82 protein-coding genes, 8 tRNA genes, 1 other RNA gene, 4 pseudogenes and 1 riboswitch (1 of these 96 cut by a window edge) are annotated in these 92881 nt (G+C 40.4%); of the genes and pseudogenes, 47 read left to right on the forward strand and 48 right to left on the reverse strand.

The genetic code is table 11. From position 1 onward, the window contains the following. From E0H89_RS01195 to E0H89_RS01200, 3 genes and pseudogenes are all read left to right on the forward strand, one after another. Positions 1 to 166: the end of an MFS transporter gene (locus tag E0H89_RS01195; protein WP_131213850.1), read on the forward strand. Its footprint begins 1142 nt before the window's first position; only the last 166 of its 1308 coding nucleotides appear in the window; its start codon lies off the left edge, out of view; the stop codon is at positions 164 to 166. Positions 167 to 422: 256 nt separating this feature from the next. Then, positions 423 to 608 (forward strand): annotated as a pseudogene (locus tag E0H89_RS16945) (alpha-ketoglutarate permease); the annotation flags it as partial. Positions 609 to 1083: 475 nt separating this feature from the next. Continuing rightward, a complete protein-coding gene (locus E0H89_RS01200; RefSeq protein WP_131213852.1) occupies positions 1084 to 1512 on the forward strand; it encodes a hypothetical protein in 429 nt (142 codons plus the stop codon). Between the two features lie 34 nt (positions 1513 to 1546). On the opposite strand, the gene E0H89_RS01205 is transcribed toward E0H89_RS01200, so the two are convergent. After that, on the reverse strand, positions 1547 to 2215 hold the full coding sequence (locus tag E0H89_RS01205) for a class I SAM-dependent methyltransferase (RefSeq protein ID WP_131213854.1): 669 nt from the start codon (positions 2213 to 2215) through the stop codon (positions 1547 to 1549). A 251-nt stretch (positions 2216 to 2466) separates the two neighbouring features. Then, positions 2467 to 3315, reverse strand: coding sequence for a bifunctional methylenetetrahydrofolate dehydrogenase/methenyltetrahydrofolate cyclohydrolase FolD (gene folD, locus E0H89_RS01210; protein WP_131213856.1), 849 nt, complete (start codon positions 3313 to 3315; stop codon positions 2467 to 2469). A 152-nt stretch (positions 3316 to 3467) separates the two neighbouring features. Here folD and E0H89_RS01215 point away from each other — a divergent pair. Both E0H89_RS01215 and E0H89_RS01220 read left to right on the forward strand, forming a co-directional pair. Next, a tRNA-Cys gene (locus tag E0H89_RS01215) sits at positions 3468 to 3541 on the forward strand. Between the two features lie 13 nt (positions 3542 to 3554). Beyond that, positions 3555 to 3640: transfer RNA gene (locus tag E0H89_RS01220), tRNA-Leu, on the forward strand. 165 nt (positions 3641 to 3805) lie between these two features. Here the strand turns inward: E0H89_RS01220 and E0H89_RS01225 are convergent. The 8 genes from E0H89_RS01225 to cysD form a co-directional block, all read right to left on the reverse strand. Then, on the reverse strand, positions 3806 to 4711 hold the full coding sequence (locus E0H89_RS01225) for a helix-turn-helix transcriptional regulator (protein ID WP_131213858.1): 906 nt from the start codon (positions 4709 to 4711) through the stop codon (positions 3806 to 3808). A gap of 140 nt (positions 4712 to 4851) precedes the next feature. Beyond that, positions 4852 to 5049 (reverse strand): hypothetical protein, encoded by a 198-nt coding sequence (locus E0H89_RS01230; RefSeq protein ID WP_131213860.1) that lies wholly within the window; start codon positions 5047 to 5049, stop codon positions 4852 to 4854. Positions 5050 to 5288: 239 nt separating this feature from the next. Beyond that, the gene (locus E0H89_RS01235; RefSeq protein ID WP_131213862.1) at positions 5289 to 6281 is read right to left on the reverse strand and encodes an NAD(P)H-quinone oxidoreductase; all 993 of its coding nucleotides are present in this window, start codon (positions 6279 to 6281) and stop codon (positions 5289 to 5291) included. A 137-nt stretch (positions 6282 to 6418) separates the two neighbouring features. Then, positions 6419 to 6667 carry a DUF2798 domain-containing protein gene (locus E0H89_RS01240; protein ID WP_131213864.1) on the reverse strand — a complete coding sequence of 83 codons (249 nt, stop codon included), beginning with the start codon at positions 6665 to 6667 and terminating at the stop codon, positions 6419 to 6421. 72 nt (positions 6668 to 6739) lie between these two features. Next, a complete protein-coding gene (locus tag E0H89_RS01245) occupies positions 6740 to 7249 on the reverse strand; it encodes a PadR family transcriptional regulator (protein WP_131213866.1) in 510 nt (169 codons plus the stop codon). Between the two features lie 60 nt (positions 7250 to 7309). Then, entirely contained in the window at positions 7310 to 8806 is a 1497-nt protein-coding gene (locus E0H89_RS01250) for a hypothetical protein (protein ID WP_131213868.1), read from the reverse strand. A gap of 185 nt (positions 8807 to 8991) precedes the next feature. Further along, complete coding sequence (gene cysN, locus E0H89_RS01255) at positions 8992 to 10608, reverse strand: sulfate adenylyltransferase subunit CysN (protein ID WP_131213870.1); 1617 nt, start codon at positions 10606 to 10608, stop codon at positions 8992 to 8994. 160 nt (positions 10609 to 10768) lie between these two features. Beyond that, positions 10769 to 11677 carry a sulfate adenylyltransferase subunit CysD gene (cysD, locus tag E0H89_RS01260; protein ID WP_171459113.1) on the reverse strand — a complete coding sequence of 303 codons (909 nt, stop codon included), beginning with the start codon at positions 11675 to 11677 and terminating at the stop codon, positions 10769 to 10771. Positions 11678 to 12020: 343 nt separating this feature from the next. Here cysD and E0H89_RS01265 point away from each other — a divergent pair, with 343 nt between their 5' ends. From E0H89_RS01265 to pgaB (E0H89_RS01275), 3 genes are all read left to right on the forward strand, one after another. Then, complete coding sequence (locus E0H89_RS01265) at positions 12021 to 12563, forward strand: hypothetical protein (protein ID WP_131213874.1); 543 nt, start codon at positions 12021 to 12023, stop codon at positions 12561 to 12563. 1147 nt (positions 12564 to 13710) lie between these two features. After that, positions 13711 to 14058: a VOC family protein gene (locus tag E0H89_RS01270; protein WP_131213876.1), complete on the forward strand. Its 348-nt coding sequence runs from the start codon at positions 13711 to 13713 to the stop codon at positions 14056 to 14058. Positions 14059 to 14231: 173 nt separating this feature from the next. Then, positions 14232 to 15458 (forward strand): poly-beta-1,6-N-acetyl-D-glucosamine N-deacetylase PgaB, encoded by a 1227-nt coding sequence (gene pgaB, locus E0H89_RS01275; RefSeq protein WP_131213878.1) that lies wholly within the window; start codon positions 14232 to 14234, stop codon positions 15456 to 15458. Here pgaB (E0H89_RS01275) and pgaD read toward each other — a convergent pair. The 15 genes and pseudogenes from pgaD to sdhC all read right to left on the reverse strand — a co-directional run bounded on the left by pgaD (position 15424) and on the right by sdhC (position 34685). Continuing rightward, on the reverse strand, positions 15424 to 15930 hold the full coding sequence (pgaD, locus tag E0H89_RS01280) for a poly-beta-1,6-N-acetyl-D-glucosamine biosynthesis protein PgaD (RefSeq protein ID WP_131213880.1): 507 nt from the start codon (positions 15928 to 15930) through the stop codon (positions 15424 to 15426). The genes pgaB (E0H89_RS01275) and pgaD overlap by 35 nt on opposite strands. Then, positions 15923 to 17191, reverse strand: a complete 1269-nt coding sequence (gene pgaC, locus E0H89_RS01285; protein WP_131213882.1) for a poly-beta-1,6-N-acetyl-D-glucosamine synthase — start codon at positions 17189 to 17191, stop codon at positions 15923 to 15925. The genes pgaD and pgaC overlap by 8 nt, the downstream gene beginning before the upstream one ends. Then, positions 17191 to 19029: a poly-beta-1,6-N-acetyl-D-glucosamine N-deacetylase PgaB gene (gene pgaB / locus E0H89_RS01290; RefSeq protein ID WP_131213884.1), complete on the reverse strand. Its 1839-nt coding sequence runs from the start codon at positions 19027 to 19029 to the stop codon at positions 17191 to 17193. The genes pgaC and pgaB (E0H89_RS01290) overlap by 1 nt, the downstream gene beginning before the upstream one ends. Then, positions 19029 to 21530 (reverse strand): poly-beta-1,6 N-acetyl-D-glucosamine export porin PgaA, encoded by a 2502-nt coding sequence (gene pgaA / locus E0H89_RS01295; protein WP_250697806.1) that lies wholly within the window; start codon positions 21528 to 21530, stop codon positions 19029 to 19031. The genes pgaB (E0H89_RS01290) and pgaA overlap by 1 nt, the downstream gene beginning before the upstream one ends. Positions 21531 to 21716: 186 nt before the next feature. Next, a pseudogene (locus E0H89_RS16950) lies at positions 21717 to 21832 on the reverse strand (IS5/IS1182 family transposase); the annotation flags it as partial. A 12-nt stretch (positions 21833 to 21844) separates the two neighbouring features. Then, positions 21845 to 22171, reverse strand: a pseudogene (locus E0H89_RS16880) (transposase family protein); the annotation flags it as partial. Between the two features lie 489 nt (positions 22172 to 22660). Beyond that, positions 22661 to 23551 (reverse strand): succinate--CoA ligase subunit alpha, encoded by an 891-nt coding sequence (gene sucD / locus E0H89_RS01305; protein ID WP_131213886.1) that lies wholly within the window; start codon positions 23549 to 23551, stop codon positions 22661 to 22663. A 13-nt stretch (positions 23552 to 23564) separates the two neighbouring features. Further along, a complete protein-coding gene (sucC, locus tag E0H89_RS01310) occupies positions 23565 to 24731 on the reverse strand; it encodes an ADP-forming succinate--CoA ligase subunit beta (RefSeq protein WP_131213888.1) in 1167 nt (388 codons plus the stop codon). A 174-nt stretch (positions 24732 to 24905) separates the two neighbouring features. Then, the gene (gene lpdA, locus E0H89_RS01315) at positions 24906 to 26339 is read right to left on the reverse strand and encodes a dihydrolipoyl dehydrogenase (protein ID WP_131213890.1); all 1434 of its coding nucleotides are present in this window, start codon (positions 26337 to 26339) and stop codon (positions 24906 to 24908) included. Positions 26340 to 26399: 60 nt separating this feature from the next. Continuing rightward, complete coding sequence (odhB, locus tag E0H89_RS01320) at positions 26400 to 27617, reverse strand: 2-oxoglutarate dehydrogenase complex dihydrolipoyllysine-residue succinyltransferase (RefSeq protein WP_131213892.1); 1218 nt, start codon at positions 27615 to 27617, stop codon at positions 26400 to 26402. Then, complete coding sequence (locus tag E0H89_RS01325) at positions 27617 to 30457, reverse strand: 2-oxoglutarate dehydrogenase E1 component (RefSeq protein ID WP_131213894.1); 2841 nt, start codon at positions 30455 to 30457, stop codon at positions 27617 to 27619. Before E0H89_RS01325 ends, odhB begins: the two co-directional genes overlap by 1 nt. Positions 30458 to 31285: 828 nt before the next feature. Next, complete coding sequence (locus E0H89_RS01330; protein WP_131213895.1) at positions 31286 to 31996, reverse strand: succinate dehydrogenase iron-sulfur subunit; 711 nt, start codon at positions 31994 to 31996, stop codon at positions 31286 to 31288. Positions 31997 to 32010: 14 nt separating this feature from the next. Next, positions 32011 to 33909, reverse strand: a complete 1899-nt coding sequence (locus E0H89_RS01335; protein WP_131213897.1) for an FAD-binding protein — start codon at positions 33907 to 33909, stop codon at positions 32011 to 32013. 12 nt (positions 33910 to 33921) lie between these two features. Next, positions 33922 to 34287 carry a succinate dehydrogenase, hydrophobic membrane anchor protein gene (gene sdhD / locus E0H89_RS01340; protein WP_053579839.1) on the reverse strand — a complete coding sequence of 122 codons (366 nt, stop codon included), beginning with the start codon at positions 34285 to 34287 and terminating at the stop codon, positions 33922 to 33924. Next, the gene (sdhC, locus tag E0H89_RS01345; RefSeq protein WP_131213899.1) at positions 34287 to 34685 is read right to left on the reverse strand and encodes a succinate dehydrogenase, cytochrome b556 subunit; all 399 of its coding nucleotides are present in this window, start codon (positions 34683 to 34685) and stop codon (positions 34287 to 34289) included. The genes sdhD and sdhC overlap by 1 nt, the downstream gene beginning before the upstream one ends. 1020 nt (positions 34686 to 35705) lie before the next feature. Here sdhC and gltA point away from each other — a divergent pair. Then, positions 35706 to 36983 (forward strand): citrate synthase, encoded by a 1278-nt coding sequence (gene gltA, locus E0H89_RS01350; RefSeq protein WP_131213901.1) that lies wholly within the window; start codon positions 35706 to 35708, stop codon positions 36981 to 36983. 121 nt (positions 36984 to 37104) lie between these two features. Here the strand turns inward: gltA and E0H89_RS01355 are convergent, their stop codons facing one another. Further along, positions 37105 to 37590, reverse strand: coding sequence for a type IV secretion protein Rhs (locus E0H89_RS01355; RefSeq protein ID WP_131214029.1), 486 nt, complete (start codon positions 37588 to 37590; stop codon positions 37105 to 37107). A gap of 248 nt (positions 37591 to 37838) precedes the next feature. Here E0H89_RS01355 and E0H89_RS01360 point away from each other — a divergent pair, with 248 nt between their 5' ends. After that, positions 37839 to 39464: an NAD+ synthase gene (locus E0H89_RS01360; protein WP_131213903.1), complete on the forward strand. Its 1626-nt coding sequence runs from the start codon at positions 37839 to 37841 to the stop codon at positions 39462 to 39464. Further along, entirely contained in the window at positions 39457 to 40482 is a 1026-nt protein-coding gene (locus E0H89_RS01365) for a hypothetical protein (protein ID WP_250697807.1), read from the forward strand. Before E0H89_RS01360 ends, E0H89_RS01365 begins: the two co-directional genes overlap by 8 nt. A gap of 89 nt (positions 40483 to 40571) precedes the next feature. Here E0H89_RS01365 and E0H89_RS01370 read toward each other — a convergent pair. After that, positions 40572 to 40648, reverse strand: a tRNA-Met gene (locus E0H89_RS01370). A 168-nt stretch (positions 40649 to 40816) separates the two neighbouring features. Here E0H89_RS01370 and E0H89_RS01375 point away from each other — a divergent pair. Further along, positions 40817 to 41224 (forward strand): hypothetical protein, encoded by a 408-nt coding sequence (locus E0H89_RS01375; protein ID WP_165493994.1) that lies wholly within the window; start codon positions 40817 to 40819, stop codon positions 41222 to 41224. Positions 41225 to 41304: 80 nt separating this feature from the next. Here the strand turns inward: E0H89_RS01375 and E0H89_RS01380 are convergent. From E0H89_RS01380 to coaD, 4 genes are all read right to left on the reverse strand, one after another. After that, a tRNA-Met gene (locus E0H89_RS01380) sits at positions 41305 to 41381 on the reverse strand. Between the two features lie 72 nt (positions 41382 to 41453). Next, an RNA gene (gene rnpB / locus E0H89_RS01385) (RNase P RNA component class A) lies at positions 41454 to 41836 on the reverse strand. Positions 41837 to 41862: 26 nt separating this feature from the next. Continuing rightward, on the reverse strand, positions 41863 to 42126 hold the full coding sequence (locus E0H89_RS01390; protein WP_067863243.1) for a YfhL family 4Fe-4S dicluster ferredoxin: 264 nt from the start codon (positions 42124 to 42126) through the stop codon (positions 41863 to 41865). 1 nt (position 42127) lies between these two features. Continuing rightward, entirely contained in the window at positions 42128 to 42619 is a 492-nt protein-coding gene (coaD, locus tag E0H89_RS01395) for a pantetheine-phosphate adenylyltransferase (RefSeq protein WP_131213907.1), read from the reverse strand. 140 nt (positions 42620 to 42759) lie between these two features. Between coaD and smpB the strand changes: the two genes are divergently transcribed. Then, the gene (gene smpB, locus E0H89_RS01400) at positions 42760 to 43239 is read left to right on the forward strand and encodes an SsrA-binding protein SmpB (RefSeq protein ID WP_131213909.1); all 480 of its coding nucleotides are present in this window, start codon (positions 42760 to 42762) and stop codon (positions 43237 to 43239) included. Between the two features lie 65 nt (positions 43240 to 43304). On the opposite strand, the gene E0H89_RS01405 is transcribed toward smpB, so the two are convergent. The 3 genes from E0H89_RS01405 to rluD are packed head-to-tail and all read right to left on the reverse strand — an operon-like array spanning position 43305 to position 45728. Next, entirely contained in the window at positions 43305 to 43856 is a 552-nt protein-coding gene (locus E0H89_RS01405; protein ID WP_131213911.1) for a flavodoxin family protein, read from the reverse strand. 39 nt (positions 43857 to 43895) lie between these two features. Further along, positions 43896 to 44636 (reverse strand): peptidoglycan editing factor PgeF, encoded by a 741-nt coding sequence (gene pgeF / locus E0H89_RS01410; protein WP_131213913.1) that lies wholly within the window; start codon positions 44634 to 44636, stop codon positions 43896 to 43898. A 39-nt stretch (positions 44637 to 44675) separates the two neighbouring features. Beyond that, the gene (gene rluD / locus E0H89_RS01415; protein WP_131213915.1) at positions 44676 to 45728 is read right to left on the reverse strand and encodes a 23S rRNA pseudouridine(1911/1915/1917) synthase RluD; all 1053 of its coding nucleotides are present in this window, start codon (positions 45726 to 45728) and stop codon (positions 44676 to 44678) included. 71 nt (positions 45729 to 45799) lie between these two features. Here rluD and E0H89_RS01420 point away from each other — a divergent pair, with 71 nt between their 5' ends. Further along, a complete protein-coding gene (locus tag E0H89_RS01420; RefSeq protein ID WP_131213917.1) occupies positions 45800 to 46831 on the forward strand; it encodes an outer membrane protein assembly factor BamD in 1032 nt (343 codons plus the stop codon). 202 nt (positions 46832 to 47033) lie between these two features. Continuing rightward, a complete protein-coding gene (locus E0H89_RS01425; RefSeq protein WP_131213919.1) occupies positions 47034 to 48968 on the forward strand; it encodes a DNA primase in 1935 nt (644 codons plus the stop codon). A 19-nt stretch (positions 48969 to 48987) separates the two neighbouring features. Here E0H89_RS01425 and hemA read toward each other — a convergent pair whose 3' ends face one another. After that, the gene (gene hemA / locus E0H89_RS01430) at positions 48988 to 50277 is read right to left on the reverse strand and encodes a glutamyl-tRNA reductase (protein WP_131213921.1); all 1290 of its coding nucleotides are present in this window, start codon (positions 50275 to 50277) and stop codon (positions 48988 to 48990) included. A gap of 78 nt (positions 50278 to 50355) precedes the next feature. On the opposite strand from hemA, the gene E0H89_RS01435 reads away from it, so the two are divergent. The 12 genes from E0H89_RS01435 to ribB all read left to right on the forward strand — a co-directional run bounded on the left by E0H89_RS01435 (position 50356) and on the right by ribB (position 57549). After that, complete coding sequence (locus E0H89_RS01435) at positions 50356 to 52068, forward strand: tetratricopeptide repeat protein (protein WP_131213923.1); 1713 nt, start codon at positions 50356 to 50358, stop codon at positions 52066 to 52068. 8 nt (positions 52069 to 52076) lie between these two features. Continuing rightward, positions 52077 to 52655, forward strand: a complete 579-nt coding sequence (lolB, locus tag E0H89_RS01440; RefSeq protein ID WP_131213925.1) for a lipoprotein insertase outer membrane protein LolB — start codon at positions 52077 to 52079, stop codon at positions 52653 to 52655. Between the two features lie 22 nt (positions 52656 to 52677). Further along, positions 52678 to 53508 carry a 4-(cytidine 5'-diphospho)-2-C-methyl-D-erythritol kinase gene (gene ispE, locus E0H89_RS01445; protein ID WP_131213927.1) on the forward strand — a complete coding sequence of 277 codons (831 nt, stop codon included), beginning with the start codon at positions 52678 to 52680 and terminating at the stop codon, positions 53506 to 53508. A 1-nt stretch (position 53509) separates the two neighbouring features. After that, positions 53510 to 53584, forward strand: a tRNA-Gln gene (locus E0H89_RS01450). Between the two features lie 27 nt (positions 53585 to 53611). After that, positions 53612 to 53686 (forward strand) — tRNA-Gln (locus tag E0H89_RS01455). A 42-nt stretch (positions 53687 to 53728) separates the two neighbouring features. Then, a tRNA-Gln gene (locus E0H89_RS01460) sits at positions 53729 to 53803 on the forward strand. A 91-nt stretch (positions 53804 to 53894) separates the two neighbouring features. After that, positions 53895 to 53969, forward strand: a tRNA-Gln gene (locus E0H89_RS01465). A gap of 36 nt (positions 53970 to 54005) precedes the next feature. Next, entirely contained in the window at positions 54006 to 54959 is a 954-nt protein-coding gene (locus E0H89_RS01470) for a ribose-phosphate pyrophosphokinase (RefSeq protein ID WP_131213929.1), read from the forward strand. A gap of 100 nt (positions 54960 to 55059) precedes the next feature. Next, positions 55060 to 55356 (forward strand): 50S ribosomal protein L25, encoded by a 297-nt coding sequence (gene rplY, locus E0H89_RS01475; protein WP_067723999.1) that lies wholly within the window; start codon positions 55060 to 55062, stop codon positions 55354 to 55356. A gap of 18 nt (positions 55357 to 55374) precedes the next feature. Further along, positions 55375 to 55956: an aminoacyl-tRNA hydrolase gene (gene pth, locus E0H89_RS01480; protein ID WP_131213931.1), complete on the forward strand. Its 582-nt coding sequence runs from the start codon at positions 55375 to 55377 to the stop codon at positions 55954 to 55956. A 144-nt stretch (positions 55957 to 56100) separates the two neighbouring features. Continuing rightward, positions 56101 to 56481: an aspartate 1-decarboxylase gene (gene panD, locus E0H89_RS01485; protein ID WP_131213933.1), complete on the forward strand. Its 381-nt coding sequence runs from the start codon at positions 56101 to 56103 to the stop codon at positions 56479 to 56481. A gap of 148 nt (positions 56482 to 56629) precedes the next feature. Continuing rightward, positions 56630 to 56795, forward strand: a riboswitch (FMN riboswitch). A gap of 94 nt (positions 56796 to 56889) precedes the next feature. Further along, complete coding sequence (gene ribB / locus E0H89_RS01490; protein WP_131213935.1) at positions 56890 to 57549, forward strand: 3,4-dihydroxy-2-butanone-4-phosphate synthase; 660 nt, start codon at positions 56890 to 56892, stop codon at positions 57547 to 57549. A 326-nt stretch (positions 57550 to 57875) separates the two neighbouring features. On the opposite strand, the gene E0H89_RS01495 is transcribed toward ribB, so the two are convergent. Both E0H89_RS01495 and E0H89_RS01500 read right to left on the reverse strand, forming a co-directional pair. Continuing rightward, positions 57876 to 58502: a LysE family translocator gene (locus E0H89_RS01495; RefSeq protein WP_131213937.1), complete on the reverse strand. Its 627-nt coding sequence runs from the start codon at positions 58500 to 58502 to the stop codon at positions 57876 to 57878. Between the two features lie 47 nt (positions 58503 to 58549). Beyond that, entirely contained in the window at positions 58550 to 59035 is a 486-nt protein-coding gene (locus tag E0H89_RS01500) for a DUF1289 domain-containing protein (protein WP_165493995.1), read from the reverse strand. A 204-nt stretch (positions 59036 to 59239) separates the two neighbouring features. Here E0H89_RS01500 and trhO point away from each other — a divergent pair, with 204 nt between their 5' ends. The 4 genes from trhO to E0H89_RS01520 all read left to right on the forward strand — a co-directional run bounded on the left by trhO (position 59240) and on the right by E0H89_RS01520 (position 61819). After that, positions 59240 to 60172, forward strand: a complete 933-nt coding sequence (gene trhO, locus E0H89_RS01505) for an oxygen-dependent tRNA uridine(34) hydroxylase TrhO (protein WP_131213939.1) — start codon at positions 59240 to 59242, stop codon at positions 60170 to 60172. A gap of 218 nt (positions 60173 to 60390) precedes the next feature. Continuing rightward, entirely contained in the window at positions 60391 to 60675 is a 285-nt protein-coding gene (locus E0H89_RS01510; RefSeq protein ID WP_131213941.1) for an FUSC family protein, read from the forward strand. Between the two features lie 85 nt (positions 60676 to 60760). Beyond that, the gene (locus tag E0H89_RS01515; protein WP_131213944.1) at positions 60761 to 61369 is read left to right on the forward strand and encodes a DedA family protein; all 609 of its coding nucleotides are present in this window, start codon (positions 60761 to 60763) and stop codon (positions 61367 to 61369) included. A gap of 231 nt (positions 61370 to 61600) precedes the next feature. Beyond that, positions 61601 to 61819 (forward strand): ABZJ_00895 family protein, encoded by a 219-nt coding sequence (locus E0H89_RS01520; RefSeq protein WP_131213946.1) that lies wholly within the window; start codon positions 61601 to 61603, stop codon positions 61817 to 61819. Between the two features lie 256 nt (positions 61820 to 62075). Here E0H89_RS01520 and E0H89_RS01525 read toward each other — a convergent pair whose 3' ends face one another. Beyond that, positions 62076 to 62600, reverse strand: a complete 525-nt coding sequence (locus tag E0H89_RS01525; protein WP_131213948.1) for a YecA/YgfB family protein — start codon at positions 62598 to 62600, stop codon at positions 62076 to 62078. Between the two features lie 69 nt (positions 62601 to 62669). Continuing rightward, entirely contained in the window at positions 62670 to 62879 is a 210-nt protein-coding gene (locus tag E0H89_RS01530) for a PA3496 family putative envelope integrity protein (protein ID WP_067723989.1), read from the reverse strand. Between the two features lie 371 nt (positions 62880 to 63250). On the opposite strand from E0H89_RS01530, the gene rpoD reads away from it, so the two are divergent. From rpoD to E0H89_RS01560, 6 genes are all read left to right on the forward strand, one after another. Beyond that, positions 63251 to 65137 carry an RNA polymerase sigma factor RpoD gene (gene rpoD / locus E0H89_RS01535; protein WP_131213950.1) on the forward strand — a complete coding sequence of 629 codons (1887 nt, stop codon included), beginning with the start codon at positions 63251 to 63253 and terminating at the stop codon, positions 65135 to 65137. 118 nt (positions 65138 to 65255) lie between these two features. Further along, the gene (locus tag E0H89_RS01540) at positions 65256 to 65543 is read left to right on the forward strand and encodes a YbeD family protein (protein ID WP_165492585.1); all 288 of its coding nucleotides are present in this window, start codon (positions 65256 to 65258) and stop codon (positions 65541 to 65543) included. A gap of 164 nt (positions 65544 to 65707) precedes the next feature. Then, complete coding sequence (lipB, locus tag E0H89_RS01545; RefSeq protein WP_131213955.1) at positions 65708 to 66367, forward strand: lipoyl(octanoyl) transferase LipB; 660 nt, start codon at positions 65708 to 65710, stop codon at positions 66365 to 66367. Positions 66368 to 66444: 77 nt separating this feature from the next. Further along, entirely contained in the window at positions 66445 to 66978 is a 534-nt protein-coding gene (locus E0H89_RS01550) for a hypothetical protein (protein WP_131213957.1), read from the forward strand. Between the two features lies 1 nt (position 66979). Then, entirely contained in the window at positions 66980 to 68164 is a 1185-nt protein-coding gene (locus E0H89_RS01555) for an iron-containing alcohol dehydrogenase (RefSeq protein WP_131213959.1), read from the forward strand. 265 nt (positions 68165 to 68429) lie between these two features. Further along, entirely contained in the window at positions 68430 to 69827 is a 1398-nt protein-coding gene (locus tag E0H89_RS01560) for an APC family permease (protein WP_131213961.1), read from the forward strand. A gap of 635 nt (positions 69828 to 70462) precedes the next feature. On the opposite strand, the gene E0H89_RS01570 is transcribed toward E0H89_RS01560, so the two are convergent. From E0H89_RS01570 to rplU, 7 genes are all read right to left on the reverse strand, one after another. Further along, entirely contained in the window at positions 70463 to 70942 is a 480-nt protein-coding gene (locus E0H89_RS01570) for a tRNA (cytidine(34)-2'-O)-methyltransferase (RefSeq protein ID WP_131213963.1), read from the reverse strand. Positions 70943 to 70978: 36 nt separating this feature from the next. After that, complete coding sequence (gene cysG / locus E0H89_RS01575) at positions 70979 to 72355, reverse strand: siroheme synthase CysG (RefSeq protein WP_131213965.1); 1377 nt, start codon at positions 72353 to 72355, stop codon at positions 70979 to 70981. Between the two features lie 90 nt (positions 72356 to 72445). Then, entirely contained in the window at positions 72446 to 73717 is a 1272-nt protein-coding gene (gene serS, locus E0H89_RS01580; RefSeq protein WP_131213967.1) for a serine--tRNA ligase, read from the reverse strand. Between the two features lie 119 nt (positions 73718 to 73836). After that, positions 73837 to 74613 (reverse strand): DUF3298 domain-containing protein, encoded by a 777-nt coding sequence (locus tag E0H89_RS01585; RefSeq protein WP_502698399.1) that lies wholly within the window; start codon positions 74611 to 74613, stop codon positions 73837 to 73839. Between the two features lie 251 nt (positions 74614 to 74864). Continuing rightward, positions 74865 to 75563 (reverse strand): outer membrane lipoprotein periplasmic chaperone LolA, encoded by a 699-nt coding sequence (gene lolA, locus E0H89_RS01590; protein ID WP_131213971.1) that lies wholly within the window; start codon positions 75561 to 75563, stop codon positions 74865 to 74867. A 213-nt stretch (positions 75564 to 75776) separates the two neighbouring features. After that, on the reverse strand, positions 75777 to 76031 hold the full coding sequence (gene rpmA, locus E0H89_RS01595) for a 50S ribosomal protein L27 (RefSeq protein ID WP_067723977.1): 255 nt from the start codon (positions 76029 to 76031) through the stop codon (positions 75777 to 75779). A gap of 18 nt (positions 76032 to 76049) precedes the next feature. After that, a complete protein-coding gene (gene rplU / locus E0H89_RS01600; RefSeq protein ID WP_067723976.1) occupies positions 76050 to 76361 on the reverse strand; it encodes a 50S ribosomal protein L21 in 312 nt (103 codons plus the stop codon). Between the two features lie 430 nt (positions 76362 to 76791). Between rplU and sdsA the strand changes: the two genes are divergently transcribed. From sdsA to E0H89_RS01645, 8 genes are all read left to right on the forward strand, one after another. Beyond that, complete coding sequence (gene sdsA / locus E0H89_RS01610) at positions 76792 to 77769, forward strand: All-trans-nonaprenyl-diphosphate synthase (RefSeq protein WP_131213976.1); 978 nt, start codon at positions 76792 to 76794, stop codon at positions 77767 to 77769. Between the two features lie 34 nt (positions 77770 to 77803). Then, on the forward strand, positions 77804 to 79858 hold the full coding sequence (locus E0H89_RS01615; protein WP_131213978.1) for a site-specific recombinase: 2055 nt from the start codon (positions 77804 to 77806) through the stop codon (positions 79856 to 79858). A gap of 151 nt (positions 79859 to 80009) precedes the next feature. Beyond that, a complete protein-coding gene (locus E0H89_RS01620; protein ID WP_131213980.1) occupies positions 80010 to 80615 on the forward strand; it encodes a phosphatase PAP2 family protein in 606 nt (201 codons plus the stop codon). A gap of 32 nt (positions 80616 to 80647) precedes the next feature. Further along, the gene (locus E0H89_RS01625) at positions 80648 to 81913 is read left to right on the forward strand and encodes an efflux RND transporter periplasmic adaptor subunit (RefSeq protein ID WP_131213983.1); all 1266 of its coding nucleotides are present in this window, start codon (positions 80648 to 80650) and stop codon (positions 81911 to 81913) included. 12 nt (positions 81914 to 81925) lie between these two features. Next, entirely contained in the window at positions 81926 to 85108 is a 3183-nt protein-coding gene (locus tag E0H89_RS01630; protein WP_131213985.1) for an efflux RND transporter permease subunit, read from the forward strand. Then, positions 85108 to 86568, forward strand: a complete 1461-nt coding sequence (adeK, locus tag E0H89_RS01635) for a multidrug efflux RND transporter AdeIJK outer membrane channel subunit AdeK (protein ID WP_131214036.1) — start codon at positions 85108 to 85110, stop codon at positions 86566 to 86568. The genes E0H89_RS01630 and adeK overlap by 1 nt, the downstream gene beginning before the upstream one ends. A gap of 105 nt (positions 86569 to 86673) precedes the next feature. Continuing rightward, the gene (locus E0H89_RS01640; RefSeq protein ID WP_131213987.1) at positions 86674 to 87030 is read left to right on the forward strand and encodes a YbjQ family protein; all 357 of its coding nucleotides are present in this window, start codon (positions 86674 to 86676) and stop codon (positions 87028 to 87030) included. Positions 87031 to 87033: 3 nt separating this feature from the next. Then, positions 87034 to 87468 carry a YbjQ family protein gene (locus E0H89_RS01645; protein ID WP_131213989.1) on the forward strand — a complete coding sequence of 145 codons (435 nt, stop codon included), beginning with the start codon at positions 87034 to 87036 and terminating at the stop codon, positions 87466 to 87468. 405 nt (positions 87469 to 87873) lie between these two features. Here the strand turns inward: E0H89_RS01645 and E0H89_RS01650 are convergent, their stop codons facing one another. Together E0H89_RS01650 and E0H89_RS01655 are read right to left on the reverse strand one after the other, a co-directional pair. Further along, on the reverse strand, positions 87874 to 88680 hold the full coding sequence (locus E0H89_RS01650; protein WP_131213991.1) for an SDR family oxidoreductase: 807 nt from the start codon (positions 88678 to 88680) through the stop codon (positions 87874 to 87876). A gap of 46 nt (positions 88681 to 88726) precedes the next feature. After that, the gene (locus E0H89_RS01655; protein WP_131213993.1) at positions 88727 to 89407 is read right to left on the reverse strand and encodes a hypothetical protein; all 681 of its coding nucleotides are present in this window, start codon (positions 89405 to 89407) and stop codon (positions 88727 to 88729) included. 185 nt (positions 89408 to 89592) lie between these two features. Here E0H89_RS01655 and E0H89_RS01660 point away from each other — a divergent pair, with 185 nt between their 5' ends. Continuing rightward, complete coding sequence (locus E0H89_RS01660; protein ID WP_131213995.1) at positions 89593 to 92484, forward strand: valine--tRNA ligase; 2892 nt, start codon at positions 89593 to 89595, stop codon at positions 92482 to 92484. Between the two features lie 62 nt (positions 92485 to 92546). Then, positions 92547 to 92881 (forward strand): annotated as a pseudogene (locus E0H89_RS01665) (hypothetical protein); the annotation flags it as partial.

A 92881-nucleotide genomic window follows, 5' to 3' on the forward strand; every position in this document is an offset into this window, starting at 1 on the left:
CAATACTTTATTTGGCGGAACAGCAGAGTTTTTTGCACTGAGTTTCAAAGAAGCTGGACATGAATCATGGTACTTTATTTATGTCACTATCTTAATTTCTATCTCATTGATTGTTTATATCTTTATGAAAGATACCAAACACCATTCAGAAATTAAAGAACACTAATTCCCAGTTATTTTTTAAAGCCTTTTGACAGGAAAGGCTTTTCTTTTATCCTATTCAATTAAAACAATAAATTAAAATTACTAAATGTTCAAAACAAAACACCGACAAAATTAAAGTCGAATGATCAAGCCAAACTATAGGCGTATAACATATTTTTAAAAATTTATTTTTGTCTTCCCTTATAAAATGTATGGTTTCAAATTTTTCACCTCGAAAATTTAAGAATATGTATTACCCATAATTTTTGAAAATTATGATGGCAAATTCATCTTTTCAGGTTGCTACTTCATAACTTGACCGCAAAACTCGTTTCAAATCTATCTTTGGCGGCTCTGCAGGTAATTTATTTGAATGATATGATGGGTATGTACATACCGCACTTAGCTTGTACTTTGCTTTCCAATTTTTTCCTGAAGGCAATAACACTGTCAAACCGATTCAACCTACTGTTGACGTGATATCCGGTAAATTGGCCGTAAACTGGTTATGAGGGCCTTTGGCTTATTGGATGTATACTGCCATTAATAGGAATAGTTAAAGCGGAATTATTTCCTGTAAATATTCTTGCCTTGGATATTGCTTTACCTTATACCCTTGCCAACTCCTTGTTTGGTGGGACAGCAGAACTGCCTGGACTTAACTTTAAAAATACAACTTATAAAAACCTCCTTTTCTCCTATCTTCCGTTCAGGATGGCCTTGTCTTTAAGTACTGATATCTTGCTGAGTGACTCCAAGAAACAGAGCCTCATTATCGACCATCAAACCCAGTATATTTAGCTGAATAATCACCTAAAAAAGGCTTTTCACTTTGTCACAATTGGAAAGCTTTTTTATAGATAGATGCCTGGATTACATCGTTAAAAAAGCAGGCTTATGGCATACTCAATACAATAACAACGCTTGGAACTTTTAAAGATGAACAATACCTATAAATTGCTTGGCTTAGGTTTTATGGCGCTTGGACTTGCTGCGTGCCAAAGCACACCGCTTCAATATAATGGTAATGTCGGCTATCAGATCGAAAGCCAGTCACCTAACTCAGCAACCTTGGCTTATACTTTGGCAGGTCGCCAGAACCAACAAGTAGATGAGAGAAAATTACAACGTGCTTGTCAAAAAGTATTAGGCTTAAACAAACAATACAAAATTGATATTTTAAGTATAAGTGACATTGCCAATCCAGCAATACAGACTCCACAATATGGCCGTCAACTGGGGCACAGTCGTACCAGCGTAAGTCTCAGCAATACGCCAGATTTATATAATAGTGAAGACATGGCAACTCGCCAAGCTTTAGAGGCTCGTCCAAGTACATTAAGCGTGGTTCGTTATACCTGTTCTTAAAATTTTAAAATGTAGATAGAAAAAAAGACGCTGTTTACAGCGTCTTATAAAAACTCACATTTCGAAATTCTTTGGACTCATCCAGATCCGGCCAAGTCGTGGCACTGCGTTCGTCTAATTTTTGATAGTTTGGATGACTAAAGTTTTTCACACGGCTATCCGCCACCCAAACCTCGGGTGCAAATTTTAAAAATTCATCCATAAAAAAGCGGTTACATTGATCATAAAGCACATCCGCTGCTAACAGCACATCTACCTGTTCTGCCTTATACAGATCATCTAGATATTCAAGCTCTACGTTATTCAGTTCTGCATTGGCACGACAGGCATCTAAACTCACCCTATCAATGTCACAGCAAATAACGCGTTTTGCCCCTGCCATTTTCGCTGCAATCGCGACTACGCCAGATCCTGCACCGAAGTCTAAAACCACCTTATCTTTAACGTGCTCAGGCTCTGCCAGTAGCCACTGTGCCATCGCAAGCCCTGAAGCCCAACAGAAAATCCAGTACGGTGTATCGTTCCAGATACGACGAATCACGTCATCATCCAAACGATCGGTGGGAAACACTGGTGGAATCAGCCATAAAGAAATCGGGGTTTCAGGTAGCTGCTGCGCCATCAAGTCACAACCGGGGATCACCTCATGTAAGGCTTGGATAAGATGCTCTGGGGCTTTGGAGAATTCGAAAGTACAGCTCATAGATAAGCCTTAAAAACTTATTAGAATTTATAACTAAAATTTGATTAATGCCCGAGTCATTCGCAGCTGTCTGAAGCAGACTAAAATCAAATCTGTCCTGTTTCTGCGAACAATAAGAAAAAAGACGGATGATGCCGAGTTCTGCAAATGACAAATGGTTTTGGTTACTTTTCCCGAAAGAAAAGTAACCAATGAGCTTCTTACATCAATTTTCACAACGATAAGAATCCGTTGTGACATACATCTTCAAATTAACCTAAAGCTTTTTCAGCAGCTTCAACCGTTTGACGAATCAAAGTGGTAATAGTCATAGGACCTACACCACCTGGAACAGGTGTATAAGCAGAAGCAACATTTTCAATACCGACAAGCTGAATATCACCTACACCACCGCCATCACGTGGATGGAAGCCAGCATCTACAACGACTGCACCTGGTTTAATCCAGTCTTTTTGGATCAATTCGGCTTTACCCACTGCACCTACAATAATGTCAGCCTGTTTAACCAATTCTGGAAGATTTTTAGTACGCGAATGGCAGATGGTTACCGTTGCGTTGGCTTGAAGCAACATCATTGCCATGGGTTTACCCAAAATTGCAGAACGACCCACAACTACCGCATGTTGACCTACAATTTCAATGTTGTTCTCTTTCAGCATGGTCATAATGCCTGCGGGTGTTGCAGACCCATAAGCCGCCTCGCCCATTGCCATACGACCAAAGCCAAGACAGGTTACGCCATCTACATCCTTTGCCAAAGAAATTGCATCAAAACATGCACGTTCATCAATTTGAGCAGGTACCGGATGTTGAAGCAAAATACCGTGTACATCCGGATTGGCATTTAATTTTTCAATTTCAGCCAGTAATTGTTCAGTTGTGGTCTCTTTGCCCAATTCAACTTTTAGCGAATCCATACCGACACGGCGGCACGCATTGCCTTTCATACGTACATAGGTAGCAGATGCACCATCATCACCGACCAAAATAGTCGCAAGAATGGGGGTACGACCTGTTTTCGCTTTTAATGCTTCAACGCGAGTTAACAAGTCCGCTTCAATTTGTTTTGCCAATGCACGACCATCTAAAACTAATGCCACGGCACATCTCCAAAGTAGATATGAATCAATTTCGCAAATAATACATGATTATTTCGGCTATTTTATTCTATATGCTGATTTTATGTGCATATACACTATTTATAGTATTGTTTTTTTTTCAAAGATTGCTAATATGTGCATCACCAAGAGATGGCGGGGTGGCAGAGTGGTCATGCAGCGGACTGCAACTCCGTGTACGCCGGTTCGATTCCGACCTCCGCCTCCAATCTTGTTAAAATGCCCGAGTGGTGAAATCGGTAGACACAGGGGATTTAAAATCCCCCGCCCACAAAGCGTGCCAGTTCGAGTCTGGCCTCGGGCACCATTTTAAGACTACTTAAAATGGTGCAATAAAAAATCCAGCTTAATGCTGGTTTTTTTATGCCTGAAATTTCTTGCAGGCTAATCATAAAATTCAAGGGCATTGTGCTAAATACTTATCTATATCTACCCATCGCCCAGCTAAAACTTTAAAACCTTGCGTTTATTTTTACTGTGCATAGGTTAAATAGCCTTGCAGACTGGCATTAAGTTTTTGTTGGAAATGCTCAGGTTTGACGATTTTCACATAAGGTATCCAGTAACGCACCAACGGGTTCAATTCTTTCTGATGCCTAATCTGACAACCAATCAGCAACTCCCCGGTTTCCAATTCCTCTAAGATGACCTGTTCTGGAAAAATCCGGCGTTGCTTAAAATAAATTGCAGCCTCTGGATGTACAGATAAAATGACTTCCTGTTTTTCATGCTGAAACCAAATACCATCTTCATCTTTTAATTGCTGCAGCACATGCTGATCATGTTCAAATCGTAAGAGTTGATGGCTACAGATAATTTTCTCAATACGACCAAGACGGTAAACACGCAGTTCCTGCTTGCGTACAGCCGCCAAATACCAGTTACCCATGTGATGAATTAATCGATACGGTTTTACAACCCGCATTTGATTTCTGTAAAACAAAGCGATTTGCTGTCTTTTTTGAATATTACGGGTGAGTATTTTAAAATGTTCGGCATACTGCCTCGGATCTTCAAAGTTATACCCTTTGGCAGAAAAAACCAGATTGGCACGGTTATCGAATAACTCTCTTAAAAAAGAAATATCTAAAGAGGGATAAAGATCCTGAATGCCAGACAACTGGGCAAAATTTTGAATGTCTTGTAACTTAAAGCGCCCGAGATAGGAAGATTCCAGATAAAATTTTTTGGTTTTAGTGTCTTGAATGAGTGGAAGATAAGAATTTAAACGATCAAAATCACGCTCTATGGTTCGGCTACTCACCCGAAATTCAAGCGCTAATTGTTGTACGCTTAACTGATGCCCTACATTGAGCTTGGTTAATATACGGGCCAAACGTTCAGCAAGTCGTTCATGCGTTGAAGGATGATCCTTCATAAATCCCCTCTTCGTGCTTTACAGCACTGCATATAAAAATATGCAAAATTATTTAATTATCAAAAAAATTATACAGCCAAATAAAAAATAATTTTCAAATATTCCCTTCAACTTAAGGCTAATAAAAAGACTCTAAAAAGCTATTTAACCCGCTGTGTCACGCGGCTTTTTTTACCCTTACGATGAAGGCGTTCTACATAACGTTCTAAATGAAGCATTGCCTGGTAAAATTTATGCAGGTCTGAATTTGACACCTGATTATGAATAATCGCTTTATGCAGGCGTTTTAAAGCACGGAAACTATGCGCACGGGTATATGGTGTTGATATAATCTTCATTGTACATCCCCTTATTGCATGATATTTAACCCAATACCAAACAAATTGGTCAGGTTAAATTTTAAGGTTAATTTAAGCTACCTTTCTGACAGGTTGTGTCGAATAATCGATATTATTTTAATTTTTTATCACTTTTTAAAAAGTTATTTATTACTTTTCAATTAATTAATTTGAATTTTTATATTATTTTATGCAAAAAAAGCCAACACTTGTTGGCTTTCATTGTTTAAGTAGAAATATTAGATGATTTGCACTACCACTTTACCTACATGCTCACCCGTATCCATAATGGCGTGTGCATCTTGAATCTGATTAAACTTAAATGTTTTATAGATCATCGGTAAACATTCACCTTTTTCCCATAGCGGTGCAACCGTTTTTTGCAAACCTTGTGCAATTTCAGCTTTCTCTGCCGTGGTACGTGCACGCATAGTTGAACCAGTAATGGTCAAGCGTTTCATCATGATTTGACCCAGTTTAACGTCTTTGGCTTTTGCCCCACCCAAGAATGCAATATAGACCAAACGCCCATCACGGCGTAATAAATTCAAATTACGTTCTAAATATGGCGCACCAACCATATCTAAAATAACATCAACGCCACCATTATCGGTTTGTTCATTAATGACCTGTTCAAAGTCTTGAGTCTTGTAGTTAATCGCAGTCGTTAAATCTGAAATGGCCGCAACTTTTTCATCAGTACCCACAGTTGCAAATGTTTTGATTCCAAGCGATTTACACAGCATTAAAGCAGTCGTACCGATCCCGCTGGTTCCACCATGAACCAGTACAGTTTCCCCTGCTTTAGCTTTACCCATCTGGAACACGTTCGCCCAGACGGTAAAGAATGTTTCGGGAATGGCTGCCGCTTGAGTAAAGCTTACGCCTGTCGGAATAGTCAATGTTTGGCTTTCAGGTACAACGCAATATTCAGCATAACCGCCACCATTGGTCAGGCCGCAAACTTTGTCACCGACTTTAAATTTGGTCACATCACTGCCTACAGCTTCAACAATACCTGAAACTTCCAGACCCGGCACTGGTGTTACGCCTTTAGGCATTGGATACAAACCTTGACGTTGTAAGATATCAGGACGGTTAATTCCGAAGGCATGGACTTTTACCAAAACTTCATCTGCTTTAGCTTCAGGAACCACTACTGTTTCAAAGCTAAGTTTATCGACACCGCCTGGCTCTGTAATAATGACTTGCTGCATGTTGGTTTGTGACATGATTTCTTCCCTTTCAATTTATTAACTATTCATCTATCTACGGTTTATTTCAACATAGTTCATCTGTGCTTTAAAGCCAACTCCTGCTTATGTCTGAGAGCTTACCATCAGCTAGAGAAATACCTCTAGATGTCGGTTTAATTTGGTTTGGCCATAAATAGCATAAGGAAACGATGAACCAAAGGCAGCACCATGAGGATCAGTGGAAATGCCATCAGCCACGATAAACTCCATGCATGCAGCCACAAAGAAAAGAAGCCATCCCCAAAACCTTTATTAATAATCATGTTAAAACAAGAAATCGCGCCACTCATGATGCCAGATAAAAACAGAGGCATGAGCCACGCTAAATGCTTGGGATGAATTTTTGGAAGATGGTTATGCATAATTGACCTATATATACTTCATCTTGATGTTGGCTTTTTATAGACGCTTTGAGTCTTTTTAAATGTAGGTGCTTACATTCGAGCGATGTCTACAGCGGCCTGATCGATCTTTTCTGCAATCTCACGGACTTGTTCAGGCGTGAGCTCACAACGCTGTATTTTCAGGCGCAGCGATGTTTTTAGATTTTCCATGGCACGTTTGATATCAATAAACTGTTCGTTATTGTGGATTTGTTTACGTGTGCTAAAGCGGCACAGAATTTTCTCTACAGTAGCTCGTTCTATTTCTAAGTATTTTATGCCGGCAGATGTAATGCTGTATTGCTTGCGCTCATCTACATTCAATGCTGAGCGTATATAGTGTTGTTCTTCGAGATAATTTAGCGTTGGGTAGATGGTACCTGCGCTAGGTGTATAACCGCCGCCTACGACGCAGCCTACATCTTTGATAATGTCATAACTAAACTTGGGTGCTTGAGCAATAAGATGCAGTACCAACAGTTTCATATGCCCTGATTCAAACAGACGTTTACGGGGTTTGGTAATGCTTCCGATATCTACAACAAGCTCAGAATTTGGCATAACAAAGATACACCTTAAGATTAATTAAGATATATCTTACTTGTTTTTTTGTATTTGTCATTATTTTTCTTTTGTAAAAAATCTAATACTTGTTAAAACTAAAAAAGCCATTATCACCAAGATCAAACAAGTAACTAAAAAGAAATATAGATTTTCGTATGCATTAGCAGGATAGTAAAAATTAGTAGTTTTCCAAATAGGTGCTATAATGTCTTTTCCTACACTTGGTATTGCTAATAGCCCAAAAAGAATTGCAAAAGCTAAATTGACTACATTACCCTTTTTCTCATGTTTAAATTGTTTTTCATCATAACTTATTAAAATTGCTTCATTAATCTGCGCTTTTAAATCATTTATCCCAAATTTTTCCCAAGCATTTTTACTATATATACGCACTTCACCCGATGCAGCTATTTCTTGAGGACTTGCAAGTTCATTTGCTCGCCAACGAAGAGCTGAAACCTCATCAACAGAATGACTTTGTCTTATTTTTTGCAATAGCGCTCTATGAAGCATGTAAACATATTCTATATACGTAGCAATCGCCTCGTGTGATGAAATATAATTTTCTGGCACATCAATTTCTTTCGCTTTTTTAGATAAAACTTTTAGGCATGCTGATTTTTCAAAAAAGATCGAAGCATCGTCAAAAAAACGAATATCTTCAACCAACTCACGATCCTTTCTAAAATCTGATGTAAACCGTTCTATAATGCTTAAAAATTCATTTTTAAATTTTTTATTATTTTCACTTGCAGTTGAACACTCCCCCTTGAAATCCAATAAATATATATATGGCCTTCCTTCCCAATAAGTACCATTTTCTATAATTTTCCTCTGCCCAAATAACAAATATCTAATCCCTGAGTTTGGATTACTTAACAAGTAAGCAAATAGATTCAAAAGACTTTGAGTTAAAGTTGAAAGCGTATCTCTGGAAACTGTATCTCTTGTTAACTCAATTAAACCTAGTGACTCTGATTCGCTCCTAAAAACTTTAATATTTTTATCAACCACTTTGTAGTGCAACTTTTCATCTTTTAACAACTTCCATCGCTTATAAAATGGTGTTCGTAAAGTATGGTTATATGATGTAGCTAATAGCTTACAAAGGAACGGACTAACATAAGCTCTATCAATTGGGTGTAAACCAAGATTAATACACTGATCAATATACTCTTTTATATTTAGATCAGTATTGTCTAATTCATTTTTATATTTAATTACAACAACCCCATCTTCAAAAACAGTAACAATAGGAGTTAATTTGATTACTTCTTTTTCATATTCTAAATATATTTTTTCCAAATAAAATTTTACAGATTCCGTAGACAATATATTAAATATTCTAGCTTGATGAAAACTTTCATTCACAGCAATTAAACAATATTCTGGGATATTTTCACCAGTTTCTGTATTTTGGACAGGATAAAAATTTATAGCTGCCTCATTTTCATTTTGAAAGTAAGTTTCAAAACCTAATATTTTATATTCATCATTTAAATTATAGTGAATTCTATTATTTTTAATTGCACACGTTCCCAATCTTAATTTCAATATATTCTCGATGAGACTAGAAATATCAACTATCTGCACATCTAAATAGCTACTATATGTATAGTGAATCTCAGATCCGTAAACTTCAAATTGTTGATTTTCTATTTCTTTTATTCCTTTCTATTTTCTTCTTATTATATAAAAAACCCACCTTACGGTGGGTCTTCTTTCAAATCAACTCAGTCTTACAGACGAACCAATTCCACAATCTTCTCAGCCAATTCTTCAACCGACTCTTGCGCGAAGCTTACATCTGTACCTTCTGCAACAGTAGTAATTACTGCAATACCTGTTTCACGAAGCAATACAACTTGTGCAGTATCTAAGTCTGCTTTTGCAATCGCAACGATACCTTGTTGAAGCAACAAGTTCTCAAGTGCTTGGGCATTTTCCAATGCTTTTGCAGATGCAGTAATTGACGCTGGTTTTTGACCCAAACGTGCTGCACGGTCTTCCGCTGTTACTGGATTGGTATGAGCTGACCATTCAACCGACTCTTCCACCATACCCGCACCAATCGTGACGTTATTCAAACGATCAATGAAGATAAATGAACCGGTATAACGGCTGTCCTGATAACGGTCAAATACTACTGGTGCATCAAATTCAATAGTGACGTTGGCAATCGCATTCAGCTCAAGGTGATCCACTTGCATTTGCTCAAGTGTATTCACATTGGTACGGAAGTTAATACCAGTCACTTTGGCAGGAACGGTTTGTGTACCAATTTTGATGTTATACAACTTGCCCAGCACAAGCGGTTGATCTGCCATCCATACCACAGTTGCTTTAACCGAACGCGAAATGGCAGGAATACCCTGATCCGCACGGATCAACATATTACCGCGTGATACATCAATTTCATCGTTTAGCGTCAATGTCACCGCTTGACCTGCAAATGCATGTTCAAGGTTGCCATCGAAAGTTACGATTTCTTTAACCGTTGAAGACTTGCCCGATGGTAAAGCAACAATTTTATCACCTACGTTGATTTCACCAAGCGCAATCGTACCTGCGAAACCACGGAAGTCGAGGTTAGGACGGTTGACATACTGCACAGGGAAACGGAAATCACGTTTCGCGGTATCACGGTTAATTTCAACAGACTCAAGCGTACCCATTAAGGTTTCGCCAGTGTACCACGGCGTATTTTCAGACTTGTTCACCACGTTATCGCCATTCAATGCAGAAATAGGCGTAAAAATGATGTTGCTTGGCTTACGGTCGCCCAATTGGCTCACGAAGTTGGCATAGTCGGCTTGAATTTCATTGAAGCGCGCTTCAGAGAATTCAACCAAGTCCATTTTGTTAATCGCAACAATAATGTTCTTAATACCGAGCAAGCTTGCAATATAGGTATGACGACGAGTTTGAGTTTGCACACCATAACGCGCATCAATCAAAATGATCGCAAGGTCACAAGTAGATGCACCTGTCGCCATGTTACGTGTGTATTGCTCATGCCCTGGAGTATCAGCAATGATGAACTTGCGTTTTTCAGTAGAGAAATAACGATATGCCACATCAATGGTAATACCCTGTTCACGTTCAGCTTGTAAGCCATCTACAAGAAGCGCTAAGTCAGGCGCATCACCTGTGGTGCCGACTTTTTTAGAGTCGCGCGTTACCGCTTGCAACTGATCTTCATAGATCAATTTTGAATCATAAAGCAAACGACCGATTAAAGTCGATTTACCATCATCCACGTTACCGCAAGTCAAGAAACGCAATAAATCTTTATTTTCATGTTGTTTTAAATAGCCCAAGATATCCTGGCTAATGAGTTCTGATTGATGAGACATTGCTCAAACTCCACATATTCTTTAGAAATCGGTTGTTTTGAATCTCTTTGAATCCACCTAAATCCTCCACGGACCATGGAGGACTACCCTTTTTTATTTACCCTTCTTTTATAAAGAGGTAAGCAGCACTGCTGCACAAGAGAGATTTTTAAAGGGATTCTTAGAAATAACCTTCCTGCTTTTTCTTTTCCATCGAGCCTGCTTCATCATGGTCAATCATACGACCTTGACGTTCAGAACTTGTGGCCAAAAGCATTTCCTGGATAATTTCCGGCAAGGTGTTAGCAGTTGATTCAACCGCACCCGTCAATGGGTAACAACCTAATGTACGGAAACGTACCGATTTCATTTGCGGAACTTCACCTTCTTTTAAAGGCATGCGTTCATCATCAACCATAATCAGTGTGCCACTACGTTCAACTACAGGACGTTCTGCAGCTAAATAAAGTGGTACTAATGGAATACTTTCCAGATAGATGTATTGCCAGATATCAAGCTCAGTCCAGTTTGATAACGGGAACACACGAATACTTTCACCTTTGTTCACTTTACCATTGTAAAGGTTCCAAAGTTCGGGACGCTGGTTCTTAGGATCCCAACGGTGCTTCGTATCACGGAAAGAATAGACACGTTCTTTAGCACGTGATTTTTCTTCATCACGGCGCGCGCCACCAAAAGCAGCATCGAACTTGTATTTATCCAGAGCCTGTTTTAGGCCTTGGGTTTTCATGATGTCGGTATATTTAGAGCTACCATGATCAAACGGGTTGATCCCAGCGTCTTTCCCTTCTTTATTTTGATGTACGATCAGATCGAAACCATGGGTTTTCGCCATGTTGTCGCGGAATGTGATCATATCTTTGAACTTCCAACCTGTATCGACATGCAATAGCGGGAATGGGAGTTTTGCAGGATAGAATGCTTTTAAGGCAAGATGCAGCATCACGGCAGAATCTTTACCAATAGAATACAACATGACCGGATTTTCAAATTCGGCAGCCACTTCACGGATAATGTGAATACTCTCAGCTTCTAGCTGTTTAAGATGAGTAAGTCTTTCCTCATTTATGGACATTGACAACACCAACTCAGATCAACGTGTACTTATTACACTTTTAAAAATATATATATTCATTATAAAGATTTAGTTATCACAACTATTGCTTGTTTTATTATATTGATATGCAAAATTGTCATATAAAGCTTACCTAATAATAAGTATAAGTTTTTATTAATGATTCACTTAAATGCTGATCTATTATTTTATTCAGACAGTGCTATTACCACAAGCCAACATTAAAATTTACAAAATCTTATCTGATTGGTTATTCCTCTAAAACATCTATGTTATTCGTGCTGAAAATTACATAGATTAGCCAAATTCTCTCCCATCTCCTATTTTGTTTTGTATTATGCCTACGCTAGACTGTACTCTTAAATCCGTTAAATCCAGCCTAGAACAGGCACAGCTTGCTGTTCATATCTATCAACACAATGAGCATTTTCTGATCTTGCAAGAACCTTTGAATGATGATGGTTCAATCCTGAATGATTTTGTGCAACATGAACTCACTGCTGACCAGATTGGGCTGCAATTTGGACTAAGACTTTCGGATAATTATCTCGATTTTTTGATGGGTGTTACCCATAGCAACCAAGACCGTAGCTATGAAATTGGGGCGGGTAATCTTAAGGCCGATCAAAAAGCATTTAACTTGCTGTATGCTTTTTATAACTACCCCAAAGCATTCTATTTGGTCAGTCTTCCACTTGCAGCCAATAGTACGCAACTTGAAGAAGCAATTGAAAGCCAATTATTCAATCAACCTGAATTAAATTTCCTAAATACCGCGGTTAAAACTAATCCGATGGGACAACCAGTGCACTGGATGAAAAACTTTATTACGCAACAGGCTTTGGACATGAAAGTTCGTATTCAAACCTGTTTGAATTAAGCTTTATCTGAATTAGGCGCGGCTTAAATCAAGATCTGATTGTTTTGAGATGTCCTACATTTAGCCAATTTAATTAAAAGGTGGATAATCAGTATCTCCTAGACCTTTATCACATTTCTACTCTTTTACGAGAGGAGAAATTTAAATCATCTTCTACAAACCTTACTAAAAACACCTCTTCATAAAACAATAACTCTGCTCAACAACTGAACTTACATTTATACCAACATGAATTCATTTTTTAGACAAATTTATTTCTTCACCACTCTGTTTGATTTAGATTATTTTATATAAAAAACAATAATTTGAATAATTTAAGTGAACAAATGTATAGAGGTAAAAAAATAATGGGGGAACTTATTATTCATTCTTTTACGCTCATTTTCAGAGTTTATATTTGCCTGATGTTGCTATCAGGCAGTTAAGAGCTACTTTTGCTTTTACTGGGTGGTGGCTCTAAAGGATGGTTGGAGCAATTTTACTGAATAATTTAAGCACTGCATAACATGTTGAAATTGGCATCGATGCAGATCAGATTCCCCCTAAGTTTTAGACTGGTTATATTTAGGTATGTGCCACTTTTTGTCCCGCTAATTATTTTCTTAGCCCTTTATAGTTTAACCGGTTGTATTATCCAACCGTATGGTTAATGAAACGAATAACATCTTGTCTATCGAAAACAGGTAGAAATCTAGATTCGTTTAGCATTATTAAAATATTTACACCAGATTATCCGTAAAAAGCATTAAATAGATAGAAATATTGATAATGTTAAAATCAATTAAATCAACATTCTAGGCTAGAGGGTCGGAATCAATGCATCAAGCGAAGTCTATTCGGATCATGGGTAACGTCCCTATCTGAGTAAGTGGTGAACAGCGCTTTAGCTTTACGTTATCAAATTCAACCCCCCGATCATTGCTAGCCTGATGAATTAACGGGGGTATTCAAGCAGTTAATCCTAATAGTTTAACTCAAAGTCTAAAGTGGCTTCATCTAAATAAAAATTTAAAAAATGCAGCCAAATCAGCTACATTTTTTATTTTAAATTGAATAAATTTTATACAATTATTCTGCATAAACTTACTTGAGTTATAACTGTAGGACGTTACATTATCTGCTGACATTGCATATATAGAGCATAATAATGACTTCCTCTATTTACCCTGCCTTGCGGTTTAAAGAAAATGCAAAAGCTGCATTGGAATGGTATAGCTCTATTTTCCCAAATAGCCAAATTACTCAACAACTACTGGACACTGCGGTAAAAGCAAAATTTTCAGGTATCCCGTTTGTTGGTATTAACGGCGATAACTCTTTTATAACCCATTCTTCTATTTCTTTTATGGTGACTTGCGAAACTTGTTCTAAATTGACTCTTACTGGAATGGAATTACCTTACAGGGCACTGAAGACCGGTGCAGTTGGTGTAAAGACTAATCTGATATCAACTTGCAAGTTGTCCCGAAAATTTATGGGAGATTTTAAACAATAATCCTCCTAGCCTAGATACCATATTCAAAATAAAAAGAGTGCTTGATGATTTAATTCGAGCGCAATAAAAATTAAAAAATAAAATTTGCCCAGAATACAATCAAAAATAATTTATGATTTTTCAAAAAACAATGATTTATCTAGCAAAAACTAACTAAACGCGAGTATAAAAAAATGATTAATTTTAAAAAGATGTGTAAAAATCGTTTTACCCCTTGCCTGTATTTAAGTCTAGGCTGCCTGACTTCTACTGTAAACTCTGCAGATTTACCTCAAATTAAACATCACCCTATAAATGATATTGTTCAGCAGAATACTGTCAAAAAACTTATTTCTTCAGCAAAGAAAACCACTAAAATTGATCAGATGCGCATTATGCATATCGATATTGACTATATATATGACAAAGACAAAAAACAGCAACAGGAGAATATTCGGACTTTAATAGAACGGATTCAACAGATTCAACCTAATACCATTTTTTTACAAGCTTTTGCTGATCCAGATGCGAATGGTTCAACAGATCGGGTCTACTTTAAAAACCGTCATATTCCCTTAAGAGAAAATCTTTTTCCAGTTCTAGTAAAGCAAATTCGTAGCAAAACTCAGGTAAAACATATATATGCGTGGCTGCCTTTAATGGCTTGGGAATTTCCAAAAAGCTACCACATTCCCTATGTTTTACATAGTGAAGGCGGAAAGCAAGGTTATATTCGGGTTTCTCCATTTGATCAACAAAACCTGAAATATGTTTCTGAAATTTATTTAGATTTTATGAAGTCTAATTCAGTGGATGGAGTACTCTATCATGATGATATTACCCTGAATGATTATGAAGATATTTCTGCTCCTGCCCGAAAGATGTATCAATCGTGGGGGTTTAATTCAGAGCAGATATCAAAACTCCAAAATTTTCCAAAAAAAGCACCATTAGCTCAACACAAAACAGCATATCTTGATCAATTTGCTGAAGGTATTAGCAAGATACTTAAACAACAGCAACCAAATATCCTTACTGCACGAAATATGTATGCACCCGTGGTATTAAATCCAGTAAGTGAGAACTGGTTTAGCCAGTCGATGCCCAGCACATATAAATACTATGATTATAATGCCATCATGGCGATGCCCTATATGGAAGAAGCCGATGATCATCAGCAGTTCTATTTAGATTTAATTCAACAATCAAAAAAATACGACCCAGAATTGAGTCGTACCATCTTTGAACTTCAAGCTGTGAATTGGAGAAATAATCAGAAAATATCTACCCAAGAACTTACAGAAACCATCAAGTTTTTAGAGAAACATGGAGTAAAACATATTGGTTATTACCCCGATGACTTTGTTACTGAACACCCTCAACCTTCTAGGCTGAAACACGCTTTTTTAACTGATGATTAACCTCAAAAAATTCTAACTTCCCTTTATTATCATAATAAAGGGTTAGATTTTTTGCCTGTTGCATATTCAGAATATCTATCGTATTAACCATAAAACTCCTTGCAAGCTGTTGTTCATCTATGGCTAAAGGAGTACTACGACGCTCACGGTTATAAAAGCGAATCCAGTTATATGTTGCCCAAAGCAGCAGTGCACATATAAAGGTGGTAATCATCATGATGATATTCATTAGACTCAACTGGCTATCGGGTGCCGCTTGGATCACCAGTTGTTGATAAATCGTTTTACCTTCTACCCACCAGAAAAATCCTGTCAACAGTGGCATGAACAACCACATAAAAGTAAGCCAACCTGCAATTTGCAAACTATAACCCACTGACTTATTTTTTACATATTCAGGTTTATCAATATAAGCAGGAAGTTCTAACTTCGACTCATCTTTAACAATATGAAGTTTATCTATATTAGTCATTTTTCATCTCTCCTCTAAAACCACGATCTGGACTAACCCATCGAGCACGCTTTTGAGTTTTGAAAATTGTTTTGGGTAATGCGACGACCGTGGTGAGCATCGCTAGTATCCAGAAGAATAATGGATACCAGATCACCCAAAAATAGTTCCTGAACATTCGGTCTTTATCATAAGACTTATCAATCCATAAACTGACAAAGAACTGGATAAGACACGTTAGCCCCAGAATCACCCCATACCATTGAGGAAAGAGCGATTGAATTGCCCATTCGCCCGGTAAAGAGAAAAACAGACCATATAAATACAAAAGAATAATACCAAACATCACATATGCCCAAACCACACTGATAACGGATTCCAGAGCAATTGGCCACATCCGGCGCAAATTCCACTTAAACAGTTTAGGGAGATAAGCGATTAAAACTTCAATTCCGCCTTGCGCCCAACGTAAGCGTTGCTTCCATAACCCGTTGATTGTTTCTGGCATATAAATGTAACAAAGTGCTCGTGGTACATATTGCAAATCCCAATGGTCAAACTGTAAACGCCATGACACATCAATATCCTCTGTAATCATGTCATCACGCCAATAACCAATACGGTCTAAAGCAGTTTTACGAAAACCGGCAATTGCACCCGAAACTGTAAAAATCCGTCCATAAGTTCGTTGGGCGCGTTTAATCAAACCAATGATCGAGGAAAACTCACCCACTTGAATTTTACCGAGGATACTAGAACGGTTCACAATACGAGGATTACCCGTTACCGCACCAATTCTCGGGAAGCGGGTTAAATGATGCATCATCCATAAAACAGCATGCGGATGTAATAAGGCATCACCATCAATACAGACCAGATATTCATTTTGACTGACCATTGCACCTGCACGAAGCGCATAAGCCTTACCTTGATTTTCAGCTAAATGAACCACTCTCAATTTTGGGTATTGCTGTAAAAGTGAATCTAGAATTTCAGCAGTTTTGTCTCGACTTCCATCATTCACTGCAATCACTTCAAAATTTGGGTACTGAGATTGCATTGCAAATTTAATCGTTTCTCGGACCTGTGCTTCTTCATTAAAACAAGGAATAACAATACTACAGCCATGTTCACTTGGTTTTGGTAAGGCTGTTTTTTTAACTTCGTGCTTTAAGTAAAACCAGATCCCCCCCGCTATCCAAAGCCATGCCATAAATAAAGGATAGAAAAAGGCAAAGCCAAAATAAAAATCACTAAATCTAAGATGAATCAACTCTTCCATTATTTCATCTCCTTGGCAATGTTGCCTTCAAAAGGATTTCGATAAGTTAATGGACTGTCATTTGAACTAATAGACTGGTAAAGATTTTCCTGAAATCGTCTACCTTCGTTTAATTGATAATTATTAAGACCAATTTTTTGTACAGCCAGCCTTTTTAAAACTTGATAATCATATTGATATTCTTTCCATTCACTTTTAGATACATTCGGATCAACGGTAAAACTCACAATCAAATGCTGTTTCTGTTTAAGATTCAATTGTTCTAACTGTTTTTGCATGGCTTTAAATACTTTAGGGTAACGAACAGGATCAAGTTCGAGATATAGGAAGTCGCCTTGAACTAGACAACTATCAAGTAAGAGTTTTAAACCATCTAAATGCTTATCCTTTAAAGTCATTTTCAATGCAGTCTGATAATTATTACTAATGTTTGTATAATATTTTGCCTTTTCTTTGCTGCGTTCTTTAATTTGAAAAACTTGTTTCATTTTTTGGCTACAAGCACCATCCCAAGTTTTATCTTGTACGCCACATAAGAACTCATCACCAATTTCTATCATCAAGCCTTCAATTGATGAGTTATTCTTGACCAAATCAGCGGTTAACTCATCAAGCTTAAGGCCTTGTTGTGTTTCCAGACTTATAGGCAGTTCCGCATATACTCGATTATTGATGCGTGTGCGCGCCTGCCAAACTGTTCGATTCAGCAAATCTTGGCGCATATGAAGCTGCTGATTTGGGAAATAAGCAACGTCTATTTTTCCATCCCCATTTTCGTCAGCCACTGCTTTTAATACAATCGTATTGGTTTTTAATGAATTAACTTGATCTAATAACTGTCCAAGTTTTTGATCGAATACTTGATTGTTTTTGCTGACCATTTCACTTAATTCGAAACGAATAATACTTTTGCGTTGCTTATAGAGTGCTCGTGCAAAAGTCAAAAAATCCAGCATTTCCTCATGGATCATTTCAGGCGTTGGATTATTCATAATCAAGCCGCGTTGATATGTGGCCCCGGAGTCCACAAGTGTAGACATACTGCCCAAGCTAAAAGACATTGGCAATCCTGCCTTTGCGGCAAGTTGTTCACTTTCTTTTGTTACTGCCCCATAAGGCCAGAAAATAGCTCTGGTATTGATACCTAACTGGAAGTCTAAAATTTCCTTAGATTTTCTTAAATCCGCAATCACTCGTTTTTGATAAGCTTGTTCAGATTCATATTTACCCAGCTTAGGCAAATATTCACGGGTAATTGCAGCAGGCTGCATATTTTTTTGTGGATTGCCAAGAATACCTTTATGTAAATCGTCTGAGTGTGAAGCAAAATCGACTAAACCTGATTCTTGCATTTCACGCATTTGATCCCAGGTCATTAAATTATTTTCACCATAGGCAGAATAGGCATCTTTGTTGTTGCCATTAATCCAACTGGTTGGAATTGCAAATACGGCTGGAAAATCATATTGCTTCAATAAAGGGAAAACTCGGGTATAACTACTTAATGCCCCATCATCGAAAGTCAACAATACTGATTTAGGAGGCAGGCTCTTTTTCTTTTGACGTGCTTCCCACACATCTTGCAGGCGAATTGGATGCCATCCTTCTTGTTGAATCCACGCAAAAAATTGTGCTAAATTTTTAGTACTAATTGCATAAACATCTCGATCCCCCACCTTAGCGACATCATCTCGTACATCATGAAAAGTAAGAGTTACAAAAAGATTATCTGGCATTTCAATTGCTGAATTTGTCACATTTTGAGCCAAACTTACGCTAGGAATTGCTAAATTTGTTGTCAACACTACAGCGAATAAAATTGTTGCAATTTTTCTCATTAAAAATTCCCCTTAAAACCAAGCACTGCGTAAGTTCTTTTTTCATCTATACCATCATAAGGATGTGTTCCCCATCCTATTCCGTAATTCAAATTCCAGGTCCGCGAAAGTTGCCAGTCATGTTGGTAAAATGCGTTATAAATCGGTTTTGAGGAAAATCCGTCTTGCCCAAAAGTTCCGATGGTTGCTTCGAAATGTTGTGTGAAATTTCTGTCATGTCTACGCCAAGTAATCCAATCATGTTGTAAAGTGAGTTCTGCGCTATAACTTTCATTAGGATTGAAATAATCAACTTGTACATCATCATTTTTACTGTAATATCCGCCTAAAATAAAACTGGTAATATGATGCGGGGCCGCAAAAACCCGTTGCTTAAAGTAGGCAGAGACTTCCTGACGGGTATTTCCATCATCGATATCAGTTAATTGATAAGCTGTACCCGCTTCACGAGATTCATTGTGATTCCAGTTCAGACCAAAAGTATAAGATTGACCTTCATTACCTTTTTTTATAGCTTGTAATGGAATATCGGCCTGACTATTAAAACCTAAAACATACTGCCAGTGATCACTCAACCATTGTGACCAGTCCACTTGTACTCCAAAACGATCATCTTCATTATCTATACTTTGAGAAAGCATGATATTGGCGGCTTTACGACGCGATTCCCATTCAAGTCCAAGTCCCACACGTTGATCATCAATTTTGCCATCCTCATAATTCGCCCAACGATTACTATGATTGGCATAAGCACGAAAAGTATCAAAAAACCATGGGGTATTAATACGTGTTAAATTCTCCTGTTCACGACTGCCTTTTAAACGATTCAGAACAGCAGAGTTATCAGATTCATTTTTTGAAAAAGTACTCTGATGCTGAATGGAGAAACGATTACGATCGTCAAGTTCTTTTTTGCTTTTTACAACACCAGAATCTCCTGGCATGGCTTCCATAAGATAAGCATTCTGCTTACGCCATTCTGAAATATCACCTAATGCCTGCATATTCTCTAAGTGATTGATTCGTATTAAGGAATCAACTGGCTCAACACCATCCCATTGCGCCAGTGTCCATTCTGAGCGTTGAGGTTGTTTACGCCAGCGTTGTACTAGCGCAAGATTACTTTGATAAACCACATTATTGGGTGCTTTTGCGACCAGCTTTTCAAAATATTGTTGCGCTTTACCATATTCTTGGCGATAAACATAATTGAGACCGACCAAGTTTATATATTCCATACGGTCCTCATGGGTAACTCTATCGACACCTTTTGCATTGCTATATCGATAAGTAGGCAACATTTTGTCCATTTCTAACAGTAAATTATTGGCCTGCTCATACTTTTCTTGTTCAATTAATGCGTAATACAAACCTGAATACACTTCATAAGTTTGATAGTTTTTTTCCTTTAGCAAACTTCTATATTGTGCCTCGGCCAATTTAGGTTGCCGATTCTTTAAATACGCATCTGCAATCGCTTGACGTACATAAGGAGGCATTTGCTCGATAGGTAATCCAATTTTGGGTATTTGTGCGAGCACTTCCTGAGCCAAGTTTCTCTCATTTAAAGCATATATGTACTCGTAATAAAATTGACGTTTAATATTGGGGTCATTAGGCAGTTGGGATTCATACTTTGCCATCTCATCTATAACTTGATTGAGTTGTTTATAAGCAATATTTCCACGATCACGATAGGTTGAAGCCTTGTAATACTGCACTGCATTCTGAATGCGCAGGGTAAATTCACTAATTTTTGCATTTGTTCTAAGTTGAGGTTTATTTGCCAATATTTGATTATTCTGAATATATTTTTCTGCTTTGGCATAATCTGCATTTACCATAAGTGCCAATGCATACTGCTCTTGCGCACTACTATTATTTGGATTCTTTTCAACGGCTAAACTGGCGGTATTCAATGCCTCCACTGGCATATTTAAAATGCGATAGGCATAAGCAAGCTGAGCTAAATAATCAGGATCAATATAGTTGATATCGAGCGCAGACAAGGTTTTTTTCGATTCAAGAGTTTTACCTGCTTCTGCCTGTAATACCCCTATCCATACAACCCATATTTGATTTTGATCGGTCTGAGCGAATTTTTTCGCCCATTGTTCTGCCAATTCAAATTTTTTTAGATCGCGCAAGGCTTTAAGGACATCAACCTTTGCATAATCTGGAAATTGTTGTGTTTGTATACCGGAGAGATATTTAATATCTTGCTCGGTAAATTTTTGATGTTCATATGACATCACAATAAAATCAGCAATCAGTTTCTGATTATTGGGCTGGAGCACTAATAATTGTCTGAGTTTTTGTAAACCCGCATCTACCTGTCCTTGCTTAATCGAATCTACTGTTTTTTCACGTTGCGGATCTATAGAGTCCCTATATAATAATTCTGCATGCAAAAATGTAGAAAACAGTAAGGTGCTACAAGAGAGGGTAAGTATATTTAATCTAGAATCTACTTTATTCATATTTAAAAATTCATCATTCATTGTTATTAATTATTGCAATCCAATAAACAATACCCTCAAAGCTAATCATATCAACCTTTTTTTGTGTTTCATTTTGTGTTTTTATCTATTAATATGACACATATCACTTTATAATAATCGTGAAAAATAATCCTGTATATTTTTTTATTAGGTCATTTCTTTATATTAATTTTAATAAATAGACATTCATAAATCATTTTTGCTCAGTTCAATATTGTAAATTCCAGCCATTAAATTGAATCTTAAACCGAGTCTTTTTCCTCTATTTCGATAACGTTTCGCAAGGATTTTATTATTCTTTTATCGATTTTTTGGTTATGACTTTTTAGTGCAGAATCCAGTTTACAACGTCTCTTAACTTTGAACGATAACTGGCTATTTAAATAAAAAATTATAATCCCTTGATCGCGTTTATCTGCAAGGATAAAAGCCCCGAAAGGAATCTCCTGTAAATTGCATTTGAATACCTCAACATCATGCACCGCACCGCGACAGGTACATAAACTCATTATTTGCTGAGTTTTATACTGAATAATGGTCTGCACTTTAAAGGTATATGTTTTTTTCTTGCCGCTATAGCTATTTTTAGGCTTTTGGATTGAAATTTCTGTAGCCTTTATAATCAGAAAATTCCCATCAATGCATTAGCATTATCTTTTTAATTGAAAACGTACAACAGGCAAATTCTTCGATAAATTAAAACAGACTCGACTGAATCAAATCATCTTCTACATACCATAAAACTCTTGAGGCTGTTGGTTCTGGAATCCCATGACTCGTAGCCTCATGAAAAAGTTCTTTATTTGCGCTACTAGCTCAGACAAAACACAAGTTGATCTTCTGGGCTTGACTTGGCCGATCCGCATTTAGCAGAACATGCATTTTAGTTGCTTAACCTTTAAATAGAAGTTAACCAAGCGATGTCTGTGTATTACTTGCACTGTGTTTCAGAAAGCTTTTTAAACTGATGTATTTCATTCGCAAATTATGCAGGATAGCGCTGAAATGTAGCATATAAATATCAAACCAAAAGATGCTTATTTTTGATTTATGAAAAAAATCCATTAATTTTAATGAATATACTCCAATAAAAAAGCTCTCAAATGAGAGCTTTTTTATTTTTCAAAAAATTAAGTCAAGCTTTTGTCTTTTAATACTTGAAGCATCGTCGAACCCAATTCTGCTGGACTACGAGTATAGGCTATACCAGCACGTTCAAAGGCAGCAAACTTTTCTTCCGCAGTCCCCTTACCACCTGAAATAATTGCGCCTGCGTGGCCCATACGTTTGCCTTTAGGTGCAGTTACACCAGCAATATACCCTACTACAGGTTTGGTCACATGTGACTGAATATATTCAGCGGCTTCTTCTTCCGCAGTACCGCCAATTTCACCAATCATAATGATGGCTTCAGTTTGCGGGTCTTCTTGGAACAGTTTCAAGCAGTCAATTTGGTTCATGCCCGGAATTGGGTCTCCCCCAATTCCGATACAAGTCGACTGACCTAAACCCAGCTTCGTGGTTTGCGCCACCGCTTCATACGTCAAGGTTCCTGAACGCGAAATGATTCCAACTTTACCCGGTTGATGAATATGTCCCGGCATAATGCCAATTTTACATTCACCTGGAGTAATAATACCCGGACAGTTTGGCCCAATTAGACGTGCGTTATTACCATAGGTTTCAAGATAACGTTTGGCTTTTAACATATCTAATGTGGGTACGCCTTCTGTGATCACCACAATTAAACCAATACCTGCATCTACAGCTTCTATAATAGAATCTAAAACAAAAGGTGCGGGTACATAAATCACAGAAGCATCAGCATTGGTTTCTTTTACTGCTTCATTCATGGTGTTAAATACAGGAAGACTTAAATGCGATTGTCCGCCTTTACCAGGAGTTACTCCGCCCATCACTTTAGTGCCATAAGCAATGGCTTGTTCTGAGTGAAATGTACCATTTTTACCGGTGAAGCCTTGTACCAATACTTTGGTGTCTTTATTAACTAATACGCTCATGATTGATACTCCCTTACGCTTTCACTGCAGCAACAATTTTTTCTGCGGCATCCGCCAGACCATTCGCAGAAATTAATTTCAAATCTGATTCATCAAGTAATTTTGCCCCTAACTCTGAATTGTTGCCTTCCAATCGCACAACTACAGGTACGGTGACATGTACTTCCTGAACTGCTGCAATAATTGCTTCTGCAATCATGTCACAACGCACAATACCCCCGAAGATATTGATCAACACACCTTGCACAGATGAATCTGAAAGGATAATTTTAAATGCTTCAATCACACGGTCTTTGGTTGCACCACCACCAACATCAAGGAAGTTTGCAGGTTGACCACCGTACAGTTTGATGATATCCATGGTAGCCATAGCAAGGCCTGCGCCATTGACCATGCAACCAATATTACCTTCAAGTGCCACATAGTTCAGATCAAATTCGGAAGCTTTCAGTTCACGCTCATTTTCCTGAGACTTATCGCGCATTGCTGTAATTTCAGGTAAACGATACAGTGCATTTGAATCGATCCCCACTTTGGCATCGACACACAGGATATCGCCATTTTCTCGAACTGAAAGTGGATTAATTTCAAATAATGCAAAATCATTTTCAATAAAGGCTTGATAAGCCGCCGTCATAATCTTGACAAATTGGTTGATTTGTCCATCTTTTAAATTAAGGGCGAATGCAACTTCACGGGCTTGAAAAGGTAAAAGCCCGACCAGAGGATCGACTTCAACTTTAATAATTTTTTCTGGGGTTTCTTCTGCAACTTTTTCAATTTCTACCCCTCCTTCTGTAGATGCCATAAAGGTGACACGACGGCTAGAACGATCGACCACTGCACCAAGATATAATTCACGCTCAACCGGATAAACATCCTCACAGACCAGAACACTATTTACCGGCTGACCATTGGCATCAGTTTGATAGGTTACAAGTCGTGTGCCAATAATGCCATTTGCATATTCAGCAGCTTCCTCACTGGATTTTACGACTTTAACACCACCTGCTTTACCACGTCCTCCAGCATGAACTTGAGCTTTCATCACGGCAAACTTGCCACCGAGTTGCTCAAATGCTGCGACAGCTTCTGCTGCATTGGTTGCCAGTACACCCTCTTGAACAGGCATACCATATTTTTTTAATAACGCTTTTGCTTGATACTCATGTAAATTCATCGAATAACCTTTTATTACTTCTTCGCTTTGTTATGACCCACCAATACCCAGACATCCATCAAAGCAGTATTGGCATTTTTTAAAATCTTTCTTATCTTTATTTTTAGATGATTGTTCCAACAAAAACAACCATCAAATGTAAAAAGAGCGACCTAAGTCGCTCTTTTACTCATCTTATTTACGCTTACGCTGAATCGCGTGAATCGCTCGTCCATCCACTGCCAGTGCAGCTTCATGAACCACTTCAGAGAATGTTGGGTGACCAAAAGTCATCAACTGTAGATCTTCAACTGAAGATACAAACTCAAGTGCGATCATACCTTGGTGAACGATGTCAGACGCAGCAGGTCCAATCACGTGCATACCGAGTAGACGATCTGTTTTTGCATCAGCAACAAACTTAACGAAACCGGCACCTTCACCAGCAGCGAGTGCTCGACCATTCACAGCAAAACCGAATTGACCAGTTTTAACTTCGTGACCTTTTTCAGTCGCTTGCTGTTCTGTTAAACCTACCCACGCCGCTTCTGGATGTGTGTAAATGACAGAAATAATCGTGTCATAGTTCACTTGAGCAGCATGACCATGAATACGTTCAACTGCCATTACGCCTTCTTCCATTGCTTTATGTGCAAGCATTGGACCACGTACCAAGTCACCAATTGCGTATACGCCTTCAACAGAAGTTGCACACCAATCGTTTACTTCAACCAAACCGCGTTCAGTTAATTTAATGCCTGAATCATCAGCCAATAAACCTTCAGCATAGGCACGGCGACCTACACAAACGATCAATTTATCGAAAATTTCAGTTTTGTCTTCGCCAGCTTGGTTATATTTAACCGTTACTTCACGACCGTTGATTTCAGTACCTGCAACTTTCGCACCGATACGGATATCCATACCTTGCTTAGTCAACAGTTTTTGGAAGTCTTTTGCCAAAGCTTTATCAGCCATTGGCAAGAATGCATCCATTGCTTCAAATACAACAACTTCCGCACCCAAACGACGCCAGACTGAACCCAGCTCAAGGCCGATAACACCAGCACCAATCACACCTAAACGCTTAGGTACTTCTGGGAATTCAAGCGCGCCAGTAGAATCAACGATTAAGTCTTGATCTACAGGAGCTGAAGGAATGTTAATTGGTACAGAACCTGTCGCAAGAATCACGTATTTAGGCTCTAAAACTTGAGTTTCACCTTCGTGAGAAATAAATTCTACTTTTTTACCTGCAAGCAGTTTACCGGTACCCTTTAACCACTCGATACCATTACCTTTAAGTAATTGATCGATACCACCAGTCAACTGATCTACAACTTTGTCTTTACGAGCCAGCATTTTAGCAAGATCAAATTTAACTTCACCGGTCGTAATGCCATGGTCATCTAAATGCTGAACGGTATCTTCATAGCGATGTGAAGAATCAAGTAAAGCTTTAGACGGGATACAACCCACGTTTAAGCATGTACCACCCAAAGATGGTTTGCCTTTATGAATACGTTTTTCGATACAAGCAACTTTGAAACCAAGTTGAGCCGCACGAATTGCTGCTTCATAACCACCTGGTCCACCGCCAATTACTACTAAGTCAAACTGTTGAGACATTTTTATCTCCAAAAATGGGCTTAGAGGATCGCCCTAAGCCCATGGATTTATTCTTTAGAATTAAAGATCAAGGATAAGACGAGCTGGCTCTTCTAACAATTCTTTAATTGCCACAAGGAAACCTACAGCTTCTTTACCATCGATTAAACGGTGGTCATAAGAAAGCGCCAAGTACATCATTGGTAAAATTTCTACTTGACCATTTACAGCCATTGGACGTTCCTGGATTTTATGCATACCCAAGATTGCAGTTTGTGGCGTGTTCAAGATAGGAGTCGATAACAATGAACCGAAAGTACCACCATTAGTAATAGTGAACGTACCACCAGTCATGTCTTCAATGCCCAATTTACCGTCACGTGCTTTACCAGCAAACGCACGGATGCCATTTTCAACTTCAGCATAGTTCATGCGATCTGTATCACGAAGTACAGGAACCACTAAACCACGCTCAGAAGATACAGCAACACCGATGTCATAGTAACCGTGATACACGATATCGTCGCCATCAATTGAAGCATTTACCGCTGGGTAGCGTTTAAGTGCTTCAGTTGCAGCTTTAACAAAGAATGACATGAAGCCAAGACGTGCACCATGACGTTTCTCGAATGCATCTTTATATTGAGCACGCATTTCCATGATTGGTTTCATGTTCACTTCGTTAAATGTCGTCAACATTGCAGTGCTTTGTGTTGCAGCAAGAAGACGTTCAGCAACACGTTTACGTAAACGAGTCATTGGAACACGTTTTTCGATACGCTCACCAATAGCAACGCTTAATGGTGCAGCAGCAGGAGCCGCTGGTTTAGTTTGATGACTTGCAACATCTTCTTTAGTGATACGGCCACCGCGACCAGTACCGGTAACATCACCAGCAGCAATACCCGTTTCAGTTAATGCTTTACGTACCGCAGGCGCTTGGTCAGCAACCGGTTGAGCACGCTCGACAACAGGTGCAGCACCCGCTTCTGTTTTAGATGCAGCTTGTTCAACTTGTCCTTCAGACTGAACTGCTTGAGTTTGAGCAGCACCAGACACAGCACCTTCTTCAAACTGTGCAATCACTTCGTTAGAAAGAACAGTTTCGCCTTCACCTTTAATGATGGTAGCGATTGTACCGTCAGCAGGAGCAACAACTTCTAAAACAACTTTATCGGTTTCAATATCGCAGATCACTTCATCACGTGATACAGCTTCACCTGGTTGTTTGTGCCAAGTTGCAATCGTACCGTCTGCAACTGACTCTGGAAATACCGGTGCTTTAATTTCGGTTGCCATTATTTAGAATCTCCTGATTGTTCAGCTACGATCGCCAATGCGTCATTTACTAGCTGAGCTTGTTGTTTTGCATGCAAATATGGTGAACCACAAGCTGGCGCAGCAGAAGCTGGACGGCCTGCGTAACTAATACGGACTTGTTTAGCAGATTTCATCACATCGTCATATAGACGCGGCGCGATGAATAACCAAGCACCTTGGTTTTTCGGCTCTTCTTGAGTCCAGACCACTTCTTTTAGGTTTGGATAAGAAGCAAGTACTTCAGCAATACGTTGTTCTGGGTATGGATACAATTGTTCAATACGAACGATTGCAGTGTTATCTAGATTTTCTGCACGGCGTTTTTCAAGTAAATCGTAATAAACCTTACCGCCACACAGGACTAAACGAGTCACGTCAGCGTGATTGATTTGATCTACCTCATCAATTACCGTCTGGAATGTACCAGTTGCAAGCTCTTCCAACGTAGACGTTGCAAGTTTGTGACGAAGCAATGACTTCGGTGAAGTCACGATCAATGGCTTACGGATTGGACGAATCGCTTGACGACGTAAAGCATGGAAAATCTGTGCAGGTGTCGTTGGTGTAATCACTTGCATGTTGTCTTCAGCACATAACTGTAAGAAACGCTCTAAACGTGCAGATGAATGCTCTGGACCCTGACCTTCATAACCGTGTGGAAGCAACATGGTTAAACCACATACGCGTTCCCATTTGGTTTCGCCTGAAGCAATAAATTGGTCAATTACTACTTGCGCACAGTTCGCGAAGTCACCAAATTGTGCTTCCCAAATAATTAAACCGTGTGGAATTGTAGTTGCATAGCCATATTCAAATGCAAGTACGGCCATCTCAGACAAGAGTGAGTCATAAATTGCAGTGCGCGGCTGGTTCTCTTTGATATGACAAAGCGGAATATAAGTTGAACCATCCACCTGGTTATGCAGTTTCGCATGACGATGTGAGAAGGTACCACGACCAACGTCTTCACCAGTAATACGCACCATGTAGGTTTCATCAAGCAAGGTTGCATAGGCTAAAGTTTCAGCTGCCCCCCAGTTCAATGGCATTTCACCGGTCTGCATTTTTAAGCGTTCATCAATCACTTTCGCGACTTGACGTTGCATCACGAAGCCTTCAGGAAGCTCGCGCATTTTAGTGCCAAGTTCTTTTAAGCGTTCGATTGGGAAAGTTGTATCCCAAACATCTGTGTATTCGTGACCTAAATAAGGGGCCCAATCCACAAACATTTTCGTATTTGGTTCAAGTACCAAAGCATTAGCAACGTGCTTACCGGCTTCAAGATCTGAACGGTAGTTTTCAACCATTTGATCAGCAGCGGCACGATCAAGTACACCTTCTTTAACCAGTTGATCGGCATAAAGTGCACGGGTAGTCACTTTCTTGTTGATCACTTGATACATCATTGGCTGTGTTGCTGCTGGCTCATCTGCTTCGTTATGGCCGCGACGACGGTAGCAGAACATGTCAATCACAACGTCTTTACGGAATGTATGACGGAAGTCATGCGCCAATTGAGTCACGAAAATCACAGCTTCAGGATCATCGCCATTCACGTGGAATACCGGTGCCTGAATCATTTTTGCGATATCGGTACAGTATTCTGTAGAACGTGCATCACGTGGATCAGAGGTTGTGAAGCCCACTTGGTTATTCACCACAATATGAACTGTACCACCCACGGTATAACCACGAGTTTGTGACATCTGGAAGGTTTCTTGGTTTACACCTTGACCTGCAAATGCTGCATCACCATGTACAATAATTGGCAATACATCATCACCACCGATATCGCGACGGCGTACTTGACGAGCACGTACCGAACCTTCAACTACAGGTCCCACGATTTCCAAATGTGAAGGGTTAAACGCCAATGCCAAGTGAACTTCACCACCCGCTGTCATCACGTTAGAGGAGAAACCCTGGTGATATTTAACGTCACCCGAACCTTTTTTATGAATTGATTTACCTTCAAATTCACCAAAAAGATCTGCCGGGTTTTTACCCATGATGTTGACTAGAAGGTTGAGACGACCACGGTGTGGCATACCAATCACAACTTCTTTACAACCCACAGAGCCGGCACGCTGAATAATTTCGTTGACCATCGGGATGAATGATTCACCGCCTTCAACACCGAAACGTTTAGCACCCACGTATTTATTACCTAGGAATTTTTCTAGGCCCTCGGCTGCAGTTAAACGCTCAAGGAAATGTTTTTTCTGTTCTGCAGTAAAATTAAATTGACCTTTCGCACCTTCAAGACGTTGTTGAATCCAACGTTTCTCTTTAGTGTCAACAATATGCATGTATTCAGTACCAACAGAACCGCAATAAACGGCTTCCATTGCTTCAACCATTTCACCAAGCGTAGCTTCTCTTTTACCCAGTGCAAGGTTGCCTGTATTAAATACTGTATCGAGATCAGATTTAGTCAAACCGTGCGTAGCAAGATCAAGATCAGGCACATCTTCACGTTTTGCCAAACCTAATGGATCCAATTTTGCTTTTTGATGACCACGATTACGATAGGCAGCAATCAGCTGTAAAACGCCAATTTGACGACGTTCATGCTCAGAACTTACAGAACTTTGAACAACAGGCTGTACGCGGCTTGAATTGCGACCTAATAAAAGGAATTGCTCACGTACATTGCTATGTGGTTGATCACCTTTAGGGAATTTATCGAAATATTCGCGCCAGTCAGCTCCAACTGAGTCTGGTGACGTCAAATAATGTTCATAAAGTTCTTCAATATACGCTGCACTGTCAGCGCTTAGTTCAGTGTCAAGACGCAGTGCGTCAGCAACTTCTTGCATTTGTGGACCCATTTCCTATTGCAAAAACATTTTCAGGATGCTTTTTAAGCGAACCCATGATTAATAATGTCAAATTGGTAACATGACATTAGTCCCCATCAGGCATAAGCCATGAGGCGTTATCACTACATCAGGAATAACCTAATGTGAATAATGAATCATAACGCCCTCATTGGCATCATCACTCATTTAAATACTCGACCGAAACCGAGCAATTTTTTGCAAATCGACTTAGAAAAAATAACTACGCGACCTATTTTTTCTAAAACGATTAATCTTTATTTATACCCCTTATATACACTCTAAAATGTTGAAAAAATGTACATAAACAAGGCGCTTTTTTTAAATATAACGATGTATCAAATCGTAACATGATATCTAGTTACAATTGATTTTTTTGACACATACCTCTCATAAATTAGCGAAATACATCCTTCCCATTTTCCTTTAACATATGGTGCTTTATTTAATAATTGGTTTCAATGTAGACCATAGTCCCAAGCCAACAATTTAAATACAACAAAAGAGAGCGCAATATTTAAACTGGCCCTCTTTATTTACGCCATATGGTAACATTTTAATCTCAACTTTGCAGATTGAAACTTAAGATTGGCGCTTTAATTGTCGATTCGAACAACTTAACTACAATTCAATGAAGCTTTAATGTCATTTAAGGTTAATTTTAAACGATTCCAGTCATTTGCTTCAGCGCCAACAAATAATCCCTCCCCAATTACATACATTTTTTGCATAAATCTATAAATGATTATGATATTCAAAACATAAAAAAAGCACACCTTAAGGTGTGCTTTCTTTGACTGGTACAGATTAGCCAGCTTGATCTAACAACATGCTACGGATGTGACCGATCGCTTTAGTTGGATTCAAACCTTTAGGACAAACAGATACACAGTTCATAATACCCTTACAACGGAACAAGCTGAATGGATCATCTAGACGAGCCAAACGATCTTGTGTCGCTGTATCACGAGAATCAATAATGAAACGGTATGCATTCAACAATGCTGAAGGACCCAAGAATTTATCCGGGTTCCACCAGAATGATGGGCATGCAGTTGAACAACATGCACAAAGAATACATTCATACAGACCGTTTAAATGCTCGCGTTCTTCAGGAGACTGTAAACGCTCCTTCGCTGGTGCAGGCTGATTATTGATCAAGAATGGATGAATTTTGTTGTACTGATCGTAGAACTGGTTCATATCAACAACCAAGTCTTTTACTACAGGTAAACCTGGTAAAGGACGAATGGTGATTTCGTTTGGTAAATCGTTCAGATTCCACAAACAAGCCAAACCGTTTTTACCGTTGATGTTTACGCCATCAGAACCACAAATACCTTCACGACATGAACGACGGAACGTTAAAGATTCGTCTTGTATTTTCAACGCAAGAAGAGCGTCAAGCAACATACGGTGCTTGTCAGTCAACTCAAGTTTAAAAGTTTGCATGTACGGTGCTTTATCCTTATCAGGATCATAGCGGTAGATATGGAATGTACGGATACCTCTACTCATCTTTATTCTCCCGATTAGAATGTACGTGGTGCTGGTGGAATCGCATCAACCGATACTGGCTTGTAACGGACTGGTTTGTACTCAAGACGATTGTCTGAAGAGAACCATAAAGTATGCTTCATCCATTCATCATCACGACGGCCGTAAGAATAAGTTGGGTGATCTGCTGGCAATTCATAATCAACAACAGTATGTGCACCACGACATTCTTTACGTGCAGCAGCCGAAATCAAGGTCGCTTTAGCAACTTCATACAAGTTTTCAACTTCTAGAGCTTCAACACGTGCAGTGTTAAATACTTTAGATTTGTCTTTTAAATGAATGTTGCGAACACGTGGTTCAATCGCAAGAATCTGTTTCACGCCTTCATCAAGTAATGCTTGAGTACGGAATACACCGGCATGATCTTGAACGATATCACGAATTGCATCTGCAACTTCTTGAGCATTTTCACCCGAAGTTGACTCATCCAAATGACGAATACGTTTTCTTGTATTTTCAAACACAGTAGTCGGAAGCGGTTGATACTCATCACCATGATGTTTAGTCACGTAATCGATGATGTGTTCGCCGGCAGCCTTACCAAATACAACCAAGTCAAGCAGTGAGTTCGTGCCTAAACGGTTTGCACCATGTACAGACACGCAAGAACATTCACCAATTGCATAGAAGCCTTTAACAGGTTTTGTATAGTTACGCTCACCGCCATTGCTTGAGTAAACGTCACCACTTTTATCGTAACCTGCTTCAAAGTTAGTATCCGAAGCACCTTCAGGAACAACAACTTGCCCATGAATATTCGTTGGAATACCACCCATTTGATAATGGATTGTCGGCACAACAGGAATTGGTTCTTTGGTGATGTCTACGTTTGCAAACTTCTTACCAATCTCAAATACAGATGGAAGACGTTTCATAATGGTATCAGCACCCAGATGCGTCATATCAAGCAAGATATAATCACCTTTAGGACCACAACCACGACCTTCTTTGATTTCCTGGTCCATAGAACGTGATACGAAGTCACGCGGTGCCAAGTCTTTCAAAGTCGGAGCATAACGTTCCATAAACGGTTCGCCGTCTTTGTTACGAAGGATTGCACCCTCACCACGACAGCCTTCAGTCAACAATACGCCTGCGCCCGCAACACCTGTTGGGTGGAACTGCCAGAATTCCATATCTTGTAATGGAATGCCAGAACGCGCTGCCATACCAAGACCGTCACCAGTGTTGATATACGCATTGGTAGATGCACGGTAAACACGACCCGCACCACCTGTTGCAAATAATGTCGCTTTTGCCTGAAATACCGCAATATTACCGGTTTCCTGGTCAATTGCAGTTACCCCGAGTACATCACCCGCTTCGTTACGAATCAGATCAAGCGCGATCCATTCTACGAAGAATTGCGTACCCATTTTCACGTTGCTTTGATAAAGCGTATGAAGAAGCGCATGACCTGTACGGTCAGCTGCCGCACATGCACGTGGAACCGGTTTTTCACCGTAGTTTGCAGAGTGACCGCCGAATGGACGCTGGTAAATCGTACCGTCTGCGTTACGGTCAAATGGCATACCCATGTGTTCAAGTTCGTAAACAACTTTAGGCGCTTCACGGCACATAAACTCGATTGCGTCTTGGTCACCTAACCAATCCGAACCTTTTACCGTGTCATAGAAGTGATAGTGCCAGTTATCTTCTTGCATATTACCAAGAGATGCACCAATACCACCCTGCGCTGCAACAGTGTGCGAACGTGTCGGGAATACTTTAGTCAGGACTGCAACATTCAAACCTGCTTGAGCAAGTTGATATGAAGCACGCATACCTGAACCACCACCACCAACGATAACTGCATCAAAAGTGAGGTGTTGAATGTTTGTATAATCTTCTTTAGGGGTTATTGCGCCCATGATATTTTCCTATCAATTCGCCCAAAAAATCTGGATAGCCCAGATTGCATATGCAAATACAGCAATAATGACTGCTGACGTCAACACTAGGCGTAAACCTGAAGCTGAAGGACCCATTTGACGAGTAGTCACATAATCCGTGAATACCTGCCACATGCCGATCCAAGCGTGTGCGACAAGAGATAAGACTGCCAACAAAGATAAAATCTTCATTGGTAATGTCATCATAAAGCCAAACCATTGTTCATAGTTAAATCCGCCATTGCAGAGAATCCAACCAAATACCACAACAGTATAAACAGCTAATACAACAGCACTAACACGCTGGATAAACCAATCGCGAGAACCTGAACCCGTAAAACCTGTAGCACTTTTCATTATAGAACAATCCATACAAATGCTGCGATGATACCAATCGCAGACAAGATCAATGAAATAGTAGCTGCTATACGACCACTTTGCAGTTCTTCGGCAATACCGTTATCTGCAAGTAAATGCTTAACACCCGCAATAAAGTGGAATATTAAACCGGCTACAAATACCCATACGATGAAGCGCACAATGAAGCTACCGAAGATTTCTTGAACTTGAGCAAAACCTTCAGCCGAAGACAATGATTTGTCTAAAAGCCACAAAAGTACCGGTACGAGTAAAAATACGATGACACCAGAAAGACGGTGTAGAATTGATGCAATAGCCACAGGGGATTTTAAGTTTACTTCTAAAACTTGACCCATGGACAAATTGACAGGTCTGTTGCTTTTCACAGCGGGCATCCTGTAAGTAAAAACTCCATCCGGAGTTTGTTGGAATTAATTCGAAGGAAAGCTAGCATTGTTAGGTATTTGCAGTATGCAGCAATACCTAAACTTAAAACGACAGGGAATTATAAAACGTGAACTATTAAAATACAAACAATCCCATTTACCTTTTCTTCAAAAAATCATTAAATAAGAATCATTAACATGAATTACCCCCTTAAAGTAGACAAAATAGATCTAACAAAACATAGCTATATGATTGGTTTTTATTAATTAAAATACCATTTGATTGATCGTTTTTTGTTTGGATAATTAAATAAATATATTTAGACTAAAGATGAACAAATCATCGCAAAGACTTATTATCTCCTTAGATAATGGCAAATATCACAATAGCACCCCATATTCAGAAAATAAATATATGGTATTTATTTGAAAATAAATAATAGCAACATCATGAAAAGAAATAAGCACTTAATCTGTGCATAACTCCACATTCCATTCTTACTCTAGTTTAACCTTTAAACAAAAATATGGCTTCCTTCCATACAATTGATGAATTAATAAGCACTTGCTCACTCTTGAACAAGTTATTTTTTACACAAAAGAATGATTTTTTACATATGATTAATCGCTTTTTATTATGAATAAGAAAGCGATGCTTTTCTTCAGGCAACATAGGCAAGTCATGAGAATTAGAATAGTTTAACCATCTTACAATTCTTAAAAAACCAACATACCTAGAGTTTTTAACAATTAAAAATTGCTTATAATTCCCACAGCATGCATATTTTTTTCTGCAACTTATCTTTTTATGACTTATTATACGGCGTCGATACTGATATTTTCCTCATGACTACTGGATTATTTTTGACCAAATCCCAGTGAGAGTGTCTATTTTCATCCATAAGTATAATTGACAAAATTTCAGTACCCACTAATCTTATAGCAAATTTTTGATCCATCTGATTCGCGCATTAAAAGATTAGTACTACGAGTCGGATAAAACATTCACCGGGACAGGAGATCTATTGAATGTCTGAAGCAACTGGCAAAAAAGCCGTTTTACAGCTTGATGGCAAAGAAATTGAATTACCAATTTACAGCGGCACATTGGGCCCAGATGTAATCGACGTTAAAGATGTGTTGACCGCAGGTCACTTTACTTTTGATCCTGGTTTTATGGCAACAGCTGCATGTGAATCTAAAATCACATTCATCGATGGTGGTAAAGGTGTTCTTTTACACCGGGGTTACCCGATCGACCAGTTAGCGACTAAAGCAGACTACCTAGAAACTTGCTACTTGTTGTTAAACGGCGAACTTCCAACAGCTGAACAAAAAGTAGAATTTGATGCTAAAGTTCGTAACCATACAATGGTTCACGACCAAGTTAGCCGTTTCTTCAATGGTTTCCGTCGCGATGCTCATCCGATGGCGATCATGGTTGGTGTAGTGGGTGCGCTTTCTGCGTTCTATCACAACAACCTAGACATCGAAAATGTTGATCACCGTGAAATTACAGCAATCCGCTTGATTGCTAAAGTTCCAACTCTTGCAGCCTGGAGCTACAAATACACAGTAGGTCAACCGTTCGTTTACCCACGCAACGATTTGAGCTACGCTGAAAACTTCTTGTACATGATGTTTGCTACTCCTGCAGACCGTGATTACAAAGTTGACCCAATTCTTGCTAAAGCAATGGATCGTATCTTCACGCTTCATGCTGACCACGAACAAAATGCATCTACGTCTACAGTACGTTTAGCTGGTTCTACTGGTGCTAACCCGTATGCATGTATTGCTGCTGGTATCTCTGCACTATGGGGTCCTGCTCACGGCGGCGCGAACGAAGCAGTTCTTAAGATGCTTGATGAAATCGGCTCTGTAGAAAACGTTGCTGACTTCATGGAAAAAGTGAAAACTAAAGAAGTTAAACTTATGGGCTTCGGTCACCGAGTTTATAAAAACTTCGATCCACGTGCGAAAGTAATGAAAGAAACTTGTGATGAAGTTCTTGCTGCTCTTGGCATCAACGATCCACAACTTGCGCTTGCTATGGAACTTGAACGTATTGCGTTATCTGACGAATACTTCATTAAACGCAACTTGTACCCTAACGTAGACTTCTACTCAGGTATCATTCTAAAAGCGATTGGTATCCCGACTGAAATGTTTACTGTAATTTTCGCTCTTGCACGTACAGTTGGCTGGATCAGTCACTGGTTAGAAATGCACAGCGGTCCTTACAAAATCGGTCGTCCACGTCAACTTTACACAGGTGAAGTTCAACGTGACATCCAGGGTCGTTAATTCTTTAAGAATTTAATGATTTAAAAAACCGCCTTTTTAGGCGGTTTTTTATGACTAAGAATAATTAAATTATTCTTAACGCCCTAATGAAGCACCTTGTTGTTTTCAGCTCAGCACAAAATCATGCTTTTTGAGACAGGAATGGAATACAATCCTCATAGGCCTGACACTCCTGCCCACGGGATTTTCTAATAAAATAGTCCTGAACCATCTGCGCCTGCTGTTCAATCCCGTACTGGAAAAACAGTTTACCCTGCTCTAAAACATACTGATATTTACGATCAAATATTGCTTTACGCACTACAGCCAAACCCTGCTGAATTTGCCATACATGGGTGAGTTCATGAATTAACCAGGACTGTTTAGCTAAAGACAGTGTAGAGAAATCTTGGCACCAGTTTTGAGGATGGAAATAGATATTACCATTGGGACTAATGGCATAATTCTTTAACACCCCGCGATGAGCTACAATTCTGATTGCATCAAGCTGCAAATGTATCCCAAAAACAGATTGCGCAAGTTGTTTTTCACCTTGGGTTAATTTTCGATTCTCAACCTCGAATAACCGATTCAAAATATACAGTATAGTTTTCATAAATAATGTCATCTTATCTGGCAATAACCACCCATTTTCTAGCGTTTTCATTCTCTCATTAACGCTGTAGTTTTTTTGTCTAAATTCGGATTTTTTTTTGTTTTTATCTCAATAAATGTCGCAATTCGTATATAGTATCGAATTGCTAATTATTGATTAAACCTCTATTTGTTTGTCGTCGCGTACACAGCGTTGAACCAATAGCCATAATAAATCATCAGTCTGTGTATATATCCCTATAGGTATAGGATTAAGTTGGAATGAAAAGTTTTAAAATTGCCCTTGCACAATTCTCTCCGCATATTGGCAATGTCGAAGCAAATGCTCAAAAAATGCTTGCACAGGTAAATGAAGCCAAAAAACAAAAAGCTGATTTAATTATCTTTCCCGAGCTTTCAACTGTCGGCTACCCTGCGGAAGATTTGTTACTCCGTCCCAGCCTTGCTAAACGTACTCAAAATGCATTTGAGCAACTGAGCAAGGTAAAAGATATAGTAATGGTCTTTGGTTTTGTCAATCAGACTGAAGATGGCCACCGTTATAATGCGGCTGCCGTAATGAAAGATGGACAAGTACTGGGTATTTATAACAAGCAGAACTTGCCAAACTATGGTGTCTTTGATGAAAAACGTTATTTCAGCGAAGGACATCAACACCTTGTTTTTGAATATCTAGGTCATAAATTTGGCGTTTTGATTTGTGAAGATATTTGGTCACTCAATACCGTACATCAATTATCCCAACTCAATGTTGAAACCGCTTTAGTCTTAAATGCTTCCCCTTATGAAGTAGGCAAACCGCAACATCGCCTTACCACCATGAGCGAGCTGGCTAAACAACTGAACATCAATTTGGTCTATACCAACCAAGTCGGTGGTCAGGATGATCTTATCTTTGATGGCACCAGTTTTGTGATCAATAAAGACGGCGGCATTGCTTTACAGGCACCCAGCTTTAAAGAAGATCTTTATTACGCTGAATATGAAGCCGAACAACACGCTTATAAAGTTGGAACACTGACTCCTGCTTTAGATACCATGGCTGAAATTTATCAAGGCTTGGTTTTAGCAACGCGTGATTATATTCAACGTTCCGGTTTTCCGGGTGTGATTCTAGGTTTATCTGGCGGGATTGACTCGGCATTAACCCTTGCAATTGCGGTTGATGCGATCGGTGCAGATAAAGTCCAAGCCGTGATGATGCCTTATACCTATACAGCGCAAATCAGTGTTGAAGATGCAGCTGCACAAGCAAAAAATATGGGCGTGACTTTTGGTATCGCCGAAATCAATCCGATTGTAAACAGCTTCATGCAAACCCTGTATCCTTTCTTTGGTAACAGCCCTGCAGATACGACTGAAGAAAACCTGCAAGCACGTGCACGCGGTACCCTACTGATGGGTCTGTCGAATAAATTTGGCAACCTTGTCTTGGCAACCGGTAATAAATCAGAACTTTCTGTAGGTTATTGCACGCTGTATGGCGATATGGTGGGCGGTTATGCAGTTCTAAAAGATGTGTATAAAACCATTGTTTTCGAACTGGCTAAATATCGTAACAGTATTTCTGAAACCCCTGTCATTCCTGAACGTGTGATTACCCGTCCACCTTCTGCAGAACTTCGTCCTGATCAAAAAGACCAAGATTCTTTACCTGCGTATGATGTACTGGATGCGATTCTTTATGCTTATATTGAAGAGGATTGCAGCCAGGATGACATCATTGCCAAAGGCTTTAAGAAAGAAGTGGTTGCAAAAGTAATTCGTCTTGTCGATCGTAACGAATACAAACGCCGTCAAGCTGCGATTGGTCCACGCATTAGTCCGCGCTCATTTGGCCGCGAACGTCGCTATCCGATCGTTAATGGATGGACACCGGGTGTCTAAGCAGGACTTTGCTCAACAGTTTGCTCAAGCACTTATGCTTGAGCAAACTTGTTTTATCAAAAAACAATTATTAGCAGAAAAAAATAATCACTACATCGAAAAATTTGTTCATCATATTTATACCCATTCCGATCAAATTTTATTAAAACAATTTATTCAGCTTGAATCATTACAGAATGTAGTTCAAAAATATGCTTTTGAATTAAATTTAGGCGCGGAAATTCTAGAGTTTATCGGGATGATTGCGCAAAGAATCCATCATCTTGCCATTAATAATCATACTCAAATTAATGAGCTGTTTTCAGATGAATCATTTAAATTATGGGTGAACAAGATACTGGAACTAGACCAGTTACGTTACTATATCCAAGATAATTTGCAACATAACCCGCAGGTCAAACTTGTGAGTTTACAGTTAGCCAACCAAATTCTGGAAAGCAATACACCTTGGCTGGACCATCTACGCAAACTTAATCTGCATAAACACGGATTGGGTTCCAAAATACTCAATTTTATTCAAGACCAACAACAAAATATTGAACTCAAGCTTGAGCAACAATTTGCCCAAACGCTGGTTAAACAATTGGGTAATATCATTGTATTGCCCAATGAAGAACTTGCTGATATCAGCCTGCACTTATGGAATGATATTAAACAAAAAACCTTAAAAGAAATCTTCTCGCAATTCCAAGCTATCGACTTTGAAGAGTTTTTCATTCTGGTTTATGAAACCTGGCGACAGTTGCGACAAGGCAAATATTTACAACAGGTGATTTTGGATGTTGTGGCCGTTTTTTATGATTATTTTGCTGACTACAACTTACAAGAATTATTGCACTCGGTTGGACTAGAGGAAGATGATTTGCATCAAGAGGCACTGCGTTTCTTGCCGCATATTATTCAGGCTTTAGAACAACAAGGCTTGCTAGAGGAGATTCTGGAGCAATTGATCTCACCTTTCTATTCAAGTGAAACAACCCATCAATTTATTGAGCAGTATATCCAAGATAATTTGTAATCTTTTTCTGGTATTTTTTATTTGACATCAACCTATACCTTTTTGACCCACAAAAAAAGAGACCATGCTGAGAGCATGGTCTATAAAAATGGTGGCTATGACGGGACTTGAACCTGTGACCCCCGCATTATGAGTGCGGTGCTCTAACCAACTGAGCTACATAGCCATAAACTGTGCGCGTATTATCTAAATTTCAGTGAGTAGCGTCAAGCCCTGCATTTTACAAGTGTTCAGTCTTTAAGCGATTTAAAAGCTTTCAGTCAATATTTAAACAAAAGTAGCTTTCATTCATGTTATTTTTCTATTATCTACTTAAATTCAGATTCAAAAAAATATGAATCAATTCAAATTAATAGCCATAAGCCTAATTGCTACTGTAATTACAGGCTGCCAAATCATCTCACCCATATTTGTAGACTACAATGGTGTACGGATGGATGTAGCCCAATGGATTAATCATCAGCAGCTACTCACCATGCAACAAAAGCGTAGTCTTGCGCAACTGAGTAAAGCACAGCAAAAATTGTATCGAATTGAACAAATTCCAGAAGATCAAAAACTGGCAATTGCTAAACAAAACCAGATCGCATTGCATTGTGCATATCTAAATTTAACTGAAAATAAAATTAATCAGTTACAGGTGATGGTGTTCGGTCAAGACAAGAAAGATGCTATTTTAGAAAAATACAATCAAGAATTTCCCCATATTAAATTGGCAACAACTGCTATTCAGTGTGAATAAATGATTTTAAACATGAATATTAAGTATAAATTTTAAGCATAAAAAAAAGGTCACACTTATAGAAGTGTGACCTATTAAAATGGTGGCTATGACGGGACTTGAACCTGTGACCCCCGCATTATGAGTGCGGTGCTCTAACCAACTGAGCTACATAGCCAAAACTGTGCGCGTATTATCTATTTCAACATGCTTTATGTCAAGAAATATCACACAATAATTGTAAAATATTTGGTGAAGTGAGCCGATAAGCCGGGTTCTGTCGTGAACGATCATTCCTCTAGGCGCACAATCACTCGTACGCTCAAGCGACCTACCCGAATCCAGCACGGGCCGTGCCTCAGGATTCCTATTTGGTCTTGCTTCTGGTGGGGTTTACCTTGCCGTGAACTGTTACCAGACACGCGGTGCGCTCTTACCGCACCCTTTCACCCTTACCATCCCTCTTGGTCTTCCCGAAGGAAAATTGCAAAGATGGCGGTCTACTCTCTGCTGCACTTGCCGTCGGCTTTCACCGCCCAGGCGTTACCTGGCACCCTGCCCTATGAAGCCCGGACTTTCCTCCCCTGTTTCAATCACGAAGATCTACACAGCAGCGATCGTCTAGCTCACTTCGGGGCGCATCTTATCAAACTTCCGCACTAATTGCTTGTGCTTTTTTGAGCAATCAGTTTTTTATATTTATCCATTAATTGATCTTGAGATTCCACATGCTGTGGATCTAACGGAATACAATCGACTGGACAGAATAATTGACACTGTGGTTCATCGAAATGTCCGACACATTCAGTACACAAATCCGGGTGAATTTCATATATGATTTCACCCATGAAAATGGCCTCGTTCGGGCACACCGGCTCGCACACATCACAATTGATGCATTCATCGGTAATATATAAAGACACGCTACCAACCTTGTTGTTGTTTCCGTTTAAAGGCTTCAACCACAGCTTGCGGTACAAACTGGGTTACATCACCATTTAAACGGGCAATTTCACGTACCAATGTAGATGAAATAAAGGAATATTGCTCTGAAGGAGTTAAAAATACCGCTTCAAAATTCGAATCAAGTCGACGATTCATATTAGCCAGTTGAAATTCATATTCAAAGTCCGATACTGCACGTAACCCCCGAAGTACTGCTGTGGCTTTTTGTTCGCGGAAAAAATTGACCAACAAACCATCAAAGCCGACAAACTCTACATTAGGCAAGTGACTTAACGATTTCTGCGCCAAATCTACTCGTTCTTCTAAACTAAAGACTGGATTCTTATGATGGCCAATGGCAATCGCCACCACAACTTCATCAAACATTTTCGCTGCACGAGACACCAAATCGATATGACCATTGGTAATTGGATCGAATGTGCCCGGATAAATGACGCGAGTTTTAGACATCCATTTGTACTCTAGTTTATTGTGTAGATGCTTATTTTAGCAAAAACTTGTTTTTTTAGTGAATAATCCTCATAAATTTAAAAAAGTTCATCTTGGTTCGAGTTGCGGTACAATAACAGTAAGATTGGAAGTATCAGATTATGGCGAAAGCAAGTATTGTAGTTAAAAAAAATAGCGGCGGAACTATTGCACTCAACAAACGTGCCCGCCACGATTATTTTATTGAAGAGAAATTCGAAGCTGGTCTTTCATTACAAGGCTGGGAAGTCAAATCAATGCGTGCAGGTCGTATGACCATCGTAGAAAGCTATATTACCTTTAAAAATGGTGAAGCCTTCTTGTTTGGTGCACAGGTTCAGCCTTTGCTGAGCGCATCGACACATGTAGTCCCTGAAGCGACGCGTACACGTAAACTTTTGTTGAACCGACGTGAAATTGAAAAGCTGATGGGTGCGATTAACCAAAAAGGTTATTCATGCGTTCCACTGGCTTGTTACTGGAAAGGGCCAAATGCCAAGCTTGAAATTGCTTTAGTAAAAGGTAAACAGCTTCACGATAAGCGTGCCACTGAAAAAGACCGTGACTGGCAACGTGATAAAGCCCGAATTTTTCATAAATAAGTTTTCATCTAAAAAACAAAAAAACCTCCAGATGGAGGTTTTTTAATATTCATATCAATCTGCTTTTATTTTAGTTTAGCCAGCAATAAGCCGATATATTCACCAAACCAGATGGCGGTATCTAAATCGCCCTGTGGCGGAGTTATTTCAACGGGTGCATTATCGGACTGTGTCATTAAACCTAAAAAGCTCGACATCCGGTTCAAATCCTGTGCACTACGTCCGGTAGGCATCATCGGCAAGCCTGTCCACAACATGCCATGTTGCATGGCAAACAGATTAATCTGTTGCAATACAGCCAACTTATCTCCGCTTAAACCGCCACCATTGGTGAAACCCGCTGCAATTTTGCCTTGCCATGTACGTGCCAACCAGCGTTTGGAAGACTGCTCCATAAATAACTTCAAGGCAGCAGTTAAACTTCCCATATAGGTTGGACAACCAAAAACAATCGCATCCGCCTGATCCAATATATCCCAATCCACGTGTTCGATGTTCATGCAGTGCACATGAATGCCTGCTTGCTCAGCACCTTGAGCAATAAAAGAGGCCACTTTTGCAGTATGTCCATATGGACTGTGATAAACGATGGCAAGTGATTTCGAAGATAAAGGCATATCAATAAAAGCAGTAAATTTTAAGCAAGTTTAACAGTTTCACGCCATAAACACGAATGTTGCCATGCGCCCTGTTTTTGCTTCACGGCGATAAGAAAAATATTCTTCCGCTTGCTGATAACTGCACTGATCGCCACCCAACACAACATCAACACCGTGATGCTTCAGAATAAAATACGCGATGGCATATAAGTCAGCATAAAACTTAGCCGCTTTTTCACTGTCTTTAAAAGCACTTTCGAGTTCAGGATATTTTGAACAAAAAGCCAATTTGACTTCTTCACCAATTTCAAAGCATGGCTGACTAATGGCAGCGCCTAACCATGCCCAAGTCGGCTGACTTTGCATAGTCGCAATCGTATTTTCAACAATGCCACCCGCCAACCCTCGCCAACCGGCATGCAGATTCGCTACTTCCGTGCCATCTGCATTACCGAGCACGACAGGCAGGCAATCCGCAGTCATCATCATTAACGCATGTGCTTTACGCTGGGTAACCAGCCCATCACCTTCAAGTGCTGTAAAAGGAATTTCTTCATTAATGCTATGACAAATGGTGCTGTGCGTTTGCGTCATCCAGGTCACCTTATCGACTCCGAATTCAGCAAACTCTTGCAGTAACGCCATACGATGCTGTTGTACACGCTTTGCATCATCATAGACATGCAATGCCAAGTTAAATCCTGCAAGTTCAGGTTGGGCAGAGGGTTGAGTTTTTTGATGATGCACTCGTGTCTGCCCAACAAATATGCCTTGTGGAAGCCCTTGAACAAATTGCATGTTTCTTTCCTTATGATGCATAGCACGCGATAAAACAACTTAGTAGGCTTGGTTTTCGCTACGTAATACTTCAACCAATTGAATGAAGTCATCTGCCCAAGGCGCTTCAAACATCATTTCTTCACCTGAGCGTGGATGAACCAGGCCAAGCTTAGAGGCATGTAAGGCTTGGCGTTTAAAGCCACGTAAAGTTTCACTCAGTAATTCAGAAGCACCCGCAGGAACACGTACACGACTCATATACACCGGGTCCCCCACCAAACCAAAGCCCAGATAACTAAAATGAACACGGATCTGATGAGTACGGCCTGTTTCCAGACGCGCTTGGACACGAGTGAAATGCTGGAAGCGCTCTTTTACGTTGTAATGAGTTACCGCATCCTTACCACCCGGCAAGATGGCCATTTTAATACGATCAACCGGATGACGTTTAATTGGCTCGTCAATGGTGCCGCCGGCAATGATTTTGCCGTAAACCACCAGATCATAAACACGGTAGACGCTTTTCTTGGCCAACTGCTTGCTTAAGGAAAATTGAGATTCCAGGTTTTTAGCAACCACCAGCAAACCGCTGGTGTCTTTATCAATACGGTGCACGAGGCCCGCACGTGTTAACTCCGCCGATTTGGGATAATGATGCAACAAGGCATTTACCAAAGTACCCGAGCTGTTGCCCGCGCCTGGATGAACGACCATACCCACCGGTTTATTAATGACAATAATGTCGTCATCTTCATAAATAATATTTAATGGAATATCTTCAGGCAAGCTTTTGGTTTGAACTTCCAGCTCAACATTGAGTGTTAAAAGCTCATTGCCTTCACATTTATACTTGGGTTTAACAGTGTTACCATTTACCAACAAATGGCCGTCTTTCAGCCACTGCTTGAGTTTTTCACGGGAAAAATCGTTCCAGACTAGAGCTGCAACCTGGTCGATACGTTGCCCCAAATAGCTTTCATCCAATTGAAATTGCAACGATAAACGTGTTGCAGTTGAGTCTGAAGTATGGTTATCTGCATCCTCAGAATCTTCAAGTAAATTGAAATCAGTTTCAGGGAAATTAGAATTAGAAGATTGTGCTTGACTCATTTGCTCATTCAGACAAAAGTGGTTTAATAGTGCAATTGTAGCTCATTGCCCGTATTAACAGAGGAATTTTTATGTCGTTACCACGTTATAAAATGACAATGCTTGCTTTATCTTTAGGCGTTGCGTCGGCAATAGCGGGCTGTAGCAGTAATCCAAAGAAAGAAGTTGTGGACACAGGACCACAATCTAGCGAGCAAGTTTATATTCAAAAAGCTGAAAAAGCTCTTGAACGTGGTCAATATACTGACGCAGCTAAGCATCTTGAAGCCTTAGACACCTACTATCCTACAGGTGACTATGCGCAACAGGCACAATTAGAATTGTTGTACGTTAAATTTCAACAAAAAGATTATGAAGGTGCAATTGCCCTTGCTGAACGTTTTATTCGTTTAAATCCACAACATCCAAATGTGGATTATGCCTACTATGTTCGTGGCGTGGCAAATATGGAACAAAACTATGATGGTCTATTACGCTATACCTCATTAAAGCAGGCGCATCGTGATGTCAGCTATTTAAAAGTGGCTTATCAGAACTTTGTCGATTTCATTCGTCGCTTCCCGTCGAGCACTTATGCAGTCGATGCAGCACAGCGTATGAAGTTTATTGGTACCGAACTGGCTGAAGCCGAGATGAATGCAGCGCGTTTTAATATTAAACGTAAAGCATGGTTAGCTGCGGTTGAACGCTCTCAATGGGTGGTTGAACACTATCCACAAACCCCACAAGTGCCTGAAGCCTTAGCCACAATTGCCTATGGTTATGACAAATTAGGGGATACCCAAACTTCGCAACAGTATATTGAAGTGTTAAAGCTAAACTATCCAAACCTGGTTAAAGCGGATGGTAGTGTAAATCTTCGTGCTGCACGCAGTGAAGGCAGTTGGATTAACCGTGCAACTTTAGGTGTATTTGGACGTGAAGCGCAAAGTTCTACAGAGACAGAGCAACAACAAAGCACTGAATATGGGGAAAAACGCAGTCTCACCAATCGTTTAAGTTTCGGTTTGTTAGATCGACCACAAACAGAAAGCAGTATTCCTGCACCGAAACAAGAAATGATTGAAGCACCGACTACAGAAGAAGCACCAGCACCCAAATAAGCCGAGCTTATTGGTCGCATTTTCATGAAGGGCAAGTTATCATACTTGCCCTTTTGCTATTTTAACCAATCATATTGATCATTCTGCGCAAAAGGTATACAAATTAACTTTTAACCGCTGATGCACTTTTAACTTAGCTAACTTCTGGCAGCCTATTTGTCAGTCATTTTTAATAGATAGATCACAACCCGATTGCATACGTATGGCTATTCCTCAACACACGATTGATCAAATATTAGATCGTACAGATATTGTCGATCTGATTGGTCAACGCGTGAAACTTAAGAAAACGGGTCGCACCTATTCAGGTTGCTGCCCTTTTCATCAGGAAAAATCGCCATCATTCCATGTGTATCGGGATAAACAGTATTTTCATTGTTTTGGTTGTCAGGCCAACGGGAATGCCATTCGCTTTTTAATGGATATCGATGGTCGCAATTTTGTCGATGTGATGAAGGATCTGTCAAGTCGAAGCGGCATAGAGCTCCCTAAAGACAATCATGATTCAAATAAAATCAAATACAAACGTGAAGCAGCCAAGCCGCAACCTGTTGCGAAGCAATCTGAACGCAATATTCAAAATGCTGCAGCGAATTCACCACAACATTCTAGTACCACAGTAACGTCAGCCATTGATCACGACCCTTTTGCAGAATTTCAAATGCAAGAGGCTGTGTTCTATGGCAATGATCCGTTTGCAGCGTTTGATCAAACTACCGCGCAATTTGAAGATATTCCTCAAGACGGTAACTTATACGATTTACTAGAAAATATTGCGCTGTACTATGAACAGCAATTACCACATAGTCAGACTGCCCAGCAATACTTCAAACAACGGGGTTTAAGCGCTGAAACCATTGTGTATTGGCGTTTAGGTTATGCGCCCGAAGACTGGCAACATCTGGAAAAAGCCTTCCCTTATGATATTGAAGGTTTAAGACAACTGGGGTTAATCCGTACCAGTGACAAAGGGCGAGATTTTGACCTGCTGCGTGATCGGGTCATTTTTCCGATTCGTGATTCCAAAGGTCGTGTGGTTGGATTTGGCGGTCGTGCTTTAAATGACGAAATCAAACCCAAGTATATCAACTCACCCGATTCTGAAGTGTTTCATAAAAACCAGTTGCTATATGGTTTATATGAAGGCCGCAAGCAAAAAGCCCAAGACTGGCTGATGGTCGAAGGCTATATGGATGTCATTGCCTTACAGCAATATGGCGTTTTCGGTGCTGTGGCGACCTTGGGTACAGCCAGTAATACTGACCATCTAAATATTTTATTTAAGCAAAATAATCGCATCACTGTGGCATTCGACGGCGATGCTGCCGGTCAAAAAGCGGCGCGTCGTACTTTAGAAATTGCTTTGCCCTTACTGAATGACGGTCGTGAACTCAAGTTCTTCGTGCTCCCAAATGATCACGATCCGGATTCTCTGATTCGCCGTGAAGGCTTAGAAAGCTTTCAACGCATGTTGCAAGCCGCGCCTTTATTGTCCGAGTTTATTTTTGCCCATTTAACTCAAAATCATAACAGCACATCGCCTGAAGGTAAAAGTCAGGTCATGGGAGAACTCAAACAGCTCACTGAACTGTTACCGAAACATGGTTCTTACCGTTATTTGTTACAGCAATACTTTCGTGAAAAGCTCGGTTATAGCCGTAAATGGCAACCGCAAGTCAACAATGATGCGTCATTAAGCTTTAGTACCAAAATTGATGCAGAAGAATATGTGGTGGCGATTTTAATGAGTCACCCCTATTTGTATATCCATTTCGAACCGTTACGCGCTTTGATTCCACATGATCAGTTGCTGTTTAAAATTTTAAATATCTTTAATATCATTTTTGATGATTTACCGGATGATACTGAATTATCTCAATATTATGTCTTAGGTGCCTGTGCAAATTACCACCATGACTTGCAGCATATTTTAATGCAAACCAACATCAGTGATTACACCTCATCTCCAGAGCAAGCAGATAAACTGGCTGAAGATTTTTCGATTAAACTGCAATATCAATGCTTGCAGCAAAAATTAAAATCGAAAAAATTTACCAGTATTGCTGAAATGAGAAACTTGAAACAGCGAATTTATGAAATTGATCGTAAACGCTCATTGACCTTAATTGACGAATAATCAAACGCCAAAAAATCTCTTATTTTTCTTGTTTTATTTTACGACGCTTCGCAAAGATTTCGTCCAGATCATCACGCATCCATTCAAAACAACTTGGATCTTCAGATTTCGCTGCTTGACGCAATAATATAGAAGTAGGATGGAGTAGTTTTTGGGTTAAACGATGGGAAAACTCTTGCAGCACTTGCTCGGCATTTTCACCGGCTTTAATTCGAGACATTGCTAGAGCCAATTCTTCTTGTTTTAGAACTTCGCCTTGTTCACGATACGCATGAATAGTACTACCCGCTTTGTTAATTTTTTGTTGGGTAAGCAATTCTGTGGCTAACTGGTTTACCATGACTTCTGCTTCAACAGCCGCTTGGCGACGTTGAGCCAGATTGTCATCAATGACACTTTGTAAATCATCGACGCCATATAAATACACGCCATCCAATGATTTAACTTTTGGATCGATATCACGCGGAACCGCTAAATCCACCAACAGCATTTGTTGATAGCGACGTTTTTTTAATGCAGTTTTAACCTCATTGTAAGCAATAACCTGATGTAAACTCCCGGTACAGCTTGAAATAACATCTGCGCGATATAAGTTTGCAGCTAACTCGGAAAAATCGATAATTTCCACATCTACACGATGTGCAATTTCTTGTGCCAAAGTTTCAGCCCGGGCACGGGTCCGATTACAAATAAGGACTTTACCTACGCCCATTTCGGCTAAATGTTTAGCCACCAAGCTATTCATTTCACCTGCTGCAACCACCATTACGGTCAGCTTTTCAGGCTTGCTAAAGACTTGAAGTGCCAACTGGGCAACGGCATAACCCATAGAAACCGCATGACTACCGACCGCAGTTTCCGAGCGAACACGCTTGGCTGCGTAAAAAGCATATTCAAAAATTCGGTTTAAATTTGGAGAAACGGTATGGGCGTCTTTCGCCAGAGAAAGCGCGGACTTTACTTGTCCTAAAATTTGTGGCTCACCCAGCATCAAGGAGTCAAGACCACTGGCAACCCGCATCAGATGCGTTATAGCCTGCGCATTTTCATAACGATAAACATGATTTAATAATTGTTTAGGATCTAAGCCATTTGTCTGGGCGAGCCAGTTCATTACCATCTCTGCATTTTCAGACATGGCATAAACTTCGGTTCGATTACATGTAGAAACCACGACCATATCATTCAAGTCATGGTTCTGGCTTTGCTCGGCAAGTAATTGCGTTAACTTTTCCGGGTTAAATGCAATCTGTTCACGTAGTTCTACAGAAGCGGTCTGATGGTTGACACCCAGTGCAAAGAAAGACATATCAGATCATCATTTCGCTAAATTTATGCTATTGTGCAATATTGGTGTCATAAAAAGCATTACTTGGATCAAGAAAAATTGCGTCAAACAAATAGCCGAATAAACGGCGCGACAATTAAGCAATATTCTACCACATTCTTACTTGTGGGTAGCATGGCTTCGAGTGCTCATATTAGAGCATCCGGAGAAATTTATCATGCCAATTCAAACTATAATGCTATAAAACAAAGCATGATTGCTGAATTTGCACTGGCCTATCATGACATTCCAACAGCATTACATAACTACACCGTGCTTGCAATTAAAAGCAGTTCAACTACGGTTAAACAGCGCGCTTTAAATGTTGCACTGGAACAAAATGACCTAAAAGCTGCACTCGATATTGCGACACATTGGGTGGTTCAGGAACCTACCGATGTTCCACCGTTATTTTATCTTTCACATATTGCCCTGAAATCGCATGAGTATGAACTGGCATCCGAAACGCTAGATAAAATTTTAAATATTGACCCCGATGCAGACCTGGAAAAGATTCTGGTCGGCATTGTGCCAGAAGAACCGGAAGATCGACAAGTTCTACTGGAAGCGTTAAGCAAAAGTAAAGAACGCGACAATCCATCTGTCTTGGTCCTGATTTCAGGCTTGGAAGCGCAAAATGGACAGTTAGAGCAAGCATTGGTTACGATTAATCGTGCGCTTAAAAAACGCCCCAAAGTCACTGGGTTTATCTTAATGAAAGCCAATTTACTCAGTGCTTTAGGGGATGAAGAAGCCACTCTAAAATGGTATGACAAGGCTAGTCGTAAACATAAATCCAACTTAGAAGTTCGTTTAGCTGAAATTAAATATCTGATTAAAATTAATAAATCCAAACAAGCACTAGATAAACTTGAAACCATTATTAAAAAATGGCCGCATGAGGAAGAAGCTCTTTTCATTGCAGGATTAACCAGTATCGATTTAGAAGAATATGAAAAGGCGGAAAAGTTTTTAGTTGAGCTTCGATATTCTAATCAATATCAAAATGAAGCTTATTATTACCTAGCCGTGAATGCCGAAAGAAAACAGCACTTTGAAACTGCAAAAGCCTATTACCGCCTGGTGGATGGCAGTCTCTACACAGTTTCACGCCGCAACATGATTAATATTTTTTCAGAGCAAAAACAGCTGAGCGATGCGTTACGATTTTTAACCCAGGAACGGGTCAATTATCCTCAACATGCCAGTTTCCTCTATCAGGCTCAGGCAGATATTCTAAAACGTATGGGCAATAAAAAAGCAGCCATGCGCCTGCTCGAAGAGGCCATCAAAAACATACCCGATGACCCTGAACTGATCTATTCAGAAGTACTATTGCTTGACCCTTATCAAGACCAGGATAAGCTGGATAAATTATTGAAAAAATTATTGGAAATTGAGCCAAATAGTCCAACCTACCTGAATGCCTACGCGTACACACTGGCGTTACAAAATAGACGATTGGATGAAGCTAGACAATATGTTGAACATGCCTTGGAGTTTGCACCCGAACAAGCGTCTATTTTAGATACGCTCGGCTATATCACCTTTTTACAAAATGACTTTAAAACCTCTGCGCTGGTGTTAGAAAAAGCGTATGAGATAAGTCAAAGTGCCAAAATTGGAGTGCGCTATGCAAAAGCGCTGTATATGCAAGGCGATCTGACAAAATTTAATCATGTGTTACAACAATTACAAAAAAAACACCCTAATGATCCTCAATTAGAACAACTGAAATCGTTATTGTTACCGCCAAACCTGAAAAAGAGTTAATGATCTTTATGCGTATTTTTTCCAAATTCAGCTTAACCCTGATCGCCACAAGCACACTGGTACTGACAGGTTGCCAACAATATACCCAGCCTCAAGCGCCGAGTGTTTCCCAACTCCCTGAAGCAAATAATTTTAACTTGCAAGGTAAAATTGGGGTAAAAACACCAAAACAATCTGGCAGTGCATTTTTCACCTGGGTACAACAGCAGGATGAATTTGACATCGAGTTAAGCGGGATTTTAGGGGTGGGCAAAACGCAAATTTCAGGTACTCCAGGTCAAGTCACCTTAAATAGTGCCAAAACTGGACTCATTCGAGCTGAAACACCTGAAGAATTACTGGAACGTGCAACCGGCTGGCAAGCACCAATCACCCATCTGGTGGATTGGGTTCAAGCCAAACCGGCAACCACACAAGCGAAAATCAGTAAAGATGAAAACAATCGCCCCATCCAATTTCTGGAAGATGGCTGGACTGTTGATTTAAGCTATAATGATCAGGCGCAATTGCCGAATAAATTGATTTTGAAGCAAGCACTTGAATCAGGTCAGGAAAACCGTATTACAATGGTTATTCAAAATCGTTAAATCTGCAAAAGTTTAAAATTATATGATTCGTGTTCCCTCTCCCGCCAAGCTCAATCTTTTTTTGCATATCACCGGCCGTCGTGACAATGGCTATCATGAATTGCAAACTATTTTCCAACTGATTGATTTAACTGACTGGCTAGAATTCACTCAAACAGATGACCTCATCATTTCAATTGATGGCTTGAGCAGTGTCGACCTTGAACAGAATTTAATTTACAAAGCCACTCAGGTTTTAAAACCTTTTGCTAAACAGCCAACGGGTTTAAAGATCTCTATTGAGAAAAATATTCCAATGGGTGCAGGACTGGGAGGCGGTTCTTCCAATGCTGCCACCACCCTGATTGCGATAAACCAATTGTGGCAATGTGGTCTAAATATCGAACAATTGGCTGAACTCGGGCTAAAACTCGGTGCAGACGTTCCGATTTTTGTTCATGGTCGTAACGCATGGGCTGAAGGTATTGGTGAACACTTAACATTCATAGACTTAGATCAAAAACAGTACATTGTGCTAAAACCTGACTGTTTTATCAGCACTCAACTGCTTTTTTCACAAAAAACGTTGACAAGAGACACGAAGCCTACTAAATTTTGCGCCTATCAGTTAAAGCCATTTAACTTTGGAAATAACTTTGAGCCTTTGGCCAGAAGTCTATATCCTGAAGTGAATGAAGCGATGCAGTATTTAGACCAGTTCGGTATTGCAAAACTTACAGGTACAGGTGCTTGTGTGTTTACTGAAGTAACTGCCGATATGAATACTGATGAGATTTTGGCTCATTCACCTTGTAAAGCTTACTTGGTCAATAGTTTAAATGAATCACCATTACGTCATTTCCAGGTTCTATGATAGGGGCGTCGCCAAGTGGTAAGGCACCGGGTTTTGATCTCGGCATCCGTTGGTTCGAATCCAGCCGCCCCTGCCATTCATTTCATCTGTAGATTGCTGTATTAGGGGCGTCGCCAAGTGGTAAGGCACCGGGTTTTGATCTCGGCATCCGTTGGTTCGAATCCAGCCGCCCCTGCCATTTAAACCAGTGGTTTAAATAAAAATTACAGTGATCAGATTTAGGGGTATCGCCAAGTGGTAAGGCACCGGGTTTTGATCTCGGCATCCGTTGGTTCGAATCCAGCTACCCCTGCCATTTTCTCAAAAAAGACAGAACAGAGTTTGCAGGTTCATTTGTTAATTTACCTTGACATAGAACCACAAAACTATTAAAGTTCTGCCGCATTAGGGGCGTCGCCAAGTGGTAAGGCACCGGGTTTTGATCTCGGCATCCGTTGGTTCGAATCCAGCCGCCCCTGCCATCTACTTTCAAACATTCCAACCGCCAAGGGTGCTTCATGCCCAATCTTGTCGTTTTTAGTGGAACTGCACATCCACAATTCGCCCAAAAAGTCGTAAGCCACCTGCACATTCCTTTAGGTGCAGCATCTGTAGGTCATTTTTCTGACGGTGAAATTGCTGTCGAAATTTCTGAAAATGTTCGTGGTAAAGACGTATTTCTCGTACAGCCTACTTGTGCCCCAACGAATGACAACCTTATGGAAGTCCTCGTGATGGCCGATGCTTTACGTCGTGCAAGCGCAGGTCGTATTACTGCTGTCATCCCTTACTTTGGATATGCTCGTCAAGACCGTCGTCCTCGTTCAAGCCGTGTGCCAATTACTGCAAAAGTTGTAGCAGATATGCTGACAACTGTAGGTATTGACCGCGTTGTAATGATCGACCTTCATGCTGACCAGATTCAAGGTTTCTTCGACATCCCTGTAGACAATATCTACGGTACTCCTGCGTTACTTGCTGATCTTCGTCAACAGCAACACCATAATCTTATGGTTGTTTCTCCAGACGTTGGCGGTGTAGTTCGTGCACGTGCTGTAGCTAAGCAAATGGGTGATATCGATCTTGCAATCATTGATAAACGTCGTCAAAAAGCAAATGAATCACAAGTGATGCATTTGATTGGTGATGTAAAAGATCGTGACTGCGTAATCGTGGATGACATGGTGGATACCGCCGGTACTTTGTGTAAAGCCGCTGATGCACTGAAACAATTTGGTGCTCGCCGTGTAGTTGCCTATGCAACTCACCCTGTACTTTCAGGTAAAGCACTTGAGAATTTGAAGAACTCTGTACTCGACGAACTTGTCGTAACAGATACCATTCCTCTTTCTCAGGAAGCATTAGAACTTGGTAAGATTCGCCAGGTTTCAGTTGCTAGTATGGTTGCTGAAACAATTCGTCGTATTAACAACGAAGAATCTATTAGCGCAATGTTTGATAGTTATCTATAATACAGCGCTAAATTTTAAAAGCCCTGCCCCTATGGTGGGGCTTTATATCACTGAACTGGTCGAAGGTTCAGTCCATTAAACTCAATGAGGAAATGTCATCATGGCAAACTTCGTATTAAATGCAGTAGCTCGTGACGAATCAGTACAAGGGAAAGGTTCGAGCCGCCGCCTTCGTCTAGAAAATAAAGTTCCAGCAATCATTTACGGTGGCGAAGCTGCTCCTGTAACTGTGACTTTAGAACTTCGTCAACTTGTTAAATTTCTTGAAGACAACTCTTTCTTTGAAGAAGTGATTGAAATTCAAGTGGGCGATAAAGTTGAAAGCGTTAAAATCCAAGCTTTACAACGTCACCCAGCTAAAAACACTCCAATGCACGCTGACTTTAAACGCGCATAAGTGTTAACGGTATAATTAGTGTCAAAACTTTCGCTAATTGTCGGTTTGGGCAATCCTGGTAAGGAATACGCCCAAACCCGCCATAATGCAGGTGCTTGGTTTGTTGAACGCCTTGCTGAAGCTTATGGCATTTCCCTCAAAGCCGATCCTAAATTCTACGGAATCAGCGGTCGCGGTAATATTGAAGGTCAAGACATTCGTCTGCTTTTACCCACAACCTTTATGAATGCCTCTGGCAAAAGTGTTGTGCCCTTCGCAAAATTCTATCAAGTTGCCCCAGAAACGATGCTGATTGCGCATGATGAGCTGGATATGAATCCCGGTGTAATTCGCTTAAAAACAGGCGGTGGTCACGGTGGTCATAACGGTTTACGCGATATCGTTCCGCATACAGGTCCTGATTTCCATCGTCTACGTATTGGTATTGGTCATCCTGGTTCAAAAGAACGGGTATCCGGACATGTACTCAGCAAAGCCCCGAGCAGCGAACAAAATTTAATGGATGATGCCATTGCGCACGCTTTATCTCGCATTAAATTGCTGGTAAACGGTGACATACAGCCAGCCATGAATCAAATCAATGCTTATAAACCGAATTGATCAATCTATAAATTGTTGAACAATCCTTCTTGCCATGATGCTTTTTTCAGAGCAAAATGCGCTTGCTGCGGATTACTTACCCAGTAAAAAGTGATTGATTCAACCATAAGATAAAATCTTAGCTCGACTAAGGAGACGCCAGCCATGCTATCTCGTTTATTAAAATGCAAAATTCACCGTGCTCAAGTTACGCATGCAGAACTTCATTACGAAGGTTCATGTGCAATTGATGGCGTACTCATGGATTTAGCAGGTATTCGTGAATATGAAGAAATCCACGTATGGAACGTCACGAATGGTAAACGCTTCGCCACTTATGCGATTCGTGGTGAAGATCATTCAGGTATTATTTCTGTCAATGGTGGTGCTGCACATCAAGCTGACGTCGGTGATTTAGTGATTATTGCAACCTTTGGTGATTTCACTGAAGCTGAAGCGAATGCACATAAACCACGTCTTGTTTATGCAAACCCAAACAATACTGTAAGTCACACTGCGAACTGTATTCCTGTTCAAGTGGCTTAAATTCAAAAATATTAAAAAGCTCGCAGTATGCGGGCTTTTTTATTTTCTTGTAATTTTCACTTTATTATTCAAATATTTAATATCTATATGACTGATTGATCTATACAAAGCTGCGCCCTCAATTAAAAACAGGTCTATAATCATTGCACATCGCTTCAGGGCGGGGCGCAATTCCCCACCGGTGGTAAGTTAAACTTAGATGAAATGATAAGATTTAATCAGCCCACGAGCCTGTCAATTTTCTTAAAAGATTGACAGGCAGATTTGGTGAGAAACCAAAGCCGACGGTATAGTCCGGATGAAAGAAGACGACGTAACCGATATTTATATTTAATCTATCGCTGCGACCCCATTTCTGCATCAGTCCTGAAATGTTCAACCGTATTTTTATTTTACGAGAGCGTTTCAATGTCTAGTTTGATTCAACCCGAAATTTTCTTTTCAGCCCTTCCTCCGGCTGAACAACGTATTCAAAAAGCATTAGAAGATATCCGCCAAGGCAAACCGGTTTTGGTGATGGATGACTTTGACCGCGAAAATGAAGCTGACCTGATTGTTGCTGCAGAAACGCTAACTGTTGAAACCATGGCGCGTATGATTCGTGATGGTTCAGGTATTGTCTGCTTATGCTTAACCGATGAACTGGCCAATCATTTGGAACTTCCACCAATGGTGACTGACAACTCAAGCCAGTTTAAAACAGCATTTACCATAACCATTGAAGCAGCAACCGGTGTAACCACAGGTGTTTCAGCAAAAGACCGTACTACCACTGTAAAAGCAGCCATTAAAGATGGTGCTATCGCAAGTGACTTAAACCGTCCTGGTCATGTCTTTCCTTTACGCGCCCGTAATGGTGGTGTACTCACCCGTCGTGGACATACTGAAGGTACGATTGATTTAGCACGTTTAGCCGGTTTAAAACCCGCAGGTGTTTTGTGTGAATTGACTAATCCAGATGGCACAATGGCGTCGGGTATTCAAGTTCTATCTTATGCACAAACTCATCATTTAACCGTGATTACAATTGAAGAAATTGTGCAGTATCGCGTAACGCATAATCTCTAAAATTAAAAAATAAAAGCCCCTGACTCGAGGTAATGCCAGTCAGTTAAGAACTTGACTGGCAGTTTTAATTTTGAACTCAGTATATTCCTTGATACGCTGAAACATCATTCTTAACTTGAGCAAGAACAAAGCCATACTTGGTTACAGCGTAAGGCAAAACTAAATTTTAAAAATACTGTTTCTGCATTTTGTCTTAATTTAAGCAGTGGACGAGTTTTGCGATGAAAAGATAAGACTTCGCCGCGAATGATCTAAAGCCAAGACGTTTATGGTAAAAGCTCTTAACTAATCCGCCTTACTTGCTCTAGGAGCTCCTTTATTATTATTTAGAATATTGAGAACACTGTTGAATACAAACCATATCCCGCTATTAAAATTAGAGTGGCACCGCAAGCCCCTAACAATTTATGGTAAATCTTGGATTTGGATAAACGATTAAAACTTAAATAAATCATAGATAAAGTGGCAAAATCCAGTACGATCCAACTAAAGGTCAGAATTCCCAGACTAATATCCAAATGAGGGGTAATCTGTACAAACTGGGGAAAAAATGCAGCAAAGAAAAGAATATCTTTAGGATTAGAAATACCAACCAGAAATCCCTGTTTAAAACCCCCATTCATGGACTTGAATTTTAATTGTGATGGTGATTCCTCCTGTTTAGAAAAGAATACTCCCCTTAAAATTTGAATACCCAAATAAGCAATATATATACAGCCTAGAATTTTAATGCCTCTGAACCATTGCTCACTAATATCCAGAAAACCTTTCAGAACTAAAATGGAAACAGTAATTAAAATCAGTGAGGCAAAGTTGGTGCCAAAGATCGTTTGCAAAGCTTTACGATAACCACCTTTAAGCCCTGCACTGGCGACCAGCATCATGACAGGTCCAGGTGTCGCAATCATGATCACGACAGTCAGACAGTACAACAGATATTCCGCGATATTCACTTTTTCTACACTTTAATTTTTTGGGAATTCAAATAAAAATGATCTTTTTAATCTTCTTCCATCATCTGCAATAAATTATGGCTAATACCATCAGCACGTAAAAAAGCAAAATCGTAACTTGCTGTAGCCAAAGCCAGTACCCGACGTTCAAATTCCTGCCAGAGCGGTTTCACCTGTTTATGTTGAATCCCCAAACCGCTTTCTTCGGCTAAATTTTTATTCTTCTCACAAATTTTAAGTGCATGATAAAGCTTGCGACCTTTGGAGGCATCCTCACGTAAACGCACCCGCTTAGATAAGACAAAGCCCTCCACATGATGCAAATCGGCATGCGGCAACAGGGGTATTAAAATTTGATCCAGCTGTGCATCCAGACGCTTCCAGACCGCAGTATGCTGTTCAGGCGTATAAGTATTCCACTGAATCACTTCATGGTTAAAACGACGGCAACCACGGCATACCGAATCACCAAATACCGTAGAACAACGCCCTGCACATGGGGTCAAAGAAGCAATTCGACGGTCAGTACTCAAGACACACTCCTGCACAATTGAGAAATCAATAAAATCATCTATCAAACGATTTTAACTCAAGCTCGATTTGATAAATGACAACCTATATCGGCATCTTTCGCTTAATAACCATATTTTTGATATGGTTTTCTCGCTTCTTCATACAATTCACGTTAAAATACGCGCCTTGAATTTTGTCCTATCATAATACATTTGGAGTATTCCATGAACGCTACTGTAGAACAGCTTGCACCTGTAGAACAGCAAGCGACCACAAGTTGGGTTGTTGCCGCACTATATCAATTTAAAGAAGTTCAAGATCCTGCCGATCTTCAACAACGTCTTTTAGACTTGGTCAACAGCATTAACTTGTGTGGAACTCTAATTGTAGCTGGTGAAGGTATTAACGGTACTGTGGCTGGGGATCGTGAAGCGATTGATCAAATTCATACTTTTCTTGTGAATGAAGGCTTTAACGCTATGGAGTACAAAGAATCTCATAGCGATGATAAACCTTTCCGTAAAATGAAAATCAAACTCAAAAAAGAGATTGTAACTTTAGGTGTGGAAGTTAAACCACGCGACTTAGTCGGTCATTATCTTGATCCTAAACAATGGAACGAACTGATTGCACGTGATGACGTGATTCTGGTCGATACCCGTAATGACTACGAATATAAAGCCGGTACATTTAAAGGTGCGGTTGACCCTAAGACAGAAACGTTCCGTGAATTTCCAGAATATGTAAAACAAAACCTTGCACAGCATAAAGACAAGAAGATTGCGATGTTCTGTACTGGTGGGATTCGTTGTGAAAAATCAACTTCTTTATTACTTCAGGAAGGCTTTAATGAGGTTTATCACTTAAAAGGCGGTATTTTAAAATACCTCGAAGAAACCCCGGTTGAAGAAAGCATGTGGGAAGGCGAATGTTTCGTATTTGATGGCCGTACTGCAGTAACCCATGGTGTTGAAGAAGGTCAGAACATTAAGTGTCATGCATGTGGATGGCCTTTACTTCCTGAAGAAGCTGAACTTGCAAGTTATGAACATGGGGTATCTTGTAAATATTGTATTGAGAAAACTACAGAGCAACAGAAAGCCGGTTTCCGCATGCGTCAGTCTCAAATTGCAGCTGCTAAGCGAAAACGTCTTTAAACTTAAATTTGTAAAGTTATATAAATAAAGCTCTCATTTGAGGGCTTTTTATTTACCTAAAATAAACAATAATTAAAAAAAGATCACCAAATTTCACTTTTAATGCTTACTAAGTCTCACATAATTTGATAACCTGAGATTAAAATTAAAACAATCCTGTAACTCATTAATTTTTAAAGTAAAAAATTAAACATATAACGTGAAAAAGGAGTTAAATTATGCCAAAATCAATTACTCGTTCGGTCAATTATAATAGACGTGTTGACTTTGTACGTGGAAAAAATTATCAACAAATACAAGAAATAAAAATACTTTTAGATCAACAATCTCATCTTTTTATTGTGACCTTGGGAGCTGTTATTGGCACTATTTTATCAATCTTTATTGCCTACCACTTGAAACCCAATCTATTTGAATATGCGATGCTCAGTGTGATTCCTTTTGCACTTTCGTATAGTTTAAGAAAGGTTTACATTCACACCCTAGTCCATAGTCAGGAATAAGCAAAGTTAATGACTTGGCTTTACTTTACCCTACAATAAATAAACTTTAGGATGGTTTGGATATCATTATTATTTTTACAAACTTATGAATTTGACTGAATGGATTATTTCCATTATGGAACAATTGGGCTACTTCGGTATTGCTCTATTAATGTTTCTCGACAATATTTTTCCTCCGATTCCTTCGGAAATTATTATGCCTTCTGCAGGTTATTCTGCATCACAAGGGCAATTGCTTTTAACTGGCGTAATTATCGCGGGTTGTATAGGTTCCCTGATTGCTGCGGCTATATTGTACTGGGTAGGGTATAAATTTAATCACGACAGTATTTTCCGTTTTGTAGATCGCTACGGCAAATATCTTTTTATAAAACCTAACGATGTCAAAAAATCTCTGGACTGGTTTGAACACTATGGGCACCGAATTGTTTTCTTTGGCCGCATGATTCCTGCAGTTCGTTCACTAATCAGCATTCCAGCTGGCATGAGTCACATGCCCTTCGGGAAATTCATGTTCTACAGTAGTCTAGGTACAATTATCTGGACCACTTTTCTGGCCTGTATGGGTTTTTATTTCGGAGAAAATCAGGAGCTGATGCAAGCCATTTTCAGCAGTGTCGGCTATGTCATTATCGCAATAGTGAGCGTTTTCTGCATTTGGTTTTTATATCGAAAGTTCAAACATAAAGCTTAATAGAAAAACATGCAGGCGCTTCTGTTGAGATAAAAATCTGGGTGAACATCATAAACGCTTATACGGATTTTTTTTGTATTCTATGGAAGCTGCAAACATATCTCCTCAAATCAAAGAATTTAGCGATTACCCTTTATCCGAAACTATTTTCTTGATCGTCAATAATCACATAAAAGCTTATCTAGCTTTGTTTTTATTAATGTTGAATTGGATGTGCTTGGGGAGATTTAAATGAAATATTATTATGCTGTTTTCACCATTGCCTATATTCTCTCTTTTTTGTTATTTAACTTCTTGATCCAGGTAATCAGTATAGAAATTTCCTCTGCTATCGTTATACTAATTGCAGGAAGCTTCTTCACGGCATGGCATTTTGCAGAGCGTGAACAGCGCTGCCCCCTCACCCCAAAAAAAGAAACTATTAATTGGAATCAATTGCCTGCAGATTAGTTGTGATTAGCATCTGTTTATTGCTCATCAATATTAATAGCTGCACGACTTCTCTATTCATTCAGATACTGGGGCATATCCCGGAAGGGATCTGGCTGATTGTAATCAGTTTTACAGTACTGATGGAATGGGTTTTATTTAGTTTTAGCTATGGCTGATTTGCGCAAAAATGTTTTGATTTAAGCAATAAAAAAACACCTCAAGTGAGGTGTTTTTTACATTGAATGAAACACAGCATTTAACTATGACAGCGCCCTTAGCTTGGCGTGTGATACATTAAATAAATTTCATTTAAGTTTGCTGGAATTTCTTCAGCAATTTCGTCCATCAGCTGACCATTGCGACGGAAAGATTCCATTTGTGGATCTTCATCGTCCACACCACTGAACATCATCATGGGTAAAGTTAAATCTACCAGTTGTTCTTCATGTTCAGGTGTGAACCAGGCATCTTCGTTTAAGAACATAGCATCAACGAAACCAACACTCCAGTCGCCTAAACTTGATTCAACATCCGCCTCTTCAATTTCAAAAGGAAATTCAATTCCTTCTTCATTGGCCAAGTTTTGACGAATTGCTTCTAACCATGCTTTTATTTGAGCAATCATTTCAGCAGGAACTTTCTTTTGATTGTTATCGAAAAGTTCCTCGAGCCATTTATCAAAAGTTGGTCCAACAGCAGTTGCACATAAAAAACCATGAGTTGCCGCAAAATCTAGACCGTGTTCATTTTGGTCGCCGTCTAGGTATTCGCTCAATAGGTCTAAATCTAAAGCACTCATTTAAAATCCAAGTTCAGTAAAATAACTGCGGATAGCATAGCATTTTAGCCGGCTATGCCAAATCACAATTTAGTCTTCTTCATCATCAAAGTCGTCGTCATCATCCAGATCGTAATCAAAATCTTTCAGTTCACGCTCCAAACGACGTTGTGCGAGTAAATCGTCAATGAGACGACGCTTTTCCAAAGACTCTTTAGCACTAATTTTGCTTGAGGCTTCATCAAAGCTGACATCATCATCACTGAAGCTATCATCTAGTTCAAAATCTGTAGAAGACACTAAAACTACCTCATGGTGAAAAAAGTGAATGGGTCTAGGCGCTATTTATCTTTGTTCGGAAATCTTGTCAAGTTTTTTTTAATTTTTTATATAACAAACTCAATTTACTCTTGTTTTTTGACCCTAAAATTGTGTATTTATTAACATGCAGAATTTTATTCAGAATGTATGCAGAAAACCCGGTATATTTTGAAGGCATTCCATTAAACACACTTGAAAAATAAAATTCCAACCCAATATTGAAAACAATTGTTAAATCAAAGTCATCTTTCTAAATGATACTTGACCAATCAATTCAAAACAATTTTAAGCGAATTGTGCTATTATGCACGGTTTTTCACTGCCACTGATTCAATGAAGAGTAAGCAAAGATGAGCGATATGACTTCCCCTACTTCTCAAGTAGCGGCTCTGATTAGCCGAGGCAAAGAGCAAGGTTACTTAACTTACGCTGAAGTTAACGATCATCTCCCAGACTCGATCACGGAAAGCGAACAGATTGAAGACATTATTCAAATGCTTCAAGACGTTGGCATTCCAGTGCATGAACGTGCGCCTGAATCTGATGACACCATGTTCGACGGCAATAACGCTGAAGCAACCGATGAAGTCGCTGAAGAAGAAGCGGCAGCCGTTCTTGCTTCAGTTGAAAGCGAACCTGGTCGAACCACGGATCCAGTACGTATGTACATGCGTGAAATGGGAACGGTTGAACTTTTAACACGTGAAGGCGAAATTAGCATTGCTAAACGCATTGAAGAAGGTATTCGTGACGTTCTTCATTCTATTGCGTATTGGCCAAATGCAGTTGAAGTTGTATTAAAAGAATATAACGATGTTACCGAAGGTGAACGTCGTCTTGCTGATATTTTATCTGGTTATTTAGATCCAGAATCTGATGAAGAAATTCCAGAAGTTCTAGAAGTAGCAGAAATTGTTGTTGAAAAAGCTGAAGCTGCAACCAAAGCGACTAAAGATGTAAAGTTGGATGATGACGAAGAAGAAGAAGCTGAAAGCGATGATGAGTCTGAAGCCGAATCAGGTCCAGATCCAGAAATTGCCCGTATTCGTTTTACCGAATTAGAAGATGCTTGGAAATTAACCAAAACTGCTATTGAAAAACATGGTCGTGATAGCAAACAGGCAGAAGAAGCGCTTCAAGCACTGGCAACCGTGTTTATGATGTTTAAATTTACCCCGCGTTTATTTGACATCATTTCAGAAATGATTCGTGGTACGCATGAACAAATTCGTACCGCTGAACGTGAAGTAATGCGTTATGCAGTACGTCGCGGCCGTATGGACCGTAATCACTTCCGTACTTCGTTCCCGGGCCATGAATCAAATCCAGCCTGGTTAGATGAACAAATTGCTAAAGCACCTGCTGAACAAAAAGTTTATTTGGAAAAAGTACGTCCAGATGTGCTTGCATTCCAACAAAAGATTGCAGACATCGAAAAAGAACTGGGTCTTGATGTTAAAGGCATTAAAGATATTTCTAAACGTATGTCGATTGGTGAAGCCAAAGCGCGCCGTGCGAAAAAAGAAATGGTTGAAGCAAACTTGCGTCTGGTGATTTCGATTGCGAAAAAATATACCAATCGTGGCTTGCAATTCCTTGACTTGATTCAAGAAGGTAATATCGGTTTGATGAAAGCCGTAGACAAGTTTGAATACCGTCGTGGTTATAAATTCTCGACCTATGCAACTTGGTGGATTCGTCAGGCGATTACCCGTTCTATTGCCGATCAGGCACGTACCATTCGTATTCCAGTACACATGATCGAAACCATTAACAAGATCAACCGTGTATCACGTCAGCTTCTTCAAGAAATGGGCCGTGAACCGACGCCTGAAGAATTGGGCGAACGTCTGGAAATGGATGAAGTTAAAGTGCGTAAAGTACTCAAAATTGCCAAAGAGCCGATTTCTATGGAAACGCCAATTGGTGATGATGAAGATTCGCATTTGGGTGACTTCATTGAAGATGGCAACATCACTTCTCCAATTGATGCTGCAACTTCAGAAGGCTTAAAAGAAGCGACTCGTGAAGTACTTGAGAACTTGACTGAACGTGAGGCAAAAGTCTTGAAAATGCGTTTTGGTATTGATATGCCAACTGACCATACTTTGGAAGAAGTCGGTAAACAGTTTGACGTAACACGTGAGCGTATTCGTCAGATTGAAGCTAAAGCATTACGTAAATTACGCCATCCTTCTCGTTCTGAACACTTACGTTCATTCCTAGAAAACGACTAATTCTTGATGATACCGATGGGGGGCTTGAAAAGTATTCGAGTATCCCCATTTAAGTATTCAGAAGACATATAACGCCTGCATTCATGCAGGCGTTTGATATAAGGGGACTACTATGACCATGTTAGACCGTACGCCATCTCGCGAACTTCAAGAAGATCTTTGGGTTTTCCCTATGGATTATCCAATCAAACTGATTGGTGAAGCGAGTGATGATTTACATGTCGCCGTTGTAGAAATTTTAGTGAAACACTTCCCTGACTTTGATAGCACGAGTATTAAAATTCAAGTATCTCGCACAGGTAAATATCACTCTTTAACTGCACAACTGCTTTTCTTGGAGCTTGAACAGGTGCATGCGCTTTATGCCGATTTAGCTGCATGTCCATTGATTAAAACAGCCCTTTAAGATAAATAAAAAACACGCTAAGCAGCGTGTTTTTTTATATCTATAGAAAACCATTGAATCCCTTCCAATAAAAATGGCAAATCATCTGGGTATCATTCCCTATCCAAGCCTGATTTCATTATAATCATTTATAATATTTAAAATTCTTTAAGGACGCACTTTACGTGACTGATGCTGTTCTAAAACCAACCCTGATTATTCGTCAATTTAACCAGCTCACGCCCTATCCAGATCGTTTTCAGGACATGAAAAGCCTGACTGAAAACCGTCATGAAAATACCCCAGATGAACTGTGGATTTTGCAGCATCATGAGGTTTTAACTCAAGGTCAAGCAGGAAAGCCTGAACATATTTTGATGTCCAGCAACATTCCAGTAGTACAAACCGATCGTGGCGGACAAGTCACTTGGCATGGTCCGGGTCAACTGGTTGCTTACTTCATGTTCGACCTAAACCGTTTAGGCTGGAATGTCCGTACTTTAGTGTCTTATGCAGAAAACCTCATGATTGAACTGCTCAACAAATACGGGATTGAAGCCTATGCCAAACCGGATGCACCTGGGGTTTATGTCAATGAACGTAAAATTGGTTCTTTAGGCTTTAAAATCCGTAAAGGCCGCAGCTATCATGGACTCGCACTGAATATTGATTGCGACCTGTCTGGCTTCCATACCATTAACCCATGCGGTTATGCAGGACTGGAAATGGTTCGTGTTATGGACTTGGTTCCGAACTACCCGCACTTTAATGATTTATGTACGGATATCATTGAAACTTTAGACAACAGCGGTTACTTTAATCAAGTCCAAGTCATGCAACAATAACTTTGCTTTTGACATAAAAATAAATTAGAGTATTTACTCTAAATTAATAAAATATTTTTTAGATAAGGGATGCGCGAGTGATTTCAACAAAATCCGTAAAGCCCGCTTTACAACTGACCTATGTCAAACTCATGATGGATGTGATTGGCAGAGGTCTGGTAATGGCGAGTCAAGTCGATGACGAAGTAAAACAGGAAGTCTCTAACTTTCCTGTCGGTTTTGTTCTATCGATGAAAGTATTTCCCAATGGCCCGGCATTTATTGCGAAAGTCACGGAAGACCATCAATTAAAATTACTAAAATCTGTAGACATCAAGCCTGATCTAACCATTACTTTCAAGCACTTAACCCATGCTTTTCTCGTCTTTTCTTTTCAGGAAAGTACTGCACAAGCATTTGCTCACGACCGTATGATTGCCGATGGTGATGTATCAAATGCCATTCGTCTGGTCCGTTGCTTAAATAAAATGGAATCACTGATTTTACCTAAACTCTTGGCCGAGCTTGCTGTAAAACAATATCCAACCGAATTGAGCCTAAAACAAAAACTCACCGGAGCTGCAAATATTTATTTGAAACTAGCTCAATCCTATTTTAAACGGAGTGCATAACATGGCTAAGCCTTATTACGAATTTTTCTGCCCAGTAAAAGTTATCGCAGGTCATGCCGCGTTAGAACACATTCCATTTGAACTTGCAACTTTGGGTGCCAAACGCCCACTGATCATTACCGATAAAGGCGTACGCGCAAATAATTTACTAGTTCCGATCGAAGCTGCATTTGAATCTACCGATGCGGTGATTGGTTATATTTTTGATGATGTTCCACCCGATTCAAGCGTACAAACCGTTCGCAATGCAGCCAAGGCATATCGAGACAATAACTGTGATGCAATTATTGCGGTAGGTGGTGGTTCAGTGATTGATACTTCTAAAGCGACTAACATTTTGGTGACTGAAGGCGGTGATGACTTACTGAAATTTTCAGGTGCGCATAATCTTCCAAAACCGTTAAAACCATTTTTCGTAATTCCTACGACATCAGGCACGGGTTCAGAAGTGACCATGGTGGCTGTGGTTTCCGACCTTGAAAAAAATGTCAAAATGCCATTTGCATCTTATTATTTGATGCCGCATGCAGCAATTCTCGATCCGCGTATGACACAAACCTTGCCACCGCATTTAACCGCTATGACAGCAATGGATGCATTAACCCATGCGGTTGAAGCCTACACTTGTATGGCTGCGAATCCAATTAGTGATGCCTATGCCACTGCTGCGATCAAAAAGGTCAGCAACAGTTTATTCAATGTACTTAATAACCCAACAGATGAGTTTGACCGCCTTGAATTGGCTCAAGCTTCTACCATGGCAGGTATCGCCTTCTCGAACTCAATGGTGGGCTTGGTGCATTCATTAGGACATGCCTTGGGTGCTGTTGCGCATCTACCCCATGGTTTATGCATGAACCTGTTCCTTCCTTATGTACTGGAATACAACAAAGAAGTGAATGGCGACAAAATAGCAGAATTATTGCTTCCTTTAGCGGGTGCAGATATTTACGCCCAGACTCCTGCGCACTTACGGGCAGATAAGGCTATTGCAACAATTCTCACCATGCGTGATCGCTTATATACCCTGACCAAATTACCCCGTACATTACGTGAAACAGGTAAGGTATCTGAGGCACAGTTAGATGAAGTGGCAGAAAAGGCTTTAAATGATGGTTCTATTATTTACAACCCGAAAGAAGCGACCTTAAGTGATTTAAAAGCGATTCTAAAAAAAGCTTGGTAAATATTGAAAAATAAGCCAATATAGCAAAAAATTAGCCTGATGTTTTTTTAAGCATCGGGCTTTTGCTTTGTGGAAAGTTGAAGCTAATTATTTATATCGCATGGCATATTTTCTGCATTAACAATTTATAAAGATACTGGCAAAAGATACCAAACTAGAGTAGATTGGCGGACTTTTGTTTTATTCGTATAGGGGGGATCGTTCGTCTCAAACGATCCTTATAAACATGACTGATCCTTGATCAACGATTAAGAGGATAACGCCGTTGACAAATATCTCTGGGACTCCATCGGCAGCTAAACTGCAAAAAACGCTGGGACTCTGGCACATCATTATTATCGGTTTAGCTTATATACAGCCCATGACGTTATTTGACACTTTCGGCCTAGTATCGGAAGAAAGTCATTTTCACGTACCGACATCCTACATATTTGCACTCGTTGCAATTTTATTAACATCCCTGAGTTATGGCCATATGATTCGTCGCTACCCTTCTTCGGGTTCGGCGTATACCTATGCTCAAAAATCGATTCATCCCAATGTTGGCTTTATGGTGGGCTGGTCTTCTTGGCTAGATTACTTGCTGTCTCCAATGGTCAACATCATTCTTGCGGTAATTTACCTTGAGGCATTATTCCCCGATGTAAATCACTGGGTTTGGGTCGTTGTGCTCACGGCATTCATGACTGGTGTTAACTTAAAGGGTGCACGCTTTGTTGCGAATTTTAATAGCTTGATCGTGTTGATACAATTGGTTGTAATTGCTGTATTTACCTATTTGGTTTACACCAAGCTACAAGCGGGCTTTAATGCAGATGGTCCAATCTCTGCAGAACAGCGTTATCAGCTTTGGAGCCTTGAACCGTTTTGGAACGAGCTGACTTCAGTCGGTGCACTGATTACCGGTGCCACTTTACTGTGCTTCTCATTTACCGGTTTTGACTCCTTAAGTTCACTTGCTGAAGAAACCAAAGATACCGAAAAGACCCTGCCTAAAGCGATTTTCTTAACTGCTTTGATTGCAGGTGTAATTTTTATTATCAGCACCTACTTCATGCAAATTTACTTCCCGAACGATCCGAAAACATATTTTGAGGATATTGCAGCGACTCAGCCCGATATTTTAATGCTTGTTGGCGGTTCACTATTCCAATCCTATGTTCTTGCTTTTGCAATTGTGACAGTGTTGGCATCAGGTATTTCAGCACATGCTGGTGTATCACGCTTGATGTTTGCCATGGGTCGTGATGGGGTCATTAACAAGAAAATCTTTGGCCATATCAGTCCTAGAAGCCTGACACCTTCATACAATATTTTAATTGTCGGTGCTGTGGCTTTAACTGCTGGCTTTATGAATCTTGATACAGTGATCTCACTCATCAGTTTTGGTGCTTTAACGGCATTTACCTTTGTAAACCTGTCGGTAATTTCACGTTATGCATTGCGTGATGGACGAACCAAAAACTTTAAAGATCTTTTAAATTTTGTGATTGTGCCATTACTGGGTTTCATTAGTGTATTTGCACTCTGGTTAGAAATTGAAGAAACATCATTGAAATATGGTTTATGGTGGGCGATGTTCGGTATTTTATACCTGGGTTATAAAACCAAAGGCTTTAAACACCCTGCTCCACAACATAACGAGTTTGATGACTCTCATTAATACGTTGAATTTTCTGTATAAAAAAGACGCTTGATGCGTCTTTTTTATTTAATCCGACAGTTAAAATCCATCTGGATATCTATCATATTGTCCTTATAACCCAGACGCTGAATAAAAGCGTTTTGATCCTGCAGCAGTTTTTGATCTTACTCAGGTAAAGGCGCCTTGTTTTCAACCCCCAGTCGATAGATATTATTAATGATGTTTTGATAAATTCCACAGACTTCCTGACGCTTGGATTTCTTCAACTTGCGTCCAGTCTAGCTTCGCTGAAAATTCTCAGCCTTTAAGTTTTTGCTCCATGCCTCAATCTGTTGGTTCATACGTTGCTATCTAGCTGCATATTTTTAAGCCTTGCTAAATTTCAGCTTGTGTAAGGGGTTCTACTTTTTCAGCCCCACTTCCTGCTGTCTGACTGGCAAAAATAGATACAGATGTAGTAACTGCCATACCTTAATTAAGCCATTCAAAATACTTTAAAAGTTTTATTGTTTTTATCAAATTCAACATGTTGCTTATCTTATTTCACTTTTTTTATTTTTTATGACCCAAACCAATAGAAACCTGAAGATAGAGTGAGTGAAGTTTACATAGAAAAACCACCCAAAGGTGGTTCTTAATTAAGCCTAAATCATTTACTTTAGTTCCTGAAAGCCTTGCTGACGCCAAGCTTCATAAAGGATCACAGCAGTTGCATTCGACAAGTTCAAGCTGCGTGAAGTCGCTGCCATCGGCAAACGAATCCAGTGTTTTTCCGGAAACATCATACGGACATTTTCAGGCAAGCCCCGTGTTTCAGGTCCCATTAACAATGCAACCGGACGGTTTAAATCTGAAGTATGCGGCGTTTCAAAACCTTTGGTGGTTAAAGGATAAATCGCATCAGTTTCAATGCCCTGCTCTTTTAAATGAGCTACACATTCTGCAAAGTTTTCCCAAACCTTCATATGTGCCCATTCATGATAATCCAAGCCTGCACGTCTGAGCTTTTTATCATCCAGCTCAAAACCCAGCGGTTTTACCAAGTGCAATTGCGCACCGGTATTGGCACATAAACGAATAATATTCCCTGTATTTGCAGGAATTTCTGGCTCGTACAATACGACATGGATCACAGGAGTTCTCTACTTTAAATAAAATGACAAGCTTGATTAAGCTTGCCACTGCAATTGTTCACGCAATTTCACCACTTCACCAATAATGGTCAGGGTCGGCGCTTGAATTTGATGTTCTGTCACTTTAGAGGCGATATCTGCCAAAGTTCCCACCACAACCTTCTGGTCTGGTGTCGTTCCTTTAGAAATAAGCGCAACCGGCATATTAGGTCGTTGGCCATGTGCAATCAGTTGCGCACAAATTCTTTCCAATCCCACCAAACCCATATATAACACCAGGGTTTGGTTTTCATAAACCAGTTCATTCCAAGGTAGCTCCGGCGAACCTTCTTTTAAATGTCCAGTCAGGAAGCGGACACTTTGCGCATAATCACGATGCGTTAAAGGAATACCGGCATAAGCAGAACAGCCCGATGCCGCGGTAATTCCGGGCACCACCTGAAAAGCCACACCTGCAGCAAAGAGTTCTTGAATCTCTTCACCACCCCGGCCAAAGATAAATGGATCACCGCCTTTTAAACGGCAGACACGCTTACCTTGTGCTGCGTATTCCACCAATAAAGCATTAATACCGTCTTGAGGAACACTATGATTGGAACGAGCCTTGCCGACATAGATTTTTGTCGCATCACGACGACACAAATCTAAAATCGGCGGTGATACCAAACGGTCATAAATAACCACATCGGCTTGTTGCATCAAGCGTAAAGCTTTTAATGTGAGTAGTTCCGGATCACCCGGACCTGCGCCCACTAAATAAACTTCACCTTTTGGGGTTTTCCACTCAATTAAAGCTTGTTCAATTAAACGATCTGCTTCCGCAATATTGTCATTAAATACCTGTTCTTTGAGTGGGCTGGCATATAAGTCTTCCCAAAAGATACGGCGTTCATCCGGGTTTTCAATTTTAGCTTTGACTGCAGCCCGCCATTTTCCGGAAAATTCCGCCAGCTTGCCCATGCCATGAGGAATACTGGCTTCAAGCTGAGTTCGGATTTGACGGGATAACACCGGCGAAGTGCCATTGGTGGCAATGGATACCACTAAGGGTGAACGGTCAATAAGGGCCGGAACCATAAAACGACAATGCGGTGGATCATCGACACTGTTCACCAATATTTTTTCAGCTTCACAGGCTTCAAAAACTTGAATATTGGTGGCTTTATCATTGGTTGCGGCAATCACCAAACGGTAATTGCGTAACGGAATATCTAAACTAAAAGGGGCTTGGACATATTGGCCTTGGCTAGTTTCAACAATCTCAAGTAAAGAACTTTCGATTTCTGGTGCAATCACATCAATGACTGCGCCTGCTTTTGCCAAAAGAACTGCCTTACGATAAGCAATATGTCCACCACCAACAATCAGACAAGGTTGCTGTTGCAACTTTAAAGAGATTGGAAAGATATCCACGCATTACCTCAGTATTTTAGATCTGACTGTCTTAAGCAATTTTCATGCACAAAATTGTGCCATTGGTATATTTATTGAGCAATCCGGAGATTAATCAATAAATTCTGCACCGCCCATATATGGACGAAGTGCTTCAGGAACCTCAATCGAACCGTCTGCACGCTGGTAATTTTCCATCACCGCAAGTAAGGTACGGCCGACCGCCAAGCCGGAACCATTTAAAGTGTGTAAAAATTCAGTTTTCTTTTGATCGACACGGTAACGTGCTTTCATACGGCGGGCCTGGAAATCACCCATGCATGAGCAGCTTGAAATTTCACGATAGGTATTTTGACTCGGTACCCAAACTTCCAAATCGTAAGTCTTGATCGCACCAAAGCCCATATCCCCACCACACAGGATGATTTTACGATATGGCAGACCTAAAGCTTGCAAAATACCTTCAGCATGACCGGTCAATTCTTCTAAAGCCTGCATGGAATCTTCAGGTTTAACAATTTGCACCATCTCAACTTTGTCGAATTGGTGTTGACGAATCAGGCCACGAGTATCACGGCCATACGAACCTGCTTCACTACGGAAACATGGCGTATGCGCAGCATATTTCAGTGGTAAACGGTCTGGATCAACAATTTCATCACGCACGAAATTGGTCACTGGCACTTCGGCAGTCGGAATCAGGTAATATTCTTTTTCGCCTTGAAGCTTGAACAAGTCTTCTTCAAATTTAGGCAACTGACCTGTACCACGCAAAGAATCCGCATTCACCAAATAAGGCACATAGGCTTCGGTATAACCATTTTTTAAGGTATGGGTATCGAGCATGAACTGGGTAAGCGCACGTTGTAAACGTGCCAATGGACCTTTAAGAACACTGAAACGCGTACCGGTTAATTTGGTCGCAGTTTCGAACTCCAGACCGCCCATCCATTCACCGAGGTCAGTATGATCCTTGATTTCAAAATCAAATTGACGCGGCGTACCCCATTTTAAAATTTCAACGTTGTCGTCTTCATCTTTACCCTCAGGCACAGATTCATGCGGCATGTTTGGAATACTTAACGATTTGGTTTCAATTTCATTTTGCAATTCAGCAAGCGCAACTTCAGCCGCTTTAATTTCATCACCAATCGCTGACATACGTGCCATGATTTCAGATGCATCGCCACCAGATTTTTTAATTTGGCCAACTTGTTTTGCACCCGAATTACGTTCTGCCTGTAAAGCTTCAGTTTTCGACTGAAGCTCTTTACGGCGAGCCTCAAGTGAAGCCCACTCTTCTACATTCAGCTGTACACCACGTTTTGCCAAGGCTAAATTTACAGCCTCAATATTATTTCTGATTAATTTCGGGTCGATCATAGCCAATCTTTTGCAAAGAAAAAAACTGGCTATAGTGTAAGCGCTAAACAGCAAAAAAGACAGTGACCGGGCTTACAGCTGTGCCTTATTAAAGCAAATTTCACCGAATTAACCCAAAATTATAGGCTTGGATACTTCGGCAAACTTGGCAGATATTCCGCTTTAACCAATTTGGTCAACGCAACATAAGGCAAGGTAAGTTCGGTCATCCCTTCTGCATAGGAAGCCAACTCATATAGAGGATAGACAAATACAATCCCGTTGGCACCAAAGTAAAAATTATCACTTAATTTAAGTTTGTCTCTTTCTATACTGTGCTGATCTAACCAGAGCGAATTTGAATCATACAGGGTATCTAATACTTGCTGCTCTGCACCTTTCACCAAAATATCTTGCAACGCCAAACGTTTCTTGTTTTTCAAATCAAAATTCACAAATTCCTGATGATACATACCATGTGCCGCACCTGCAGAATAGATATAAGTTTGTATGGCAAAAGTGGCCTGATCATATTGCTGGCTGACAAAGCGAATATAGGTCGAACTTTGACTCAAGTTGGGATTCGCACCCTCAGCAGTATTGATTTTTTGATTCGGTGCGGTTGAGAAGGCAATCGGATCGGCTTTTTTAACCCGATCAATAAAATAATCATCTATCCATTTAACATTCGTTTCAACCGTTTGAATATCATATTGCATGCAACCTTCCGCCTCGCACGCTTCAGGTTTACTCAGTTTCACAGGAACAACTTTGGCTTGAATTAATGGAATAGATTCCGCCTTTTCCTGCTTTGTTGTGGCTGCCAGTTCAGCTTGTGGGGCAGGTCGTTCCTGACAGCCCGTCATTACCAGTGCAGCAAAAGAAAAAGGAAGTGCCCAGAGCCATTGTTGATTCATGCGTATTTTCATCTTATTTTGACAACCTACTACCTTTTATCATGCCCCTGCACTATACAAAGCTCAGTAACTAAATGAAATTTTAAATATGTATCTTTAAGAAGATAAACTAATCGTGAGGAATAAAAATTAAATTTACTTTATCTATAAAAGCATCGCTATATTTTCAGCGGAACATGAACGAAAAAAGCAGCCACGGATGACTGCTTCTAAACAAAAATTATTTAAATAACTCATTATAAATCAATTTATTACTGATCAATAATATCCGTACCTTTAGGTGGTGTGAAATTAAAGGTTGATGCTGGAATTGAAGGATTCACTTTTACATTGTTAAATCGAACATAAGTGGTTTGCCCCAGTGAATCTTCCAAAATCATTAAACTTGGTGCTTTGTTGACACCAAAACTAATAGTCAAGCTTTGGAATGCACCATCACGGTCTTTAGGAAGCAAGGTGTAATAAGTCTTGCTTTTATCCGGTTGTGTCACCCGGTAAGATTGCATAATCTGACTGGTATTTCCCGACAATAATAAAGCTGGTGTATTCGCTACTTGGTCATCCAGACTTTGACGAACTGCTTGTTGCAAGTCAGGGTCATAAATCCAAACGGTTTTACCTGAGGTCACAATAGTCTGTTTTGAGGGACTGGTGGTTTCCCAGAAAAACTTACCAGGACGGGCAACCTTCATTACACCTTTAAAGGTCTGATTCATATGTTGTCCGGTTAAGCCTTTTTTCTGAGCTACTTTACTACCCGACGTCGCTTTGGTCGTTTGTTCAAAATTTGCTGACAAACTACGGATATTACTTAACTGTTTGACCAAATTGTTGGTTGCTTGCTGCTCCGATGCTGCAACAGGCGCAGCAAAAACAGTAGTACTCATTATCGGTGCAAGCGTTGCTGTACCTAATGTCATAGCACATAGGGTTTTACGAAGCATTTTCATCTCATCACCTTTTTATTTGCTGTATAACAATTTCTTCAATGTGCCATCTTAAACCAATTTTTCTTTGTAATAATTGAGAAAATAAGAAGTTTTGTATTGTTATTAATATTCAATGTCATTTTTTCTACATCATGATGAAGACGCTGATTATTTTTATCCAATTTACAAGCATAAAAAAACCCACATCAAATGTGGGTTTTTTTCTGTTTAAGCTTAAGCTTCAACAGATACGTAGCGACGACCGAACTGGCCTTTCACTTCGAATTTGATCACGCCATCAGCGGTAGCAAATAAAGTATGGTCACGGCCCATACCTACGTTTGTACCAGCGTGGAATTCTGTACCACGTTGACGAACGATAATGTTACCAGCAGTCACAGATTGACCACCGTACATTTTAACACCTAACATTTTAGGGTTCGAGTCACGACCGTTACGTGTCGATCCACCAGCTTTTTTAGTAGCCATGTTTCATAATCCTCGTAATTAGCCTGAAATAGCAGTAATTTTCAACTCGGTAAACCATTGACGGTGACCTTGTTGTTTACGGTAATGTTTACGACGACGCATTTTAACAATACGGATTTTGTCGTGACGACCGTGGCTAACTACTTCAGCAGTTACTGTAGCACCAGCAACAACTGGAGCACCAATTTGAATGCTTTCGCCGTTTACAAGCATTAATACGTCATCAAACGTAATAGTTGTACCAGTTTCAGCTTTCAACAATTCTACTTTAAGGGTTTCACCCTCGATAACACGGTGCTGTTTACCACCGCTTTGGATTACTGCGTACATAATGTACTCCAAACATGCCCGTGTCGTCGTGCCGATAAAGGAATATACCGATCTTAATACGAGCGCCACTGGGGTATATATTAGGGCAAACATATTAAGTGATAATAAATCAAACAACAAGCCATTTTACGGTTTTTTTGCGCTGATTGAATGTTTATTTTATATACGATCAAAATCTAGAAAATAAATGACTTTTAGGTCGAAATCTTGCATTTTATAAAATGAAATAGATTTTTAAAATCAATTCGCTACTATAGACTACCCAATACCGGCTCAGTCACATATGAGATGAGCTATTAGAATGGTCACTTGTTTAAAACCATTTGCCTAGCCAGGATTTAAGCAACTATATTAAGATCTTATCTATATCATCAGATATAGTTGTTACACTATAGAATAAGCAATTCAATTTTTAGAGGTTTCTCTTCATATGGCCATCGACTTTAAGCAAGATATTCTCGCTCCTGTTGCTTCAGACTTTGCTGCGATGGACACGTTTATTAATGAAGGGATTACTTCAAAAGTCGCTTTGGTGATGGCGGTAAGTAAACATGTCGTTGAAGCAGGCGGTAAACGCATGCGTCCGATCATGTGTTTATTGGCGGCAAAAGCCTGCGGCGCGACCGATTTAGAACGTCAGCGCAAACTGGCGGCCATTATTGAAATGCTACATACTGCAACTCTTGTACATGATGATGTGGTGGATGAATCGGGATTACGTCGTGGCCGCCCGACCGCCAATGCAACCTGGAACAATCAGACTGCAGTTCTGGTCGGTGATTTCCTGATTTCACGTGCTTTCGACTTGTTGGTCGATTTAAACGACATAACTTTACTCAAAGATTTCTCGACAGGAACCTGTGAAATTGCTGAAGGTGAAGTTCTACAATTACAAGCACAGCATCAGCCTGAAACCTCAGAACAGATTTATCTTGATATTATTCACGGTAAAACTTCACGTTTATTTGAACTGGCGACTGAAGGCGCAGCCATTTTAGCCGGTACACCACAATACCGTGAACCGCTACGAATTTTTGCCGGTCACTTTGGTAATGCCTTTCAGATTATTGACGATATTTTAGACTACACTTCCGATGCTGAAACATTAGGTAAAAATATTGGTGATGATTTAATGGAAGGAAAACCCACTTTGCCATTAATCTCTGCACTGCAAAAAACCACCGATGAAGAACATGAAATCGTTCGCCGTAGCATTGCAACTGGTGGTACGACCCAATTAGAACGTGTCATTCAGATTGTGCAAAGCTGTGGTGCACTGGATTACTGCCGCCAACGTGCAACCGAAGAAACGGAATCAGCACTGCAAGCTTTAGATGCACTTCCTCATACTGAATATCGCCAGGCCCTGATTAACCTGACCCAACTTGCCTTAAACCGGATTCAATAATGGATTCTGAAAAAAATAGACTTAATCTCCGCTTATGCATATAAATTTTAATGATCTATTTTTAAAAATGCAGGAGCAGCTTGAATCTCATCAAGCTGTTCTTGATGACTTATTGTTAATTGAGCTGGTCAACCGGATTCGACCAGATGACTCAACCAATACTGAAGAAATTAACTGCAAATTTCGTGCACTTGTACAAGCACTGCTGATTACCCCCAATGCAGTGTCTACCTTACAAAACTTTGTCTTAAAACTGATTAGCCAATACAAACAGACCAGCTTGTATGCCGATACCGGCATTTTATCTCTCGATGGTTTCTGGAATCAGCTCGCACAACGCGTAGGTGCTCATTTTTTACCGCTGATTAATGATGAAACCCAATTACAAGATTTAGTCCGCCGTGTGTTTTATCAACGTAGTGATAAGTATTGGTTGGACAGCATTTCTAATGAGGATTGGCAAAAGTTATTTGCATTACTCAATCAAGGTCATGGCAACCAGGCAGAAAAGCTTAAAATTAAAAGTGAACTGATTAAAGCCATCACGGTTCTGTCCTATCGAATTAGCGGGATTGGACTGTATCCGGAATTCATCAATGCACAACCTGACCTAACAGAATATGAATCGCCTTTTCTGGTACAGAACCGGGAAATTATCGAATTCATTCAGCATTATAAAAAGCTGCATCAAAATACCGACCCTCTGGCAGTCATTGCCCCACCCGATGCCTCGCAGGCTTTGGTAATGATTGAACAATGTCGCGATGTGGTTTCAAAAATTCGTCGTGCCATCAAGCGTATTGGCGTAAGTATCAGTCTGAATTATTTATTATCGCTTCTTGAACAATGTCTAGATCGGATCGAACTGTTAATTAACTTGATTGTTGAAGAAGACAAAATTCATTATGAATCACTCAGCGCTTTACTGGTCGACTTTACATTCGCTATTTATAGTGAACGGAGTGTTCGTTCTTTACTTGCCAATAACAGTGAATTAGTTGCCTTACAAGTCACCGAAAATGCCAGTAAAACCGGCGAGCATTATGTAAGTACCGACAAAAAGGGTTTTTGGTCGATGTACAAGGCAGCAGCAGGTGCTGGTTTCATTATTGCCACCATGGCGACCTTGAAAATCTTGACGGCACGTCTGGTCATGGCTCCCCTCATGCAGGCATTTATGTTTAGCATGAACTATTCACTGGGTTTCATGCTGATTCACGTGCTCCATTTCACTGTCGCAACCAAACAACCGGCCATGACCGCAGCAGCACTTGCGGCCACAGTACAGCATCAAAAAGGTTCTAAAAATGCGCAAATTGCGGAACTTGCTGCACTCATCATTAATATTATCCGAACCCAGTTTATTGCCATTCTCGGTAACATCTCGATTGCCATTCCTACCGCAGCAGCGATTAGCCTACTTTGGCAATACGGAATGGATGAACCACTGCTAACACATGCCAAAGCAACCACAACTTTACATTCCCTTAATCCGTTTACCTCACTGGCCATTCCGCATGCTGCCATTGCCGGGGTTTGCCTATTTTTCTCGGGTTTGATTGCAGGTTATTTCGACAATATGGCGGTATACCGCAAAGTGGGTCCGCGTTTGAAAGCGCATGTCCATTTAAAAGTGTTACTCGGTCAAGAACGCTTAAATCATTTTGCTGCATATATTGAACGGAATTTAGGCGCCCTAGCCGGGAATTTCTTATTCGGGATCATGTTAGGCAGCATGGGAACGTTTGGTTTTATCTTGGGTCTTCCGCTAGATATTCGACATATTGCCTTTGCCTCTGCCAACTTTATTCAAGGCTTGATCAATATTAATGGCAGTCCTGAAATTGGCTTGATTCTTGTATCTTTTTTAGGGGTATTATTAATTGGCCTGACAAACTTATTTGTCAGTTTCAGTCTGACCATTATTGTGGCACTACGCGCACGCCGCGTGCGTTTTGAACAATGGAAACCGTTAGCCAAACTGGTGCTGACTCATTTCTTAACCCGTCCGAGTGACTTTTTTTGGCCACCGAAGGTTCCTCTTGAAGTGGAAGAATCTCCGCAATCACAAAAATCTACTTATAAGTAATTGGTTATTTTTTATTTTACTTTACATTAAAAAATCGGTAAAAAAGAAATCAGCATAACTTACACATACTTGAAATAAAGTGTACTGATGAGTACACTTTAAATATTAATTAGTCTCGCTCCAATCGGCTAAGATAATAAAGGTTCCTTACATGCCGTACCTATTGCTTTATGCAGGATTTTTCTTATTTATTTTCAGTGTATTAATGCTTTTTACTCCCTCACTTAACCCATTCGATTTAGTCATGGTTGAATGGATGAGTCAGCATCGTACAGTGCAATTAAATACGATATCTATCACGCTTTCTGTTCTAGGTGGTATGCCATTTGTGCTATTTTTAACCACAATCTGGTGTTTATATCAAGCATGGTATAAAAAATATACAAATGTTATTTTTATAAGTTTAGGGCTTATAGGGAGCATTGCCACGGCTTGGCTGCTCAAATATATAATTTCAAGACCTCGCCCACCCGAAATTTATCACCTGGTTCAGAGCTATGGTGCTTCATTTCCCAGTGCACATAGTGTTTATGCCGCTACTTTGGGTTTTCTTGCTATTTATCTAAGTCTGGAACATCCAAAGCACCGACTGATTTGGCTATGTGCTTTTATATGGTTGTTGATCATGGGGATTTCAAGGATTTACCTTGGGGTACATTTTCCCTCTGATGTTTTGGCTGGTTGGAGCATAGGTTTTATTTGGATCACCCTACTTTATATGCTGTACGTCAAATTCAGTAGAGCGAAAACAAATTAATTTTTAGATAAAAATCTAATCGAGGTGGAACAATGATGTCTGCAAAGCTATGGGCTCCCGCCTTTACCGCTTGCGCATTAGCAACAAGTATTGCACTTGTTGGTTGTAGCAAAGATCCAAAGGATGCGCAGCAAGCTGCAGCAGCCCAAAAAATGCCACCGACTGAAGTCGGTGTCATTGTTGCTCAACCCCAGAGCGTAGAACAATCGGTGGAACTTTCAGGCCGGACCACAGCATTTGAAATTTCTGAAGTGCGCCCACAAACCAGTGGTGTCATTCAAAAACGTCTTTTCACTGAAGGCAGTTATGTTCGTGAAGGACAAGCCTTGTATGAAATTGACTCGCGCACCAATCGTGCTGGCGTGGATAGTGCTCGTGCAGCACTAAATCGTCAACAAGCCAACTTGAATGTATTACGCGTTAAAGAAGGACGTTATCGTCAACTTGTCGGCACCAATGCCATTTCAAAACAAGAATATGATGATATTGCTGCACAAGTAAAATTAGCTGAAGCAGATTTGGCGGCAACCCGGGCTGAACTTAAAAATGCCGAAATCAACCTCGGTTACTCAACTGTGCGTGCGCCAATTTCAGGTCAGACCAACCGTTCAACAGTTACAGTTGGTGCATTGGTTACGGGCAGTCAAGCCGATCCTTTAGTGACGATTCAACGTTTAGATCCAATCTATATCGACATTAACCAGTCAAGTGCTGAATTATTGCGTTTACGTCAACAATTGAGCAAAGGCAGTTTAGACAGCAGCAACAATACCAAAGTCAAACTTAAGCTTGAAGATGGTAGCGACTACCCTGTGGAAGGCCGCCTTGCTTTCTCTGATGCTAGTGTGAATCCGGAAACAGGTACCGTGACTTTACGTGCTGTATTCCCGAATCCGAATCATTTGCTGCTTCCGGGCATGTATGCCACTGCAAAGATTGTACAAGGTGTGATTCCAAATGCCATCTTGATTCCTCAAGCAGCGATTACCCGTACTCCAACTGGTCAAGCGATTGCCATGATTGTGAATGCTGAAGCTAAGGTTGAAACACGCCCTGTAGAAACTGCGGGTGTACAAGGTAAAGACTGGATCGTGACTTCTGGTTTAAAAACCGGTGAAAAAGTGATTGTTGATGGTGTTGCCAAGGTCAAAGAAGGTGCGGCCGTAGTTGCTAAGCCTTATCAACCAGCCGCCGCTCCTCAAGGTACAGGTCAACCTGCAGCAGAAGCCAATAAAGCCGCTCAACCTGCGCAGCAAGCACAGCCAAAAACTGAACAAAAATCTACTTTAAATACATAAGGGGTAGACTAAATGGCTCACTTTTTTATTCATCGCCCGATCTTTGCATGGGTGATTGCATTGGTGATTATGCTGGCGGGTATTTTAACCATCAGCAAAATGCCGATCGCACAATATCCGACCATTGCTCCGCCAACGGTTAGCATTTCTGCAACATATCCAGGTGCATCTGCGGAAACTGTAGAAAATACAGTGACCCAAATCATCGAGCAGCAAATGAATGGCCTTGATGGTTTGCGCTATATTTCTTCAAATAGTGCCGGTAATGGTCAAGCATCCATTTCATTGAACTTTGAACAAGGGATCGATCCGGATATCGCTCAGGTTCAGGTACAGAACAAATTACAGTCGGCGACTGCATTACTTCCTGAAGATGTACAGCGTCAGGGACTTCGAGTCACCAAGTCTGGTGCAAGCTTCTTGCAGGTATTAGCTTTCTATTCACCTAATGGCGAATTGACCGATGCCGACATTAAAGACTATGTGAACTCGAATATTTCTGAACCACTTAGCCGCGTTGCCGGTGTCGGTGAAGTTCAGGTCTTTGGTGGTTCATATGCAATGCGTATTTGGCTTGATCCTGCCAAACTAGCCAGCTACCAGCTTTCTCCAAGTGATGTCGTTGCTGCCTTACGTACCCAAAATGCACAAGTTGCAGTGGGACAATTGGGTGGTGCTCCTGCCGTTGCAGGTCAAGTTTTAAATGCGACCGTAAATGCGCAAAGCTTATTACAAACAGTAGATCAGTTCCGCGGAATTTATCTAAAGAGTGCTGGAACTGGGGCGAAAGTCACTTTGGGTGATGTTGCCAAAGTTGAATTAGGCTCGGACAACTATCAGTTTACCTCTAAATTTAATGGCAAGCCTGCGGGTGGTGTAGCGATTAAACTGGCCACTGGTGCAAATGCATTAGATACAGCAACTGCTGTAGAAGAACGTTTAGTACAGTTACGTAAAAATTATCCAACTGGTTTAAAAGATCAGCTGGCGTTTGATACAACCCCATTTATCAAACTTTCAATTGAAAGTGTAGTTCACACTTTAATTGAAGCAATCATCCTTGTGTTCCTGGTAATGTTCCTGTTCTTGCAGAACTGGCGCGCAACCATTATTCCAACCATGGCAGTGCCTGTGGTGGTCTTGGGTACATTCGCGATTATCAACTTGTTTGGCTTCTCAATTAACACCCTCACGATGTTTGCCATGGTTCTTGCCATTGGTCTACTGGTCGATGATGCGATTGTAGTAGTCGAAAACGTTGAACGTATTATGGCGGAAGAACACCTGGAACCTGTTGAAGCGACTGAAAAGTCGATGAGTCAGATCTCGGGTGCACTGGTTGGTATTACCACAGTATTGTCTGCAGTATTCGTCCCAATGGCGTTCTTTAGCGGAACCACCGGGGTGATTTACCGCCAGTTCTCGATTACGCTGGTTACCGCAATGGTTCTGTCACTGATTGTGGCATTAACATTCACCCCCGCACTGTGTGCGACCTTATTAAAGCAGCATGATAAGAACAAAGAGCAAAGCAATGGTTTCTTTGCCCGCTTCTTCCGTGGGTTTAATAGTCGTTTCGACCGTATGGCGCAAGGCTATCAAAACTGGGTCGGAAAGCTGCTGATTCATAAAATCATTGCGGGTGCGATTTATACGGTAGTGATTGTCGGTCTATTGTTCTTGTTCAAGAGCCTGCCAAGTTCATTCTTACCGGATGAAGACCAAGGTGTGGTGATGACGCTGGTTCAGCTTCCACCAAATGCCACGCTTGACCGTACTGAAAAAGTTATTGATCAAATGACTGGCTTCTTTCTGGAAGGTGAAAAAGCCAATGTCGATTCGGTATTCAGTGTCGCTGGTTTCTCATTTACCGGGGTCGGTCAAAATGCCGGTCTTGCATTTATTAAACTGAAAGACTGGGAAGAACGTACCACTAAAGAATCTACTGTGGGTGCCATTATTCAACGTGGTATGGCGCTTAACGTGATTGCTAAAGATGCCTCTTATGTCATGCCTTTACAGCTTCCTGCAATGCCTGAACTGGGTGTTTCTGCAGGCTTTAACTTGATGTTGAAAGATGCTGCGGGTAATGGTCATGAGAAAATGCTGACTGCGCGTAACATGATCTTGGGTATGGCTGCACAAGATAAACGTCTTGCTGGTGTCCGTCCAAATGGTCAGGAAGATACGCCACAGTACAAGATCTATGTCGATAATGAAAAAGCCAGCGCTATGGGCGTCAGCATTGCAGAAATCAACAGCACCATGAGTATTGCATGGGGTGGTTCATATATTAATGACTTTATCGACCGTGGTCGTGTAAAGAAAGTTTATGTACAGGCCATTCCTGATGCACGAATGATGCCGGAAGATCTCAACAAATGGTATGTACGTAGTACCACAGGTCAAATGGTGCCGTTTTCATCCTTTGCGACCGGTGAATGGACTTATGGTTCACCACGTTTAGAGCGTTATAACGGTATTTCATCAGTCAACATTCAGGGTACGCCTGCTCCGGGTGTCAGCTCGGGTGATGCCATGGCTGCCATGGAAGAAATCATCGCCAAACTGCCTGAAATGGGTATGAACGGTTTTGACTATGAATGGACAGGTTTATCTTTGGAAGAACGTGAATCTGGCTCTCAGACCTTTGGGCTATACGCACTTTCAATGTTAATCGTGTTCCTGTGCCTTGCAGCACTATATGAGAGCTGGTCTATTCCATTCTCGGTTATGCTGGTAATTCCGTTGGGGATTGTGGGTGCAGTAGGTTTAACATTCTTAGGTATGGTGCTGCTGAAAGATCCAAACCTGTCGAATAATATTTACTTCCAGGTGGCGATTATTGCCGTGATTGGTTTGGCAGCAAAAAATGCGATCTTGATTGTAGAATTCGCCAAGGAACTGCAAGAAGATAAAGGGGAGCCTTTACTTGAAGCAACCCTTCATGCAGCAAAAATGCGTTTACGTCCAATTATCATGACTACCCTAGCCTTCGGTTTTGGTGTACTTCCTCTTGCTCTTTCTTCGGGTGCAGGCGCAGGCAGCCAGCACTCTGTCGGCTATGGTGTACTGGGCGGCGTAATCAGTTCGACTCTACTGGGTATTTTCTTTATTCCTGTGTTCTATGTCTGGATTCGAAGTATCTTTAAATTTAAACCTAAAAAACCAAATAATCAGGAGCAAACATCGTGATGCAAAAGGTATGGTCTGTTACAGGTCGTAGCATTGCGGTATCTGCACTTGCGCTTGCTTTGACAGCGTGTCAAAGCATGCGTGGGCCAGAGCCCGTGGCTCAAGCCAATATTCCAGAACAAGGTTATTTAACCAGCAACTCTGGTCCTTCTATTGCTGAACAGGGTTATAAGGACTTTTTTGCCGATCAGCGTCTATTACAGGTGCTCGATCTGGCATTAGCCAATAACCGTGATTTACGTACCTCGACATTAAATATTCAACGTGCGCAGCAACAGTATCAAATCACTCAAAACAATCAGCTTCCAACCATTGGTGCCAGCGGTAGTGTGCTGCGTCAAGATACGCTCAATACCAATGGTGCAATGACCAGTTACAATGTGGGTCTGGGCGTAACTGCCTATGAGCTGGATTTTTGGGGTCGTGTCCGTAGCTTAAAAGACAATGCTTTAGATACTTATCTAGCCACTTCAAGTGCACGTGATGCTACTCAAATTGCGCTTATAGGTCAGGTGGCTCAAGCCTGGTTGAACTATTCGTTTGCCAATGCAAATTTAAAACTTGCAGACCAAACCTTAAAAGCTCAACTTGAATCTTATAATCTCAACAAAAAACGTTTCGATGTTGGAATCGACAGTGAAGTTCCTGTTCGTCAGGCACAGATTTCTGTAGAAACTGCACGTAATGATGTTGCCAATTACAAGACTCAAATTGCGCAAGCACAAAATTTGCTTAACTTGCTTGTAGGTCAACAGGTTCCTGCAAACTTGTTACCAACTCAACGTGTGACACGTATTAGCAAAAGCAATGCCTTTAGTGCCGGTTTACCAAGTGACTTGCTAAATAACCGTCCTGATGTCCGTGCTGCCGAATATCAACTTTCTGCAGCGGGTGCCAATATTGCTGCAGCTAAAGCACGCTTGTTCCCGACCATCAGTTTGATGGGTAATGCAGGCTATGCTTCAACCAGCTTAAGTGACTTGTTTAAATCTGGTGGATTTGTCTGGTCAATTGGTCCAAGTATTGATCTTCCAATCTTCGATTGGGGCACACGCAAAGCCAATATCAAGATTTCAGAAACAGATCAGCAAATTGCATTATCTGACTATGAAAAATCGATTCAGTCCGCTTTCCGCGAAGTGAATGATGCTTTGGCTGTTCGCCAAAATATTGGTGACCGCTTGGCAGCACAACGCCGTTTAGTTGATGCTACTAATACCACCTACCGACTTTCTAATGCCCGCTTCCGCGCGGGTATTGACAGTTACTTGACGGTACTGGATGCGCAACGTGCGTCTTATGCTGCTGAACAAGGTTTATTGTTGCTTGAACAAGCCAACATGAATAACCAGGTGGAAGTCTATAAAACACTCGGTGGTGGTATTAAAGCCAACACCGGTGATGCCCTTCAACAAGCGCCATCTACTGCTGAACGTAAAGCTGCAAACAGCGCTAGATAATTTTTAAGCGTTGTAAAAAAGCCTGCACTCTGCAGGCTTTTTTATTGCTTTTTAAAGCATGATTTCCTATCTTCACTACAACCTCCCTTATTTGAATACCAAAAAATGCTTTTAAGTAATTTAGAATCTGTTCCGGGACATACCATTATCCGTCAAATTGATGTGGTCTATGGCAGTACGGTGCGTAGCAAACACGTTGGACGCGACCTGCTGGCTGGCTTAAAAAATATAGTCGGCGGCGAACTGACGGCGTATACCGAATTGCTTGAAGAATCACGTCAGGAAGCCATGAGCCGCATGATTGAAAAAGCAAAATCAATCGGTGCGAACGCTGTAGTGGGTATCCGATTTTCGACCTCAAATATTGCTCAAGGGGCTTCTGAACTGTTTGTATATGGCACTGCAGTCGTGGTTGAAGCAAATGCACAACACTTACCTGATCCCTTCCCGACTCAAGGCTAAGCTATGGATGCCTTGATATTAAAAATTGTTATCTTTGTGATTTTATTTGCCATAGGCTGGGGCTTCGGTCGCCATACCGAAAGAAAGCATTTAAATGAACTGAAGCAACAAGAACATCGGCTAGCCTATATCACTCTGGATAACAGTCGCTTTAAGACCTCACCTCATCACGGGCAATTGGTGAGTAGCAATGTGGTCATCTCACATGATTACTTCAAATATGTGACTGCCAATATTCAGAACTTTTTCGGTGGGCGTTTAACCAGTTATGAAAGTGTGGTTGAACGTGCTCGACGTGAAGCGATTGTGCGTTTAAAACTGGAAGCAGAAAAGATGGGCGCGTCTCATATTATGGGCCTGCGATTGAGTACCACTGAACTGGGCATGCAAGGCGGGATAGTGGAAGTGTTTGCTTATGGAACGGCGATACAGAGTTAATAACTCTATTTGAATCCATTGCTCAGTATTGATATTCATCTACAAAACTTTTGGAAAATTAATACTGAGTTCCGTCAAATTTAAGTCTGAAGTTTTTCCGGGATAATTTAAAGTTTAGCTTTTATAATTTCCCCGACTCCCTGTCCTTTTATGATGCTTTATTTAACTGCATAACTGAATGTCTTAGTAGCGATTCGTTTTTTACTTTGCATCACTTTTTTATTTTGCATCATGTATACAGAATTCCTTTCATCCATCTGTGCCTTAAGGATTAGCTAAAGCTGAGTTGTAAAATGAAAAAGAGCTTAGACATGCACTCCATAAGAAGAATCTTTTTTCATCATTAAAGTACATGCTCAACTCAAATTTGGCTTAAAGTAAGTCTGCCTAGCTTTAAGAAAACGGTTACTTCACCTTCATCTTACGGATCATTTTATAAAGGAGGGGTGGCGACAAACGCGAAACTAAAACGCCGAGTTTCTCTTTAGTACCACCAACGACAATATATTCTTCATCATTCAACAGAGACTTGACTACAGTTTTAGCAAATTCCTCAGGTTGCAAGCCATTTTCAATTGCTTCATCTTGATGACCTTGGGCTTTGCCTTCGCCATTTAAAGCGTTGAAAGACACATTGGTTTTGACAAAGCCGGGGAAAATAACCGAAACCGCCACCCCATCATTAGCCACTTCTGCTCTTAGGCTGTTTGCCCACATATGAATCGCGGCTTTTGCTGCTGAATAGCTTGCGCGGTATTGCGTACCCAATAAACCTGCAACACTGGATACAAAGGCAATTCGACCTGATTTTTGCTTTAAGAAAGTCGGTAAAACGGTTTTAGTGAGGAACACTTGAGAGAAATAATCCACTTCCATAATTGCACGTTCAGTTTGCATGGTGGTATCGCCAATTAAGGCACGCTGACTGAGTCCAGCATTATTAATTAACCAGTCAATACGTCCTTTCTCATTTAAAACCTGTTCATAAGCATGACGAACTTGAGTTTCATCAGTAATATCGGCACTGATACAAATATGTCGATCTGGACTAACTAAACTTTGACGAACATTTTCCAGTTCATCCATACGACGAGCGGTGAGTACAACCTGTGCACCCTGTAAGGCACATTCTTGTGCAAGTGCCTTACCCAAACCTGAAGATGCACCGGTAATCCATACCACCTTATTGTCTAAACTGTCCTGCTGCGCCATATTGCTGTCCCTCATGCTACTTATAGATTGATAATGTATTGATATCTTAATGAATTGATCTGTTATTAGTATTTTCCTCGTGATTTAAAAACATCAGAAAATGATCAAAATAACGATGCGTCAGTTGCGAATCGTAGTGGGTACCCAGCCTTTCTAAACGCTTATAACCCATCTGTGTAGTCAAATGAATCACGCCATTTAAGGTTTTATCGACCACCAAATTGAATTTTAATATGTTTTTAGGTTCACGAACCAGACTGGTCACCCCTTGATCGACCAACTGGGTAAATGCCTTTAAGCCTGGCGAAACATAATGGGTATTGCCCTGTTTCATTTGCTCTACACATTCCAGCAGCTCAACCACCAAGACATGATCGACGCTATAGGAAATATAATTTTGACCATTTTTCTCATAGGCCTTATCTTTTAGATAATTTACCATCGGGACCAAGCGATCATTGCCAAAGAATGAAACCGACCAGGGCATATATTTACGTACGGTCTCTAAAATTTGTTGGACCATCTTTTCGGATTCTCGATCAACCGAAGTCGATAACCGTGCAATTTCCCCAAACACCTGATCGACAATTTCACAGGAAATATCAGCCAAAACCTCGCCTAAAGGTTTGGCTAAACTCTGGCTTTCACCTTGGTTCAATTGCTGATGAATCTGCTGAAAGCGCTGATGGGTTTCCCGGGTTAATTTTAAAGAAATAAAATAGCTCATACCGATAATGTCCTTTTTAGAATTGTTCTGCGACCATTCGCGCTGTTTTTATTCAACTCTTATCATAAGATCTTATTCAGTGTATGCCAATTGCATAAAGTTTGCATTTGGCGAAGCTGCCTCATTCGGTAATTTTTTTGCTACAATAGTCCTAATTTTTCATTCACTTTTGATCTGTTCTGACTATGACTGATTCTGCGCAAAATATTGCTACGACATACGATCCTACCGAGATCGAGAAAAAATGGTACAAGACTTGGGAAGAAAACGGCTACTTTAAGCCGTCTGAAAAAGGCGACTCTTTCTGTATCATGATTCCGCCGCCAAACGTCACTGGTAACTTGCACATGGGTCATGGTTTTAACAATGCCATTATGGATGCCTTGACCCGTTATAACCGTATGTCAGGTAAAAATACCTTGTGGCAACCGGGAACGGACCATGCCGGTATCGCAACCCAAATGGTGGTAGAACGTCAATTGGCTGCACAAGACATCAGCCGTCATGACTTGGGTCGTGAAAAGTTCATTGAAAAAGTCTGGGAATGGAAAGAACAGTCTGGTGGCAACATTACCAATCAGATTCGCCGTTTAGGTTCATCGGTAGACTGGTCACGTGAACGCTTCACCATGGATGATGGTTTATCCAATGCAGTGAAAGAGGTATTCGTACGTTTGCATAAAGAAGGCTTGATTTACCGCGGTAAACGCCTGGTGAACTGGGATCCTAAACTGCAAACTGCGCTGTCTGACCTTGAAGTTGAATCGATAGAAGAAAAAGGTTCACTCTGGCACTTTAAATATTTCTTTGAAGATAAAGACCTTCGCACCAAAGATGGCAACGACTTCCTTGTTGTAGCAACCACGCGTCCGGAAACCTTGCTCGGTGACTCGGCTGTTGCGGTACACCCTGAAGATGAACGTTATGCACATCTTGTCGGCAAGAATATTGTTCTGCCAATTTCAGGCCGTCTGGTTCCTGTGGTTGCCGATGAATATGTCGAAAAAGATTTCGGTACAGGCTGCGTAAAAATCACTCCTGCACATGACTTCAATGACTATGAAGTGGGTAAACGTTGCAACTTGCCAATCATCAACATCTTCAACAAAAATGCTGAAGTGTTGGCTGAGTTTGAATACATTGCCAAAGCGGGTGAACAAATTTCTAAAACCATTGCTGCACCTGCAGACTATATTGGTTTAGAGCGTTTTGCTGCACGTAAAAAACTGGTTGAACAAGCCGAAAGCGAGGGCTGGTTAGAACAAATTCAACCGTACGACTTGAAAGCACCTCGCGGTGACCGTTCAGGCGTCATCGTTGAACCACTTTTAACAGACCAATGGTATGTGAAAATTGCACCGCTTGCTGAGCCTGCAATTAAAGCGGTTAAAGATGGCGACATCAAATTCGTGCCTGAGCAATACAGCAACATGTACATGGCCTGGATGAACAACATTCAAGACTGGTGTATCTCACGTCAACTCTGGTGGGGTCACCGCATTCCGGCTTGGTACGATGTAGATGGCAACATTTATGTAGGTCGTTCTGAAGCGGAAGTGCGCGCGGAAAATGGCATTGCGGCGGATGTAGAACTGAAACAAGACGAAGACGTTTTGGATACCTGGTTCTCCTCTGGTCTTTGGACATTCTCAACTTTAGGTTGGACTGGCGATGCGAAAAAAGATGCTGAAAACTATTTCCTCAATACCTTCCATCCAACAGATGTATTGGTAACCGGTTTTGACATCATCTTCTTCTGGGTTGCCCGCATGATCATGATGACCATGCACTTCATGAAAAATGAAGATGGCACGCCACAAGTTCCGTTCAAAACTGTGTATGTACATGGTTTGGTACGTGATGGCGAAGGTCAGAAAATGTCTAAATCTAAAGGCAACGTGCTTGATCCTTTAGACCTGATTGACGGTGTAGATTTAGAAACGTTGGTACAAAAACGTACCACTGGTCTGATGAACCCGAAACAGGCAGCGAAGATTGAAAAATCAACCCGTAAAGAATTCCCGGAAGGCATTCAGGCTTACGGTACGGATGCGGTTCGTTTCACTTTCTGTGCGCTTGCCAACACCGGCCGTGACATCAAGTTCGACATGAAACGTGTTGAAGGCTACCGTAACTTCTGTAACAAAATCTGGAACGGTACACGTTTCGTTCTGATGAATGTGGAAGGTCAAACTGTAGGTCAAACTGCACGTCCAGATCTTTGGGAATTGCCTGAACAATGGATCATAAGCCGCCTGCAAAAAGCGGAACTTGCAGTTCAACAAGCCTTTGCAACCTATCGTTTAGACTTGGCTGCACAAGCGATTTATGAGTTCATTTGGAATGAATACTGTGACTGGTATGTCGAGCTGACCAAGCCTGTTCTGAACGATGAAAATGTGTCTGAAGAGCGTAAAGCTGAAGTTCGTCGTGTTCTTCTTGCGGTGATGGAAGCATCTTTACGTCTTGCACATCCAATCATGCCCTACTTGACTGAAGAAATTTGGCAAACTCTTGCGCCAATAATTGGTTTGGGCGGTGAAACCATTATGACTGCAGCTTACCCTGTTGCTGACCCAGCGAAAATCAATGACCAAGCTGAAGCTGATATGCATTGGCTACAAGGTTTGATTGGTGCAGTACGTAACATCCGTGGTGAAATGGGCTTGGGTAATGCGCGCTTACTTCCAGTATTGATGCAAAACATCACTGATGCTGAAGTGGCGCAAATTTCACGTATCGAGCCATTGTTTAAAGCATTGGCGAAAGTGGAAAGCATCACTTACTTGGCAGATGGCGAACAACCACCATTGTCGTCTTCATCCGTTGTGGGTCATGCCTCTGTATTTGTTCCAATGAAGGGCTTAATTGATCCTAAAGCGGAATTGGGTCGTTTGCAAAAAGACTTTGATAAAGTTCAAAAGCAACATGACCAAATTGCAGGAAAACTTTCAAATGAAGGTTTTGTGGCAAAAGCACCTGCTGCTGTGGTTGAAGGCGAGAAAGTAAAACTTGCTGAATTTGCTGACCAGTTAGCGAAGATTAAAGCGAATATGGATCAGATTGCAGCGCTTTAAGATGTTGTAATTTAAAAATTAAGATGTAATATAAAAGGCTGATTATTCAGCCTTTTATATTTATGAAGCTTATTAAAGCAATTATCATTAGAGATAAAATAATACCTTTAAACAATAAGAATCTCATTATTATTGGCAATAATGGCTCAGGAAAAACTTATATACTAGATAATATTTATAGTGAAATAAAAAAAATAGTAGCTGGAACAGACTATATTAAAAAAAATACATATTATAAAAGAGAGAAAATACTTGATGAGCTTGGTATTGCATTCAATAATTTCTCAGCTGTATTGGATCTAGATGAGAATGAAAAAAATAGATTTAAAGATTTATTAAATAATATTGAAATTTATAATACTCATGAGTTTTCATCAAAATTATACAATTTGAAAAK

Source organism: Acinetobacter sp. ANC 3781, assembly GCF_004331285.1.
Taxonomy (GTDB): Bacteria; Pseudomonadota; Gammaproteobacteria; order Pseudomonadales; family Moraxellaceae; genus Acinetobacter.

What these genes read in the sequence shown, in the direction of transcription:
- sucD (WP_131213886.1), bottom strand. Translation starts at nt 23,551, where the DNA reads ATGAGCGTATTAGTTAATAAAGACACCAAAGTATTGGTACAAGGCTTC.
- pgeF (WP_131213913.1), bottom strand. Translation starts at nt 44,636, where the DNA reads ATGCAATTTGTTCAAGGGCTTCCACAAGGCATATTTGTTGGGCAGACA.
- trhO (WP_131213939.1), top strand. Translation starts at nt 59,240, where the DNA reads ATGAACGCTACTGTAGAACAGCTTGCACCTGTAGAACAGCAAGCGACC.
- rplY (WP_067723999.1), top strand. Translation starts at nt 55,060, where the DNA reads ATGGCAAACTTCGTATTAAATGCAGTAGCTCGTGACGAATCAGTACAA.
- E0H89_RS01555 (WP_131213959.1), top strand. Translation starts at nt 66,980, where the DNA reads ATGGCTAAGCCTTATTACGAATTTTTCTGCCCAGTAAAAGTTATCGCA.
- gltA (WP_131213901.1), top strand. Translation starts at nt 35,706, where the DNA reads ATGTCTGAAGCAACTGGCAAAAAAGCCGTTTTACAGCTTGATGGCAAA.
- cysN (WP_131213870.1), bottom strand. Translation starts at nt 10,608, where the DNA reads ATGTCTCATCAATCAGAACTCATTAGCCAGGATATCTTGGGCTATTTA.
- E0H89_RS01240 (WP_131213864.1), bottom strand. Translation starts at nt 6,667, where the DNA reads ATGCATAACCATCTTCCAAAAATTCATCCCAAGCATTTAGCGTGGCTC.
- E0H89_RS01640 (WP_131213987.1), top strand. Translation starts at nt 86,674, where the DNA reads ATGCTTTTAAGTAATTTAGAATCTGTTCCGGGACATACCATTATCCGT.
- E0H89_RS01425 (WP_131213919.1), top strand. Translation starts at nt 47,034, where the DNA reads ATGGCTATTCCTCAACACACGATTGATCAAATATTAGATCGTACAGAT.
- hemA (WP_131213921.1), bottom strand. Translation starts at nt 50,277, where the DNA reads ATGTCTTTCTTTGCACTGGGTGTCAACCATCAGACCGCTTCTGTAGAA.
- E0H89_RS01525 (WP_131213948.1), bottom strand. Translation starts at nt 62,600, where the DNA reads ATGAGTGCTTTAGATTTAGACCTATTGAGCGAATACCTAGACGGCGAC.
- sdhC (WP_131213899.1), bottom strand. Translation starts at nt 34,685, where the DNA reads ATGCCCGCTGTGAAAAGCAACAGACCTGTCAATTTGTCCATGGGTCAA.
- E0H89_RS01540 (WP_165492585.1), top strand. Translation starts at nt 65,256, where the DNA reads ATGTTAGACCGTACGCCATCTCGCGAACTTCAAGAAGATCTTTGGGTT.
- E0H89_RS01660 (WP_131213995.1), top strand. Translation starts at nt 89,593, where the DNA reads ATGACTGATTCTGCGCAAAATATTGCTACGACATACGATCCTACCGAG.
- sdsA (WP_131213976.1), top strand. Translation starts at nt 76,792, where the DNA reads ATGGCCATCGACTTTAAGCAAGATATTCTCGCTCCTGTTGCTTCAGAC.
- rpmA (WP_067723977.1), bottom strand. Translation starts at nt 76,031, where the DNA reads ATGGCTACTAAAAAAGCTGGTGGATCGACACGTAACGGTCGTGACTCG.
- E0H89_RS01225 (WP_131213858.1), bottom strand. Translation starts at nt 4,711, where the DNA reads ATGAAGGATCATCCTTCAACGCATGAACGACTTGCTGAACGTTTGGCC.
- E0H89_RS01270 (WP_131213876.1), top strand. Translation starts at nt 13,711, where the DNA reads ATGACTTCCTCTATTTACCCTGCCTTGCGGTTTAAAGAAAATGCAAAA.
- ispE (WP_131213927.1), top strand. Translation starts at nt 52,678, where the DNA reads ATGATTCGTGTTCCCTCTCCCGCCAAGCTCAATCTTTTTTTGCATATC.
- pgaD (WP_131213880.1), bottom strand. Translation starts at nt 15,930, where the DNA reads ATGACTAATATAGATAAACTTCATATTGTTAAAGATGAGTCGAAGTTA.
- E0H89_RS01375 (WP_165493994.1), top strand. Translation starts at nt 40,817, where the DNA reads ATGAATCAATTCAAATTAATAGCCATAAGCCTAATTGCTACTGTAATT.
- E0H89_RS01620 (WP_131213980.1), top strand. Translation starts at nt 80,010, where the DNA reads ATGCCGTACCTATTGCTTTATGCAGGATTTTTCTTATTTATTTTCAGT.
- E0H89_RS01520 (WP_131213946.1), top strand. Translation starts at nt 61,601, where the DNA reads ATGAAATATTATTATGCTGTTTTCACCATTGCCTATATTCTCTCTTTT.
- ribB (WP_131213935.1), top strand. Translation starts at nt 56,890, where the DNA reads ATGTCTAGTTTGATTCAACCCGAAATTTTCTTTTCAGCCCTTCCTCCG.
- E0H89_RS01645 (WP_131213989.1), top strand. Translation starts at nt 87,034, where the DNA reads ATGGATGCCTTGATATTAAAAATTGTTATCTTTGTGATTTTATTTGCC.
- E0H89_RS01355 (WP_131214029.1), bottom strand. Translation starts at nt 37,590, where the DNA reads ATGACATTATTTATGAAAACTATACTGTATATTTTGAATCGGTTATTC.
- serS (WP_131213967.1), bottom strand. Translation starts at nt 73,717, where the DNA reads ATGATCGACCCGAAATTAATCAGAAATAATATTGAGGCTGTAAATTTA.
- coaD (WP_131213907.1), bottom strand. Translation starts at nt 42,619, where the DNA reads ATGTCTAAAACTCGCGTCATTTATCCGGGCACATTCGATCCAATTACC.
- E0H89_RS01470 (WP_131213929.1), top strand. Translation starts at nt 54,006, where the DNA reads ATGCCCAATCTTGTCGTTTTTAGTGGAACTGCACATCCACAATTCGCC.
- E0H89_RS01330 (WP_131213895.1), bottom strand. Translation starts at nt 31,996, where the DNA reads ATGAGTAGAGGTATCCGTACATTCCATATCTACCGCTATGATCCTGAT.
- E0H89_RS01655 (WP_131213993.1), bottom strand. Translation starts at nt 89,407, where the DNA reads ATGAGCTATTTTATTTCTTTAAAATTAACCCGGGAAACCCATCAGCGC.
- E0H89_RS01420 (WP_131213917.1), top strand. Translation starts at nt 45,800, where the DNA reads ATGTCGTTACCACGTTATAAAATGACAATGCTTGCTTTATCTTTAGGC.
- lpdA (WP_131213890.1), bottom strand. Translation starts at nt 26,339, where the DNA reads ATGTCTCAACAGTTTGACTTAGTAGTAATTGGCGGTGGACCAGGTGGT.
- sdhD (WP_053579839.1), bottom strand. Translation starts at nt 34,287, where the DNA reads ATGAAAAGTGCTACAGGTTTTACGGGTTCAGGTTCTCGCGATTGGTTT.
- pgaB (WP_131213878.1), top strand. Translation starts at nt 14,232, where the DNA reads ATGATTAATTTTAAAAAGATGTGTAAAAATCGTTTTACCCCTTGCCTG.
- E0H89_RS01630 (WP_131213985.1), top strand. Translation starts at nt 81,926, where the DNA reads ATGGCTCACTTTTTTATTCATCGCCCGATCTTTGCATGGGTGATTGCA.
- rluD (WP_131213915.1), bottom strand. Translation starts at nt 45,728, where the DNA reads ATGAGTCAAGCACAATCTTCTAATTCTAATTTCCCTGAAACTGATTTC.
- E0H89_RS01325 (WP_131213894.1), bottom strand. Translation starts at nt 30,457, where the DNA reads ATGCAAGAAGTTGCTGACGCACTGCGTCTTGACACTGAACTAAGCGCT.
- adeK (WP_131214036.1), top strand. Translation starts at nt 85,108, where the DNA reads ATGCAAAAGGTATGGTCTGTTACAGGTCGTAGCATTGCGGTATCTGCA.
- E0H89_RS01585 (WP_502698399.1), bottom strand. Translation starts at nt 74,613, where the DNA reads ATGAATCAACAATGGCTCTGGGCACTTCCTTTTTCTTTTGCTGCACTG.
- E0H89_RS01615 (WP_131213978.1), top strand. Translation starts at nt 77,804, where the DNA reads ATGCATATAAATTTTAATGATCTATTTTTAAAAATGCAGGAGCAGCTT.
- E0H89_RS01515 (WP_131213944.1), top strand. Translation starts at nt 60,761, where the DNA reads ATGAATTTGACTGAATGGATTATTTCCATTATGGAACAATTGGGCTAC.
- rplU (WP_067723976.1), bottom strand. Translation starts at nt 76,361, where the DNA reads ATGTACGCAGTAATCCAAAGCGGTGGTAAACAGCACCGTGTTATCGAG.
- E0H89_RS01265 (WP_131213874.1), top strand. Translation starts at nt 12,021, where the DNA reads ATGCCTACGCTAGACTGTACTCTTAAATCCGTTAAATCCAGCCTAGAA.
- pgaC (WP_131213882.1), bottom strand. Translation starts at nt 17,191, where the DNA reads ATGGAAGAGTTGATTCATCTTAGATTTAGTGATTTTTATTTTGGCTTT.
- E0H89_RS01235 (WP_131213862.1), bottom strand. Translation starts at nt 6,281, where the DNA reads ATGTCACAAACCAACATGCAGCAAGTCATTATTACAGAGCCAGGCGGT.
- panD (WP_131213933.1), top strand. Translation starts at nt 56,101, where the DNA reads ATGCTATCTCGTTTATTAAAATGCAAAATTCACCGTGCTCAAGTTACG.
- E0H89_RS01245 (WP_131213866.1), bottom strand. Translation starts at nt 7,249, where the DNA reads ATGCCAAATTCTGAGCTTGTTGTAGATATCGGAAGCATTACCAAACCC.
- E0H89_RS01200 (WP_131213852.1), top strand. Translation starts at nt 1,084, where the DNA reads ATGAACAATACCTATAAATTGCTTGGCTTAGGTTTTATGGCGCTTGGA.
- E0H89_RS01360 (WP_131213903.1), top strand. Translation starts at nt 37,839, where the DNA reads ATGAAAAGTTTTAAAATTGCCCTTGCACAATTCTCTCCGCATATTGGC.
- pgaA (WP_250697806.1), bottom strand. Translation starts at nt 21,530, where the DNA reads ATGAATGATGAATTTTTAAATATGAATAAAGTAGATTCTAGATTAAAT.
- sucC (WP_131213888.1), bottom strand. Translation starts at nt 24,731, where the DNA reads ATGAATTTACATGAGTATCAAGCAAAAGCGTTATTAAAAAAATATGGT.
- smpB (WP_131213909.1), top strand. Translation starts at nt 42,760, where the DNA reads ATGGCGAAAGCAAGTATTGTAGTTAAAAAAAATAGCGGCGGAACTATT.
- E0H89_RS01230 (WP_131213860.1), bottom strand. Translation starts at nt 5,049, where the DNA reads ATGAAGATTATATCAACACCATATACCCGTGCGCATAGTTTCCGTGCT.
- odhB (WP_131213892.1), bottom strand. Translation starts at nt 27,617, where the DNA reads ATGGCAACCGAAATTAAAGCACCGGTATTTCCAGAGTCAGTTGCAGAC.
- lolB (WP_131213925.1), top strand. Translation starts at nt 52,077, where the DNA reads ATGCGTATTTTTTCCAAATTCAGCTTAACCCTGATCGCCACAAGCACA.
- E0H89_RS01510 (WP_131213941.1), top strand. Translation starts at nt 60,391, where the DNA reads ATGCCAAAATCAATTACTCGTTCGGTCAATTATAATAGACGTGTTGAC.
- E0H89_RS01205 (WP_131213854.1), bottom strand. Translation starts at nt 2,215, where the DNA reads ATGAGCTGTACTTTCGAATTCTCCAAAGCCCCAGAGCATCTTATCCAA.
- lolA (WP_131213971.1), bottom strand. Translation starts at nt 75,563, where the DNA reads ATGAAAATGCTTCGTAAAACCCTATGTGCTATGACATTAGGTACAGCA.
- E0H89_RS01335 (WP_131213897.1), bottom strand. Translation starts at nt 33,909, where the DNA reads ATGGGCGCAATAACCCCTAAAGAAGATTATACAAACATTCAACACCTC.
- E0H89_RS01650 (WP_131213991.1), bottom strand. Translation starts at nt 88,680, where the DNA reads ATGGCGCAGCAGGACAGTTTAGACAATAAGGTGGTATGGATTACCGGT.
- pgaB (WP_131213884.1), bottom strand. Translation starts at nt 19,029, where the DNA reads ATGAGAAAAATTGCAACAATTTTATTCGCTGTAGTGTTGACAACAAAT.
- E0H89_RS01625 (WP_131213983.1), top strand. Translation starts at nt 80,648, where the DNA reads ATGATGTCTGCAAAGCTATGGGCTCCCGCCTTTACCGCTTGCGCATTA.
- rpoD (WP_131213950.1), top strand. Translation starts at nt 63,251, where the DNA reads ATGAGCGATATGACTTCCCCTACTTCTCAAGTAGCGGCTCTGATTAGC.
- E0H89_RS01405 (WP_131213911.1), bottom strand. Translation starts at nt 43,856, where the DNA reads ATGCCTTTATCTTCGAAATCACTTGCCATCGTTTATCACAGTCCATAT.